Origin of the sequence: Subtercola boreus, assembly GCF_003399645.1 — a bacterium.
Taxonomy (GTDB): Bacteria; Actinomycetota; Actinomycetes; order Actinomycetales; family Microbacteriaceae; genus Subtercola; species Subtercola boreus_A.
On the sequence record NZ_NBXD01000030.1, the window covers coordinates 229,335 to 328,405 of the forward strand.

111 protein-coding genes and 1 pseudogene (1 of these 112 only partly in view) are annotated in these 99,071 nt (G+C 67.2%); 53 read left to right on the forward strand and 59 right to left on the reverse strand.

The genetic code is table 11. The annotated features are described in order from the left end of the window. From B7R24_RS15715 to B7R24_RS15740, 6 genes are all read left to right on the forward strand, one after another. On the forward strand, positions 1 to 260 hold the 3' portion of the coding sequence (locus B7R24_RS15715) for a phosphoesterase (protein ID WP_116419891.1). Its footprint begins 1,237 nt before the window's first position; 260 of the gene's 1,497 nt are visible here — the last part of the coding sequence; the start codon falls outside the window, past its left edge; the stop codon is at positions 258 to 260. After that, positions 257 to 853, forward strand: a complete 597-nt coding sequence (locus tag B7R24_RS15720; protein ID WP_116419892.1) for a hypothetical protein — start codon at positions 257 to 259, stop codon at positions 851 to 853. Before B7R24_RS15715 ends, B7R24_RS15720 begins: the two co-directional genes overlap by 4 nt. A gap of 40 nt (positions 854 to 893) precedes the next feature. Beyond that, a complete protein-coding gene (locus B7R24_RS15725; RefSeq protein ID WP_116419893.1) occupies positions 894 to 1,574 on the forward strand; it encodes a response regulator transcription factor in 681 nt (226 codons plus the stop codon). Then, entirely contained in the window at positions 1,574 to 2,521 is a 948-nt protein-coding gene (locus tag B7R24_RS15730; RefSeq protein ID WP_116419894.1) for a sensor histidine kinase, read from the forward strand. The genes B7R24_RS15725 and B7R24_RS15730 overlap by 1 nt, the downstream gene beginning before the upstream one ends. 243 nt (positions 2,522 to 2,764) lie before the next feature. Then, the gene (locus B7R24_RS15735) at positions 2,765 to 4,042 is read left to right on the forward strand and encodes a COG4705 family protein (RefSeq protein WP_116419895.1); all 1,278 of its coding nucleotides are present in this window, start codon (positions 2,765 to 2,767) and stop codon (positions 4,040 to 4,042) included. Between the two features lie 152 nt (positions 4,043 to 4,194). Continuing rightward, positions 4,195 to 4,485: a hypothetical protein gene (locus B7R24_RS15740; protein WP_116419896.1), complete on the forward strand. Its 291-nt coding sequence runs from the start codon at positions 4,195 to 4,197 to the stop codon at positions 4,483 to 4,485. On the opposite strand, the gene B7R24_RS17875 is transcribed toward B7R24_RS15740, so the two are convergent. Then, a complete protein-coding gene (locus B7R24_RS17875) occupies positions 4,482 to 4,796 on the reverse strand; it encodes a hypothetical protein (protein ID WP_116419897.1) in 315 nt (104 codons plus the stop codon). The two genes, B7R24_RS15740 and B7R24_RS17875, sit on opposite strands and share 4 nt — an antisense overlap. 95 nt (positions 4,797 to 4,891) lie before the next feature. Between B7R24_RS17875 and B7R24_RS15750 the strand changes: the two genes are divergently transcribed. The 6 genes from B7R24_RS15750 (at position 4,892) to B7R24_RS15775 (ending at position 11,063) form a co-directional block, all read left to right on the forward strand. After that, positions 4,892 to 6,250, forward strand: a complete 1,359-nt coding sequence (locus tag B7R24_RS15750; RefSeq protein ID WP_216363736.1) for a ferredoxin reductase family protein — start codon at positions 4,892 to 4,894, stop codon at positions 6,248 to 6,250. A gap of 98 nt (positions 6,251 to 6,348) precedes the next feature. Next, positions 6,349 to 7,773, forward strand: coding sequence for a ferredoxin reductase family protein (locus B7R24_RS15755; protein ID WP_116419899.1), 1,425 nt, complete (start codon positions 6,349 to 6,351; stop codon positions 7,771 to 7,773). Next, positions 7,770 to 8,306, forward strand: coding sequence for an FMN-binding protein (locus B7R24_RS15760; protein ID WP_116419900.1), 537 nt, complete (start codon positions 7,770 to 7,772; stop codon positions 8,304 to 8,306). The genes B7R24_RS15755 and B7R24_RS15760 overlap by 4 nt, the downstream gene beginning before the upstream one ends. A gap of 2 nt (positions 8,307 to 8,308) precedes the next feature. Beyond that, entirely contained in the window at positions 8,309 to 9,094 is a 786-nt protein-coding gene (locus tag B7R24_RS15765; RefSeq protein ID WP_253259501.1) for an FAD:protein FMN transferase, read from the forward strand. A gap of 47 nt (positions 9,095 to 9,141) precedes the next feature. After that, positions 9,142 to 9,810, forward strand: coding sequence for a response regulator transcription factor (locus tag B7R24_RS15770; protein WP_172582870.1), 669 nt, complete (start codon positions 9,142 to 9,144; stop codon positions 9,808 to 9,810). Next, on the forward strand, positions 9,807 to 11,063 hold the full coding sequence (locus B7R24_RS15775) for a sensor histidine kinase (protein ID WP_116419901.1): 1,257 nt from the start codon (positions 9,807 to 9,809) through the stop codon (positions 11,061 to 11,063). The genes B7R24_RS15770 and B7R24_RS15775 overlap by 4 nt, the downstream gene beginning before the upstream one ends. Before the next feature lie 145 nt (positions 11,064 to 11,208). Here the strand turns inward: B7R24_RS15775 and chrA are convergent, their stop codons facing one another. Further along, positions 11,209 to 12,432: a chromate efflux transporter gene (gene chrA, locus B7R24_RS15780; RefSeq protein ID WP_116419902.1), complete on the reverse strand. Its 1,224-nt coding sequence runs from the start codon at positions 12,430 to 12,432 to the stop codon at positions 11,209 to 11,211. 206 nt (positions 12,433 to 12,638) lie between these two features. Between chrA and B7R24_RS15785 the strand changes: the two genes are divergently transcribed. The 5 genes from B7R24_RS15785 (at position 12,639) to B7R24_RS15805 (ending at position 16,647) form a co-directional block, all read left to right on the forward strand. Beyond that, a complete protein-coding gene (locus B7R24_RS15785) occupies positions 12,639 to 12,920 on the forward strand; it encodes a metal-sensitive transcriptional regulator (RefSeq protein WP_116411058.1) in 282 nt (93 codons plus the stop codon). Between the two features lie 32 nt (positions 12,921 to 12,952). Beyond that, the gene (locus tag B7R24_RS15790) at positions 12,953 to 13,198 is read left to right on the forward strand and encodes a heavy-metal-associated domain-containing protein (protein WP_116419903.1); all 246 of its coding nucleotides are present in this window, start codon (positions 12,953 to 12,955) and stop codon (positions 13,196 to 13,198) included. After that, positions 13,195 to 15,438 carry a heavy metal translocating P-type ATPase gene (locus B7R24_RS15795; RefSeq protein WP_116419904.1) on the forward strand — a complete coding sequence of 748 codons (2,244 nt, stop codon included), beginning with the start codon at positions 13,195 to 13,197 and terminating at the stop codon, positions 15,436 to 15,438. The genes B7R24_RS15790 and B7R24_RS15795 overlap by 4 nt, the downstream gene beginning before the upstream one ends. Continuing rightward, complete coding sequence (locus tag B7R24_RS15800) at positions 15,435 to 15,956, forward strand: DUF6153 family protein (protein WP_116419905.1); 522 nt, start codon at positions 15,435 to 15,437, stop codon at positions 15,954 to 15,956. The genes B7R24_RS15795 and B7R24_RS15800 overlap by 4 nt, the downstream gene beginning before the upstream one ends. Positions 15,957 to 16,026: 70 nt before the next feature. Then, entirely contained in the window at positions 16,027 to 16,647 is a 621-nt protein-coding gene (locus B7R24_RS15805; RefSeq protein ID WP_116419906.1) for a DUF305 domain-containing protein, read from the forward strand. 23 nt (positions 16,648 to 16,670) lie between these two features. Here B7R24_RS15805 and B7R24_RS15810 read toward each other — a convergent pair whose 3' ends face one another. Beyond that, complete coding sequence (locus B7R24_RS15810) at positions 16,671 to 18,824, reverse strand: heavy metal translocating P-type ATPase (RefSeq protein ID WP_116419907.1); 2,154 nt, start codon at positions 18,822 to 18,824, stop codon at positions 16,671 to 16,673. An 82-nt stretch (positions 18,825 to 18,906) separates the two neighbouring features. Here B7R24_RS15810 and B7R24_RS15815 point away from each other — a divergent pair, with 82 nt between their 5' ends. Beyond that, positions 18,907 to 19,737, forward strand: a complete 831-nt coding sequence (locus tag B7R24_RS15815) for an endonuclease/exonuclease/phosphatase family protein (RefSeq protein ID WP_116419908.1) — start codon at positions 18,907 to 18,909, stop codon at positions 19,735 to 19,737. Between the two features lie 66 nt (positions 19,738 to 19,803). Here B7R24_RS15815 and B7R24_RS15820 read toward each other — a convergent pair whose 3' ends face one another. Beyond that, entirely contained in the window at positions 19,804 to 20,439 is a 636-nt protein-coding gene (locus B7R24_RS15820) for a TetR/AcrR family transcriptional regulator (RefSeq protein ID WP_116419909.1), read from the reverse strand. A 62-nt stretch (positions 20,440 to 20,501) separates the two neighbouring features. Between B7R24_RS15820 and B7R24_RS15825 the strand changes: the two genes are divergently transcribed. Then, positions 20,502 to 21,155 carry an NAD(P)-dependent oxidoreductase gene (locus B7R24_RS15825; RefSeq protein WP_116419910.1) on the forward strand — a complete coding sequence of 218 codons (654 nt, stop codon included), beginning with the start codon at positions 20,502 to 20,504 and terminating at the stop codon, positions 21,153 to 21,155. Between the two features lie 41 nt (positions 21,156 to 21,196). Here B7R24_RS15825 and B7R24_RS15830 read toward each other — a convergent pair whose 3' ends face one another. Beyond that, positions 21,197 to 21,811, reverse strand: a complete 615-nt coding sequence (locus tag B7R24_RS15830; protein WP_116419911.1) for a TetR/AcrR family transcriptional regulator — start codon at positions 21,809 to 21,811, stop codon at positions 21,197 to 21,199. A 54-nt stretch (positions 21,812 to 21,865) separates the two neighbouring features. Between B7R24_RS15830 and B7R24_RS15835 the strand changes: the two genes are divergently transcribed. Then, entirely contained in the window at positions 21,866 to 22,663 is a 798-nt protein-coding gene (locus B7R24_RS15835; RefSeq protein ID WP_116419912.1) for an SDR family NAD(P)-dependent oxidoreductase, read from the forward strand. Here B7R24_RS15835 and B7R24_RS15840 read toward each other — a convergent pair. Further along, positions 22,660 to 23,373, reverse strand: a complete 714-nt coding sequence (locus B7R24_RS15840; RefSeq protein ID WP_116419913.1) for an alpha/beta hydrolase — start codon at positions 23,371 to 23,373, stop codon at positions 22,660 to 22,662. The two genes, B7R24_RS15835 and B7R24_RS15840, sit on opposite strands and share 4 nt — an antisense overlap. A 103-nt stretch (positions 23,374 to 23,476) precedes the next feature. Between B7R24_RS15840 and B7R24_RS15845 the strand changes: the two genes are divergently transcribed. The 4 genes from B7R24_RS15845 (at position 23,477) to B7R24_RS15860 (ending at position 26,420) form a co-directional block, all read left to right on the forward strand. Continuing rightward, positions 23,477 to 24,007 carry a winged helix-turn-helix domain-containing protein gene (locus tag B7R24_RS15845; protein ID WP_116419914.1) on the forward strand — a complete coding sequence of 177 codons (531 nt, stop codon included), beginning with the start codon at positions 23,477 to 23,479 and terminating at the stop codon, positions 24,005 to 24,007. Next, entirely contained in the window at positions 24,004 to 25,260 is a 1,257-nt protein-coding gene (locus B7R24_RS15850; RefSeq protein WP_116419915.1) for an MFS transporter, read from the forward strand. The genes B7R24_RS15845 and B7R24_RS15850 overlap by 4 nt, the downstream gene beginning before the upstream one ends. 88 nt (positions 25,261 to 25,348) lie before the next feature. Then, positions 25,349 to 25,783 (forward strand): helix-turn-helix domain-containing protein, encoded by a 435-nt coding sequence (locus B7R24_RS15855; RefSeq protein WP_116419916.1) that lies wholly within the window; start codon positions 25,349 to 25,351, stop codon positions 25,781 to 25,783. A gap of 28 nt (positions 25,784 to 25,811) precedes the next feature. Further along, positions 25,812 to 26,420, forward strand: coding sequence for a PIN domain-containing protein (locus tag B7R24_RS15860; RefSeq protein WP_116419917.1), 609 nt, complete (start codon positions 25,812 to 25,814; stop codon positions 26,418 to 26,420). A gap of 36 nt (positions 26,421 to 26,456) precedes the next feature. Here B7R24_RS15860 and B7R24_RS15865 read toward each other — a convergent pair whose 3' ends face one another. Beyond that, on the reverse strand, positions 26,457 to 27,488 hold the full coding sequence (locus tag B7R24_RS15865) for an aldo/keto reductase (RefSeq protein WP_116419918.1): 1,032 nt from the start codon (positions 27,486 to 27,488) through the stop codon (positions 26,457 to 26,459). Positions 27,489 to 27,727: 239 nt separating this feature from the next. Here B7R24_RS15865 and B7R24_RS15870 point away from each other — a divergent pair, with 239 nt between their 5' ends. From B7R24_RS15870 to B7R24_RS15890, 5 genes are all read left to right on the forward strand, one after another. Next, the gene (locus B7R24_RS15870) at positions 27,728 to 28,510 is read left to right on the forward strand and encodes a DUF2382 domain-containing protein (protein ID WP_116419919.1); all 783 of its coding nucleotides are present in this window, start codon (positions 27,728 to 27,730) and stop codon (positions 28,508 to 28,510) included. An 83-nt stretch (positions 28,511 to 28,593) separates the two neighbouring features. Then, the gene (locus B7R24_RS15875; RefSeq protein WP_116419920.1) at positions 28,594 to 29,340 is read left to right on the forward strand and encodes a mechanosensitive ion channel family protein; all 747 of its coding nucleotides are present in this window, start codon (positions 28,594 to 28,596) and stop codon (positions 29,338 to 29,340) included. Between the two features lie 154 nt (positions 29,341 to 29,494). Beyond that, positions 29,495 to 30,079: an RNA polymerase sigma factor gene (locus tag B7R24_RS15880; RefSeq protein ID WP_253259939.1), complete on the forward strand. Its 585-nt coding sequence runs from the start codon at positions 29,495 to 29,497 to the stop codon at positions 30,077 to 30,079. Next, on the forward strand, positions 30,076 to 30,711 hold the full coding sequence (locus B7R24_RS15885) for a hypothetical protein (protein ID WP_116419921.1): 636 nt from the start codon (positions 30,076 to 30,078) through the stop codon (positions 30,709 to 30,711). The genes B7R24_RS15880 and B7R24_RS15885 overlap by 4 nt, the downstream gene beginning before the upstream one ends. Further along, positions 30,708 to 31,049, forward strand: a complete 342-nt coding sequence (locus B7R24_RS15890; RefSeq protein WP_116419922.1) for a hypothetical protein — start codon at positions 30,708 to 30,710, stop codon at positions 31,047 to 31,049. Before B7R24_RS15885 ends, B7R24_RS15890 begins: the two co-directional genes overlap by 4 nt. A gap of 32 nt (positions 31,050 to 31,081) precedes the next feature. Here the strand turns inward: B7R24_RS15890 and B7R24_RS15895 are convergent, their stop codons facing one another. The 5 genes from B7R24_RS15895 to B7R24_RS15915 form a co-directional block, all read right to left on the reverse strand. Beyond that, entirely contained in the window at positions 31,082 to 31,594 is a 513-nt protein-coding gene (locus tag B7R24_RS15895; RefSeq protein ID WP_253259502.1) for a DICT sensory domain-containing protein, read from the reverse strand. Beyond that, positions 31,557 to 32,285 (reverse strand): EAL domain-containing protein, encoded by a 729-nt coding sequence (locus B7R24_RS18185; protein ID WP_116419924.1) that lies wholly within the window; start codon positions 32,283 to 32,285, stop codon positions 31,557 to 31,559. Before B7R24_RS18185 ends, B7R24_RS15895 begins: the two co-directional genes overlap by 38 nt. A gap of 147 nt (positions 32,286 to 32,432) precedes the next feature. Next, positions 32,433 to 34,316, reverse strand: coding sequence for a glycoside hydrolase family 2 TIM barrel-domain containing protein (locus B7R24_RS15905; RefSeq protein WP_116419925.1), 1,884 nt, complete (start codon positions 34,314 to 34,316; stop codon positions 32,433 to 32,435). Further along, positions 34,313 to 35,047 (reverse strand): sugar-binding domain-containing protein, encoded by a 735-nt coding sequence (locus B7R24_RS15910; RefSeq protein ID WP_172582871.1) that lies wholly within the window; start codon positions 35,045 to 35,047, stop codon positions 34,313 to 34,315. Before B7R24_RS15910 ends, B7R24_RS15905 begins: the two co-directional genes overlap by 4 nt. A gap of 141 nt (positions 35,048 to 35,188) precedes the next feature. Continuing rightward, complete coding sequence (locus B7R24_RS15915; protein ID WP_116419927.1) at positions 35,189 to 36,196, reverse strand: LacI family DNA-binding transcriptional regulator; 1,008 nt, start codon at positions 36,194 to 36,196, stop codon at positions 35,189 to 35,191. 229 nt (positions 36,197 to 36,425) lie between these two features. Between B7R24_RS15915 and B7R24_RS15920 the strand changes: the two genes are divergently transcribed. Both B7R24_RS15920 and B7R24_RS15925 read left to right on the forward strand, forming a co-directional pair. Next, entirely contained in the window at positions 36,426 to 37,190 is a 765-nt protein-coding gene (locus B7R24_RS15920; RefSeq protein WP_116419928.1) for a ParA family protein, read from the forward strand. Continuing rightward, the gene (locus B7R24_RS15925; protein ID WP_116419929.1) at positions 37,187 to 37,999 is read left to right on the forward strand and encodes an aldo/keto reductase; all 813 of its coding nucleotides are present in this window, start codon (positions 37,187 to 37,189) and stop codon (positions 37,997 to 37,999) included. The genes B7R24_RS15920 and B7R24_RS15925 overlap by 4 nt, the downstream gene beginning before the upstream one ends. Before the next feature lie 70 nt (positions 38,000 to 38,069). Here B7R24_RS15925 and B7R24_RS15930 read toward each other — a convergent pair whose 3' ends face one another. Next, entirely contained in the window at positions 38,070 to 38,639 is a 570-nt protein-coding gene (locus B7R24_RS15930) for a TetR/AcrR family transcriptional regulator (RefSeq protein WP_116419930.1), read from the reverse strand. Between the two features lie 88 nt (positions 38,640 to 38,727). Between B7R24_RS15930 and B7R24_RS15935 the strand changes: the two genes are divergently transcribed. Next, positions 38,728 to 39,609, forward strand: coding sequence for an NAD-dependent epimerase/dehydratase family protein (locus B7R24_RS15935; protein ID WP_116419931.1), 882 nt, complete (start codon positions 38,728 to 38,730; stop codon positions 39,607 to 39,609). On the opposite strand, the gene B7R24_RS15940 is transcribed toward B7R24_RS15935, so the two are convergent. Genes B7R24_RS15940 through B7R24_RS15960 form a run of 5 tightly spaced genes read right to left on the reverse strand, consistent with a single transcriptional unit; the run spans position 39,597 to position 44,981 of the window. Continuing rightward, positions 39,597 to 40,580, reverse strand: coding sequence for a DUF4436 family protein (locus B7R24_RS15940; protein ID WP_116419932.1), 984 nt, complete (start codon positions 40,578 to 40,580; stop codon positions 39,597 to 39,599). The two genes, B7R24_RS15935 and B7R24_RS15940, sit on opposite strands and share 13 nt — an antisense overlap. Before the next feature lie 44 nt (positions 40,581 to 40,624). Next, positions 40,625 to 41,605: a zinc-dependent alcohol dehydrogenase gene (locus B7R24_RS15945; protein WP_116419933.1), complete on the reverse strand. Its 981-nt coding sequence runs from the start codon at positions 41,603 to 41,605 to the stop codon at positions 40,625 to 40,627. Beyond that, the gene (locus B7R24_RS15950) at positions 41,602 to 42,660 is read right to left on the reverse strand and encodes a 2,3-butanediol dehydrogenase (RefSeq protein WP_116419934.1); all 1,059 of its coding nucleotides are present in this window, start codon (positions 42,658 to 42,660) and stop codon (positions 41,602 to 41,604) included. Before B7R24_RS15950 ends, B7R24_RS15945 begins: the two co-directional genes overlap by 4 nt. 39 nt (positions 42,661 to 42,699) lie before the next feature. Further along, positions 42,700 to 43,596, reverse strand: coding sequence for an NAD(P)-dependent oxidoreductase (locus tag B7R24_RS15955; RefSeq protein ID WP_116419935.1), 897 nt, complete (start codon positions 43,594 to 43,596; stop codon positions 42,700 to 42,702). Beyond that, the gene (locus tag B7R24_RS15960; RefSeq protein ID WP_116419936.1) at positions 43,596 to 44,981 is read right to left on the reverse strand and encodes a M24 family metallopeptidase; all 1,386 of its coding nucleotides are present in this window, start codon (positions 44,979 to 44,981) and stop codon (positions 43,596 to 43,598) included. The genes B7R24_RS15955 and B7R24_RS15960 overlap by 1 nt, the downstream gene beginning before the upstream one ends. 166 nt (positions 44,982 to 45,147) lie before the next feature. Between B7R24_RS15960 and B7R24_RS15965 the strand changes: the two genes are divergently transcribed. The 3 genes from B7R24_RS15965 (at position 45,148) to B7R24_RS15975 (ending at position 47,446) form a co-directional block, all read left to right on the forward strand. Further along, the gene (locus B7R24_RS15965) at positions 45,148 to 45,951 is read left to right on the forward strand and encodes a helix-turn-helix domain-containing protein (RefSeq protein WP_216363737.1); all 804 of its coding nucleotides are present in this window, start codon (positions 45,148 to 45,150) and stop codon (positions 45,949 to 45,951) included. Further along, complete coding sequence (locus tag B7R24_RS15970) at positions 45,948 to 46,562, forward strand: dihydrofolate reductase family protein (RefSeq protein WP_116419937.1); 615 nt, start codon at positions 45,948 to 45,950, stop codon at positions 46,560 to 46,562. The genes B7R24_RS15965 and B7R24_RS15970 overlap by 4 nt, the downstream gene beginning before the upstream one ends. Positions 46,563 to 46,708: 146 nt before the next feature. Next, positions 46,709 to 47,446, forward strand: coding sequence for a VIT1/CCC1 transporter family protein (locus tag B7R24_RS15975; protein WP_116419938.1), 738 nt, complete (start codon positions 46,709 to 46,711; stop codon positions 47,444 to 47,446). Positions 47,447 to 47,472: 26 nt separating this feature from the next. Here the strand turns inward: B7R24_RS15975 and B7R24_RS15980 are convergent, their stop codons facing one another. The 6 genes from B7R24_RS15980 to B7R24_RS16005 form a co-directional block, all read right to left on the reverse strand. Further along, complete coding sequence (locus B7R24_RS15980; protein ID WP_116419939.1) at positions 47,473 to 48,282, reverse strand: formate/nitrite transporter family protein; 810 nt, start codon at positions 48,280 to 48,282, stop codon at positions 47,473 to 47,475. Next, a complete protein-coding gene (locus B7R24_RS15985) occupies positions 48,279 to 48,965 on the reverse strand; it encodes an HAD family hydrolase (RefSeq protein ID WP_116419940.1) in 687 nt (228 codons plus the stop codon). Before B7R24_RS15985 ends, B7R24_RS15980 begins: the two co-directional genes overlap by 4 nt. Before the next feature lie 79 nt (positions 48,966 to 49,044). Further along, complete coding sequence (locus tag B7R24_RS15990) at positions 49,045 to 49,518, reverse strand: hypothetical protein (protein ID WP_116419941.1); 474 nt, start codon at positions 49,516 to 49,518, stop codon at positions 49,045 to 49,047. Beyond that, positions 49,518 to 49,859 carry a DUF7882 family protein gene (locus tag B7R24_RS15995; protein WP_116419942.1) on the reverse strand — a complete coding sequence of 114 codons (342 nt, stop codon included), beginning with the start codon at positions 49,857 to 49,859 and terminating at the stop codon, positions 49,518 to 49,520. The genes B7R24_RS15990 and B7R24_RS15995 overlap by 1 nt, the downstream gene beginning before the upstream one ends. A 90-nt stretch (positions 49,860 to 49,949) precedes the next feature. Next, positions 49,950 to 51,617 carry an APC family permease gene (locus B7R24_RS16000; RefSeq protein ID WP_116420028.1) on the reverse strand — a complete coding sequence of 556 codons (1,668 nt, stop codon included), beginning with the start codon at positions 51,615 to 51,617 and terminating at the stop codon, positions 49,950 to 49,952. Positions 51,618 to 51,751: 134 nt separating this feature from the next. Then, positions 51,752 to 52,843 (reverse strand): ABC transporter permease, encoded by a 1,092-nt coding sequence (locus tag B7R24_RS16005; RefSeq protein ID WP_116419943.1) that lies wholly within the window; start codon positions 52,841 to 52,843, stop codon positions 51,752 to 51,754. Between the two features lie 94 nt (positions 52,844 to 52,937). Between B7R24_RS16005 and B7R24_RS16010 the strand changes: the two genes are divergently transcribed. Then, positions 52,938 to 53,531: a TetR/AcrR family transcriptional regulator gene (locus B7R24_RS16010; protein WP_116419944.1), complete on the forward strand. Its 594-nt coding sequence runs from the start codon at positions 52,938 to 52,940 to the stop codon at positions 53,529 to 53,531. A 66-nt stretch (positions 53,532 to 53,597) separates the two neighbouring features. Here B7R24_RS16010 and B7R24_RS16015 read toward each other — a convergent pair whose 3' ends face one another. Then, entirely contained in the window at positions 53,598 to 53,771 is a 174-nt protein-coding gene (locus B7R24_RS16015) for a hypothetical protein (RefSeq protein WP_172582872.1), read from the reverse strand. Next, positions 53,768 to 53,995, reverse strand: coding sequence for a hypothetical protein (locus tag B7R24_RS16020; protein ID WP_147304072.1), 228 nt, complete (start codon positions 53,993 to 53,995; stop codon positions 53,768 to 53,770). Before B7R24_RS16020 ends, B7R24_RS16015 begins: the two co-directional genes overlap by 4 nt. A gap of 275 nt (positions 53,996 to 54,270) precedes the next feature. Between B7R24_RS16020 and B7R24_RS18335 the strand changes: the two genes are divergently transcribed. After that, entirely contained in the window at positions 54,271 to 55,494 is a 1,224-nt protein-coding gene (locus B7R24_RS18335) for a Fic family protein (RefSeq protein ID WP_301182494.1), read from the forward strand. Positions 55,495 to 55,569: 75 nt separating this feature from the next. Here B7R24_RS18335 and B7R24_RS16030 read toward each other — a convergent pair whose 3' ends face one another. Continuing rightward, on the reverse strand, positions 55,570 to 57,054 hold the full coding sequence (locus B7R24_RS16030) for an MFS transporter (RefSeq protein WP_116419947.1): 1,485 nt from the start codon (positions 57,052 to 57,054) through the stop codon (positions 55,570 to 55,572). A 123-nt stretch (positions 57,055 to 57,177) separates the two neighbouring features. On the opposite strand from B7R24_RS16030, the gene B7R24_RS16035 reads away from it, so the two are divergent. Both B7R24_RS16035 and B7R24_RS16040 read left to right on the forward strand, forming a co-directional pair. Then, positions 57,178 to 57,837, forward strand: a complete 660-nt coding sequence (locus B7R24_RS16035) for a TetR/AcrR family transcriptional regulator (RefSeq protein ID WP_172582873.1) — start codon at positions 57,178 to 57,180, stop codon at positions 57,835 to 57,837. 44 nt (positions 57,838 to 57,881) lie between these two features. Continuing rightward, entirely contained in the window at positions 57,882 to 59,114 is a 1,233-nt protein-coding gene (locus B7R24_RS16040) for a multidrug effflux MFS transporter (protein ID WP_116420031.1), read from the forward strand. Between the two features lie 82 nt (positions 59,115 to 59,196). On the opposite strand, the gene B7R24_RS16045 is transcribed toward B7R24_RS16040, so the two are convergent. Next, positions 59,197 to 59,736, reverse strand: a complete 540-nt coding sequence (locus B7R24_RS16045; RefSeq protein WP_116419948.1) for a HEAT repeat domain-containing protein — start codon at positions 59,734 to 59,736, stop codon at positions 59,197 to 59,199. Between the two features lie 119 nt (positions 59,737 to 59,855). On the opposite strand from B7R24_RS16045, the gene B7R24_RS16050 reads away from it, so the two are divergent. After that, complete coding sequence (locus B7R24_RS16050; RefSeq protein ID WP_116419949.1) at positions 59,856 to 60,416, forward strand: antibiotic biosynthesis monooxygenase; 561 nt, start codon at positions 59,856 to 59,858, stop codon at positions 60,414 to 60,416. Here B7R24_RS16050 and B7R24_RS17375 read toward each other — a convergent pair. The 5 genes from B7R24_RS17375 to B7R24_RS16070 form a co-directional block, all read right to left on the reverse strand. Then, complete coding sequence (locus B7R24_RS17375; RefSeq protein ID WP_147304073.1) at positions 60,376 to 60,642, reverse strand: hypothetical protein; 267 nt, start codon at positions 60,640 to 60,642, stop codon at positions 60,376 to 60,378. The two genes, B7R24_RS16050 and B7R24_RS17375, sit on opposite strands and share 41 nt — an antisense overlap. Before the next feature lie 34 nt (positions 60,643 to 60,676). Beyond that, complete coding sequence (locus B7R24_RS16055; RefSeq protein WP_116419950.1) at positions 60,677 to 60,985, reverse strand: hypothetical protein; 309 nt, start codon at positions 60,983 to 60,985, stop codon at positions 60,677 to 60,679. 115 nt (positions 60,986 to 61,100) lie between these two features. Further along, on the reverse strand, positions 61,101 to 61,976 hold the full coding sequence (locus tag B7R24_RS16060; RefSeq protein ID WP_116419951.1) for a phytanoyl-CoA dioxygenase family protein: 876 nt from the start codon (positions 61,974 to 61,976) through the stop codon (positions 61,101 to 61,103). A gap of 81 nt (positions 61,977 to 62,057) precedes the next feature. Next, positions 62,058 to 62,693, reverse strand: a complete 636-nt coding sequence (locus B7R24_RS16065; protein ID WP_116419952.1) for a CoA transferase subunit B — start codon at positions 62,691 to 62,693, stop codon at positions 62,058 to 62,060. A 16-nt stretch (positions 62,694 to 62,709) separates the two neighbouring features. Then, positions 62,710 to 63,411, reverse strand: coding sequence for a CoA transferase subunit A (locus tag B7R24_RS16070; RefSeq protein ID WP_116419953.1), 702 nt, complete (start codon positions 63,409 to 63,411; stop codon positions 62,710 to 62,712). 165 nt (positions 63,412 to 63,576) lie between these two features. Here B7R24_RS16070 and B7R24_RS16075 point away from each other — a divergent pair, with 165 nt between their 5' ends. Beyond that, the gene (locus B7R24_RS16075; RefSeq protein WP_116419954.1) at positions 63,577 to 64,347 is read left to right on the forward strand and encodes an IclR family transcriptional regulator; all 771 of its coding nucleotides are present in this window, start codon (positions 63,577 to 63,579) and stop codon (positions 64,345 to 64,347) included. 33 nt (positions 64,348 to 64,380) lie between these two features. Here B7R24_RS16075 and B7R24_RS16080 read toward each other — a convergent pair whose 3' ends face one another. From B7R24_RS16080 to B7R24_RS16110, 7 genes are all read right to left on the reverse strand, one after another. Further along, positions 64,381 to 65,061: an ABC transporter ATP-binding protein gene (locus B7R24_RS16080; protein ID WP_116419955.1), complete on the reverse strand. Its 681-nt coding sequence runs from the start codon at positions 65,059 to 65,061 to the stop codon at positions 64,381 to 64,383. 44 nt (positions 65,062 to 65,105) lie between these two features. Further along, on the reverse strand, positions 65,106 to 66,581 hold the full coding sequence (locus B7R24_RS16085; protein WP_116419956.1) for an ABC transporter permease: 1,476 nt from the start codon (positions 66,579 to 66,581) through the stop codon (positions 65,106 to 65,108). 87 nt (positions 66,582 to 66,668) lie between these two features. Continuing rightward, positions 66,669 to 67,709: an enoyl-CoA hydratase/isomerase family protein gene (locus B7R24_RS16090; RefSeq protein ID WP_116419957.1), complete on the reverse strand. Its 1,041-nt coding sequence runs from the start codon at positions 67,707 to 67,709 to the stop codon at positions 66,669 to 66,671. Between the two features lie 115 nt (positions 67,710 to 67,824). Then, positions 67,825 to 68,133, reverse strand: a complete 309-nt coding sequence (locus B7R24_RS16095) for a CHY zinc finger protein (protein ID WP_116419958.1) — start codon at positions 68,131 to 68,133, stop codon at positions 67,825 to 67,827. Next, a complete protein-coding gene (locus B7R24_RS16100) occupies positions 68,133 to 68,729 on the reverse strand; it encodes an energy-coupling factor transporter transmembrane component T family protein (protein ID WP_116419959.1) in 597 nt (198 codons plus the stop codon). Before B7R24_RS16100 ends, B7R24_RS16095 begins: the two co-directional genes overlap by 1 nt. After that, positions 68,723 to 69,412, reverse strand: coding sequence for an energy-coupling factor ABC transporter ATP-binding protein (locus B7R24_RS16105; protein ID WP_116419960.1), 690 nt, complete (start codon positions 69,410 to 69,412; stop codon positions 68,723 to 68,725). The genes B7R24_RS16100 and B7R24_RS16105 overlap by 7 nt, the downstream gene beginning before the upstream one ends. Beyond that, positions 69,409 to 70,023 carry a biotin transporter BioY gene (locus tag B7R24_RS16110; RefSeq protein WP_116419961.1) on the reverse strand — a complete coding sequence of 205 codons (615 nt, stop codon included), beginning with the start codon at positions 70,021 to 70,023 and terminating at the stop codon, positions 69,409 to 69,411. The genes B7R24_RS16105 and B7R24_RS16110 overlap by 4 nt, the downstream gene beginning before the upstream one ends. A gap of 51 nt (positions 70,024 to 70,074) precedes the next feature. On the opposite strand from B7R24_RS16110, the gene B7R24_RS16115 reads away from it, so the two are divergent. Together B7R24_RS16115 and B7R24_RS16120 are read left to right on the forward strand one after the other, a co-directional pair. Then, complete coding sequence (locus tag B7R24_RS16115; RefSeq protein ID WP_116419962.1) at positions 70,075 to 70,731, forward strand: TetR family transcriptional regulator; 657 nt, start codon at positions 70,075 to 70,077, stop codon at positions 70,729 to 70,731. 55 nt (positions 70,732 to 70,786) lie between these two features. Next, entirely contained in the window at positions 70,787 to 71,182 is a 396-nt protein-coding gene (locus B7R24_RS16120; RefSeq protein ID WP_116419963.1) for a DoxX family protein, read from the forward strand. A gap of 46 nt (positions 71,183 to 71,228) precedes the next feature. Here the strand turns inward: B7R24_RS16120 and B7R24_RS16125 are convergent, their stop codons facing one another. The 14 genes from B7R24_RS16125 to B7R24_RS16190 form a co-directional block, all read right to left on the reverse strand. Next, a complete protein-coding gene (locus B7R24_RS16125; RefSeq protein ID WP_116419964.1) occupies positions 71,229 to 72,020 on the reverse strand; it encodes an SDR family NAD(P)-dependent oxidoreductase in 792 nt (263 codons plus the stop codon). A gap of 38 nt (positions 72,021 to 72,058) precedes the next feature. Next, positions 72,059 to 73,042 (reverse strand): 3,4-dioxygenase subunit beta, encoded by a 984-nt coding sequence (locus B7R24_RS16130; RefSeq protein ID WP_116419965.1) that lies wholly within the window; start codon positions 73,040 to 73,042, stop codon positions 72,059 to 72,061. 88 nt (positions 73,043 to 73,130) lie between these two features. Continuing rightward, positions 73,131 to 73,802, reverse strand: coding sequence for a GntR family transcriptional regulator (locus tag B7R24_RS16135; RefSeq protein ID WP_116419966.1), 672 nt, complete (start codon positions 73,800 to 73,802; stop codon positions 73,131 to 73,133). Positions 73,803 to 73,907: 105 nt separating this feature from the next. Then, a complete protein-coding gene (locus B7R24_RS16140) occupies positions 73,908 to 75,500 on the reverse strand; it encodes an ABC transporter substrate-binding protein (protein WP_116419967.1) in 1,593 nt (530 codons plus the stop codon). 112 nt (positions 75,501 to 75,612) lie between these two features. Continuing rightward, a complete protein-coding gene (locus B7R24_RS16145) occupies positions 75,613 to 76,599 on the reverse strand; it encodes an ABC transporter permease (RefSeq protein ID WP_116419968.1) in 987 nt (328 codons plus the stop codon). Then, the gene (locus B7R24_RS16150; protein ID WP_116419969.1) at positions 76,596 to 77,462 is read right to left on the reverse strand and encodes an ABC transporter permease; all 867 of its coding nucleotides are present in this window, start codon (positions 77,460 to 77,462) and stop codon (positions 76,596 to 76,598) included. Before B7R24_RS16150 ends, B7R24_RS16145 begins: the two co-directional genes overlap by 4 nt. After that, the gene (locus tag B7R24_RS16155; protein ID WP_116419970.1) at positions 77,459 to 79,330 is read right to left on the reverse strand and encodes an oligopeptide/dipeptide ABC transporter ATP-binding protein; all 1,872 of its coding nucleotides are present in this window, start codon (positions 79,328 to 79,330) and stop codon (positions 77,459 to 77,461) included. The genes B7R24_RS16150 and B7R24_RS16155 overlap by 4 nt, the downstream gene beginning before the upstream one ends. Further along, complete coding sequence (locus tag B7R24_RS16160) at positions 79,314 to 80,201, reverse strand: polysaccharide deacetylase family protein (protein ID WP_116419971.1); 888 nt, start codon at positions 80,199 to 80,201, stop codon at positions 79,314 to 79,316. Before B7R24_RS16160 ends, B7R24_RS16155 begins: the two co-directional genes overlap by 17 nt. Then, a complete protein-coding gene (locus tag B7R24_RS16165) occupies positions 80,198 to 81,805 on the reverse strand; it encodes an amidohydrolase family protein (RefSeq protein ID WP_116419972.1) in 1,608 nt (535 codons plus the stop codon). Before B7R24_RS16165 ends, B7R24_RS16160 begins: the two co-directional genes overlap by 4 nt. Next, on the reverse strand, positions 81,802 to 82,518 hold the full coding sequence (locus tag B7R24_RS16170; protein WP_116419973.1) for an aspartate/glutamate racemase family protein: 717 nt from the start codon (positions 82,516 to 82,518) through the stop codon (positions 81,802 to 81,804). The genes B7R24_RS16165 and B7R24_RS16170 overlap by 4 nt, the downstream gene beginning before the upstream one ends. Beyond that, the gene (locus tag B7R24_RS16175) at positions 82,518 to 83,507 is read right to left on the reverse strand and encodes a carbohydrate kinase family protein (RefSeq protein ID WP_116419974.1); all 990 of its coding nucleotides are present in this window, start codon (positions 83,505 to 83,507) and stop codon (positions 82,518 to 82,520) included. The genes B7R24_RS16170 and B7R24_RS16175 overlap by 1 nt, the downstream gene beginning before the upstream one ends. Next, a complete protein-coding gene (locus tag B7R24_RS16180) occupies positions 83,504 to 84,694 on the reverse strand; it encodes an SIS domain-containing protein (protein WP_116419975.1) in 1,191 nt (396 codons plus the stop codon). The genes B7R24_RS16175 and B7R24_RS16180 overlap by 4 nt, the downstream gene beginning before the upstream one ends. After that, a complete protein-coding gene (locus tag B7R24_RS16185) occupies positions 84,691 to 85,533 on the reverse strand; it encodes a BtpA/SgcQ family protein (protein WP_172582874.1) in 843 nt (280 codons plus the stop codon). The genes B7R24_RS16180 and B7R24_RS16185 overlap by 4 nt, the downstream gene beginning before the upstream one ends. Before the next feature lie 158 nt (positions 85,534 to 85,691). Continuing rightward, complete coding sequence (locus tag B7R24_RS16190; protein ID WP_116419977.1) at positions 85,692 to 87,479, reverse strand: gamma-glutamyltransferase family protein; 1,788 nt, start codon at positions 87,477 to 87,479, stop codon at positions 85,692 to 85,694. 164 nt (positions 87,480 to 87,643) lie between these two features. On the opposite strand from B7R24_RS16190, the gene B7R24_RS16195 reads away from it, so the two are divergent. Continuing rightward, entirely contained in the window at positions 87,644 to 89,560 is a 1,917-nt protein-coding gene (locus B7R24_RS16195; RefSeq protein ID WP_116419978.1) for a potassium transporter Kup, read from the forward strand. Between the two features lie 162 nt (positions 89,561 to 89,722). Further along, positions 89,723 to 92,311, forward strand: a complete 2,589-nt coding sequence (locus B7R24_RS16200) for an excinuclease ABC subunit UvrA (protein ID WP_253259503.1) — start codon at positions 89,723 to 89,725, stop codon at positions 92,309 to 92,311. On the opposite strand, the gene B7R24_RS18195 is transcribed toward B7R24_RS16200, so the two are convergent. From B7R24_RS18195 to B7R24_RS16220, 4 genes are all read right to left on the reverse strand, one after another. Then, entirely contained in the window at positions 92,300 to 92,476 is a 177-nt protein-coding gene (locus tag B7R24_RS18195; RefSeq protein ID WP_253259504.1) for a hypothetical protein, read from the reverse strand. The genes B7R24_RS16200 and B7R24_RS18195 overlap by 12 nt on opposite strands. Before the next feature lie 82 nt (positions 92,477 to 92,558). Further along, positions 92,559 to 92,876, reverse strand: coding sequence for a DUF1016 N-terminal domain-containing protein (locus B7R24_RS18200; RefSeq protein WP_147304074.1), 318 nt, complete (start codon positions 92,874 to 92,876; stop codon positions 92,559 to 92,561). A 63-nt stretch (positions 92,877 to 92,939) separates the two neighbouring features. Further along, positions 92,940 to 93,269 carry a DUF5615 family PIN-like protein gene (locus B7R24_RS16215; RefSeq protein WP_116419981.1) on the reverse strand — a complete coding sequence of 110 codons (330 nt, stop codon included), beginning with the start codon at positions 93,267 to 93,269 and terminating at the stop codon, positions 92,940 to 92,942. A 3-nt stretch (positions 93,270 to 93,272) separates the two neighbouring features. Beyond that, positions 93,273 to 93,497 (reverse strand): DUF433 domain-containing protein, encoded by a 225-nt coding sequence (locus tag B7R24_RS16220; RefSeq protein ID WP_116419982.1) that lies wholly within the window; start codon positions 93,495 to 93,497, stop codon positions 93,273 to 93,275. A 246-nt stretch (positions 93,498 to 93,743) separates the two neighbouring features. Between B7R24_RS16220 and B7R24_RS17380 the strand changes: the two genes are divergently transcribed. The 4 genes and pseudogenes from B7R24_RS17380 (at position 93,744) to B7R24_RS18465 (ending at position 95,644) form a co-directional block, all read left to right on the forward strand. Further along, a complete protein-coding gene (locus B7R24_RS17380) occupies positions 93,744 to 94,307 on the forward strand; it encodes a hypothetical protein (RefSeq protein ID WP_147304075.1) in 564 nt (187 codons plus the stop codon). After that, on the forward strand, positions 94,270 to 94,707 hold the full coding sequence (locus B7R24_RS16225; protein WP_116419983.1) for an HTH domain-containing protein: 438 nt from the start codon (positions 94,270 to 94,272) through the stop codon (positions 94,705 to 94,707). The genes B7R24_RS17380 and B7R24_RS16225 overlap by 38 nt, the downstream gene beginning before the upstream one ends. 436 nt (positions 94,708 to 95,143) lie before the next feature. Further along, complete coding sequence (locus tag B7R24_RS16230; RefSeq protein WP_116419984.1) at positions 95,144 to 95,419, forward strand: hypothetical protein; 276 nt, start codon at positions 95,144 to 95,146, stop codon at positions 95,417 to 95,419. Between the two features lie 6 nt (positions 95,420 to 95,425). After that, positions 95,426 to 95,644: pseudogene (locus B7R24_RS18465) on the forward strand (PaaX family transcriptional regulator C-terminal domain-containing protein). Positions 95,645 to 95,831: 187 nt separating this feature from the next. Here B7R24_RS18465 and B7R24_RS17385 read toward each other — a convergent pair. Next, positions 95,832 to 96,041, reverse strand: coding sequence for a hypothetical protein (locus B7R24_RS17385; protein WP_147304076.1), 210 nt, complete (start codon positions 96,039 to 96,041; stop codon positions 95,832 to 95,834). Positions 96,042 to 96,110: 69 nt separating this feature from the next. On the opposite strand from B7R24_RS17385, the gene B7R24_RS17390 reads away from it, so the two are divergent. The 4 genes from B7R24_RS17390 to B7R24_RS16250 all read left to right on the forward strand — a co-directional run bounded on the left by B7R24_RS17390 (position 96,111) and on the right by B7R24_RS16250 (position 98,513). Beyond that, on the forward strand, positions 96,111 to 96,290 hold the full coding sequence (locus B7R24_RS17390) for a hypothetical protein (RefSeq protein ID WP_147304077.1): 180 nt from the start codon (positions 96,111 to 96,113) through the stop codon (positions 96,288 to 96,290). 399 nt (positions 96,291 to 96,689) lie between these two features. Next, positions 96,690 to 97,199, forward strand: a complete 510-nt coding sequence (locus B7R24_RS16240) for a TIR domain-containing protein (protein WP_116419986.1) — start codon at positions 96,690 to 96,692, stop codon at positions 97,197 to 97,199. A gap of 13 nt (positions 97,200 to 97,212) precedes the next feature. Then, positions 97,213 to 98,046, forward strand: a complete 834-nt coding sequence (locus B7R24_RS16245) for a macro domain-containing protein (protein ID WP_253259505.1) — start codon at positions 97,213 to 97,215, stop codon at positions 98,044 to 98,046. Beyond that, positions 98,043 to 98,513: an HIT family protein gene (locus tag B7R24_RS16250; protein WP_116419987.1), complete on the forward strand. Its 471-nt coding sequence runs from the start codon at positions 98,043 to 98,045 to the stop codon at positions 98,511 to 98,513. The genes B7R24_RS16245 and B7R24_RS16250 overlap by 4 nt, the downstream gene beginning before the upstream one ends. Positions 98,514 to 99,071: the final 558 nt, after the last annotated feature.

Sequence of the window (99,071 nt, forward strand, 5' to 3'; positions counted from 1 at the left end):
CGTACAATCACTACAGCTGGTTGCGTACCATCGAAGATACCTTCGGCATCCGTCGTGGTGGCATCGACGTGCAGGGTCACCTCGCCTACGCGGGAGTCGAAGGTCTTCGGCCCTTCGGGTCTGACGTCTTCAACAACCCGTCAGGCAAGGCCCTGCAACCTGCACCCTCCGGCAGTTCCGTCTATTCGGCCACGGCCAACGCGAACGAGCCCCCGATCGTGCAGGTCAACCAAGCCCCCGTACCTGTCGGCGGAAAGTGACGATCAAAGCCATCCGCCGGAGGTTCCTGGCCGCCACCACCGTCTGTGTGGTGGCGGCCAGCCTTCTCGCTGGATGCACCTCGACTCCGGATCCCGCCAGCGGTTCGACAGCTGATGACGTCACAGCGTCGCTCGGGGCCGTACCGATTCCCACCGCCCCTCCCCTGGATCCGGTCCCGACCGCAACACTGGGAACACCTCAGCTGCTGGCCATGGGCGCTCAGACGGTCGTGATCCTCGACGCCGGAACGGACGGAGAAGCCACTGCAACCGGGCCGCGCCAGACGGACACGCTGGCGACCCCCAGCGACCCCACAGCGCGAAGTACCGACGCGACCATCACCCTGAGCGTGCAGGCATCGCACGGCAGCATCGTTCTCGACCCAGCCGATCTTGTCTGCCGAGACGAAACGGGTGCACAAATCACCCTCACTCCTGCAGCCGGCATGCCAACCGGCCCCGTCACAATACCGGCCGGCTCGACCGCGACGATCGATGTTGTCGGGCACTTCGAAAGCGGAGCGGCGCAACTCACCTGGCGACCAGAAGGCCGACCCATCGCCATCTGGGACTTCAACATCGAACTCGACTGACCGGGGCCAGCGTGAAGACGGGGTGGGTTACCGTGCTGGTATGAGAATCCTCGTGGTCGAAGATGATGTGAGAATCGCAGATGTCCTGCGGCGGGCGCTGGCTGAAGCGGGCTACGCAGTCGATGTCACTCACTCGAGCACGGCCGCCCTCGAAGCGTTCGCTCTCGAGAGCCACGATCTTGTGATCCTCGACCTCCTGCTCCCCGGCCTGCCGGGCGGTGGCATGGAGGTGTGCCGGTCGATGAGGGTGGAGAACAGCGATGTGCCGATCCTGATGCTGACGGCCGTCGACTCGCCCCGAAACCGCGTACTCGGCTTGGATGCGGGAGCGGACGACTACCTGACCAAACCGTTCCATCTTCAGGAACTGCTGGCTCGGGTGCGTGCCCTTCTGAGGCGAGCACCCCGCGCAGACCACCCCATTGTGTCCGTTGGCGGAGTGTCTCTGAATCCCGCGACCCGGGTCGCGGTTCGAGCGGAGCGCACAATCCCGCTGACAAGCAAGGAGTTCGCGGTGCTGGAGTATCTGATGCGCAATTCCGGGACCATCGTCAGCGCATCAGAGCTGATAGATCATGCCTGGGATGGCAATTACGACGGCTACAGCAACGTCGTGCAGACCTACATCCGCTACCTCCGCCAAAAGGTGAACATTCCAGGCGAGTCCGATTTCATCAGGACCCACCGGGGCATGGGGTACTCGGTGGGGCCGAGCACGTGATGTTCCGGCAGGCCACGATACGGCTGACGCTCCTGTTCACGGCGGTTCTTCTCGTGGTGTTCGGTGTCGTAGCGGTCGGCGTCTACCTCTTCGTCGTCGCGTCGTTCGACTACGACAATGCGGCAAGCGATGCCGTCGATGCGGCTGAGCAGAGTTTCGCCGATCTTCGCGACGGGCTTCTCCTCGGCTACCTTGCTGCAGCAATCGTGTTGCCTGTCATCTGCCTGGTCATGGTGCGTCTGGTGCTCAGACCGGTTCGGCGCGGCTTCGAAGCGCAGGAGCGCTTCGTCGACGATGCGTCCCACGAGTTCCGCACCCCACTCAGCATCGTCCAGGGAGAGCTCGAACTGGCCATCAGCCGTCCGCGCACCGAAGATGAGTACGTGCAGGCGATCACCACAGCTCTGGACGAGGTCGATCAGCTGAACAGTCTCACCGCAGATCTGCTGCTTCTCACGCGCGGCAGCACCATCGAGCTCTCCGGAACCTTCCGCCCGGTGGACCTCCGAGCCGTGGTGGAACGGGCCGTGGGATCCAGCTCGCACAGTGGAGACGGGTCACGGGTGACGCTCTCCACGATCGATTCAGCAGCGTTCGGGTCGGAGACCCTGCTTGTACGAGCCATCGCCAACGTCGTGGACAACGCTGTGAAGTTCTCACCCGGCGAAAGCGTGGTCCTCGTCACTATGCAGGCCCAGTCCGACCGTACCCGGGTGATCGTGTCGGACAGTGGACCCGGTTTGACGGCGGAGGAGCAGGCACACGTCTTCGACCGTTTTTGGCGGGGCGAGACGTCCCGCACCCTCCCGGGGCGAGGACTCGGGCTGGCCCTGGTGAAACAGATCATGCAGGCGCACCGCGGGACTGTCGTGCTGCGCGACAACCCCGGCGGCGGTACCCGGGTCGTGATCGAACTGCCGTCGACCGAAAACGGTGCGCGTAAATGAGACCAGCATGAGAATGGCACTGCGCCCGCGCAAAGCCCGGCTGAAAACATCCTGAACAACGAGCATCAGGAAAGTGCTGGCTGATCTGAGATCGAAACCCTCCTGACCGGGGCTTCTGCTGGCCCCGAAATTGTGCAGGCGATCCCTCTCGAGGTCACGCCTGCTGCTTTCTGTGGTTCGTCTCATCGACCGTATGCCGCATCGAACGGGCTCCGGCACCATCGGTTCCCTACCATCCCCCCTATGACATCCTTCGCCGCGCCGGGGCCGCAGACCGCCCGCCACCTGCTGAGTAAGGTTCCAGCGATCACCGTCTGGTTCTGGATCATCAAGATCCTCTGCACAACCGTGGGTGAGAGCTTTGCGGACTACATCAACCTCGCTCTCGGAGTCGGGCTGCTCGCCACGGCGGGTATCTTCACCGCTGTCACCGCGGCTGTTCTGGTTCTCCAGATGTCGAGGCGGCGATACCACCCCGGGTTCTACTGGCTGACAGTTGTGCTGATGAGCATCACCGGGACCCTCTACACCGACATCCTCACAGACCAGGCCGGGGTGCCCCTCTGGGTGAGCTCAGCCCTGTTCGCCGTCGTGCTGGCCGTCGTGTTCGGGATCTGGTTCTCGCGGGAACAGACTCTGTCGATCCACAGCATCGTGAGCGTGCCGCGCGAGGCGTTCTACTGGCTCACCGTCCTCGTGACGTTCGCCCTCGGAACAGCTCTTGGTGACTGGACGCTGGAGCTGACGGGCTGGGGGCCGGGGGTGTCGATCCTGCTTCCGCTTGCGCTCATCGCTGTCACCGCCGCGCTGTGGCGGTTCGGGGCCAACCCGGTTCTCACCTTCTGGGTTGCGTACATCCTCACCCGCCCGTTGGGTGCGAACACCGGCGACTGGCTCGGACTGACTCCCGCCGAAGGCGGTCTGGGACTCGGCACCCTCGCAACTTCGATCATCTTCCTTGCGCTCATCCTCGCCACCGTCGTCTACCTCTCCGTGAGCCGGGCCGACGTCGACCGGGCAGCTGCCACTGACCCCCGGGCGGAGCGCCCGGTCCCGACGGAACGCCGCCGCAGAGCCCATCTCATCCTCGGCGCGGCCGCTCTTGCCACGATCGCACTCCTGGTCACGACAGCAAGCCTGCCGCACGAGAGTTCGCTCGCTGCCGAGGGATCGGCACCGTCGTGCTCCGCCTCATCCACACCGCTCACCCAGTCAGAGGCGCAAGCCGCCGTGCAGGCCAACTACCCCGCCTCGAACGTCACCGAGCTACAGAGCATCGTGACCGACACGCTCTCACTCGTGACGCAGGGCGACAAGGCGGGAGCGGCGTCTCGAGCAACGGATCTTGAGACAACCTGGGACGACAACCAGGCCACCCTGAATGCTGCCGACTGCCGGGCGTGGACGTTCCTCGACCAGCAGGTCGACCCCGTTCTGAAATCAGTTCGAGCCGGCACCCCCGACCCTGCGACCGAAACGAAAGCGCTGAAGCAACTCTCGACGACACTCGGTGCACCCTGATCTGCTGAAGGTGTCCGTGCGAGGCCTTCGCCTTTTCTGCCCGCACGGGCCATTCTCGGGGTTTGCTGACCCTCTCATCCTGGTCTCACGGACCTTTTCGTAGCGTCGAATCATCGGGTACTCCCGCCTGATGTCAAACGAAGGAAATCATCATGAACAAACCCCTCAAGTGGACCCTCGGGTCTGTTGGTGCTGCGGCCCTGCTCATTGGCGGCGGCTTTGCCCTCGCCATTCCCGCGCAGGCCTCCACACCCGCTCCCGCGCCTGCCTCGAGCTCGAACACCGACAGCCACGGTGCGGCCGACGGCGAGACGGCAGACGACGGCACGAACGTCAGCACCTCGAACGACAGCGAGACAGCAGACGACGGCACCCCAGTCGAGGACGGGACAAGCGACGGCGAGACGGCAGACGACACCACCCCCTCAACCCCGGGGAACTAGCACAGGGCGGGGAGCCGGGCGGCCAAGAAACCTCGAAGAATTCGATGGTGATCTTGAGGGGTGATGAAATCCTCGCGCAGATCGCCCCTCGCCCTGACCGACGGCTCCGGTCTGACCCTCCTAGCGGGCCGGAACGTACTCTCCCGGTCGGTCATCAGTTCACCGGTGTGGAAGAGGGTCACCTCGACGGTCACCGTCTTGATGGTGGGCGCGGCGGTCATCGTGGGCGTCTCGATCGGGTTGTCCGGCCCCGCCGTCTCACCGGTGACCCCGTCGATCGCCGCCGCCGCCGCCGGCGCTTCGACCGACACCGGTGCGACGGATCCTGTCACCACCGATCCGGGCGCAGCGGACGCCACGACGAGTGGGCCTGCGCCGGGCCGAACGAACGCACCTCGAGGCGCGAATGGTGGGCCGAGAAATGGTCGCCGATAGTCACTTCCGGGCCGGACGTACACAGCCGCCCGGCTTCGCCCTCAGCGCCGCCGCCGCGATTACTGCCGCCGTGCTGGGTGCTGCCGCGGTCATTCTCCTTGTACTGGCGAATTCGCCTCAGGCTCTGCCAGTGACTCCGCCGTTCATTGCACACCTGGCCGGGATGCTGGGCGGGTACGCGGTGACGCTCATGGTGCTGCTGATGTCGAGGACCCCGGCGTTCGAACGCGGCATCGGGGCGGACCGCATGGCCCGTTGGCATGGCCGTCTCGGCGGCATCACCGTCACGTTGATCCTCGTGCACGGTGTCGCCGCGACGATCGGTTGGGCCGAGGTGCAGGGCATCACACCCTGGCAGGCGACCACCCAGGTACTGGACATGCCGGGCCTCAGCGCCGCCGCGGTCGCAACCGTACTGTTCGTCGGTATCGGTATCGTCTCCGCCCGCAGCGCGAGGCGGCGCCTGCGTTACGAGACGTGGCACACCATCCACCTGCTGACCTATCTCGCGATCGCACTGTCGTTCTCGCACGAGCTCGCCGGCCCCGACCTCGCCGGCAACACCGTCGCCCAACTCCTGTGGTCATGCCTCTACACCGTCAGTTTCGCGCTGCTGCTTCGCTACCGGGTCGTGGAACCCCTGATGCAGGCGTGGCGGCACCAGCTCCGCGTCCAATCCGTCACACCGGCCGGCCCCGGCACGGTGAGCATTGTGGTGCGTGGCCGGCACCTCGAAGAGTTGGGTGCACAACCCGGGCAATTCTTCCGCTGGCGCTTCCTCGCCCGAACCAGCTGGCTCGCCGCGCATCCGTTCTCCCTGTCGGCCCCCGCGACCGAGCGTCACCTGCGCCTGACAGTGAAAGCGGCCGGTGACGGCACCGGCCTCCTGCAGACCCTGAAGCCCGGCACACGAGTTCTGGCGGAGGGCCCCTACGGGGCGATGACCGAGCGACGGCGCACCCGGCATGGCGTGCTGTTGATCGCGGGCGGTGTCGGCATCACACCCATGCGCACGCTCTTCGAATCCCTCACCGTCACAGGTCCGATGACGTTGGTCTATCGCGCCTCGACGCCCGCAGACCTGCTCTTTCGCGATGAACTCGAAGACATCGCGGCGCGGCGCGGGGCACAGCTCATCTACCTCGTCGGCCGCTCAACCGAACCAGGCAACGCCGTCACGGCCGACAACCTCACCCGGCTCGTACCCGACATCAGGGATCGCGACGTGTACCTCTGCGCAGCACCCGGGCTCTCCACAACCGCACGCGGAGCACTTGCCGGCGCCGGAGTGCCTCGCCGGCGCATCCACCAGGAGGAATTCGCTTTCTGAGGCCTCTGGCAGACGGTAGAGCCCTAAGAATCCTGGAAGAAACGGGGGGCATCGTTGTACGTACCCCGCCCTCCCGACGGAACCGAAGAGAGAACACCATGTCACTGCGAACGGCACCACCCGGCCGGCAGGCCGACCGCGCTCGCACCGCGTCCGTCGATCGCACCCGCCGCATCCGTTCCCGTCGACGCACCCGCACGGCCGACCTGATGATCGCCGCCTGCTGGGCATCCGTCGCCCTCGCGGTGTCACTGTACCTCGCCTACGGCGGCCTCTCTGAGGTCACCGATCTCGCCTCCGGGCTCACCGCTGTGGGAATCGTGACCGGGCTTGTCGGCACCGACCTCATCCTCGTGATGCTCGTTCTCGCCGCACGGATCCCGGCCATCGACCGGGTCGTCGGGCAAGACGTCGCGATGGCGTTTCATCGCCAACTCGGCAAGCCCGCTCTCTACCTGATCCTCGCCCACGGCGTACTGCTCACCATCGGCTACGCGATGACCGACGGCTCGAACATCGTCGCCTTGACCATCGTGTTCTTCCAGGGCTCCGACATGGCACTCGGCTACCTCGGTCTCGGCCTCCTGGTCGCGGTCGTCGTCACCTCCGTCGTCGCTGTGCGCCGACGGTTCTCCTATGAGGCGTGGCACCTCATCCACCTGCTCAGCTATGTCGCCGTGCTCACCGCCCTGCCCCACCAGCTCAGCGCGAGCGGAGTGCTGGCCGAAGGCACGCTGCAACGCGGGTACTGGATCGGGTTGTACGTGCTCGCGTTCGGCGCGATCGCCGTGTTCCGTTTCGCGGTGCCGATCGTTCGAAGCGCCCGCCACGGCATCAGGGTGTCTGCTGTCGAGCAGCTCGCGCCGGGGGTCGTGTCGATCCATCTCAGCGGCCAGGGCCTCGACCGGCTCCAGACCGCGGGCGGGCAGTATGCGATCTGGCGGTTCTGGACGGGCACGACCTGGTGGCACGCGCATCCGATCTCCTTCTCGGCCGTACCGACAGCCCGCTCCGCCCGCATCACGGTTCGTGACCTCGGCCGCGGCAGCGCGGCGGTCGGCCGGGTGCGGCCGGGTACCCGGGTGTCGATCGAAGGACCCTACGGGATCTTCACCGACGCCCACCGGGTCGCACCGCGCATGGCCGTCGTGGCCGCCGGGATCGGCATCACTCCCGTTCGATCGCTGCTTGAACACTCCGATCTCCGTCCCGGTGAGGCAACCGTGGTGCTCCGCGGCGGTGATCTTGGCGAAACGTACCTCTGGAATGAGATCGGAGAGTTGCCGAGCATGCGGGGCAACACCGTCTTCAGCGTGATGGGCCCTCGCCCACGCGGACTCGGAACGTGGTTGTCAGCCGAAGCGCTGGCCCGGGGTGTGACGATCACCTCGGTGTTCCCCGCGCTGCGGGAATCGGACCTGTACGTGTGCGGGCCGCAGTCCTGGGCCGATCTCGTCATCCGCGACGCCCGCGCCGCGGGGCTTCCTGCAGCTCAGATCCACGTAGAGAGGTTCGACTGGTGAGAACGAGAGCAGTGGCCCTGAGCATCCTGTCGTCGGCGGCGGTGCTCGCCGTGGGCTGGCAGCTGGGCGAACAGGGCCGGGTGCAGGATGTCGCATCCGCGGCCAGCACATCGACCCAGGTGTCCGCGCCGACCGCCACACCCACCCCTTCGTCGACGGCGGACAGCGGCACGGCGGCCAGCGGCACGGCTGCCGCGAGCGGATCGTCTGCCGCGGCGGCCACAGCAACTCCCACTCCGAGCACGGCGGCGGGCGTGTCGGGCACGTTCACCGGCGCCGTCTCGAGCACCCGGTTCGGCGACGTGCAGGTGTCGATCACGGTCGCCGACGGCACCATCACCGACGTCACCGCCCTGAAACTGACCGACAAGGAGCAGAAGTCGGTCTCGATCAGCAACCGTGCTGCCCCCGTCCTCCGACAGGAGGTGCTCGCCGCCCAGTCCGCGCAGGTGAAAAGCGTCTCCGGTGCGACCTACACCAGCGATGCCTACCTGACCTCGCTGCAGTCCGCGCTCGACCAGGCGGGTCTCTGACCGTGGGCGTACAGGTGGGAGCCCGCGTGCATGTCTTCGACACGATGGGCACCACCGTGAGCATCCGATTCGCCGACGACCGGCCGGACCCCGACGTTCTCGGCCGCGTCGAAACCACCTTCGCGTCGTTCGATGCTCGCTTCAGCCTCTACCGGGAAGACTCGGAGATCAGCCGGATCGCCCGCGGTGAACTGTCGCTGCCCGCCTCGAGCAGCAGTATGCGAGACACCTACGCAGAAGCCCTCGACTGGCGCCGCCTCACCGGCGACAGTTTCACACCGCACCGGCCAGACGGCGTGATCGACCTGTCGGGGCTCGTCAAAGCGAAAGCAGTGGATGCGGCCGCCGCCGTGCTCGAACAGGCCGGCGAAGCCGACTGGCTGATGAACGCGGGCGGCGACATCCTGAGCCGAGGCGATGATCGCGGTGAGGCCTGGCGGGCAGGGATCGTCGATCCCCTCGACCGCGCGGCTCTCCTCGCCGACGTGGCACTCGGTGTCGGCCGGCGCGCTCTGGCGACCTCCGGCACCGCCGAGCGCGGCGAGCACATCTGGCGACAGCGCCGGCCCCCAGGTGCGCAGGGGTCGTGCGCCTACCGGCAGGTGTCCGTCGTCGCACGGGACATTGTCACGGCCGACGTGCTCGCAACATCCATCCTCGCCGGCGGCCCTCAGCAACTCGACGACGCGCTCGACAGGTTCGACGTCGAGGTTCTCGCCGTCGACGAGAGTGGCGAGCTGATGGCCTCGGCGGGGCTCCGGCGCGCGTGGGGCACCTCCACCCCGTGATGGGCGGCCAACGATTGCCCGCCGTGGCCGCTCCCTATACTTCGACCATGGCCGACCGCCCGCGCATCCTGCTCGTCGAAGACGACGCACGCCTGTCCGCGATGCTCCTCCAACTGCTCGAGACAGAGGGGTACGACCTCGTACTGGCCCGCGACGGGCAGCGCGCGCTGCACGAGGGGCTCACGCAACCGTCCGACATCATCGTGCTCGACCGCGGCCTGCCACTGATCGAAGGGCTCGACGTACTCAACCGGCTGAGAAGCCGGGGGGTGCTGACCCCGGCGCTCGTGCTCTCAGCCCTCGGCAACCCCGCCGACCGGGTCGAAGGGCTCGACCGCGGCGCCGAGGACTACCTCGCCAAGCCCTTCGACATCGACGAACTGCTTGCCCGCATCCGAGCCCTCCTCCGCCGGCACCACGCCACCGTGCCGGTTCTCACGGTTCCCGGCGGGTCGCTGGATGTCGGCAGCCGGCTCGTCACCGTCACCACCGGCGGCATCGTCACACTGTCAGAACGCGAAGGACAGCTGCTCGAGAGACTCGCCCGGCGGCCGCAACAGGTCTTCAGCCGCGACGACCTCCTGGCCACCGTCTTCCCGGACGCAGACGATCTCGGCGTGGTCGACACCTACGTGCACTACCTGCGCAAGAAACTCGGCCGCGACTGCGTGAAGACGATTCGCGGCATCGGCTACCGCCTCGGGCCTCTCTCGTGAACCGCCTCAGGATCGGGCGCCAAGGGAATGGGGCACGCCCGATCGATGACCTGCGTGGTGCATCGCTGAGGCTCACCGCCCAGTTCACCGGCCTGATGCTGGTCGTGCTGCTCATCGTCGGAGGAATCGTCTACGCCCTGGTCAGTACACGTGTCTCCGAAGCTGCCGAGAACGCCCTCACCACGACAGCTCAGCTCGACTCCCCCACCGATGCCCCGAAGAACAGCTACCTCACCATCGTCGACGGCCGAAGCGGCGACAGAATCCTCTCGACGCCGGGCATACCTGCCGGGCTTCTCGATCCGCAGGCACTCAGCACGGTGACATCCACCAAGACCGACGTCAGAAGCGAGCGAACCATCGACGGTCACCGCTACCTGCTTCTGACGACGTCGTCCACCGGTGACCGCAACGGCGATCGTGTCGCACAGGTCGCCATCGACCAGAAAGAGAACACCGAAGAACTCCAGCGGCTCGTCGGGGCACTCGTACTCGCAGGGCTCATCGCGCTGGTGCTCGCAGCGGGAGCGGCCTTCGTGATGGCAGGGCGCGCCATGCGGCCGCTCGCCGACGCCCTCGCGCTCCAGCGCCGATTCGTCGCCGATGCCAGCCATGAACTCCGTACCCCGCTCACTCTTCTGAGCACCCGGGCACAGCTCCTGCGCCGCCGACCCCAGAACGACCTGCCGACGGATGTCACAGCATCCGTCGAGGAGATCGTCACCGACTCGAAAGCCCTGACCGGCATCCTCGAAGACCTGCTCATCGCCGCCGACCCCAGAAGCGTCGCCGCGCTGGAGACCGTCGACCTGACAGTGGCCGCGGCAGAAGCCGTCGCGCTCCTCGCCGACAACGCTTCGGATCATGGCCTCTCCCTCCACCAGACGGGTGACAGCTCCTCCGTTCTGATCGACGGCTCCCCCTCAGCACTACTCCGCCTGATCATCGCGCTGCTGACGAATGCTCTCGATCACGCCGACAGCGCCGTCACCGTGTCGATAACAGCTTCAGGGCGCGACGCCCTGATCAGAGTCACGGACGACGGCGAAGGTTTCGCGCCCGAGGCCGCCGCGAACGCCTTCCGCCGCTTCGCCAGCAACCGCCAGGCAACCCCGGAGGGTACGCGCCACTACGGGCTCGGCCTCGCCATCGTCGACGAGATCGCCCGGCGTCACAACGGCTCGGTCACAATCGACTCCGCATCCACGGGGGGCGCATCCGTCGTCGCCAGCATCCCCCTACAGGCAAGCTGATCGGGGGCTGGGGATGCTTTCGTGCATGGTGCTCATGTCAGTGCGGCGAGATGGTCTGGCCCCGTATCGATGGCGAGGTGGATCGTCTTCCCGCGCCTCTGCGTGACGCCGATCTCCACCTCCTCCGAAGATGCAGCCGCGAGGCTCAGCCTGTGATCAACGAGATGGCGACTCCTCCGGCGGCTCCGATGATCACCACGGCCCACGCGGGAATTCTCCAGACGATCAGCAGTACGAAGCAGATGACCGCGAGGACGAATGCTCCGGTGCCGGTGATCGCGGTGGTGAAGACCGGGTCGTAGAGTGCGGCTGCGAGAAGGCCCACCACGGCAGCGTTCGCGCCGCGCATCAGCGCTTGCGCCCAGGGGCGGGAGCGGAAGGCGTTCCAGAACGGGAGTACCCCGGTGAGGAGAAGAAAACCGGGGAGGAAGACACCCGCGAGGGCGATTGCTGCGCCGGCGATCCCACCGGGCCCGACCGTCGACAGCGTGCCCAGATACGCGGCGAAAGTGAACAGGGGCCCGGGAACGGCCTGGGCCGCGCCGTATCCGGCGAGAAACTGGTCTGGGCTGACCCAACCGGTGTCAACGACACCCGCCTGCAACAGCGGCAGAACGACGTGGCCGCCGCCGAAGACCAGCGCCCCGGCCCGGTAGAACGCGTCGAACAGTTGCAGGGCCCCCGAGTGCGTAGCGGCCGCGGCGACCGGGAGTGCCACCAGCAGCACCACGAACATTGCCAGGCAGGTCATACCGACTGTGCGCGTGACCGGGAACCGCACCATCACAGCGGCCGGATCGGATGGTTCACGGCAGAGCAGCAGACCGGCGAGTGCGCCGATGACGATGGCGCCGATCTGCCCGACTGATCCCGGGAGAAGGAGAGCGCTGGCGGCCGCGACGACGGCGATCGATGCCCGGACCCGGTCCGGGGTCAGGGTGCGGGCCATTCCCCAGACCGCCTGGGCGACGATGGCGACAGCGACGATCTTCAGGCCGGCAAGGATTCCTCCGCCGATGGCACCCTGGAACAGCGGAGCCCCGTAGGCGAACGCGACCATCAGTGCCGCTGACGGCAGCGTGAAGGCGAGAAACGCAGCGATCGCACCGGTCGGCCCAGCCCGGAAGAGTCCAAGCCCGAATCCGACCTGGCTTGACGCTGGCCCCGGGAGAAACTGGCTGAGGGCGACAAGGTCACCGTATTCGGTGTCGTCGAGCCATTTCCGGCGCTGGATCAGCTCGTTCCGAAAGTAGCCCAGGTGGGCGATGGGGCCGCCGAACGAGCTCACGCCAAGCTTCAGGAACGCCCGCAGGACCTCCCACGCCGAACCCTGTCTGGCACGCGGCGGGATAGTCGTGTTCTCACTCATGCTGTGGCTCCTGTCCCCGTCACGGTTCACACCCGTTCCCGCGCAGTGACGGGCCCGCGCCGGCCCTCAAGGGAGCGGCGTAGAACATACGGATGTCGAATGAACGGCAGGTGAACTCCGCTCACGCCTCCAGGGGTTCTTAACATAGGGACCATTCCGTGACTTACTTGTATACCCCTATGGGGTATGAATGGTGAGGTGTGGTGATGGTCGGTTACGCGTCGAACAAGGATGCTCTTCTCAAGCGGCTCAGTCGTGCTGAAGGGCAGGTGCGGGGCATTGCCCGAATGGTCGAGGAGGACACCTACTGCATCGATATTCTGACGCAGGTGTCGGCTGCGACGAAGGCGCTCGAGACTGTCGCGCTGTCGCTGCTGGATGACCACCTCAAGCACTGTGTCGCTGAGGCGAGTGCCGAGGGTGGGCCGGTGGCGGAGGAGAAGCTCCGTGAAGCATCCGCCGCGATAGCCCGCCTCGTTCGTTCCTGACGACCGCCCGTGCGCGGAGAGAGAAGAAGCTGATGAATGAAGCGACAACGAACGTGGTTCGGGCGCACTATCTGGTCTCGGGGATGACGTGCTCCCACTGCGTCGCCAGCGTGACCGAAGAGATCAGCGCAGTTCCCGGGGTGCAGAGCGTCAGCGTTTCTCTGAACGCGGGGGGCGACTCCACGGTGATGGTTGTCAGCTCGGCCCCGGTTCCGGTCGATGACGTGCGCGCCGCGATCGCCGAGGCCGGCTATGAAATGGTCTCTGGCCAGGGATGACCATGACCGACGTGAACCTCGATATCGGGGGCATGACGTGCGCCTCCTGCGCGACGCGGATCGAGCGGAAGCTCAACCGCATCGAAGGGGTCACCGCGTCAGTCAACTACGCGACGGAGAAAGCGCGGGTGCAGACAGCCGGGGTCGAGACTGCCGATCTGATTGCTGCGGTCGAGGCCGCCGGGTACACTGCCGCACTTCCTGCCCCGATTCCCGCAGAGGCACCGGCAGACGACGCTCCGGTGGACGCCGAATTGTCGGGTCTTCGGCAGCGGCTGATCGTCTCTGCGGCGTTGGCTGTTCCGGTCGTGGTGCTGTCGATGGTCCCGGTGTTCCAGTTCACGTATTGGCAGTGGTTTGCGCTGATGCTGGCGGCCCCGGTCGTGGTGTGGGGGGCGTGGCCCTTCCACCGTGCTGCGGCAGTGAACGCCCGGCACGGTGCCGCGACCATGGACACCCTTGTCAGTGTCGGCGTGATCGCAGCTTTCGGGTGGTCGTTGTACGCCCTGTTCCTCGGTCACGCCGGTGAATCTGGGATGCGGATGAGTTTCCAGCTGACAAGCACCCCGGGAAACGGAACGTCTGAGCTGTATCTCGAGGTCGCATCCGCGGTGACTGTTTTCATCCTCGCCGGACGGTACATCGAGGCGCGCGCGAAGAGGCAGTCGGGCGCTGCGTTGAAGGCGCTTCTCGCGTTGGGTGCGAAGGATGCCACCCGCGAACGCGCAGGCCACGAGGAGCTCGTACCGGTGGGTTCGTTGGTGCCGGGAGACAGGATCGTTGTGCGGCCGGGCGAGAAGATCGCCACCGATGGTCTGATCGTCGACGGCATCTCTGCTGTCGACGCCGGCATGGTGACGGGCGAGTCGGTTCCCGTCGAGGTTCACCCGGGAGATCGGGTCGTGGGCGCGACGATCAATGTCGGCGGGCGGCTGTTGGTCGAGGTGACCCGGGTCGGCGCTGACACGGAACTCGCCCGGATGGGCCGGCTGGTCGAAGAGGCACAGAGCGGCAAAGCCCAGGCGCAGCGCCTCGCCGACCGGGTCTCCGCCGTGTTCGTTCCCGTCGTCATCGCCCTCGCCCTCGTCGCTTTCGCTGGCTGGCTTCTCATCGGCGGGTCGGCAGAGACCGCGTTCGCCGCCGGGGTTGCAACGCTGATCATCGCGTGCCCGTGCGCTCTGGGTCTTGCGACCCCGACCGCGCTGCTGGTCGGTACCGGGCGCGGTTCCCAGTTGGGCATCCTCATCCGTGGCCCCCAGGTGCTCGAGCAGACCCGCACGGTCGACACCATCGTGCTCGACAAGACAGGCACCATCACCACCGGGAGGATGACGGTCACCGCCGTCGAGGCAACCGCCGGGACCGCCCCGGAGGAGCTCATCCGGTATGCAGCTGCCGCCGAAGAGGGCTCAGAACATCCCATCGGACGCGCGATCGTCACGCACAGCACGTCCTACCCGTCTGACCGGGCGAGCGTGGAAGCCTTCCAGGGGCATCCCGGGCACGGTGTGCAAGCCATCGTCGATGGTCGCCTCGTCATCGTCGGACAGCCGGCGTGGCTCTCGGATGCATGGTCGATCCCGACAGCAGCCCAGCTCCGTTCGGCGATCAGCGCATCCGAGTCTGCCGGCCTGACTGTCATGGCGGTCAGCTGGGACGGGGTGTTCCGCGGGATCATCAGCGTCGGCGACACCGTCAAACACGGCAGCAGCGACGCGGTCGCCGAATTCGTGGCACTCGGACTCCACCCCGTGCTTCTGACCGGGGACAACGCCGGGGCCGCCCAGGCCGTCGCCCGACAGGTCGGAATCAGTGAGGTCCACGCCGGCACCACCCCGTCCGACAAGCTCGACCTGATCAGATCCCTGCAGGAGGCGGGCCGGGTCGTTGCGATGGTCGGTGACGGAGTCAACGACGCTGCCGCGCTGGCCGCTGCCGACCTCGGAATCGCGATGGGTACCGGGACCGACAGTGCGATGGCAGCCAGCGACATCACCATCGTCAGCGGCAGCCTCCTGGGTGTCGCCGACGCCATCCGTCTCTCGAGACGCACCCTCGGCACGATCAAGGGGAACCTGTTCTGGGCGTTCGCGTACAACGTCGCGGCGATCCCGATCGCGATGCTCGGCCTCCTCAACCCGCTGTTCGCGGGCGCGGCAATGGCCTTCTCGTCTGTGTTCGTCGTCACGAACAGTCTCCGGCTGAGGAACTTCCACCCGGCCACGAGGGCAGACCGATGACCCCGGCTGCGCTGGGCCCGCTGAAGACCGCACCGGTGAGCCTGCGGCGAACCAGGGCACACATTCTGGGAGCGAACACCATCCAGCGGACGGTGTTTCTGTTGGCCGTGGTCGGCGCTGTCGTTGTCGGGCTCCTCGCAATGCATACCCTGCAGACCGGGATGGGCAATCACAACGCCCCCATGAACACGACCAGTGCTATGGGTGGCCCCGCACACCCGGGTGGCGAAACGGTGCGCGGCCTCGACCACGGGCCGGACACCGGAACAGCCGCCGCGCACGAGCACGCCACCGCGTCGGAGTGTTCGGGGATGTGTGATCCGGGGCACACGATGGCAGGCATGGTCTGCGTTCTCGCGCTTCTGCTCACCGGCCTCCTCCTCGCCGCGATCAGACCCGCCAGCACCTCCACCACGACACCCGTGACACCTGCCCTGCTGCAGCGCGCCGACGTCGCAGCCGCCAGGCCGAGACCTGCGCCACCAGATCTTCACGTTCTGTCCATTTCGAGAACCTGATGGCGTCAGCCCGCACCCCGGGTACTTCGCGCACTCGATTTCTCACTCCCACTGAAATGGATAGTAAAAAATGTCACAACTTCGCACCACTCTCGCCGTCACGGCCGCCCTTGCTGCCGCGGTGACACTTGCCGCGTGCTCGTCTTCCTCCGGGTCGATGAGCGGCATGGACCACGGAGACACCATGATAAGTTCCGCGCCCACAATGACGGCCGGCACCAACAACACCGCCGACGTCACCTTCGTGACTGGCATGATCCCCCACCACACCCAAGCAGTGACCATGGTCGACTCCCTCCTGACGAAGGACGGTATCGACCCGGCCGTGATCGCCCTCGCGGAACAGATCAAATCGGAGCAGGAACCCGAGATCACCACGATGACCGGCTGGCTCACCGCGTGGGGAGTGCCCACGAGCACCGACACCGGAATGTCGGGCATGGACATGGGAACCGGCACCGGCATGATGTCCGATCAGGACATGTCAGCCCTGGACGCAGCGACCGGGTCAGCGGCATCGAAACTGTTCCTGACCCAGATGATCCAGCACCACGAAGGTGCCATCGGTATGGCCAACACGGAAGTCACCTCCGGACAGGACCCTGACGCCCTGGCCCTGGCGAACAACATCGTCACCAGCCAGACCGCAGAGATCCAGACCATGACCAGCCTCCTCGGCACCATCCAGTAGCACCATCGCGGTCGTCCCCGCCGTCATGTCGCCTTGGGCTGGGCGGCGGGGAGGGCGCCGACGCTGACCTCAGGGCGAAGATCGAGACGCCGAAGCAGCTGGGCGTTCAGTGCGACGACCACCGTCGATGCGCTCATCAACAGCGCGCCGACCGCCATCGGGAGGATGAACCCGATGGGGGCGAGAACGCCCGCGGCGAGCGGCACGGAGAGGAGGTTGTAGCCGGCCGCCCACCAGAGGTTCTGCTTCATCTTGCGGTAGCTCTTCTTCGACAGCTCGATCACCGAAAGCACGGAGCGGGGGTCATCGCTTGCGAGGATGACCCCCGCTGACGCAATCGCAACGTCGGTGCCGGCGCCGATCGCGATCCCGACATCGGCCTGCGCGAGGGCGGGTGCGTCGTTGACGCCATCGCCGACCATCGCGACCGTGCGGCCCTCTGCCTGCAGCTCTACGACCTTCGCGGCTTTGTCCTCGGGGTGTACTCCCGCGAAGACCCGGTCGATACCGAGTGACGCTGCGACGGAATGGGCGACAGCCTCGGCATCTCCGGTGATCATCACGACCTGGATGCCGAGAGCATGGAGGGCATCGACGGCCTGCCGGGACTCGGGCCGGATCTCGTCTGCAAGCCCCAGTGCTCCGATGACGGCACCGTTTCGGAGCACGTGCAGGATGATCTGCCCGTCGTTCTCCCACGCTGACGTTTCCGCCAGCGGTGACTCGTTGTGGGCGGCGAGCATGCTCGGCCCGCCGACGCTGATGGTGTCACCCGCGATCGCTCCGGAGACCCCGACCGCTGTCGACGCCCGAAGATCGGTTGCGTGAAGGGCGGGGAGGTCCCGGGACTCCGCCGCGGTGGTGATGGCCCGGGCAAGCGGATGCTCACTGTCGGCCTCGACTGCCGCAGCCCAACTCACCACGTCCCGTTCCGTCATCCCGTCGATGACCGCGACCGATGACACGACGGGTTCGCCCTTCGTCAGGGTTCCGGTTTTGTCGAACAGGATCGTGTTCACCGTTCGCATGCTCTCCAGGGCGAGGCGGTCGGTGATCAGCACGCCGCCCTTCGCCGCACGCTCCGTCGCGATCGACACCACAAGCGGTATCGCCAGGCCCAACGCGTGCGGGCAGGCGATGACGAGAACGGTGACCGTTCGGATCACGGCATCTTCGGGTGTGCCCAGTGCCGTCCAGACGATGGCGGTGAGGGCTGCCGAGCCGAGCGCGAACCAGAACAGCCAGCCGGCAGCGGTGTCTGCAAGCCGCTGCGCTCGAGACGTCGAGTTCTGGGCCTCACTGACCAAGCGCCGGATACCCGCCAACGCGGTGTCGTCACCGACAGCTGTCACCCGCACCCGCAGGGCATTGTCGGTCGCGACCGTTCCGGCCACCACATGTGAACCCACACCCCTGGCCACCGCCCGGGACTCACCCGTGATCATCGACTCGTCGACGTCAGCTGTTCCCTCGACGACGTTCCCGTCGGCTGGCACCCGGCCGCCCGGGCGCACCACGACAAGGTCCCCGACAACCAATTCGGATGGCGCGACTCTGACCGTGCTCTCGCCCTCGACGCGTTCCGCCTCATCTGGCAGAAGAGCGGCCAATGACTCCAACGCCGTCGACGTCTGCGCCAGGGAACGCATCTCGATCCAGTGCCCCAGAAGCATGATCACGACCAGAAGAGCCAACTCCCACCAGAAGTCGAGCTGGTGATCCAACAGGCCGAGGCTCGCTCCCCAGGACGCCACGAACGCGACCGTGATCGCGAGAGCGATGAGGAGCATCATTCCCGGCTTTCGCGACCGGAGCTCGGTGACAGCTCCCATCAGGAACGGTCGACCACCCCACACATACATCACCGTCCCGAGCGCGGGAGAGACCCACGAAGTGACGGCGGTCTCGGGTACTGCGTAACCCAGGATCATCGCGAACATGCTGCTGAAGAAGACGACCGGGACTGCGACCACCAGCATGATCCAGAACAACGTACGGAACTGGGCGACGTGGCCGGCATGCCCTCCGTGACCGGAATGACCGGCATGCCCCGAGTGATCCATCCCGCTCTGACCCGAGTGATCCATCGCGCCGTGGCCGGACTGCTCACCGACCACCGTCCCCACAGGGGCGTGAACATCGGGGACGGGGTTGTGGCTGTGCTCTGTGCGGCTCATCTTCCGAACCTTATACCCCCTAGGGGTATCTGTCGAGAGCCGAGCGCTGCACCCGGAGCCGCACAGCACTTAGGCTCGAAGCATGACGGAGTCGCCGCTGGTCGGGCGGGTCGAAGCGCCCGACCTCCACCTCATCTCGTTCAACGTGCGACGACGGATGCCCGCCATCGGGCCGCGCACCGCCGACCGCTGGGCACAGCGCTCCCCCGCACTGGCCGCTCTGCTCGCTCTCGAGCGGCCGCACCTGATCGGTGCGCAGGAAGTGCTGCCCGATCAGGACCGCTTCATCCGTACCGCCCTCGGGAGCGACTTCAGCCGCGTCGGGCGTGGACGGGAGACGAACGGGCAGGGCGAGGGCTGCCCGATCTACTACGACCGAACCCGGCTCCAGCTGCTCGACTGGGTGCAGCAGGCGCTCTCCGACACCCCGGAGGTGCCCGGCTCGCGGTCGTGGGGCAACCTGACCCCGCGCATCCTGGTGCGGGCAGAGTTTCGCGACCGGGCCACCGGCATCCGTCTTCTCGCCATCAACACGCACTTCGACCACCTCTCGCGGCGCTCGCGCGTCACAGCGGCCCACACCATCCGCCAGCTCGTCGTGGGCCAGGCGCTACCCGCAGTCGTGACCGGCGACCTCAACAGCGGAGAGGACACGGCGCCCCTCACCGAACTCTTCGCCGGGGGCGGGGTGGTGGATGCCTGGGGTGCAGCACGCACCCGCCTCACCGCCGAATGGGGCACCTTTCCGAACTACCGCGAACCGCGGCGTGACCGCAAACGCATCGACTGGATCGCCGTCTCGCCGACAGTCGAGGTCGAGCGCATCGGCATCAACACCGAGCGGCCCGGCGGGGTCTGGGCGTCCGATCACCTCCCGGTTCAGGCCGTGCTGCGAATGCCGACAGCCCCGTGAGGGAGACCTTTCGGTCGGGGCCGCGCGGGGCATCCGCCGTTCTGGTCGACCTCGGTGGTGCGCGGGTCAGCGCGGGCGCGACATCAGCTGTCTGCCGAGCTCTGACCCGAGCAGGGCGGATGCCGCGTCGTCGATGATCGCGTCACCCTCGCTGCGGGCGATGCGACGCGAGGTGATCAGGGTCGCCGTTCCCTGCATGGTTGCGGCGAAGAGCAGTTTGAAGCGCACACGGGCGCTGCCTCTGTCGATGTGGCTGCCGTCGGTGGCGCTCGGGTCGCCGCTGCCTGGGTCGGCGGGTATCGCTTCGTCGAGCGTCTCGAACAGGCGGGACGCAGCATCCTGGAGCGCTTTGCTCGGGTCGTTCAGCTTTGCCGCGAACATCAGTTCCATCAGTGCCGCATCTTCGACACCGAAGTCGACGTAGGCGCGCCCCACCCGTCGAAACCGTTCCTCGAATGAGCCTCGGCCCGCGAGCGCCGACCTGATGTTCTCGGTCAACCGCACGAAACCCTGCTCGGCAAGCGCATCGAGCAGGGCCTGCCGGTCGATGAAATGGCTGCGTGGAGCCCCGTGGCTCACACCGGCCTGGCGGGCGAGCTCCCGCAGCGAGAGACCGTCGACGCCGGTGTTGCGCAGCATCTCCTCCGCCTGCTCGAGCAGTACTGCCCGGAGGTTGCCGTGGTGGAAGGGCCGGGAGGTCATCTGTTCAGTCTACTCGTGGACTAGACATTGACTATTTACTAGACACTGCCTAGTCTGGCGGAATGACATCCCAGACCTTCCTCGTATTCGGCGCCACCGGTCAGACCGGCCAGCACTTCACTTCCCTCGCCCTTAGAGAGGGGCACACCGTACGGGCGCTGGCGCGGAACCCGTCGAAGTTCGGGTACGAGCATCCCGCTCTGGAGGTGCACACCGGTACCGTCACCGACATCCCCGACCCCGACCTCGACGAGCTCGTGCGGGGCGTCGACTACGTCGTATCGATGCTCGGCGATGTCGAGGCCCAGAAGACCCGCAAGGTCAACACCGAATTCGTTCGGCGGCTGGTGCCGGCCATGCGCCGGCAGGGCGTCAAACGATTCCTCTACCAGGCCGGTGGCCTGAGCAAGGCCCCCGGGCAGCCCCTCCCGCCCGCGCTCTGGGCGGTGCGCAAGACCCTGGCCCGCAGCTACAACGGCCAGCACGAAGACAACGAGGCCGTCATGCAGTACCTGACCGACGAGGCTTCCGACATCGAATGGATGGTGCACCGTGCCGGAATCGGATCGAACGGCCCCTCGAAGGGGGTGCTGCAGCGCTCCAGCCGCGCGATCAGCATCGCCACCTTCATCGACTGCGCCGCCTACACCTACCGCACCGTCATGGATCCGTCGGCCGTCCACACCTGCGATCCCAGTGCCTACCGCAAGCCCTGACCCCGGTCACGGCGGTGCAGCGACGACCTGCGGCGGGCGGCTCAGCGGGGCGGAGCGGTGGACTGATGCAGTACATCCAGCGCAGTGTCGAGCGCTGCCTCGAGGGGCCAGGAGGACTTCTGGGGCTGGCTGAGCACGAGACCGCCCTGGATCGAGGCGAGGATGGCGACCGCGATGCGGCGGGGATCGGCCGAGGGGTCGACGTGCCCATTGGCCTGCATCTTCACGACGCCCGCGGCAAGAGCGTCGAGCCAGGTCGCCATGCTCGCCGTGATGACGGCGTCGAGCTCGGGGTCGGTCATCGCGGCTTGGGTGGCCAGTGAGCCGATGGGGCACGCCCAGCGGCCGAGGCCGAGGTAGTAGTGGATGAGCGCGTCTCGCCACGAGTGCCAGGACTCCCAGCTGCCCAGGTCTTCGATGAACGGCATCTGCGCGGCAAGGAGCTCACCGCCCTCCCAGACCGCGACCTCGCGGACGAGTTCGGCCTTACCGCCTGGAAAGTAGTGGAAGAGCTGGCTCTTGCTCGTGAGCGTGGCCGCGCGAACGGTGTCGAGAGTGGTTCCGCCGATGCCGCCGGCAAGGATCTGCTGCCCAGTGGCCTCGATGATGCGTTGCCGGGTAGCGCGCCCTCGCTCGGTGATCCTTGGCTCTCCCACACTCTCAGACTACCGTATTGGACTTTGCAGTCCAGCTCGTGCTAGGAATGGACCTTGAAGTCCAATAATGAAGAACTGCAGTCCCTCACCGCCGACACCCGCCTCGTCGGGCGCACCGCAATCGTCACCGGCTCCTCCAGCGGAATCGGCGAAGCCATCGCCCGCGTTCTCGCGGCCTCCGGGGCGAAGGTCGTGGTGAGCGGGCGCGACGCAACGCGCACCCGGGCCGTCGCCGATGCCATCAAGGCCGCCGGGGGTACCGCGCACGCCGTCACGGCCGACCTCGGGGAGTCCCCCGACAGCATCCGTCGATTCGTGGAGGAAGCCACCACGGCGCTCGGCGGCCGCGTCGACATCCTCGTGAACAATGCGGGCATCTACCCCGCGACGAGCACAGCCGACCTCCCCGATGCTGATCTCGACGCAGTACTGGCCACGAACATCCGTGCACCCCATGTGCTCGTGGCCGCCATCGCACCGGAGATGGCGTCGCGCGGGCACGGCTCGATCGTCAACATCGGGTCATGGATGGCCCGAGTCGGACTGCCCTTCGCGGCGATCTACACCGCCTCCAAGGCGGCCATCGAGCAGATGACCCGCACCTGGGCCGCGGAGTTCGGCCCCAGCGGAGTGAACGTGAACACGGTCGCCCCGGGTGCGACCAGCACCCCCGGAAACGCCGAGAGCGCTGACGTTCTCGCGGTGATGACCGCAGCCACGGCGGCCGGGCGCCCCGTACGACCCGTCGACATCGCCTACGCCGTTCGCTACCTGGTCTCGGATGAAGCAACCTTCGCCCATGGCACGATTCTGGACATCGACGGCGGTATCGCGAACACGCGGCTGAGCTAGAGGCGAGCCACTGCCTCGAAAGCGAGGAGCGCCTCGACCACGAGGTCGGGGCGGGTGAGGAAGGGGTGGTGGCCGGTGGGCAGCTCGACGGCGCGGGTCGCCCGGGCCGCATGCTGGCGCTGCAGCTCCACCGAGGTGCTGCGATCGTCGGCGCAGACGAGGTAGGTCGAGTCGACTCCCTGCCAGCCGGCGGCGGTCGTCGGCGTGGTGAAGGCGCCGACCGACTGGCTGGTCACCCGCCCCCAGGCCTCGCGCTGTGTCTCGCCGTCGGCATCCTGCAGGAATCGCGCCCCGAAAGACGCCGCGTCGTAACCCTCGACACCGAGGGTGCCGTCGCCGTTGTCGGCGATGGCCACAGGGTCGGTCTCGCCGCTCATGATCATGCCCTGCGCCTGCCCGATGTCGGGCAGGTACGACGAGATGTAGAGCAGATGTTCGACCGCGGGGTGCGATCCGGCCTCGGCGATGACGGTGCCGCCGTAGGAGTGGCCGACCACGATGGCGGAGTCGACGCGATCGAGGGCGGCGCGGAGGGCCGCCGCATCCGCCACCAGACCGCCGACGACCTTGCCGGGCGCGGTCTCGCCGCAGGACGGCAGCGCGAGGGCGTGGCTGCGGATGCCCGTGGAGGCGAGCAGGAGGTCGGCGGCCCGCTGCCACCACCACGCTCCGTCTCGCACCAGCGCCCCATGCACAAAGACCAGTTCCATTTCATCTCCCGCGAACAGCCCACGGAAGACGAAGGGGAACGGCGTTCGAGCGACCCCCAAAGACACATTTGGTGGTCGGGCGCAGGGGTCTCAGTATGTATTCATGGCGACCCTCGATGAGCTGCGTGCGACTGCCCACCCGATGCGGCTGCGGCTGCTGTCGCTTCCGACCGGGGTGGCCCTGAGCGCCGCGGAGGCCGGACGCGAACTGGGGCTCTCGCAGGCCGGAGCGAGCTACCACCTCCGCGTGCTCGAGCGCGCGGGCCTCGTGCGGGTGGTCGAGGTCGTGCGGGTGCGCGGGGGTGAGGCGAAGCGTTACCGGCACGAGTCCTCGGCCGAGCGGTTCGACCTCGACGCACCGCGGCCGACCATCGACGCGGCCGCCCGGGAGGAGCAGTCCGTCTACGTCGACGCCCTCATCGACGAGCTGCGTCGGCGGTCCCGCCAGCGCACCGAGGGCCCGCAGGTCTCGACCGATGCCGAGCTCTGGGTCGACCCCGAGACCTGGCGCCGGGTCGTGCGTCATGTCGGTGAGGCTTCCGCGCTGCTGCACGCGGCCGCCCGGCCCCCGCGCACGCCGGGCAGCAGACCCGTGTCGATGACAGCGGCCCTGTTCCCGCTCACGCGACCGTGACCCCGAACCCCAACCCCACGCAGACACCCCCGCCGGTTCGGAAAGGTGATGGCCCGCTGAGGCACGCTCCGTTCCGGTGGCTGCTCGCGGCACGCACGACGAGCATCCTCGGCAACGCCGTCGCCCCCATCGCCCTGGCGTTCGCCGTGCTCGACCTGACGGGCTCACCGGCCGACCTCGGGCTGGTGGTCGCCGCTCGATCCCTCGCCAACGTGGCCGTTCTGCTGTTCGGCGGCGTGATCGCCGACCGGATGCCGCGAAACCTCGTTCTCGTCGGCACCTCCCTGGCAGCGGCGGCGACGCAGGCGGTCATCGCCGCCCTGGTCATCACGGGCTCGGCGAGCATCGCGTCACTCGTCGCGTTGAGCGTACTCAACGGCGCTGTCGCCGCCGTGAGCCTGCCCGCCGCGGCCGCGCTGGTTCCCGACACGGTGCCGTCGACCCTGCTCCGGCCGGCGAACGCCCTGCTCCGGCTCGGTCTGAACAGCGGCAGCATCGTCGGCGCTTCGGCGGGCGCCGGTCTCGTCGCCGTGGTCGGTCCCGGCTGGGGCCTGGCCGTCGACGCCGCAGGGTTCGCCCTGGCCGGGGCCCTTTACACCCGGATGCGCCTGCCGAGAAGACCGCGCGTCATCGCGAGCGAGCGGCCCCGTGCATCCGTCGTCGCCGACCTCCGTGAGGGCTGGCGGGAGTTCTCAGGCCGGCGGTGGGTGTGGATCGTGGTGGCCCAGTTCACCGTGCTGAACGCGGCCTTCGTCGGAGCGACGACGGTGCTCGGCCCGGTGGTCGCAGACGGCTCGTTCGGCCGGGCCGGGTGGGGCCTCGTGGTCGCCGCGCAGACGGTGGGACTGGCGCTCGGGGCCGTGCTGGCCCTCCGCTGGCGACCGCGCAGGGCACTCGGTATCGGTGTCGCACTGATGGCCGTGACCGCCGTGCCCGTCGCGACCCTCGGCGTGCTTCCCACCCTGCCCGCCCTGCTCGTGGCCTTCGCCCTCGGCGGCGTCGCTCTCGAGATCTTCGCCATCGCCTGGGACCAGTCCCTGCAGACCAACATCCCCCGCGAGGCGCTGTCGCGCGTCTACTCATACGACATGGTGGGTTCGTTTCTGGCCGTGCCGCTCGGCGAGGCACTCGTCGGGCCTCTTGCGCACCTGGTGGGAACAGCGCCCACCCTCATCGGCTGCGCGACCCTGATCGTCGCGGCGACGGCGGTCGCGGCATCCGCGAAGAGCGTGCGACGCGTCATCGCGGCCTGAGACGTTCTTGAGTTGCAGTTATTACCGCAGATACGTACAGTTATAAGTGCATCACAGGCAACCGGCCAAGAGTGAGAAAGGCAGAGCGATGAGCACGACCATGTCGAATGGCACACTGATTCTCGATGATGAGGTGCGAGCCGACGCCCGGGAGCTTGCGTCCAAGACGCAGCTCCGCGCCGTCGCCGGCCTGACCATCACGCTTGACGACGGAGCAGTCATCGCGCTTCCGGCCCACCTTGCCGAATTTGTCGGCCGTATCCTCAACGCACTCTCACACGGTCCGCTCACCGTCAGCGCCATTCCACGCGAACTCACCTCCACCAGCGCTGCCGGCATCCTGGCCGTGTCGCGGCCGACTCTCATGAAATGGGTGAGCGAAGGTGCCCTCCGATCCCATCGGGTCGGGTCGCATCACCGGTTCGACACGAGCGAAGTGATGGCTCTCGCGCAGGCTCGACGAGCTTCCCGGGAGCAGGCCTTCGCAGCACTCCGTGCGATGGAGGAATCATTAAATGAGTAGAACTCAGTGCTCAAGCTAGACTGAGGGTGTGACCCACCGCGTTTTCCTCGACTCCAACGTCTTAGCGAGTCGCACCCTTCGGGACTGGGTGTTGTTGACCCGAATGAATACGGGCACCATGTTCCAACTCCACACAACCCTTGATGTGATCGCGGAAACAATCCGGGCGGTACGGAAAAACTATCCACGAGCCGACGGCGGGGTCATCACCGAAATCGACCGTAAGATCCGTGATGTCGTGGATGAACTGGTCGATGACTTCGCAGGGGATGTGTGTTTTGTGGGCCGCGACGAGCACGACCGACATGTGAACGCGGCGGCAACACACGCTGAGGCCGATATTCTCGTCACCGATAACCCAAGGGACTTCGGCGACCCCGCGCTGCTGCCCTACGACATCTATACGGCCGATGAGTTCCTGTGCCTCGTCGACGATGGGGCTCAGGCAGACGTGCGGCGAGTGGTCCAGATGCAGAATGACTATTGGCAAACGGTCAGGCAAGACGGTAGGTCCTCGATCAGGCACGCCAGCAAGCCTCCGAAAGGCATCGTGGCTGCGCTTGTCGACGCGGGCTGCGTGAATTTCGCTGCCCGCGTCGAAGCGCACCTGCAGGTACTGAACGGTTCCTCTCGCTGAGACAGAGCCCGGTCAGCGCAGAGAGAACAGAGGGGGCTAGCGGCCGCCGGTGATCTTGCGGAGGCGCTGGGCGACCCCCGCCGTTCCGTAGGGGTAGTCGTCGGCGCGCGGGGCGCTGGCCTCCGACAGCCGCGCGACCTCGGCGTCGCTCAGACGAAGAGCGGATGCGCCCAGGTTGTCGGTCAGCTGGTCGACCGTGCGGGCGCCCAGGATGACGCTGGTCACGGCGGGTTGCGCCAGCAGCCAGGCCAGGGCGACCTGCGATGCAGAGGCGTCGTGATCCGACGCGATCGCCTCGACGGCCTCGAGGACGTTCCAGGTGCGGTCGGCGGCATTGCGCGCCTTCCACCCCTCCATGCCGCGCTCGGGGTTCTCACCGAGGCGGGATGCGCCGGTCGGGGGTGTGTCGCGCTTGTACTTGCCGGTGAGCCAGCCGCCACCGAGGGGCGACCACGGCAGCAGGCCGATCTTCGCATCCAGAGCGGCCGGAACCACCTCGTGCTCGATGTCGCGCACGAGAAGGCTGTACTGCGGCTGCAGCGTCACAGGCGGCGCCAGATGCAGGGCGGCTGCCCGATGCACGGCCTTCGTGAGCTGCCAGCCGAGGTAGTTCGAGAATCCGTAGTAGCCGATCTTGCCGGCCGTCACCGCGTCGTCGAGAAAGCCGAGTGTCTCGTCGATCGGGGTGAGGGCATCCCAGGCGTGCATCTGGTAGAGGTCGATGTGCTCGACGCCGAGCCGGGCGAGGGAGGCGTCGAGCGCGGTGCGGAGGTGCCGGCGCGACAGGCCGAGGTCATTGGGCCCCTCTCCCATCGGAAAGCGGCCCTTGGTCGCCAGCACCATCTGTGCAGCCTTCTCGGGGTTCGCCGTGAGCCAGTGGCCGATGATCGTCTCCGACGTGCCGGCGCTGTAGACGTCGGCGGTGTCGATGAAGGTTCCGCCCCCCTCGACGTAGGCGTCGAGAATGGCGTGCGAGGTGGTTTCGTCGGCCTCAGCGCCGAAGGTCATCGTTCCGAGTGCGAGCTCCGAGACGACGGCGCCGGAGTTTCCAAGAGTTCTGTAGTCCATGGGTTCGACGCTAGCCCTCCCGCGCGTTCGCGTCGACGGCTTGACCGGTGGCGCCTCTCACCCAGGTCGCCGGAGTCGCCGCAGCGGCCCCGCTTCGCCTGACCCCCGGCGCGCTGTGAAGATACGGCGCGAGTGCCTATCCGTCAATCCCTCGGCCATCGCATGACGAAAAGACCCCCGCCGACGCCCATCAGATGGAAGAGCGCAAACGGCGCCCGTCCGGGAGGAAAAGAGAAATCATGATCGACACGAACAGCACAGGCGACCTGGCCGGCGCCACCGTCTACGGCACCGATGGCGACAAAATCGGCACCGTCGGCCAGGTGTACCTCGACACCGACACCCAGGCGCCCCTCTGGGTGACCATCAAGACCGGTCTCTTCGGCACCAGCGAGAGCTTCGCACCGCTGGAGAGCGCGACGTACGATGGCGGCGAGCTCCGCATCCCGTTCGAGAAGGCCTTCGTGAAGGATGCCCCGCGCATCGCCGACGACGGCAGCCTCAGCCAGGACGAAGAAGACGCCCTCTACGCCTACTACGGTGCCGGCGGCTCCACCACGGCCACCGGGTTCGCCGACGCTCCGGTGCGCGACGAGGCCCCCGTCGACACGCAGGGCGGCTATGACACGTCAGGCCCCACCACCGACGACGCGATGACCCGCTCCGAGGAGCAGCTCCACGTCGGAACCGAGAAGGTCGAAGCCGGTCGGGCGCGCCTGCGCAAGCACGTCGTCACCGAGATGCAGACCGTCGAGGTGCCGGTCAGCCACGAAGAGGTCACCCTCACCCGCGAGCCCATCACGGAGGCGAATGTCGGCCAGGCAACATCCGGCCCGAACCTCAGCGACGAGGAGCACGAGGTTGTACTCACCGAAGAGCGCGTCGTGGTGAACAAGGAGACCGTTCCCGTCGAGCGCGTCGCCCTCGGCACCGAGACCGTGACCGAGAAGCAGCAGGTCACCGAGGAGGTCGGGCACGAGGAGATCGAGCTCGTCGACCCCAAGACCGACACCCGCAACTAGTACCCCGCGGCCGCCGACGAGACCCGTCCTGCGCCGGCGGCCGCACACACCCTCACACCCGCACACTCTGAAAGGCACACCCGGTGGATTTCCCCGCAACACTCCAGAACGGCCTCGCCGCCGTCATCGCATTCGTTCCCCTGCTTCTGCTCGCCCTCGTCATCCTGATCGTCGGTCTCATCGTCGCGAAGGTCATCCAGAAGGCGCTCAGCAAGCTGCTGACACGCGTCGGTTTCGACCGTGCCGTCGAGCGCGGCGGCATCAAGAAGGCCCTCGAGCGTTCGAAGTTCGATGCCTCCGACATCGTCGCGAAGATCGTCTACTACGCACTCGTGCTGTTCGTGCTCCAGTTCGCGTTCGGTGTCTTCGGACCCAACCCGATCAGTGACCTGCTCGGCGCGATCATCAGTTACGTTCCGAGGATCCTCGTCGCCATCATCATCGTCATCATCGCCGCGGCCATCGCTGCCGGCGTGAAGACCCTGATCCAGGGCACCCTCGGTGGCCTGGCGTACGGCAAGGTTCTCGCGAACATCGCGAGCATCTTCATCCTGTTCCTCGGTGTCACCGCCGCACTGAACCAGGTCGGCATCGCTGACACCGTCACGACCCCGATCCTGATCGCCGTTCTCGCGATCATCGCCGGAGTCATCATCGTCGGCGCCGGTGGCGGGCTCATCAAGCCGATGCAGGCGCGCTGGGAATCGTGGCTGCACACGGCCGAGGCTGAGGCACCCAAGGTGCAGCAGCAGGTCCAGAGCGCTCCGAGCATCGAAGAGCAGGCCAAGCAGGCGGCAGAGAAGGCCAGAGCCGCCGCACGGCGCAGCTGACATCCACCGCTGATCGGTGCCGCCCCTGTCACTGTGTAAAGGGGCGGCACCACGCTCTGGCGCCGAGCGCAAGACCCCCTTCGGCCCTACCGCGTGTTCGTCGCTTGCCGATATGCTCCGTCTGGGTCGGCGTCGCTCGCGGCGAAGTCTGTTCATGACGTTCGGAGAGGTCGGTGCGATGGTTTCACTGCCCGGCCGGGACTCGCTGAGTGATGCGGATGACCGCACCATCGCCAGTCGCGCCGCCGACGGTGACATCCGAGCCTTCGAGATCCTGATGCGGCGCTACGGTTCGCTCATGCGCGCCTATGCCGCCCGCATCGTGCGACCCTCCGACGCCGACGACGTCGTGCAGGAGACTTTCGTCACGGCCTGGCAGGATCTCCCCGATCTGGAGAACCCCGCCTCCGTGCGCTCGTGGCTGACCACGATCGTCACCCGCAAGAGCATCGACCGGCTCCGGGCCGCGCGCGACCAGGACTCCATCGATGACCACGACTTCCACGACCCGGCCGACGGGCCCGCCGAGACTGCCACGGCCACCTCGCTCGATGAGGCACTCTCGCTCGCACTCTCCACGCTCCCTGAGGATCAGCGCCGGTGCTGGGTGCTCCGGGAGATCGCAGGCTACGGTTACTCAGAGATCGCGGAACAGCTCGACCTCCCTGTCTCGACGATCCGCGGACTCCTCGCGCGAAGCAGAAAGACGCTTGTCGATGAGATGGAGGCCTGGCGATGACCGACATCACCCCCGAGCCCTCGAATACGTCACCGCTCGATGAGACAAGCCTCGACGGCCACACCATCGACGAGCTCAGCGACTACCTCGACCGGGGAAGACTGCCCCGCGACCCCTCTATCGAATCCTCCGCCGCTGCGCAGCACGCACTGGCAGCGCTCAGCAGACTCCGCGCCGTGGCCCCCCGCATCATCAGGGCCGACGCCGCCTACTTCGCGCCGAAGAACGAGAACTGGATGTCCCGCATCCTCGACCAGATCGGCGTGCAGGCGCACGCGGGCCGCGACATCCCGATTCCCTACGACGTTCCGGGGGCCGATCTCTCCATCTCCGAAGGCGCCGTCAGGGCGCTGGTTCGCGCGGCCGGCGACGACACCGACGGACTGGTCGTCGAGCGCACCCAGCTCGACGGTGACCTCGAGACACCGGGCGCACCGGTCGAGGTGCACGTGATCGTCTCGACGTTCGCCGATGCCGACGATGCCCGGGTCGTTCCCGGTTTTCGCAGGCTCGTCATCGACACCATCCGTGAGCACACCGACCTCGTGGTCACGCGGGTGACCGTCAGGGTGCACGACAGCGACATCACCGACGAAGACCTCGATGACGACGGAAACCTGGTACCGCGATGAACGACGACACCGACGACGACCTCCCCACCCGACTGACCCGGCTGTTGCGGAACGTCGACGGCGTACACACCGTCTACGCCACGAAGCCCCTGCTGCCCTCCATCGTCGGTGCGGTCGTCGAAGCCGTGCGCAACGACCCGGTCGGCATGCACCTCGTCACCGTCACCGACCCCGATGACTCCGACACCATGACCGTGACGGCCTGCATCGGCGTATCCGCCGATGAACCGGCGACGATGATCTGCCGACGCGCCCACGACGCCCTTCTCGCCTACTTCACCGACCAGGGCCAGCCCCCGCCCGCGACCATCCAAGTGAAGATCGGCCGCGTCGGGTAGACCTCCCGGCCAGCCTCGATCAGACGACGGCCTCAGAGCCGGTTCGCCAGCGTGATGGCAGCGCGCGTGACGAGGCCGCGATCGTGCGTGAGGATGAACTCGAACCGCCTCCCCGGAATCGGCTGGTCGATGACCTCTCGCGCACAGAGCATCGCGCAGTAGCGGGAGCTCAAGACGATCACCGACCATTCGGCGGCCAGGTCATCGTCTTCGGCGAACGTCACGATGCGGAGCTTCGGGATGTCGGCGAGGCCCACCTTCTGTTCGACACCCTCCTGCAGATACGCCGCCACCAGGCTGGCCCGATCCGCCAGGACGCGGTATCGCCCGAGCATCCGGGCATTGAAGTTCGCGTTCTCCTGGAACGTCGAGAAGACGAGTGTCGTCTCGTCGCACTCCAGCGCGCACGCCTCGAGGAACTTGCTCATTTCGATCAGCAGTGGTTTGTCGGACTGCGTGGTGGGCTGTTCGGCGGCAGCGACTAGGAACGGGGTCGTCAGCGCAGGCTCACGCGAGGGCCTGGCGAAGCCGGGCTGAACCGGCATCCCGTGCGGAACCGGGTCTGGCCGCCCGAAGAACCAGCCCTGCCCGAGCGTCGCCCCCAGAGCCTGCGCCTTGACGAGATCGCGCTCGGTTTCGACCCCCTCGGCGAGAACCGTCGTCTGGAAGTGCTCGGTATAGGTGGTGACGGGCATCCATCACCAGGGCGGCGTTTCGGCCCGGACGCTTCTGCAACAGGCTCATATCGAGCTTGATGATGTCGGGCTGCAGAAGTGGCAGCAGGGCGAGCGAGGTGGGGTCGGTTCCGACGTCGTCCATGGCGATGAGCATGCCCGCCGCCCGTAACCGCCTGAGCGAGCGCATCAGGGAACCCGGGTCGCCCATCAGGTTGCGCTCGGTGACCTCGATGACGACGGGACGGTCCGGTGGCCGGGCGGCCAACAGTTCGATGGTCTCGGCCTCGACGTTCAGGAAGAGACCGAAAGGTGCGACCAGCTCGTGCCCGGACGCGGCTCGAAGCGAGGCGGCGATGCAGGCCTGATCGAGGGCGGTCGTGAGCCCCCGTGCGGCCGCCGCAGGAAAGAGCACGTCGGGAAGACGCAGCTCAGACCCGACGGGCCCGCGGCTGAGGGCCTCGAACGCCACCACCCGCCGAGTCTCGATATCGACGATGGGCTGGAAGACCGTGGTCAGGTCGGTCTCGGCAATGATGCGATCGAGTTCCAGCTCGCCCATGGATGCCCTCACCGGTCGATCGAATCTGTGCTGGGTCGTGAGGGCATGCCATCAGGGTATTCCTGTGCAAGGCAGAGACATGGTCGAAACTGCAGGGATGATGGCACGCACGCCGTCAGAGCGGCGGGGTGCGTGCCATCCGCCGCTCTAGAGGTTGACGGCGACCGAGCGCAGCCCGTCGGCTGACGCAGTGAGCTGCACCACCCCGTTGCCCGCGATCGAACGCACGATGGCCAGCGCCTTGCCGTGGTAGGTGTACCGGTGCGGCTGCCGGAAGCTGTCCACGTTGTGTGGGTTCGCCGACGAGACGGCCGCGAGGGTCGCGGGACCGGTGAGAGCGAAGTTCACCTTGACGACGGCGTCGGGCACGTCGTGTCCGGTCGCGTCGACAACGCTGACCAGAATGTGGGCGAGAGAACCCACGTCCTGTCCCAGACGCCCCTCCTCCACGTCGAACTTCAGTCGTGCCGGCGCCCCGACCGTCGTCAACCGCTGGGAGGCGATAGCCTGCCGCCCCTTGTACGCCGTCGCGACCAGCGTTCCCGGCGCGTAGGGAACGGAGAAAGTGGCGACCATCTTGTCGGCCTCTGTGAGCGCGACTTCGCCGACGACGACGTTGTTGAGCTTGAGAACCACGCGATCGCCCGGAGTGTAGGCCCGTACGCGCATGGCCTGCTTCGCCGGCACATTCCACGTCCAGCTGGGCAGTTCGTCATAGTACGACCAGAGCGCAATCGACTGTTCGTAGCCGGCCGGGGTGGGCCGTTCGACACCGACCTCGAGCTGGCTGTCGCCCCAGACGACCTTCCGCCACGCGAGTTGAGGCTTCGGCTGGCCGATGAGGTCGATGTCGCCGCAGTAGGAGTTGAAGACGGGGTACTTCGCTCCGAAGGAGCCCCCGCTCTGGGTTCCGGTCGGCAGGCTCTGGGGAAGACCGATGCCGGCCTCACCGAGGTAGTCCATACCGGTCCAGGCGAATTCTCCGATGACCCACCCGTTGTCGTTCACGGTCTTCGTGAAGTCGTAGAGCTGTGATCCCCACGTCTCACCGATGTAGAGCGGCTCATCGGGGTGGGCGTCATGGATGTGCTCGAACCCGTCGTCGGTCTGCTTCAGATAGTGCAGGCTGGCGACCCCCAGATAACTCCACTCGGGCGAGTCGTCGGGTAGCCGAAGCCCGAGGGCGTGCCCCATGGCACTTCCCTGAGTGACGGGGCGAGTGGGGTCGAGCTGCTGTAGGTAATCGGCCAGTGGTTTGCCGTACACATCCTGCAGCGGAGACCTCGAGCGGATGCCCAGCTCATTCTCCGTCGACCACATGATGATCGACGGACGGTTGGCATCACGGTCGATGACGCGCTTCACGTCGTGCTGCCAGGTGGAATCGAACAGCGGTGCGTAGTCGTCCGCGCGCTTGTGCTCGCTCCAGACGTCGTACAGTTCGGCGATCACCAGCAGACCCAACTGGTCGCACGCGTCGAGGAAGGTCGCCGACTGCGGGTTGTGGGACGTGCGAATGGCATTGAAACCCGCTGCCTTGACGATGCGCAGCCGGCGAAGCTCCGCCTCCGGTATCGCGGCGCCGCCGAGACCGCCCAGGTCGGTGTGCAGGTTAGCGCCGCGGAGTTTCATGGGCTGGCCGTTGACGAGCAAGCCCTTCTGGCCGGTCATGGAGATGTTCCGCACACCGAAGAGCACCGTCTCAGCGTCGAGCACCCGGCTCGCGTCGAGCAGCTCGACTTTCGCCGTATACCGATTCGGCGACGAGGGAGACCAGAGATCGGGTTTGGCCACGGTGAAGTCCAACCGAAAGTCTGCAGTGGCGCCGGCCGGGACCGCCTGCACGATCGTCGTCTGCTGGGCGATGGAACGACCCTTGGCGTTCAGCAGAGTGATTCGTGCGCGCGTGTCGACGCTGCCGGCGCTGGCGTTCTGGGCCAGGCCGGTGACCGAGACGATTGCCTGCGTCGCCGTGACATCGTGGGTCGTGACACGCACACCGAACTGTGGCACAAAGAGGGTGCTCGTCACCGCCAGGGTGACCGTTCGCAGGATACCCGAACCCGAGTACCAGCGACTGGTCGCGCGATATTGCGCACCCGCACAGAGATCACGTTCTCGCCGGTGAGGCTCAGGTACGGCGTGAGATCGTAGGCGATCGGAATGTAGCCGTAGGCCTGAAAACCGAGGTGGTTTCCGTTGATCCAGACATCGGAGTACTCGTAGATGCCATCGAAGCGGATCTCGACCCTCTCCCCTGCCTTAACGTCGGAGGCGGAGAAGTGTTTGCGGTACCACCCCTCACCGCCGACCGTCCACGCCTGGCTGCCGCCTGAGGTCGTTTCTGTCGAATCGAACGGTCCGATGCGCACGGGAGCATTCGCCGGGGTGAGCCAGGCCGCTGGGTCTGCAGTGGCGCCACCATCGGCGGCTGTCTGGCCCGGCAGATCTTCGATGGACCAGTCGTGGGGAGTGGATACGGTTCGCCACGATGAGTCGGCGAATCCCGGGGCATCCGCACCGGTCAGCGCGCCCCGGCAGAAGAGCCAGCCGTCGTCGAAATTCTTCAGCCGCACGGCGGGCATTCCGTTGACGAGGCCGGTTGGCACGGCACCGACCGGTGTCGGCTGGCCGGCCAGCGCCGGGGAGGACCATTCGAGGGTCGTGATGAGGGCCGCCGCACCCCCTATCGCGAGCAGGCTGCGTCTGGTGAGCCCGGACGCAGCGTCGGTCGAGTCTCCGGGCAGGAAGTTTTTCTTCACGTCTGTATCTCCATTGATAGGTCGAGCTGGGTGAGTGCTCGGATGTGACCGGTCACATGTGAGTGTGTTCATCATCTGGCGAACCGGTCACATCTGTCAACCCACGGTCTCGAGATTCAGCGCGGCCTTCCGGACGGGCGCCTACCGGTCGAGCGGAGCCGCTGTCGATTCGCGCACGACGAGACGGGGCAGAATGGGCCTTTCGTCGTATTCCTCGCCCCTCAGTCGGGCAAGGAGGAAGAAGATCGTGCGCCTGCCCAATTCGGAGAAATCCTGATGGATGGTCGTCAGGGGTGGGGTGAAGAACTGAGCTTCGGGAAAGTCGTCGAATCCGACAACACTGATGTCGCGGGGAATCTGGACCCCGAACTCACGACAGGCGCGCATGAACCCGAGGGCCATCGAATCGCTTCCCGCGAAGACCCCGGTGAACCGCCGTTCAGCGAGCGAGCTGAGACCCGCCGCATAGCCGGAGGCGGCAGTCCAGTCGCCCGCCAACGGCGTGTGGACCGGCAATCCGCGCGCCGACAGCTCCTCGATGTATCCGTCTATACGCGCCTCTGCGAGAACCCAGGAGTGTGGTCCCGCTATGTGCACGATCTCCCGGTGTCCGAGTTCCGCCAGATGCGCGACGGCGGCGCGCGCGCCAGCGATCTGGTCCATCACCAGCACGTTCGGTTCACCGCCGGAACCCAGTGTCACCAGGGGGATCTCGAGATTCAGCGACGAAAGAGCCGCGAGCGCGCGCTCCTGGGGAACCAGCACGATGAGTGCCTCCACGGCATGACCCCGCAGATAGTCGATGCTGGATCGCACATCGGCCGGATCGTTCGAGCGCAGATTGGTGATACTGAGGCTGTAACCGGCATCCCGGGCAGCCATCTCGATGGCGGTCAGTGCGGTCCCGGGGCCCATGAGAGCGCTGGGGGCGGCCAGCACCCCGATCGTTCGGGACCGGCTCGTCGACAGGGCGCGGGCCGTACGGTTCGGGCTGTAACCCAACCGGTCCACGAACGCCTGCACGTGCTGGCGCGTCGACTCAGAGACTCGCGTGCTGCCATTGAGAACCCGGGAGACGGTCTGGTAGGAGACGCCCGCCTCACGAGCGACGTCGCGGATGTTCAGCGCTCGGGCCTCCGGCTCTTCCACGAGTCAAGCCCCTCCCCACTCTGTTCGCTGTGCGATACCGAATCGGTCAAGGTTAGCGAACAGGCGCTGGGTGCATGGTGACCGCCCGTGCCGTGGGCATCGCGACAATACGACGGCCCTGACCCTGATCGTCTTTCTGCTGTGTCACTCTTATCACGCATGCTGAATATCGGGTGAACGAAGGAGCGGCAGTGAGTGCAGCAGTGAAGCTCAGCGCAGCGGCTCCAGCGTGAAAGTCATCGCGGTCTACAGCACGAAGGGCGGGGTCGGCAAGACAACCGCGGCGGTGAATCTGGCGTGGGAAGCAGCCCACGACTTTCGGGTACTTCTCTGGGACCTCGACCCGCAGGGCGCGGCCACCTACCTCCTGCAGGTGAAGCCGAAGGTCAAGGGCGGCGTGGCCGGCCTCGTCGACGGGCGCACCCGCCTGGGGGCGGCGATCCGTTCGACCACCATCAACCGACTCGACGTGCTGCCCGCCGACACCAGCTACCGTGACCTCGACCTCACTCTCGACCAGAACAAGAAACCGTCCGAACGCATCAAACGGCTTCTCGAGGCGGTGACCGGCGACTATGACGTCGTCATTCTCGACTGCCCGCCCGGCGCCGGTCTCGTGGCAGAGAACGCCCTGCACGCCGCCGACCTTGTCGTCGTGCCGCTCGTGCCGTCACCGCTGTCGCTCCGCTCCCTCGAGCAGGTCACCGAATTCGTGCACTCGTCACCGTCGCGCCCCCCTGTGCTCGCTTTTCTCTCGATGGTCGACCGCCGAAAGACCCAGCATCGGGATGCGGTCGTCACCATGCCGAAAGAGAACCCGGTCGTCTCGAACATCGTCGTGCCCAGCACAGTGACGATCGAGCGAATGGGATCCGACCGGGCGCCCGTCGGTTCATTCGCGCCCCACACCGAAGCAGCTCACGCCTACAGCGAGCTCTGGGTGCGCATCCAGTCCCTCATCAAAGCCCGGCAGCGAAAACGAAAGCACTCATGATCTCCTTCCCGAATGGCACCACCGTTCCGTCTCTCGGGCAGGGAACCTGGAACATGGGCGACTCCCCCACCATCCGGGGCGCCGAGATCGACGCGATCCGCACCGGTGTCGACCTTGGTCTGACCGTGATCGACACCGCGGAGATGTACGGCAACGGCCGAAGCGAGGAACTCGTCGGCGAGGCCATCAGTGGCCGCCGCGACGACGTCTTTCTGGTGAGCAAGGTGCTGCCCTCGAACGCCTCGGCGAAGGGAACCGTCGAGGCGTGCCACGCCAGCCTCCGCCGCCTGGGTACCGACCGGCTCGACCTGTACCTGCTGCACTGGCGTGGCCGGCATCCGCTGGAGGAGACCGTGGCGGCCTTCGAGGCCCTCGTGGCAGACGGATCGATCCGCGCCTGGGGTGTGAGCAACCTCGACACCTCAGACCTCCAACAGCTACCCCCGGGCTGCCAGACCGACCAGGTGCTCTACAACCTCAGCCGCCGTGGCCCCGAGTTCGATTTGCTCCCCTGGACCACCTCGGTCGGTATGCCCGTGATGGCGTACTCCCCCGTCGAGCAGGGCCGGCTGCTGGATGAGCCCGCACTCGCCGACATCGCCCGGGAACTCGGCGCGACACCCGCACAGGTCGCGCTGGCCTGGTCCATGCGGAACGGTTCTGTGCTGGCCATTCCGAAAGCTTCGACCGCCCAGCACGTTCGTGAGAATGCCGCCGCCCGCGATCTCCACCTGAGTGCAGCCGACCTGAAACGCCTCGATGACGCCTTTCCGCCGCCCGTTCGCTCGGTGCCCCTCGAAATGCTCTGAGGGACGAGAGCCGCTCTGCTCAGATTGTGAGGATGACGCATCAGCGCATCAGCGGCGCCCGACAAGGCGGTCAGATGCGTGAGAGTTCACTCCGGAGCAGTGTGACCCGGGCCAGAACGTGCTCCGTCAGCGTCGTCGAGTCGTCGGCGGCCACCCAGGCGTCGTAGCCGCCGTAGTACGCCCTGATTCCGAGGTCGGCCAGCACCCCCGCCCGCAGCGGGTCGACGCCGTGCCCGAGGAGGGCATCCTCCAGCGCCGACGTGATCGCCGAACGCTTGAAGATCGCCCGCTCGTTCAGCTCGGGGCTGGCGGCGAGGATCGGATCGAGGATGCGCCCCGTCGCGCGGTGCTGTTCGGTGTGCGCGCCCGACAGGATGCGCACACCGTTCACCATGAGCTCTGTCGGGCCCGCACCCTCAACCGCTTCATCGACACCCCGCCTCACGAGGGCTGTGAGTTCATCCTGCGCCTGGAACACGATCTCCCGTTTGTCGGCGAAGAGGCGGAAGAGCGTCGTCTTGGTCAGACCGGCCCGTTCGGCGATCTGCGCCGTCGTCGTCGCCTCATAGCCGTGTTCGGCGAAGAGTTCGAGGGCGGCGCGCAGGAGCCTCCCCTGCGCATCCGGCTCCCATCGACCCATGCTCTGATCATAGCTGATGCTACTCAGTCACATCAGGTGTATGGTGATGTTACCGAGTCACATAAGCGACTCGATGAGAGGAACCATCATGAAGGTCTTCATCACCGGCGCGTCGGGCTGGATCGGCACTGCGCTCACCCGTGAGCTCATCGGTGCTGGCCACGGGGTGACCGGGCTGGCCCGGTCGGAGGCCTCGGCCGCGAGGATCCGGGACCTCGGAGGCACGGCCGTCCTCGGCGGTATGCACGACCACGACCTGATCGTCGCTCAGGCAGCACAAGCCGACGCGACCGCACATCTGGCGTTCACGCTCGACTTCTCTGCTTTCGAAGAGACCGTCGAGAACGAACTGGCGCTGATCGCCAAGCTGCACACCGCCCTCGCGGGAAGCGGGAAGGCGTTCGTCGCGGCATCCGGCACGCCCATTCTTGAGGGACGGATGGCGACCGAGGCCGATCACCTCGACCCGACCGGGCCGGCCGGTGCCCGCGCGCAGACCGCCGACGCCGTCCTGGCGCTCTCGGAGAGCGGCATCCGTTCTGCTCTGGTGCGCATGCCCCGAACCGTGCACGGCGAGGGAGACCGCAACGGCCTGATCGCCGCCCTGGTCGGGCTGGACCGCCAGTTGGGCACGGCCGCCTACGTCGGCGACGGCCGGAACCGGTGGCCCGCGGTGCACATCGGTGACGCCGGCCGACTGTTCCTCCTCGCGATCGAGCGGGCACCCGCCGGGGCTGTGCTGCACGCCGTCGGCGAGGAGGGCGTGGCCATGCGCGACGTCGCAGAGGTCATCTCGAGAAAGACGGGACTGCCTGCGGCTGCAGTCGATCCGGCGCAGCTGGGCGTGTTCGGCGCCCTGCTCGGCGGGGACCAGCCCGCCGAGAGCGACACCACCCGCAGGCTCCTCGGCTGGGAACCGACCGGCCCGACGCTGCTGGAAGACCTCGAGGCCGGGTACTACACCGCGTGAGGCGGGTTGCTCGGGGACGGGTCGGGCGGGGCCGGCTCGCGCGGCTCAGGCCCACGGGGGGAGGCGCAGGTGCCCCACCGGTTCCAGGCGAGCACGTAGATCGTGAGCCCTGTGACGAGCCCGACGATCACCCAGAGCACGACGAGGTAGTCGATCCACGATCCGACCGGCGGTGAGCCGGGGAGAAAGTTGCGGAGCGGGATGACGGCGAAGAGCATCGCGCCGATCCAGCTCGTGAGGGTGGCCTCGACCCTGCGTCGACCGGTGTAGGCGCTGATCGCCACGAACAGCACCAGCACCGGGGTCGCCGCCATCAGCCCGAGCAGAACAATGCCGAATGCGACCGTGCTGGCCGACCGCGTGGCGGTGATCTCCACCGTCGGCAAGGCTTGTTCGCCGCTGGCTGTTGTAACACTGTTGTCACTGGGCTTCGTCTGGGTATTGAGCTGCCACCCCGGCACCGTGTCGTCCAGGCACACCTCTGTGGGAACACCGACGCGTTCATCGCCCTCCCCCGTGTAAGCCAAAGTGGTCAGGTGGGCCCGGTAGCTGTCGAAGGGCCACTCCTCCACGATTCCCTCGGCATAGTCCGACTGGGTAGAGCTGCCGAGCGCCTCGCCCTCCGGGAACGTCAAGACACTCGACCCATCGACCGGAAAGGTCAGCAGGTTGACGGTCTGGTTGGCCGTGTAGCCGTCGGGCGAGAGAAGACGGTCCGGCAGCTTCAGCGTCAGCTGGAACTGTATCCGCTGGTTCGCCGCGTTCACTGCCGCGGGCTGGAGTTCCACCTTGACCAGGTCGTCGCCGTTGAGGCGCTCGTCGCCCTTGACGACCACCACGCATCCGTTGCTCGACTCCCGCAGCCCGCCCGCATAGAGCAGCACGACCGTCGCGTAGACGAGCGCCGCCACGAGAACAGCGACGACCGGCACCAGCCACCGGCGCCGGCCCCCCACGCGTTCCACGGTCATCTGCCGAGCATAGCGAGCCGCCGCCTCCACCGAGCGGTGAAACCCTAGGGGCCGGCGGGGGCCGCGAACTCGATCTGCGCCTTGATGGTCGTGGAGGGGTTGTGCGCCGACGAGAGCGCGGAGAGCGCCTCGTCGACGTCGAACACCTGGGTGATGAGCGGGCTCAGGTCGATCTTCGCGCCGGCGAGGAAGCGCAGCGTCTCGGGCCAGACACCGGGTGAACCGATCGAACCGGTGATCGTCAGCTCCTTCGACTGGATCAGGCCGAGGCGCGCCTCGGCCATGCGACCCACGTCGATGCCGATGTAGGCGACGCGGGCGCGGAAGCCGGCGAGCTCCAGCGCCTGCGCCATGACCTCGGGGCGCCCGCTGCACTCGACCACCACGTCGGCGCCACGGCCGCCCGACTGCGCGAGAACCACGTCAGAAGCGTCACTCGGATGCACGGCAGTGGCCGCACCCAGCTGCACGGCTGTCGCCCGGCGCCCCTCGGCGGGCTCGACGACGATGACCTGCGCCCCGAGGGCGGATGCGGCCGCCGTCACCGCAAGCCCGATCGGGCCCGCGCCGAGCACGACGAGGGTGTCGCTCGCGTCGACGTTGCCCACCCGGCGGAGCGCGTAGTACGCCACGCTGAAGGGCTCGACGAGGGCTCCGTCGGCGAAGGAGAGGGCGTCGGGCAGCTTGTGCAGCCACGACGGCTTGGCGACGAAGTACTCAGCGGCCGCGCCCGAGATCGAGAACCCGAAGTGGTCGGCGCCGATGACGCACTCCCCCACGACACGGTCGCCGACGGCGAACGAGGTCACGCGCGAACCGACCGCGGCCACCTCGCCCGACCACTCGTGGCCGGGAATGAGCGGGTAGCTGAACGGGATGATGTACCGACCCTCGAGCAGGTCGATGTCGGAGTGGCACACCCCCACCCGGCGGGCCGCGACGAGCACCTCGTCTTCGGCGATCGACGGCACGGCGAGAGAGACGACCTCCGCGACATCCTGAACCGTGTACTGCAGAGCTTTCATCGTGCGTTCACCAGAACCTTCACTTGGTCGCCGGAGGGCGAGAGCAGCGTTTCGAAGCCCTTGTCGACGACGTCTTCCATCGCGATCTGGGCGCTCACCACCTTCTCGACGGGGTAGCGGCCGCGGGCGATGAGGTCGACGATGCGGGGCCAGTCGGTGACGGGGTAGCACCAGGTGCCGGCGAGGGTGATGTCGTGCTCCGAGAGCACCATCGGGTCGATCGCGGCGGCCCTGGTGTGCAGGCCGGTCTGCGAGATGCGGCCGGCACTCCGCACGGCGGCGAGGGTGGTGTTGAGGGCGCGCTCGTTGCCCGAGCACTCGATCGCGGCATCCACTCCGACACCCCCGTTCAGATCTTTGAGGTACGCGGCGACGTCGATCTGTGTCGGGTCGAGTACCTCGCCGACATCCAGCGACCGGGCGAGCGCGGCGCGAACAGGGTTGACCTCCGAGATGAAGACGGTGGCGCCGAGGGATGCGGCGTAGAGCGACGCGAGCGCCCCGATCGGACCGGCACCGGTGATGAGCACCGAGTCACCGGGGCGCACCTGGGCCGTGTCGACTCCGTAGGCGGCGACAGCACCGGGCTCGACCAGGGCTCCCTGCAGGTCACTGACGCTGTCGGGCAGCACACTGACGTGGCTGGCCGGAACGACGGCCAGTTCGGCGATGCCGCCCCACGCGAAGCTGAGCCCGACGCAGGCCATCTTCTGGCAGAGGTGGTTGAGGCCTCGGCGGCAGTAGTAGCAGGTGCCGCAGAAGAGCAGGGGCATGACCGAGACGCGCTGGCCGGGACTCAGGTGGGTGATGCCGCTGCCGACCTCCACGATCTCGGCCGAGAACTCGTGGCCGAGGATCTGCGGGGCGGTCGACCCGTTCAGCGGATGCGGCGCCGAAGGGATGACGATCGGCCCCATCGCGTACTCGTGCAGGTCGGTGCCGCAGACCCCGCACCAGTACGGCTTCAGCAGAACGTCGAATGCGCCCACTTCGGTGGGGTCGGCGACGTTCTCGACCCTGATGTCTTTTGCGCCGTGGAAGACCGCTGCCTTCATCGTGTTCTGCTCCTTTGCATTGTTCTTCTGAACGAAAACCTACTGGCGGCGCGACCGACCACGCGCGACTTCGGCGATCGACGACCAGTCATCGTCGGCGTGCCCGTCGGCGATGGCCGCCTCGAACACTTCCCGCAGGTCGGTGGCCAGGGCGAGCGGCACGCCGACCTCGGATGCGGCCCGCTGGGCGAGCCCCAGGTCTTTCAGTCCGAGTCGGGTCGTGAACCCGGCCGGCTGGTACCGCGCGTCAGCGATGAGTGCCCCGTAGCCTGCGTAGACCGGGCCCGGAAACAGACTGTCGGCCATCAGGTCGACGAACGTCGACGTACTGACGCCGCTCGCCTCGAGCAGGGTCAGCGACTCCGACATCGCCTGCAGCGCGTGGATGATCAGATAGTTCATCGAGATCTTCGCCACGTTGGCGGCGGCAGGATCGACGCCGAACGGCCAGATGCGCCGCCCCATCGCCTCGAGCCAGGGCAGGGCGCGGGCGATGCCAGCGTCTGCACCCGCGGCGAGAATGGTCAGCTGCCCCTTCGAGGCGACGGTCGAGCGGCCGAGAACCGGGGCCGCCACGTAGGCGACACCGTGCTCCCGGTGCAGGCAATCGAACATCGTCGCCGCCTCCGTGCTCACGGTCGCCATGTTGACGTGCAGCGATCCGGAGGGTGCGGCGGCCAGAACATCGGCGGTGAACACCTCGGCCACGGCGGCGTCGTTCGAGAGGATGGAGAACACGAGACCGGTCTGCAGCACGTCGTGCACGCTGTCGGCCTTCGTCGCACCGAGCCCGGCCACAGCATCCGTCGCCGCCTGCGAGCGGTTCCAGACCGTGACCTCGTGGCCCGTTTCGAGCAGTCGCGAAACCATCGCCTGCCCCATCGTGCCGAGGCCGATGAAGCCGACGCGCGGCAGGGCGGTTTTCGGCCCGGCCATCAAGCGCCCTCTTCGCCCCGACCCGCGGCCGTGTTGAGGTGCGACTGCGAGTCGCGCAGGTTCGGCAGGGCTCCGCCGACAGCGAAGTACCGCTTACCGGCCACCAGTAGGTCTTCGGCGGGGAACTTCGTGATGACCTGGCAGCCCGTGGCGGTCACGACGACCTCCTCCTCGATGCGTGCGGCCCCCCAGCCGTCAGCGCTCGGCCAGTAGGTCTCGAGGGCGAAGACCATTCCCTCTTCGAGGGTCTCGGGATGTTCGAGCGAGACCAGCCGCGAGAAGATCGGCTTCTCCCAGATCGAGAGGCCCACGCCGTGGCCGTACTGCAGGGCGAAGGCGGCCTCCTCGTCGGCGAACCCGAACTCCTCCGCCTTCGGCCACACCTTCACGATGTCGGCCGTCGTCGCGCCGGGGCGCACCAGGGCGATCGCGCGGTCCATGTACTCGCGGGCGCGCTTGTACGCGTCGACCTGCGCCGAGCTCGCCGAACCGACCGCGAAGGTTCGGTAGTAGCAGGTGCGGTAGCCGTTGAAGCTGTGCAGAATGTCGAAGAACGCAGGGTCACCGGGCCGGATCAGCCGGTCGGAGAAGACATGCGGATGCGGCGAGCAGCGCTCGCCGGAGATCGCGTTGACCCCTTCGACGTACTCCGAGCCGAGGTCGTAGAGCTTCTTCGAGACGAGGCCGACGCACTCGTTCTCGCGCACACCCGGTTTCAGGAACTCGTAGAGGTCTTCGTAGGCCGCATCCACCATCGACGCGGCCTGCGTCAGGAGCGACACCTCGTCGCCGGTCTTGATGCGGCGGGCCTCGAGGAACACCTGCTGCCCGTCGACGACCTCGATACCGAGCTTCTGCAGCGCGAAGAGAATGGGCAACTCGATGACATCGACTCCGAGCGGTTCGTTTGCGACGCCGAACTTCTCGAGCTCTCGCTTGATCTTCGCGGCAACCCGATCCGCGATCTCCGCATCGGGGCTGAACGCACCGCGCAGGGTGGAGATGCCGGCGCGCGAGCCGCTCTCGAGCCGCGGGCGCACGGCACCGTGGTGCGGGGCGTGCGGATCGGCGTCGGCCTCGGCCGTCGTCTGGTCGAGCCAGGGGTTGAAGAGGGAGTGGTGCTTCGCCGCCGAACCGAAATCCCACATGATGGGGTCGGTGACGCGGGTCAGCAGACTGAAGCGGATGAGCTTGTCCATCGCCCAGGTGCCGATGTGGGTCGACGTCATGTAGCGGATGTTCGCGAAGTCGAAGGCGAGAACGGCCCCGAGCTCTGAGGCCTCGAGTTTGCCCTTCAGCCGGGCCAGACGCTCGCTGCGCAAGCGGTCGAAATCGACCCGCTGCTCCCAGTCCACGGCGTTGGTGCCTCGTGTTGCTGTACCCATTGTGTGAACCTCTCGCCCCGACACCGCTGTCGGGGTTCAGTCTGCGTGAACGATGGTGTTCACTCTAGCTTAATTACTTTTCTGGGCCAGTGGGTCAGAATGATTCGTTCCACGAGCGACTTTCCTGCGCGGGGCTCTAGAATTCGCAGAGGGGTTGCGTCGCAGCGTGAACCTCGACTGCACAGAACCGGACTCGTTTTACGAGACGAAGGAGCGGGTCATCAACGAAGAAGTGGGTCCCAAGCTCCGCGCAGCGCGCCTGGACAAAGGTCTGAGCCTGCGCAGCATCGCCGCCGAGGTGGGCGTCTCGGCGAGCCTCATCTCCCAGGTCGAGACGGGAAAGACGCAGCCCTCCGTGAGCACCCTCTACGCGCTGGTCAACCAGCTCGGCATCTCGTTCGACGAGTTGCTGGGGTCGACGCCGGCAGCGGGGGGCGGGTCGGGTGGTTCCGGCTCCGGTTCGTCTTCCACCGGTGGTGCCGATGAGTCGCCCGAGCCCGCCGCGCGAACCGAGGTTCCCGCCGAGGGCATGCGTTCCGCCATCCAGCACGGCAGCGACAACCCGGTGCTCGAGATGGAGAACGGGGTTCGCTGGGAACGGTTGGCGACCGGATCGGGTGGCCCCGTGGATCCGCTGCTCGTCACCTACGCGCCCGGCGGCTCGAGCTCGGTGGAGGGCCGGCTGATGAGGCACAGTGGGTACGAATACGCTTACCTCCTCTCGGGTGAGCTCACGGTGCACCTCGAGTTCGACACCTACGTGATCAGGGCGGGCGACTCGCTCAACTTCGATTCGCACCGGCCGCACATGTACGTCAACAACGGGCAGGTGCCCGCCCGGGGCCTCTTCTTCGTGACCGGTCGTCGCGCGTACGCCGAGTCGACCCCCGAGCTCGGCCAGACCGGCGAGCGCGGGGCCGAGCTCACCTCCGCGGTCGATGTGCTGCATGCGATGGATCGCCTTCCATGACAGGCCGCATCATCATCGACATCTTCAGCACTCTCGACGGGGTCGGGCAGGGGCCGGGCGGGCCAGACGAAGACACGAGCGGCGGGTTCGAGTTCGGGGGCTGGCAGGCGCCCTTTCCCAACGGTCACAGTGGTGAACAGATCATGCGGGGCATCCGGGCGATGGATGCTCTGCTGCTCGGTCGGCGCACCTACGACATTTTCGCCGCATACTGGCCGCAGCTCGGCGACGACAACCCCATCGCTTCGAAGTTCAATGCCATTCCGAAGTACGTCGCGTCGCGTCGCGGCGTGGAACCCAGCTGGAGCGGGTCGAAGGTGTTGGGCCCCGATCTCGCTGCCGAGGTGGATTCGCTGCGCGAACGGCACGCCGAGATCCATGTCATCGGCAGCCTCGAGTTCGCCCGCACCCTCGTGACCGAAGGCCTCTTCGACGAGCTGAACCTCTGGGTGTACCCGATCGCGCTCGGCTCCGGAAAGCGGTTGTTCCCCGACGACGGCGCCGCGCTCTCGCTGACCCTGCTCTCGGCCGAGCCCGACCTCGTGAGCGGAGCCGTGCTGCTGCGCTACGGCCCCGGCCACGGCCGGCCCGGGACGGGCGACATGACCTGACCGGCTGCGCTCGATCCGTTCGCCCGATCGGCGAGGGTAACGGGCCGGGCATCCGGAGCTGCACGCCCCCCACGCGGGTCGGCGTCGCGCGTAAGGCTAGGCTGTCCACGCTGGAACCGGGGCAGTCAGACGCCTATCGTGGCCTCATGACAACCCCGAGCGCCGAATCCGCCTTCGCCGGCCAACCGCACGAGCCGCATGCCGGCAGCCTTGCCGGCCGCCTGAACTGGCTGCGCGCCGGAGTACTGGGCGCCAATGACGGCATCGTCTCCGTCGCCGCCATCGTCGTGGGCGTCGCAGGGGCGAGCGCCTCCTCACCCGCGCTTCTCGCGGCCGGCTCGGCCGCACTGATCGGCGGCGCGATCTCGATGGCGCTCGGTGAATACGTCTCGGTGAGCAGCCAGCGCGACAGCCAGCGTGCCCTCATCGAGAAGGAGCGCGTCGAGTTGGCGACCGACCCCGACGGTGAGCTCGTCGAACTCGCCGGCCTCTACGAGGAACGTGGCCTGTCGGCCGACACCGCTCGCCGCGTCGCCGTCGAACTGACCGAGCGGGATGCTCTGCGAGCCCATCTCGCGATGGAGCTCAACATCGACGAAGACGACGTCGTCAGCCCGTGGAACGCCGCCGGCGCGTCGGCGCTCGCCTTTCTCATCGGTGGGATTCTGCCACTGCTGGCCATCCTGCTGCCACCGGACGCCGTGCGGGTTCCGGTGACGTTCCTCGTCGTGCTGGTCGCGCTCGGATTCACGGGGGTCATCGGCGCCCGCCTCGGCGGCAGCCCTGTCGGGCGGGCGACGGTGCGGGTTGTGATCGGTGGTGCGCTGGCGCTGGTCGCGACCTTCACGGTTGGCACCCTGCTCGGCACCAGCGGGGTCGTCTAGCGCCACGAACGTCGATCTGAAGACCGTCAGTCCGCGGCCCGACGCTTGCCCTCGAAGAGTTCCTTCGTACGCAACAGACGCAGCGCGGTGACCAGCACGAGTCCGCCGAGCATGTTGAAGAGCAGGGTGTAGCCGAACCAGCCCAACCAGTCGAGGTAGGTGATGGATGCGCCCGACTGGATCGCCCCAAAGATGAGAAGCGAATCCAGAATCGAGTGGAACAGCGAGAGGCCGGCGAGGAGGAACCCGCCGATGACTGTCGCGACGATCTTCGCCGGGTCGGAGGTCGTGCCCTGCTGCATGCGGGTCATCAGCGTGATGGTGCTGCCACCGATCACCGCGAGCACGATGCTCTGCAGCCCGAACGGCGCGTCGGTGTAGTGCTGTGCCGCTTCTGCGAGCGTGTCATGCCACTGGGGGAACGCCTGAACCACAAGCCACATGAAGATCCAGCCGCCCAGGAGGTTGGTGAGCAGAGTTCCGCCCCAGAGCCGCGCCAGGTGCCCCACGTTGCCCTCACGGGCGACGACCGCGGCGACCGGCATGAGCAAGTTCTCGGTGAACAGCTCGCTGTGGGCAAGGAAGAGGGCCACGAGACCCACACTGAACGCGAGGCCCGCGAGTAGGTGATCACCGGTCTGGTTGAGCACCGCCAGGTAGGCCATCACCCCGAGCCCGACCTCGAGCCCGCCGAAGAATCCGGTGATCAGGATGGCCCGCCAGGTGCGGTGCAGACGCTCCGCACCCTCGCTGATGGTGTTGTCGAAGGATTCGGCGAGCTCGTCTTCGACCGGTTTGTCGTGTTCGCCGATCTCGCGGCGGCGTTCCTCGCTCACGAGCCCTGGCGCGCGATGGGGCTGTCGTCGAGCTCGCGCAGGAGCGCTGCGATGTCTTCGTAGACCGCGGCCGCGCCGGCCTCGAGCAGTTCCTCGCGACTGAAGCCTCCGCTCAGAACACCGATGCTCTGCACGCCGGCACGCTTGGCCGCCTCGACATCCCAGACGGAGTCGCCCACCATGACGGCCTGATCGGCGCTCACACCGGCCTTCTCCAGAGCGCTCTGGATGATGTCGGGATCGGGTTTGGCCGTGCCGACGTCTTCTGACGACGTGACGGCCTGCACCGAATCATCCACCTCGAGAACGCCCAGCAGAATCTTCAGCTCCTCCTCGGGCGCCGAGGTGGCGAGCACCACGCTGTGGCCTCGGCGGGCCAGCTCGGCCAGCAGCTCGGTGCTGTCGCTGATCGGGCGGAGGCGATCCGTCGACGAGAGGTACCTGCTGCTGTGCAGCTTCTTCGCGTCTTCGCCGAGGGACGAGGCATCCGTTCCCAGCAGACGTTCGAGCAGCTTGCCCGAGTCCATTCCGATGGAACGGTGGATGCGCCATAGGTCGACGGGATGCCCGATCTCGACGAAAGCGCGATCCCACGCGTCGATGTGCAGGTAGTTCGAGTCGACCAGGGTGCCATCGATGTCGAAGAGGACTGCCCGGCTACCGGGTTTGGTGTCGTTGGTCATGCTCCCAGCAAACCGGATCGACGAGAAACCGGTGAGGGATCGCCAAACCCGCCCGAATGTGCATTCGGGCGGGCGACGCTCAGGAGACCAGGTCCTGGCGCAGGCACTCGATGAGGTTGAACGTCTCGGTCTCGCGGTGCGGCCAGTCGGAGCTGCCCAGGGGCAGCGTCTTGTCGAAACCGGGATAGGAGACGCTGATCGTCAGGTCTTCGTCATCGGAGACCGCGACTCCGAAGCCGGTCAGCGACCGGCGGGCGAGGGCGACGACGTTCAGCTGCAGCTCGGGAGCCTGCGGGTCGGAGGAGAAAGCCGCGTAGGCGATGATCTCGTCGGTGAGCACGACCACGTCGACGAGGGAGGTGTCTTCACCCTTCGTCACCGCATAGGTGGAACTGAAGTACCGGATCTCGCTGTCGCCGACCACGAGAACCAGCGCCGACAGCAGCCGGCGGTACCAGACCGGTTCGTCGTAGCTCATGGCCACAGACCAGGTGGTCTCGGCCTTGAACCGTTCGTCCATTCGACGGGTGAGGTCGATCTGTTCGGTGATCATCAGGCGGGAGCGGGGGCGACCAGGCCCCGGTTGGCCGCCTCGGCGTCGACCTCGGAGATGAGTTCGAGACCTGCCGAGCTGTTGGCACGCTTCATCAGAGCATCGACCCACGTGCGGTTCAGCGGGATCTTCTTCGAACCGAAGAAGTTGAATTCGACGTAGGTGGAGGGGTGGATCCAGAGCGTGTTGTGACCGCTGCCGAAGTCGGCGGAGCGATCCCAGCTGAACGCGAAGGCTTCGCCACGGCGCAGTTTGGCGAGCATGACGACCTGCAGGTGAGCGAGGTCGCGATCGTCGATAGCGATGACTTTGGCTGCCGGGCCGTAGGTGAGATTTCCCATAGGAGGACCCCTGAAGGTGGTGATGGACTCGGGCCAACAAAGTCTACCGGATGTAGAGGTCGATCCAGGAGTCACTCTGGCTCGCGGGTTTCAGGCGGTGTGCACGACGGGTGCGCCGCCCGTCTCCTCCTCCTGCTCGATGTCCTCCTCCACCTGGGCCTCGACATCATCGCTCGACATGCGCCTGCTCACCGCGAAGTAGAAGATCGCGACCGCGAAGGCTGCGACGATCAGCGTGTCCCAGTCAGCCGGCAACACGTTCAGCTGGGTCGTACCGAAGTCGCCGAGGTAGCCGAGGATGCACATGCCGATCAACCACGGCCAGATCCAGAGCGCGGACTGCCACCTCGCCTTAGCGAGGTTCACGTTCCTCGCTTTCACCAGGGCTGCGATGACGAAGAGGATCTGCCCCACCAGAACGGCCGCAGACAACCGCCAGGTCGCGTCGAACCCACCCCAGTAGATGATCAGGTTGGCGAAGACGAAGCCGAGCGGAAGCAGGAACATCGGCGCGGGAACCGTGTACGGGTGCTCCCGCTTGAGGTCGGCCAGGCGGAGCGCCGCGAGTGAGATCGGGGCGAAGGCATACATGATGGCGGTCGCCCCCGTGATGTAGCCGACGAGCTGCAGCCATCCTGAACCGGGCACCAACAGCGCAGCGATGCCGAGCAGACTCGCCAGGCCGATCGACCAGATGGGTACGCCGCGGGCCGAGATGCGCGTGAGACCGTTCGGCAGACCGAGGGCGTACGAGATGCGCGCCGTCGTGCCGACGTAGATCAGGCCGGTGCCGCCGGGCGAGACGACGGCATCGATGATCAGGATGGCGGCGAGCCAGCCCGCTCCGGCCGCCAGCGCCAGCGTGTAGTACGGCCCGTAGTCGCCCTCGCCGATGGGGTTCTCCCAGCCGTTCTTGAGCAGGGTCGCCGGGTCGAGCGAACCGACGAACGCCACCTCGAGCAGCAGGTACAGCAGCGCCCCGATCGCCATGGCCAGGATGATCGCCCGCGCGACATCCTTCTTGGGGTTCTTGGCCTCCCCAGCCATCTGCGACGCCTGCTCGAAGCCCTGCAGGGCGAAAACCACACCGGCCGGCAGCGCGGCAAAGATGCCGTGGAACCCGAACGGCGCGAAGCCACCGTTGGCGGTGAAGTTCTCGGGGTGGAAGCTGAGCGAGATGAGTACGACGATCGTGAGCAGCGGTACGAGGGTCTTCCAGATGACGATTCCCGTGTTGCTGTCGCTCAACCATCGTGCGCCACCGAGGTTCACGAACGTGAACAGCAGCATAGCGAGAATGCCGACCACGATGCCCTGACCGGTGAGGGTGCCATCGGTGTTGATCAGCGGAAAGTCGGTGCTGATGCTGCCCACCGAGTTGACATAGCTGAGCGATGCCTCGACCTCGAGCGGCGCGATGAAGACGGCCTGCAGATACGTCACCCACCCGGCGGTGAAGCCGGCGAACCCGCCGAAGGCGTAGTGCGGGTACCGGGCCGTTCCCCCGGCAACCGGGTAGGCGCCGCCTAGGTCGGCGTGGATCAGCGCCAGAACGATCAGCATGATGGCCGCCAGCACCCAGGAGATGAGCGCCGACCCGCCCGCGAATTTCGCGGCCGTCAGCGCGCCGAGCAACCAGCCGGAGCCGATGATGGAGCCGAGCGAGACGAAGGTGAGACCCCAGAATCCGACCGTACGTTTCAGCGCGGGCGCGGAACCCGTCGAAGATGTGGAACCCGTTCTCGCTGAAGCAGTCATCGAAACCATCCCCTTGCGCCATGATCGGTTCGCTCTGCCGCCAGAGCGGCTTGAACCCATTAGGGCGTTTTTCGGGTCACTTCAACAGAGCTGAAACACGATCGTCACATGTGAAACCACACAGAAATCGCAGGTCAGCCCGCCACGGCGTGACGCGCGTGCGCCGGCGCGGCGTCTGGCAGAGGGCGAGGCTGTGCGGCGACCTCGTTCACGAAGTCGACCTTCACACCCTCACGGAAGTGCCCGATGAGCGCGAGAGCGAGCCCGAGCACGGCCCAGCCGGCGAGCACCAGCCACGGGAACAGTACCGAGGCCGAAGGGAAGTAGGAGAGGTCGCGAAGCAGCGTGGCACCCGCTCCCGGCGGGAACCACTGTCCGATCGCCCCCCACGGCGCCGGGAGGAACTCGAGCGGCTGGGTCGCCGCCGAGAGGGGATTGGCGATGAGCAGGAACAGCACCGGCCCGACGGCGATCCCGGCGCGGCCGACGAGCGACGAGACCCCGACGATCGTGGCGCTGACAGCGAGCAGGGTGAGCGCGATGGCACCGGAGTTCGCGAGGTAGTCGCCCTGCAGCGCTCCGAACCAGCCCTGCAGGATGCCGCCCAGAGCCAGTCCGCCCACCACCACATAGACCGAGATGGCGACAACCCGGCGCCACGCACCGACGATGAGAGTCGATGCGAGGATTCCCCCGAGCATCCCGCCCAGCGTCAGTGGGAATGCCGCCGCGGTCAGCCCGACACCGCGGGGGTCGGATGCGGCGAGCGGCACCACATCGGTGACGGCGACGGTCACGGCCTGGCCTGCGGGCGCCCCAGCAGCGGCGAGGGCTGCCGTCAGCTGTGCCTGCAGTCTCGGGGCGAGCCCGGTCAGCAGTTGGCTCACGATGGGACTCGCTGCCGACGAGGTGAGAACCTCGGGGTCCGCGCCCAACACGATCGCTCCATAGGCCTCGCGATGCTCGATCCGGCTGACCGCCTCCGCCCGGTCGCTCGCTTCGGCGAAAGCGAAGGTGTCGGGTGCGGCCGCGGTGAGCGCGGACTCGACCTGGGTCACAGCGGCGGCGGGCCCGGCGATCGAGAGCGGCACACCCCTCACCGACGAGGTGACGGTCGGCCACGAGAACGCCAGCACGACGATCGACACGAGAACGGCCAGCACCAGTCCGACGCCGACGATGCGCTTCCACGGAGTGGGCGGTGGGGTGAGGCGGTCGATGCTCATGATTACCTTTCAAAACAGAACGTTCTTTCTTTAATTATCGAACTGCCCACCTCGGCCGTCAAGAACGAATATTCTGTTTGTGAGGTGAGACGTCATGCCCAAGGTGACACAGCAGTACCGCGACGCGCGTCGCGAAGAGATCACGGCCGCCGCCCTGCGCTGCTTCGCCAGTAAGGGATTCAGGGGCACATCGATGTCCGACATCATCGCCGAGTCCGGCCTCTCGGCCGGGGCGATCTACGGGCACTTCGAGAGCAAACACGACATCATCATGGCCGTCGCCTCGCACGTGATCGGCAACCGGATGGATGATCTGCGTGAGCTGGCCGCCACGCATCCGGTGCCCGCCCCCGGCGTGGTCGTGGCGCGCGTGATGAGAGGTATCGCAGGCGATGTGGCGCATCCGGCCCTGCTGTTGCAGGTGTGGGGGCAGGCGACCATCGAAGCGGGCGTGAAAGAGCTGCTTCTCTCGGTCTTCGCCGAACTCCGGCAGGCCTACCTGGCCTACTTCACGGCCTGGGCTACCGAGCAGGAGGGCTTGGATGCCGCGGGAGCCCGCGCCTGGGCCGCACGCCTCATTCCCGTGGCGATCGGCCTCGCCCAGGGCTACATCGTGCAGTCGGCCCTCTTCGACGAGTTCGACCAAGACGCCTACATGGCCTCGATTCGCGAGCTCCTCCCGGGCTGACCCCGTCGTCGTTCGCCGACGCCAGCTCGACGCCTCGAGGATGGCTCGATGCCTGCGACCGTGAGGTCAGGGCGCGATGGCGAGGCGGGCGCGCACGAAGCCGAGGAGCAGCTCGCGGACGGTCTGCACAGAATACGGGGAGGCGCGGCTGTAACACTGCACAGCGAGACCGTCGACCATGGCCGCGGTCTCCACGGCGAAACCGGCCGGATCGGCGCAGACGAGGGCGCCCTGCTTCACACCCCGCTCGCCGACCAGAAGTCGAACCAGATGAGCCAGTGCCTGCGGGTGTCGGAGTCGTCGCGGAACAGGCCGCCGAGTAACTGCACGAGCGCGGCCGCGGCGTCGCTGGACTCCCCCGCGCTTCGCTGGAGGGCGGTGAACTCGAGGGCCGCGTCGACGAACTCACCCGGCACCAGCTCCTCGGCGACATCCATTCCGTTGCGGTGCTCCCTCGCGCGCACCAGCGTCGCCCAGGGTGGCTCGCTGCTGTACGTGGTGCTCGCGTTCTCGCTTCTGCTCGGCTGATGGCTGTTCGGCGAGGTGCCGACCGTCGCGGGCTGCTTCGCCGATCACGACGCCACCCTCGCGGCCGCCGAACGTTTCGCGGCCGACCTGGTCGGCCCATTCCGCGCCCTCGCCGCGCTCGCCACCTAAGGCGGAATAAGGCCGCCACTATTCCGACTTACGCGCATAAGTCGGAATAAGATGGGCACTATTCCGACTTATGGAGGTCACCGTGCCCGAAGAGCAGATCGACGACCTCTCTGACTGGCCCGCGCACGGCGCCGAGACCGTGCCATGGCAGAACCGCAGCGGTCGCGGGCCACGTGAAGACCGAGTGCTGCGAGAGGTCACCCCGAGCATTCCACCATTCATCGCCGATCGCACCTTCCGCGCCTCGGCGGAGATCCAGTCCAGGCAGGAGGCCGCCAGCCTGGCGCTCGCCGGCCTCGAGGCCGACGCGGGGCCGGGCAGCGTGGCAGTCTCCACATTCCTTCTGCGCACCGAGTCGATCGCCTCGTCGAAGATCGAGCAGGTCGAGGCGTCTGTCGAAGACTTCGCACGGGCAATTGCGGGCATCCGGTCCAACGAGAGCGCAACGTCGATGGTCGCTGCATCGAGCGGCTACACCCGGGTGATCGACGACGCAGGCCGAACGGGGGCGATCAGCCTGGAATCGCTGCTCGCTGCACACCGAACGCTTATGGCAGACGATCCGATGGAAGCGTCGTACGCAGGCAGAGTCAGGGACATGCAGAATTGGATCGGCGGGAACGACTTCTCCCCGATCGGCGCTGTGCACATTTCGCCCGACCCGCACAGGGTGGGCGCGCTGATCGAAGACCTGCTGGTCTTCGTGAACCGAGACGACGTTCCGGTACTCAGCCAGGCCGCGGTCGCGCATGCGCAGTTTGAATCCATCCACCCCTTCACCGACGGCAACGGCCGGATCGGCAGGGCGCTGATCGGCGCGATACTGCGACGGCGCGGATTCACGAGAAACACGACGCCTCCGATCGCGGCAGCGCTGGCGGCCGATATTGACGCCTACTTCGACACGCTCACCCGCTACCGCGCGGGCGACCCGGAACCGATCGTCCGCAGTCTTGCGGTAGCGACGCGGGTCTCGAGCGAGGAGGCGGCTGAGAGCGTGCGTGCGATCAGGGCGCTTCCCCGGGAATGGGCCGAAGCGGTCGATGCCCGGGCCAACAGCGCGACCGCGCTTCTGCTCGGGCTTCTGCTCGAGCATCCGGTGATCAGCGCCGAGGAGGCCGAAGACCTCACCGGCGCGTCGACCTCCAGCATCTACACCGCCCTCGACCGACTCGAGACGGCGGGCATTCTGCGTCAGATCACCAAGCGGCAGCGGAACCGAGTCTGGGCGGTGGCAGCCATCCTCGACGAACTCTCGGCGCTCGACATGCGCGTTGCCCGCCGCGTGCGCGACCGCGACCGCTGAGGGAAGCGATCGCGAACCCGGGTTCGAGGCCGGCAGTCGACGCCAGCGGGCAGGAGCGTCAGCGGGCAGGCGACGTCAGCGGGCGGGAGCGTCAGCCGGGAAGTCGTCGACGCCGAGGGCGAGCGCCTGGGCGCGGCGCTGCCGCATCGACGGGGCGAGCAGGGCCCCCACGATTGCGAGCACAGCGACACCGGCGCACGCCCAGAAGCCGATGGTGAACGCGTCGTCGAGGGGCAGCCCCTGCGCAGAGCTGTGCGACGAGATCAGTGCCGCGATGACGGCGGTGCCCACGCTGCTGCCGATGGTGCGCGCGATGGTGTTGACGCTGATCGCCTCGCCGGTCTGCGTGGCCGGCACGCTCTCGATGATCGCGTTCGAGGTCGAGGCGAGAGCGAGGCCGATACCCGCACCGGTCAGGATGCCCGACACGACGACCTGCCAGAGCTGGCTGTGGTCGATCGCCGGCAGAATGAACGCCGCCGTCACGAAGACCGCACCGAGCAGCATGGGCGGCTTGGGCCCGGTCTTTCGCACCAGGATGCCTGCGACCGGCCCGGCAACGATCATCATCAGCACGGTGGGCAGCAGGAACAGCCCGGCCGACGACACCGACTCCCCGAAGCCGTAACCTGTCGCGGTCGGCAGCTGCAGCAGCGTCGGCACCAGCACGAACGTGCCGAACATCGCGAAACCGAAGACCAGGGCGACGACGTGCGCCGTCCACACGCCGCGGATCTTCATGAGTCGCATGTCGATCAACGGCTCCTTCACGCGCAGCTCGACGACGACGAACACCACGAGTGCCACCGCTCCGAGGGCCAGGAGGCCGAGCGTCTTGCCGTCTCCCCAGCCCCAGTTCTCACCCTCACTGATCGCGAGCAGCAGAGAGACGAGCGACACGCTCAGGATGCCGGCCCCGACCAGATCGAGTCGCCCCGGCTTCTTCACGGGAGACTCGGGCATCCCGAAGATGACACCGACGAGGGCGATCACGATGAGGATCGCGGGCAGCCAGAACAGCCAGTGCCACGACAGGTTCTCGACGATCGGCCCGGCCGCGACAATGCCCACGCCGGCCCCGATGCCGAAGATCGCCGAGAGCAGCCCGATGGTGACACCGACCTTGTCACGCGGCAGCTCGTCGCGCACGACGCCGATCGAGAGGGGCAGAATCGCCCCGGCCGCTCCCTGCAGCGCCCGACCCGCGATCAGCACGCCGAGGTTCGGGGCGAGTGCCGCCAGCAGGGTTCCGACGAGCAGCAGCGAGAGCACCACGATCAGGATGCGGCGTTTGCCGACCATGTCACCGAGCCGCCCGAAGATGGGTGTCAGCACCGCCGCCGAGAGCAGGTAGGCCGTGAGGATCCATGAGGCGTCACTGGTCGACACGCTGAGGTCGCGGCCGATCGTGGCGAGCGCCGGCGCGACGAGCGACTGCAGCACGGCGAACGACAACCCACCCAGCGACAGGTAGATGACGATGAGGGTGGTGTTCGGCCTCCGGCGACCCGCAGCCGTCGGAACGGAGCCGGTGCGCGGCTCCTGGATCGTGTTCGACATCATTCTCCCGTTGTGTAAACAATTGCTGACTTGAGGTGAGTCTACCGATCTGGCACCGCAAGTCAATAACTGTTTACATCCGGCGCCGGCGCCGGTAGCCTCGAACTGCGAAGGAGCAGAACCATGAACACGCCCCCACCCCCCACAATCACCCCGGCGGCAGACGCGGCGTTCTCACCCGCCCGCCCGCGCGACGCCGACACCACCCGCCAGGCGCTGCTCGCTGCGGCCCGGCGGCGCTTCGCTCTCGACGGCTACGCCGCCACGACAGTGCGGGTGATCGCCGCCGACGCCGGGGTGAACGTCGCCCTGATCAACCGCTACTTCAGCTCCAAGGAAGGGTTGTTCGAGGCGTGCCTCGCGCACGTCGGCAGGGAGCTCGACCGGCAGGACGCCGAGCCGTCGAGCCTCACGCAGATCATCGAGACGATCATCCACCAGGTCGCCGACTCCCCCAGTGGCGAACAGTCGCTGCAACTGCTGATGCTTCTGCGGTCGTCGGGCGACGAGCGAGCCGACCTCATCAGGCGGAACACCCTGCAGAGGTTCGCTGAGCGCATGGCGGCAACGTCCGGATGGCCAGCAGGGCGATCGGGCGACGACCGGGTACTGCGGGCCCAGCTCGCCATTTCGGCGGCAATGGGTATGGTGTTGTTGAGGTCATCGACAGGCCTGGAACCACTCACCTCGGCAACCGTCGACGACCTGGCCGGGCCCCTGGGCGAGGTGCTGGGAGTGCTGCTCGGTGTGCCGCCCGGAACGGCAGTCCCACCCCGGGCCTGACGGCGGCGGGCACCCCCTTTTTCGCACCACGATCGGAGCCCTCCATCACCAGCGCCACCATCCACCGAGGCGACGCCCTCTCCCGGCGGGAGCGTCTCGGCTACGTCCTCATCCTCGGTGCCCTCACCGCGCTCGGCCCGTTCACGATCGATCTCTACCTGCCCGCCTTTCCGGTTCTCGAGACCGACCTCGATGTGCCGGCCACACTCATCCAGCTCACCCTCACGGGCACGACCCTCGGCTTCGCGCTCGGCCAACTGCTGGTCGGTCCGTGGAGCGACCGGGTGGGACGACGGATGCCCATCATCGCCGCCTCGTCGCTGCATGTTCTGGCGTGCGTGGGGGCCGCCCTGGCACCGGACATCTGGAGTCTCGGCGCGTTCCGCGTGCTGCAGGGCGTCGGAGCCGCGGCCGGAGTCGTCGTCGCGATGGCCATGGTGCGCGACCTGTTCGGCGGGCGTCCGCTCGTCGTGATGCTCTCCCGCCTCGCGCTGGTGTCGGGGCTGGCACCGATCCTGGCCCCGGTGATCGGGTCGCAGCTCCTGCTCGTCACGAACTGGCGGGGAATCTTCTGGTTTCTCGCGGCCTACGGCGCGATCGTCGTCGCGGTGGCCTCGGTCTTCATCGTCGAGACCCTGCCGAAGGAGGCGCGGCATGACCCCGGCCATTCGACCACCGGCCAGCGCTATCGGGCCGTGCTGACCGACCCCGTCTTCGTGGGGGTCGCGCTCATCGGCGGCATGACGTTCTCGGGCCTGTTCTCCTACCTCTCGGCGAGCTCGTTCCTGTTCCAACAGGTCCACGGGTTCGACGCCCAGCAGTTCGGCCTGTTCTTCGCGATCAACTCCCTCGGCATCGTCGGGGGAACGCAGCTGACGGCGCGTCTCACGAAGTTCATCGCGCCGCAGTGGATCATCGCCTTCTCGACGTCGGCGCTCTTCGTCTGCGCCCTGCTGATCGTGGCATTCGACCGTGTCGGGTTCGGGCTCTGGGGCACGCTCGTTCCGCTCTGGTTCTTCATCTTCTGCTGCGGATTGACACTGCCGTGCGTTCAGGTGCTCGCCCTCAATGCGCACGGCCACGAGGCGGGCACCGCAGCGTCCCTCCTGGGAGCCGCCAACTTCGGCCTGGCCGGTCTCATCTCACCCCTCGTCGGGCTGATGGGCATCGGCAGCGCCACCCCGATGGCGGTCGTGATGGCCGGCACCGCCCTGGCGGGCATCCTGTCGCTGTGGTTCATCGTGCGACCCGCCCGCGTGCCGGCCCTCGCCGCCTGACGCCGAGCCTGACCCGACCATTTTGCGCAAAGGCACCGAAACCTACAGTTTCAGGTGCCTTTGCGCAAAACGGGCCGCGGAGCTACTCCTCTAGGCGTGAGAGAAGGGCCCGGTGGGACTGCTGTGCGGCGCGGCGCACCTCTTTGTCGCGGTCGCGCAGCATGCCCTCGAGGGTGTCGGCGCTGGCGGCATCCCCGACCTCGGCCAGCGCCCTGGCTGCGGCGGCGCGCACGCGGGCGTGCTCGTCGGTGGTCAGCCGGGCGAAGTGCTGGGGCGTACCGAGGGCGCGCAGGGCGCAGACCTTCGCACACATCTCCCGCACCCGCCACGACTGGTTGGTGAGTCCCATAACGACAGCCGGTGCAGCCGAATCGTCCCACACGTAGAGCAGGGCGCGCGCACCCCACAGTTCGGGCCAGTACAGCGCCGGGGCTCCGTTCAGGATGCCCTCGGCGTGCGGACCTCCGACGACGCGCAGAAACTCCTCGCCCTCGTAGGCGCCCTCGAGCAGCGCGCGGGCCCGCCGGGCGGTGCCGGCAGTGCCGTCGCGCTCGGCAGAGGCGTCGAGCCGTGCTTCGAGGGAATCGGTCGTGGATGTCTGTGGTGCGTTCTGGTCTGCCATGGGTGCACCAAGGGTACTGCCGATCCACCTGCGGCGCTCGGCGATTGTTGCGCCGGGTGGCGCTCAGCGGGTGCCCGGCCCAGGCTGTGGCGAGCCGGCTCCCGGGGCAGACTGGGAGCATGATCGAAACCGAGCCCATCACCGTCGCCGTGACCCGCACCGTCTCACCCGAACGGGCCCGCGAAGCAGCCGCCTGGGCGCGCTCGGGCCAGGACCTGATCAGCGTCTTTCCGGGCTACCTGGGTTCGGGCTGGATTCGCCCCGACCCCTCCTCGCCCGACTGGCACATGCTCTTCCGCTTCGCCGACACCGCGAGCCTCGACGTCTGGGAGGGATCACCCGAGCGCGCCTGGTGGGTCTCCACCGGGCAGGGCCTCGTCGAACACGGCGACCAGGAGCGTCGCTCCGGCATCGAGGGATGGTTCGACGTGCCTTCGTCGGTGGAGGTGGTCACCTCGGCACCCCGAACACCACCGCGGTGGAAACAGATGATCTCGATCTTCATTGTGTTCTACCCGCTGAGCGTGCTCGCCAACTATCTTGTCGCGCCCCTCCTCGGCGACTGGCCCGTGTGGGCACGCGTGCTCGTCACGGTGCTGCTGCTGACGCCCATCATGACCTACCTCGCCCTGCCGTTCGTCACCCGGGCGCTCCGGCCCTGGCTGCTGCGGGATCGGTAACCCCGTCGGAGGTGATCACGAGTTGCAGCGCGCAGTCGAACGTCGGCGCGTACACGGGGGTGGGTGTCGCCCCCACGCAGAGCGCCTCGTGCATCCCGTGGTGCGTATGGATGAACCCGATGAGCTCGCATGCTCCAAAAGGCGACTCTGCTCTTCTGATCATCCATTTGCCGGCGTCGAGGTGAACGACCTCCACACCCGGCGCCAACAAACCCTCACTGGTCATAGCTGTCCCCGGCCAGATCCCCCCGCGAGCTCCGCTAGGAGAGTTCGCTGAGCGCGGTGAGCGCTCCGTTCCAGCTGTAGCCGTCGATCGCGTCGGCGAAGTTCGCGCCGCTGTCGCCGCGGCCGAGCTGCTCACCACTCTGCTCGTCGAACAGTGCCACGAGATGACCGCGGTCGGGTGAGCCGGCGGTCTCCGTGAACTCGACTCGCACATCACGCCCGCCGAGTTTGCCGAACACAGTGCTCTTCTCGTCGCCCTCGTTCGCCTTCACGGTGACGAGCGGGCCGCCGCCGTGCGACGCGAGTGCCTCGTTGATGTTGCTGGTGAGCGATGAGATGTTCATGGTTCCTCGGTTCTGTCGGTCGAGCTCTCACCCTAATCGCGACCGCGGTGCCCCCGTCGGCCGTTGCGGCAGCTCGCGCTCTGCGCTAGCGCCCCGCGCCGCCTGCCCCGCGCCCCTACGCCTCCCCCATCATGAGGCCCTCGATCGAGTGCTTCTGGGTGATCGGCACCAGCACGTCGACCACCGGGCAGGCGAGGTGGTCGCGCACGCGCTGCGGCAGGCTGTCGTAGAACCCGCGGGTCACCGCCATGTCGTGGTGTTCGGCGTTGCCCGCACCGGGTGCATCGACACCGAGCACGAGTACCGGGCGGGACTTCTCGGAGTGATTCTCGGTGCCGCGGTGGATCGTCAGCGCCGATCGGGCCGACAGGTCTCCCCGCTTCGGGTACTTGCGCACCGCGAGCCCCTCATAGCGCCCGTATGAGTCCTTCGACGGGAACATCTCGTGCTCGAAGCCGGTGGGCAGGTCGAACTGGGTGGACTGCGCGATCTCGAACGGCCCCATGTCTTCGTCGGTGTCGACCGCTGTCGCATTGAACGCAAGCGACGTCAGCCGGCCGGTCTCACGCGTCACGTCGGGCATCGGGAAGTCGCGGTGCCAGGGCTGGTTCTTCGCGCCGGGTCCGGGAACGTCGAAGCCGAGTTCGATGATCCGGTAGTCGGGCCCGAGGGTCGCCTCACAGACGGATCGCACCCACGGGTGATCGACGAGTTCGAGCCAGCCCCGCATCTGCTCAGGGTGCATCTCGACGTAGTAGCGCTTGGGCCCGCGGCCGACGGCGCCGTTCGGTCGGGAGTGCGCCTCGGCCAGCGCAACCTCGATGTCTTCGCGCAGCTCGTCGGCCCAGGCGGTCGAGAAGGCACCCTTCTTCGCCGTCACGCCATCGGTGTACAGAGCCGTCACCGCCGCCGCGATCTCGTCGTCGACACCTGCCGGAACGGGCAGGGGCACGGGGGCCACGATAGTGTTCACGGGGGATTGGATGGTCATGGTCGACTCCTTCAACGTCGGTGTTGAGCGCAGAGAGGCGCAGGACCAGTGTCTCAATACCCTGTCCGAAAATCTACCTGCTCACATCCCGACCGCGAACGGCGCCCCCGTCTTCGCCTCGAGCTCACCCCTCTCCACGCCCGGGGCGGCCTCCCTCAGAACAAGGCCCTCCGCGGTCACGTCGAAGACCGCCAGGTCGGTGATGATGCGCTGCACCACACCGGCCCCGGTCAGCGGCAGGTCGCAGCGTTCGACGATCTTCGGCGAGCCGTCTTTGGCGGTGTGCTCGGTGATCACGATGACGCGGGGAGTACCGGCCACGAGATCCATCGCCCCGCCCATTCCCTTGACGAGCTTGCCCGGGATGGTCCAGTTCGCGAGGTCGCCGTTCGCCGCGACCTGCAGCGCCCCCAGAATCGCGATCTGCACATGATCGCCGCGAATCATCCCGAATGACGTCGCCGAGTCGAAGAAGCTGCCGCCCTCCACCAGGGTCACGGTCTGCTTGCCGGCGTTCACCAGGTCGGCATCCTCCTCCCCGTCGAACGGGAACGGACCCATGCCGAGCAGCCCGTTCTCGCTCTGGAGCGTCACCGTGACCCCTTCGGGCAGGTGGTTGGCGACCATCGTGGGGATGCCGATGCCGAGGTTGACGTACTCGCCATCGCGCAGTTCCCGGGCGGCGATCGCCGCCATCTCGTCTCGTGACCAGGCCATGTTCTGCTCCTTCTCTTCAGGCGCGCGGGCGCACGGTTCGCTGCTCGATCTCCTTGGCGCGTTCGGTCGCCTGCACGAGTCGCTGCACGAAGATGCCGGGGGTGACGATCGTGTTCGGGTCGAGCGATTCGCCGTCGAGTATCTCCTCCGCCTCTGCGATAGTCACGCGGCCGGCCGTGGCCACATTCGGGTTGAAGTTGCGCGCCGAGTGCCGGTAGACGAGGTTGCCGAAGGAATCGGCCCGATAAGCGTGCACCAGCGCGATGTCGGCGACGATGCCGCGCTCGAGCACATAGGTCTCGCCGTCGAACTCGTGAAGTTCCTTGCCCTCGGCGACCGGCGTTCCCACCCCGGTTCTGGTGTAGAAACCTGCGATACCCGCCCCACCTGCCCGCAACCGCTCGGCGAGCGTGCCCTGCGGCACGAATTCCACCTCGAGTTCCCCGCTCAGGAACTGCTCGGCGAAGAGCCTGTTCTCGCCCACGTACGACGCGAGCACCTTTCGCACCTGGTGGTTCTCGAGCAGCAGTCCGAGCCCCTTACCGTCGACGCCCATGTTGTTCGAGACGATGGTCAGATCGGAGGCACCGCTGTCGCGCACAGCCTCGATCAGATCGAACGGGTTGCCGCTCAACCCGAACCCGCCGACCGCGATGGTAGCTCCGTCGTGAATGACGTCGTGCAGCGCGTCCTCTGCACTGCTCCGGATGCGGCTCATCGGCACACTCCCTCGTGTTCGGCCGGGCTGACCACATCGTGGTGTACCCGTTGTCGTTCCGACGCTAGCTGCCGGTCGTGATCTCGGTCAACGAAGACGCCTACACTGATTGCATCGTGGGCCCCGTGCTCGTGTATATCCACAATATGGACGCGAGGAGACTCCGTGGCAGACGTGCAGGGCGCACAGGTGGTCGGGCGGATCGGCCGCATCATGCGCGCGGTCGGAGAGAACGCGGGGTCGGGCATCCCGACCTCTGAAGTGGCACGCGTCACCGGACTCACCCGGCCCACCACCCACCGTCTGCTCAACTCGCTCGCCGCAGAGGGGTTTCTCGACCACGATAGCCAGACCGCCCGCTGGCACCTCGGGCCCGAGCTGTTCCTGCTGGGGTCGCTCGCCTCGGAGCGCTACGACATCACCGACCTCGCCCGCGAGAGCGTCGAGCTGCTGGCCCGCGAGACCGGCGAGAGCGCCTTTCTCTCGGCCCGGCGCGGCTACGAGACCGTCTGCCTGCTGCGCGAGGAGGGGAGCTTTCCGGTGCGGTCGTTCGTGCTGTACGAGGGGGTGCGGTTTCCGCTCGGCGTCGCCTCGGCGGGAATCGCCATCCTCGCGTTCCTCGGCCCGAAGGAGGTCGACGAGTACCTCGCCCACGGCTCGCAGACCGAACGGTGGGGTGAGCAGCACTCCCCGGCCGCCCTGCGGCGTCGCATCGACGAGACGCGATCGCTCGGCTACGCCGTCAACCCCGGTCTCATCGTCGAAGGCAGCTGGGGCATGGGCGCAGCCGTCTTCGACCGCCACAGCACTCCGACCTGGGCGCTCAGTCTGACCGGCATCGAGTCCCGCTTCAGCCCCAGGCGACGCCCCGAGCTCGGCCGCCTGCTGCTCGAGCAGGCGCACGTCGTGACGAAGCGCCTGCACGACGGGCGCTGATCCAGGTGTCGATGGGTCTCCGGGGGTCGGCGCTCAGCTCACCAGGGCACCCTCCGACACCGCTCCCGCCTTGATGTAGAGCCGACGCTCAGCGCGCCGGGCCACCGCCGAGTCGTGCGTCACGATGATCAGCGTGAGGCCCTTGTCGCGCCAGAAAGTCTCCAGCAGATCCATGATCTCGTCGCGCGTCGCCTCATCGAGGGCGCCGGTCGGTTCGTCGGCCAGGAGAACTTCCGGGTCTTTCACCAGCGCGCGGGCGATGGCGACACGCTGTTGCTGGCCGCCCGAGAGCTCAGCGGGGAGGTGCGTGCCGCGGTCTGCGAGCCCGACGGAGGCCAGGGCATCCTGCGCCCGTCGGCGACGCTCGTCTGCCTTCAGGCCGAGGGGTGCAAGAGCCGTTTCGACATTCTCCTGGGCCGTGAGCGTCGGAATGAGATTGAAGCTCTGAAAGACGAACCCGATCTTTCGGGCGCGCAACTCGGCGAGCCGGTTGTCGGCAAGCGACGAGATCGACGAGTCGCCGAGGGTCACCTCGCCCGAGGTCGGGCGGTCGAGCGCCCCGAGCATCTGCAGCAGGGTCGATTTGCCGCCACCCGTCGGGCCCTGGATGGCAACCATCTGGCCGTCGGGGATGCTCAGGCTGACGGCATTCAGAGCCGTGACCTTTCGCTTGGTGGCGTTGTAGGTCTTCGTTACGGCATTCAGTTCATACATGAGCGGTCTCCTGGCAGGTGTGACGAGGGTGGGAAGGGAGGGAATCAGGCGACGGAGCGCAGCGCTTCGGCCGGGCGCAGTCGCGACGCACGCCAGCCGCCGATGGAGCCGGCGATCAGCCCGCCGAGCACGGCGAGCAGAACGGCGAGACCGATCACGGCCAGGGTCACGGGCGCCTGCAGGGTGACGGTCGTCTCGACGGCCGCACTCGCGGCCGCTCCGAATCCACGGCCGCCGCCCGGGCCGGCGCCCGCTCCGGTGGCCGCCGCGCTGGTCGCAGAGCCGCTCAGGGTCGGGGCGACGAGGTTGACGATCAGCACGCCGACCAGTCCGACGACGATGCCGATCACACCACCGATCAAGCCCTGGATCACCGACTCGCCGGCGACCTGGCCGACGATGCGGCGGTTGCTCCAGCCGATCGCTTTCAGGGTGCCGAACTCACGGGTGCGCCTGGTGACCCCCGAGATGGTGAAGAGCACGGCGATCAGGAACGCCGCAGCGAGCACGATGAGTGACAACCAGGTGCCGAGGTTCGAGACCAGGCTGGAGGCGGTGGAGAGCGAGCCCGACACCGAGGAGGCGAGGTCGGCCTCTGTGGAGACGGTCGCGGTCGGCAGCGCGGTCTTCAGGGTGGCGGCGAGGGAGTCGACGTCGCTCGCCGAGGCGGCGGTGACAAAGATGTTGGTCAGCTTGCCGGCGTTGCCCGAGAGGGTCTGGGCTACGTCGAGGGGAATGTAGACGTTCGACGCGGTCGTGCTGTCGGCACCCGAGGAGGCGACGAGCCCCACGATGGTGAACGTGGTGCCACCGATGTCGATGGTTCCGCCTGTGGCGAGCGAGGCCGAGGTGGCGTAGCTGCTGTCGAGCACGGCGACGTTCGTTCCGGCATCGGTTGCGGTCAGTGAGCGGCCGTCAGAGAGGGTGACCGCCGAGAGCGGTCCTACTGAAACGCTGGCGGGGTCGAGGCCGAGCACGGTGAAACTGTTCACATCGAACGAGCTGCCGCCCGCGCCATCCGCTCCCCCGGTGGGTGGGGTCTGGGAGGTGTCGCTACCGGGTGCGCCGCCGGTTCCGCCTGCGGTGCCGCCGGACTGTGTCGGCAGCTGGCCGCTGAAGGTCGAGTTCGTGAGGGCGAGCGTGCCCGTGGCCGCTGAGACTCCGGATGTCGCGGTCACGGTGTCGAGTTGGGTGGCGTCGAACGCGGTGACGGTGCGGCTCGTCTCGAGACGGGACTGGTTCAGAGTGGTGGTGCCACCGGATGCTGCGCCCGAACCCGATCCGAAGGCGAACTGGCCCGGGGTGGCGCCGGCGGTCGGTGCGGCGGCGGCCTCGCTGATCGAGATGTCGGTACCGACACCGTAGACGGACTGCAGCACGGCGGCCTGCGCACTCTGCACCCCGGCGGAAACCGAATTGACCACGATGACGAGGGCGATGGCAAGCGCCATCCCGATCGAGATGATGATGGTCTGTTTTCGACGGTTGAAAAGTTCCCGTCGTAGATACGTTCCGAACATGCTGCTCCTTCTGGCTGGGCGAGACCGCTCGTGTCGGTCGACTGCCAGAAGCCAAGTGGATGCTGCTATGCCCTTCCCCTCACGAACCTATGGGGCGCTTATGGATGGCTCGAAATACGCCTCGACCCTGCCCTGGTCGACCTCGCTTGCGGAACGGGGCTCCCACTGCGGGTTGCGATCCCTGTCGATCACCTGGGCCCGAACACCCTCTGCGAAGTCGTGGGAGCGCAGTGCGTGCATGGATACCCGCAGCTCCTGCTCCAGCGCCGCGTTCAGGCTGGGGAGCGCGGCGACGCGGTTGAGCGACTCGAGCGTCACGGCGACGGCGATGGGCGACTTCTGCTCGATCGTGTCGGCCACCGCGAGCGCCATCCCGTTGGCCGGGTCTCTTCGAAGTCCCGCGAGGATGCCCGGCACGGAGTGCGCGGCGAACGCCTCGTCGATCCAGCCGCGGGCCGCGTCGAGCTCCGCCGCTGGTGCGGTTGCCGCGTGGGCTGCGATCGCGACATCTGCGTCAGCGGTCTCCAGCGCCAGCAGCAGCCGCGGCAGCCGGTCGCTCGGAACGTAGGTGTCGGCCAGCCCGGCCATGATGGCGTCGGCGGCCCCCACGATCGCCGCGCTGAGGGCGAGGTAGGTGCCGAGCCTGCCCGGCACCCGCGTGAGCAACCAGGTCGCTCCGACATCCGGAATGAAACCGATACCCGTCTCGGGCAGCCCGACCTTCGACCGCTCCGTCACGATGCGGTGCGACCCGTGCGCCGACAGACCGACACCTCCGCCCAGCACGATGCCGTCCATGAACGCGACATAGGGCTTGGGAAATTGCGCGATCGCCGCATTCAGCGCGTACTCGTCACGCCAGAAGGCGAGGGATGCAGCGCCGTCGCCCGAGGTGGCATCGGCGTGGAGCGACACGATGTCTCCCCCCGCACAGAGGCCCCGCTCGCCCCGCCCGAGGAGCACGACCGTCTCGACCCCGGGCTCTTCGGCCCATTCGTCGAGTTGGCGCCGAATGAGGGTGACCATGTCGTGCGTCAACGCATTGATGGCCCTCGGGCGGTCGAGGGCGATCTCGCCGAGGCGGCCGCGGCGATCGAACATCACCTCGGCGGTGGTTTCAGATTCCATGATGGACGGCGCCTTCGGGTCGGCACGGGCGGGCGGGAGCGACCGCTCCCGGTGCCTGCACGATACCAACGCCTCTCGAGCAGGGCGAGCCCACTGCCGCGGGGCGCCGGCGGCGTCAGGCGAAGTAGAGGTGCGAGTGCAGGCGGCAGCCGGGGTTGAAGCCGGCGCCGCAGCGCGGGCACGAGTCCACCCCGAGGTACTCGGAGATGCTCAGCTCGCTGCCGCACACCCCGCAGAGCACCGCGAGCGCGTCGCGCCGGTCGGCCGACCAGACCTCGGCCGCGTGCCCGGCGCTCTCGGCGTGGCAGAGGTGGCAGGGGTAGTACTCCCCGCAGCAGGCGAAACGCAGGGCGATGACGTCGAGCACCGAGTGGTAGTGGATGCAGCGGGTCTGGTCGTCGACGACCGCCCCGAGCACGCGCATCAGGCGACGCCCCGCGCCGTGAGGGCATCGCCGAGATCGTCTGCGTGCTTCAGCGACACGACGAGAAACGGAATGACGAACGAACGGATGCCCGCCCGGGCGCCCCGGGCCCGTTGCGATTCGCGAACCCCCACCGCGATCCGCGCCAGAACGGGTACCGTCGTGATGGCGACCGCGAGCACGAGTGCCACCCGCGCCGGGTCGAGCCCGAAGCGGCGAAAGCCGCCGAGGCCGAGCTCGAACGCGTCGAGCAGGTCGCCGACCCGCGTGGTGAGCACCAGCAGGGCCGCGATGACGATGGCCGCGACGACGCGCACCGTGTTGGCCGTGGCCGACTCGAGGGGCAGGAAGATCACCTGGAAGCCGAAGGTGACGACGATGATCCACCGCACGGCGACGATCTGCCGGCCGAGCTCTGCCAGCCCGATCCGTGGGACGAGGTAGCAGGCGACGGCAACACCGGCCCCGACCGCAGCCGCCAGCCAGGTCGACGGCATCAGCGAGACGGCCAAGACGATCACCAGCAGGGCGAGGGCCTTCGGTCCGGCGGGGGCCCGGTGCAGCCAGCCGGTGCCGGGACGGTAGAGGGTCAGCACGAGAGGCTCGACTCGTACCGCGCGACGATGTCGGCCGGATCGCCGTGGCCGATCATCCGCCCGTCTTCGAAGAGCACCGCCACGTCACAGCGCTGGGCGAGATCGAGATCGTGGGTGACCAGCACCAGGCTGCGATCGGTCGGGGCGAGCAGGTGGTCGGCGATCAAGCGGCTGTTGCGGGCGTCCAGAAAGGCCGTCGGCTCGTCGGCGATCAGCAGCTGCGGGCGCCGGATGACCGCCCCCACCAGCGCGAGGAGCTGCTTCTGGCCACCGGACAGGTCGTGTGCGGCCCGATCGGCGAGCTCGGTCAGACCGAATTCGGCGAGCGCCAGGCGCACCCGCTCGGCGGATTCGGCGCGGGGCAGTCGCTCGCTCCGCAGCGAGAAAGCGGCGTCTTCGGCCACTGTCGGCATGATGATCTGGGCGTCGGGGTTGCTGAAGACGAAACCGACGAGCCGTCGCACCGCCGACGCCTGCCGAACCGGGTCGACCCCGAACACCGACACCGAGCCCCCGGACGGGGCGACCAGGCCGCCGAGAACCCGGGCGAAGGTCGACTTGCCCGATCCGTTGGCCCCGATCACTGCCGTGCGCTGCCGGTCGAGCACCAGCGAGACCGAATCGAGCGCGAGCCGGTCGCCGAGGCGCACCGACACGTCGTCGAAGACGAGGGATGCCGTCACGCACGCACCGAGGGCCGCGCCCGGAGCGCCCTCGGGTAGGCCCTGACGAGGGTCATCGTGACCACCACCGTGATGGCCGCCTTGATGAGGTCGCCCGGCAGGAAGACCGCACTGCCCAGCGCGGTCGGACCGAGCGGGAGTCGCAGCACCAGGGCGGAGACCGGCACGCCGACGGCGTAGACGATCAGGATGCCGCCGACCAGCACCCCGACACTGGTTCGCAGCCAGGTGAGCCGGCGGCCACCGGCGTGCACGATGGCGCCGACGACGAAAGCACCGACCACCCAGCCGAGAAGGTACCCGGCCGTCGGGCCGACGAACACCGCGAGACCGCCGTGGCCGCCCGCGAGAAGCGGCAGCCCGAGGGCGACGAGGGCGAGGAAGACGAGCATCGCGAGTGCGCCGCGCCAGGCGCCGAGCACGGCACCCGCGAGCATGACGCCGAGGGTCTGGGCGGTGATGGGTACGGAGCCGAACACGGCGAAACCACCGGGAAGCCCCAGCACAGCGGTCAGGGCCGCGAAGACGGCGATGCGGGCGATGTCGGTGGCATCGATGCGCGAACGGATGCCCGCGGGGGCTGGGCGGGGCGTCGTCACCTGGTCGGTCATCTTTTCTCCTGAACACTGTTCACCTGAACGGTGTTCACTATAGTGGGGTCCATGACTGCAGCGCGAGAGTCAGTGCCCGGGCCGGCCTCCCCCGCCGACCGCGGCACGCTGGCGCGTGGGGGCCGCCACACGAAGAACGATGTCGCCGAGACGGCCCTGCGAATCCTCGATGAGCACGGGCTGCCCGAACTCACCATGCGGCGGCTCGCGGCGGCGCTCGACGTACAACCGAGCGCCCTCTACTGGCATTTTCCGAACAAACAGACGCTGCTCGCTGAACTCGCCGACCGCATCGGGTCGCGGGGGCGGGCGCTGCCGACGGCACCCGGGAGTGGCTCCGGCGCCGGCGACTGGATGATCGTCACCGCCGCCGAAGCGCAGAGCCTCCGCGATGCGCTGCTCACCTACCGCGATGGCGCCGAAGTCGTCTCGAGCAGCTTCGCCCTCGGGCTGGGCGCCTCGGTGCCGCTGCTCCGCCTCGAGGCGGCGATCGGGCGTGGCGGATTCGACGACGAGACCGTGAGCCGGGCATCCACCGCCCTGCTGCACTTCATCCTCGGGCATGTCTCGCACGAGCAGCAGCGGCTGCAGTACGACAGCCTCGGTGTGGCTGCGGGCCCCGACCCCACGGGCGAGGGTGCGGCTTTCGAGTTCGGTGTGCTGCTGCTCGTCGAGGGGTTGGCGCACCACGCTGCCGCCTACCGCTGAACGGAGAGCACGCACCCCGCGAGAGCGACCGGGTGTAGGTGGGTAACATGGCCGCATGAGCACCCCGAGTACCCCCGCACGCACGATCGGCCGCTTTCTGCTCGGTGGCGCGCTGGTCTTCGCCGGCACCAGCCACCTCACGTTCGCCCGCGACGACTTTCGCGCCCAGGTGCCGGAGTTCGTGCCGCTGAAGACCGACACGACCGTGCTCGCCTCGGGTGTCGCCGAGATCGGACTCGGAGCCGCCCTTCTGCTCGCCCGCCGCCACCGCAGCCTGGTGGGCACCGCAGCGGCGGTCTTCTTCGCAGCCGTCTTTCCCGGCAACATCGCCCAGCTCGTGCACCATCGCGACGCGTTCGGACTCGACACCGACCGCAAGCGGGCGCTGCGCCTGATCGGCCAGCCGGTGCTGATCGCGCTCGCGCTCTGGTCGACGCGTTCCAAGCGCTGACACCACCACCGCCCGACGCCTCGGCCCGGGGACGTCGACGCGAGGGTCAGGAACCCGCCGCGGCACCCTCCGAGGCGATGCGGTCGGCCATGTACTTCGCCCCGGCCGATGATGTGAAGGCGCCGTCGACCGGAATCTCCGCACCCGACATATACGAGGCCGCGTCGGAGAGCAGGAACGCAGCGACAGCCGCGACCTCGTCGGCCTGGCCCAACCGTTCGAGGGGTGTCAGTTCGAGCTGGCTGCGACGCATCGCGGCCGGCGCGCCAGCTGTCATCTCCGTCTCGATGAAGCCGGGGTGGATGATGTTGGCGCGGATGCCACGGGGCCCGTACTCGGTGGCCGCGACGTGGGTGAGCCCCCGCAGCGCCCACTTCGACGTTGTGTAGGCGGCCGGATAGTGGCCCGTGAGCCCAGCCGACGAGCCGACATTCACGATCGACGACCCGTCGCCCATCAGGGGCGCGAGCGCCTGGATGCCCAGCATGGCGCCCGTCACGTTCACGGCCAGAACACGGTCCCAGTCCGAGCGCTCGATTCGCCCGAGGCGAGAACGGTGGGTGATTCCGGCATTATTGAGCAGCCCCTTGAGGGGAACGCCGCCGAGGGTGGCCCTCAGGAACGCGGCCAGGTCGCCCCATCCGCCCTCGTTGGCGACGTCGAGCCGCCGGTACTCCACGCTCGTGTCGCTGAAGTCTGCCGCGGGCTCGGCCGCAACATCCGTCGCCACGACCCGCGCGCCCGCGCCCGCCAGCATCAAGGCCGCCGCAGCGCCCTGACCCCGGGCCGCACCGGTGACGACGATCGTGCGGCCGCTCAGGCCGGGGTACCCGCTCATGCTCCCATCATCCCCGATCCCGCGCCTGCCGGTGAGGGTCAGGAGGCGGGCGCCCCGGTGGGAGGTGTACCGCCCTGGCCGCCGCCGCCGGAGGGCGGGGTGCCGCCACCGCCGTTGCCGCCGGCGGGAGCCGAACCGGCGGTGGGCGTCGTGCTGGTGTCGACCCGCACGGTCAGGGCGACCCGGTAGCCCGCGGTCGCATCCCCGGTCACCGTCGCGACCTGCAGGGAGCCACCGTCGTCGCCGAAGACGTTGTCTGAGTCGAGGCTCACCTGCGCGAGGTTCGCGCTCGAACCCGCGTACGCGGGCAGGGCGTAGACGGTGTCGCAGGCATCCTGCGGCAGGGCGAGCTGGGACGTCGAGATCGCGCTGGTCGAGTCGGTGATGTCGTCGACCGTCGGATACACCTCGAAGTGCACGTGCGGCCAGCGCCCGGTGTAGCACGCCGGAAAGACCGAGGTGTAGGAGACGGTTCCGGTCTGGTCTGCGACCTGCACGCCGCGGAGGTAGGTCTCGTTCTCGATGCCGTCGGAGTACAGCGAGTAGCCGCCGGCCGCGTCGCAGTGCCAGACGTAGACGGCGACGTTCGCGAACGGCCTGCCATTGCCCGCCATGTCGAGCACGGTGAGAGAGAGCGCCATCGGAACCCCGGCCGCGGTTGCACCGCCGCCGATGCTGGAACGGATGTCGCTCCGCACGATGCCCGAACCTGACAGCGCATCGGGACCGTTCGACCCATCGCCCGGGTAGGGGCCCGCCGTCTCGTCGGGGATCTCCCCGGATGACGCGGAGTCGGCGGTCGCCGCCGTCTGGCTGCTCGCCGTGCTGTCGGAAGCGCACGCGGCCAGGGCGAAGGCACCGACGCCGAGACCGAACATGCTCAGCACGGAGCGGCGGTTGATCAGCGTGCGGATGTCGAAGGCGACACCCTGGTCGACGACCTCATCGTCGGCCCGGTCGAGCAGACGGCCCTCGTAGGCCGGCCCGTCGGGGGTCGTATCGGGTTCGGGGATCCTGCTCATCGTGCGCCTCGCTTCGAATTCAACGGTGTGTGTTCTCACATCGTCGACTGCCGAGCACGCAGGATCCTCTGCCTCGCCTATGACCCGCCTATGAAGCGAGGGCGGTGAACGAGGGGAGGCGGTCGCGCTCGATGTGCGCGTAGGCGACCGACTCCGCCACGCGCTCGTTGCCCGAGGCGATGGCGTCCCGGAGGGTGACGTGATCTTCGAACGCGTCGTCGGCATCCAGTTGGGAGGTGAGGTAGAAGAGCCAGAGCATGCGGCCGCTCACCGAACGCATGAGGATCTTCATCAGTTCGTTGTCGGCGAGATCGACGATGGCTTCGTGATACTTCGTGCTGGCCTGGGCGATCTGGTAGGCGTCGCCCTCGTGCACCACGTTCTGCGAAGAGGTGAGGGCATCGTCGAGAAGCTGCAGGGGGGCGCCACGCGAGATCTGCCGGGCGGCGAAGCGTGCAGCGCCCACCTCGAGACAGAGGCGCAGGTCGAACAGGTCGTCGACGGCCTTTCTGTCCCACTGCGCGACGACCGCGCCCCGCCGGGGGAAGGTGCGCACGAACCCATCCATCTCGAGCTGGGGAACGGCCTCGCGAAGGGGCACCCGGGAGACCTGCAGCTCCTCGGCGAGGCGCTGCTCCGCGAGCCGGGACCCCTGCGGATACCGGCCGAGGATGATGCCCTCGCGAATGGCGAGGTAGGCCTGACGCGACAGGGAGTCGGGCCGCCCGGTCTCGGCCCGAGCATCCGTCTGAAGGGTCATGTCGACTCTCTCTGGTCATGGTTTCGGCGGGTGATGCCTGGCGCACTGGTGTGCGCCTGCGCCACCCGCCGAAACGCGTTGTCTGACTGTATTACTGTCGAGTCGTCATTTCGCGATGGTGAGCTTGCTGAAGTCGAGCTCGTTCGCACCGAGGTTATGTGCCTCGGCGACTCCCGCAACCCACTTCTGCGACACGACCCAGTCCTTGTTGTACGACAGGTTCATGTAGCACCCGGTCGCCGAATAGGTCTGGGCGGCCTTCGCATAGAGCGCGGTGTCACCGGTCTGCACGGCCTGGTTCAGATCGGCATCGGTCGACGGGTCGTCGCAGAGGAAGTAGTTGATTCCTCCGGTCTTGTCCCAGAAGACGTGGCCCCACATGTAGGGGCTGCCGCCGTCAGGGCCGTTGTTGCCGTCGATGAACGCGTCTGGCCCCTGGGTCGGGTCGTTCGCCCAGCCGAAGACCTCTGAGGTCGGGAACCCCTGGGCGGTTGCCTGGATACCGTCGGCCTGCAGGTTCGCCGCCACGATGTTCGCCATCGCCATGGCGTTGGTGTTGTCGGAGGCGTAGCCGAGCACCATCGACGTGCCCGACGGGAGGGTTTTGGCGTAGCTCGCCATGACCGTCGGGTCGTAGGTGATGTTCTGCTTGTCGCTGCCGTCGGTGATCATGCCCTTGGCGTACAGGGTGGTCGCGGGCTCCGACCGGTCGCCCAGAACCTGGCTCACCAGCTTCGCCTGGTCGATCGACGACATGAACGCCTGACGGGCCTCCTTGGTGGCGAAGAACGACTTGCTCGGGTTGGTGGTGATCAGAGCGGACTGCAGCGTCGGCAGCAGGTCGCTGTTGAACCCCGCGTTGTTCTCGTACTTCGACAGGCTCGTCGAGGGCAGGTTCGCCACGCTCACACTGACGTCACCGCTGTCGATGGCCAGCTGGAGGGCTGAGGCGTCGTTGTAGACGGGCAGCTCGACCGTGGTGAACGGCGAGATGGTGCCCCAGTACTTGTCGTACTGGGTGAGGCCGTACTTCGTGCCGACTTCGGCATCGGTCAGCGTGTAGGGGCCGGTACCGAGGTCGTGGGTCTGCAGGTAGGTCTGGGCATTGTCGGATCCGGCGTTGGCCGCGAGGCCAGTGGGCGACTCCATCTTGGGGCCGAAAGGCGAGGCGAGGTAGTCGAGGAAGGCCGAGTTGGGTGCGCTCAGTGTCACGACGGCGGTGAGGTCATCCGGAGTCGCCACCGACGCGATGCCGGCGGTCATGTACGACGCTCCGCCCCCGACGGCCGTGCGGCGGTCGAACGAGGCCTTGACCGCGGCCGAGTTGAACGGCGTACCGTCGTGGAACGTGACGCCGCTTCGCAGGGTGAAGGTGAAGACGGTGTTGTCGGGCGAGATCGTCCACGAGGTCGCGAGCCGGGGGGCGTAGTCGACGTGGTCGATGTTGTTGGTGTACTGCACGAGCCCCTCGTACGTGTTCAGGACGATCGCCAAGCCGTTGTTGGCGTAGTAGACGTCGGGGTCCGGCGGCTGACCGATGTCGCCGAGCAGGCCGACGGTCAGAACCCCGTCGGTGGGTGCGGGTTTGGCCGCGGTCGACGACGAGCTCGACGAACAGGCGGCCAGCGCCAGAAGGGGCACGATCGCGAGTGCGGCGATCGCGGCGCGGGCGCGCTTGCGGGTGAGGGACAGCTTCATTTCGACTCCTTGGTGAGGGGTGGAGGTGCGGGGATGGAGCGGTGGTCGGCGGTGCGGATGGGAAAGATGGAGCGGCGGAACGGTGTGGTGCGGGTCGTGCAGATCGCCGGGCTCATGCGGAGAGGCGCGGGTCGGCGACGGCTTGCAGAACGTCGACCAGGGCATTCGCAACGATGTAGATCGTTCCGAGCACGAGGGTGACGGCGGCGATGGCGGGAAAGTCGGAGGTGGGGATGCTCGCGGCCAGGTAGTTGCCGATGCCGGGCCAGCTGAAGATCTGCTCGACCACCACGACCCCCGCGAACATGAACCCGAGCTGCAGGCCGGCCATCGACAGGCCCGGGCCGAGACTGTTGCGAACGACGTGGCGGCCGAGCACCCGGAACGGCGTGAGCCCCTTCGACTCGGCCGTTCGCACGTAGTCGGCACCGAGCGTGTTCGTAAGGCTCGACCGCATGATGCGCCCGATCGCAATGGCCGGGGCGATGGCCAGAACGACGGCCGGCAGCAGCAGGTGCTGGGCCGCGCTGGCGAACCCCGCGGGGTCGCCCGCCACCAGGGTGTCGATCAGCAGAAAACCCGTCGGCCCGGTCTCGCCGGGGCCGCGGCCGTTGGCCGGCAGGATGTGCAGCTGGGCGTAGAAAAGCACGATGCCGCCGAGCGCCAGCAGGAAGGGCGGCGCCGTTGCGAGAACGAGAAGCGGGCCGCGAAAGATCGAGCTGCCGCGCCAGCGCAGCGCACCCGACACCGCGAAGAGCCCGCCGAGCAGAACCGCGATGACGAACGACCACAGCACCAGCTCCATCGTCGCCGGCAGGAAGGCCTGCAGATCGGTCACCACCGGGCGGTGGGTGCGGTACGAGACACCCAGATCGCCCTGCACGAGGTTCGTGAGGAAGTCGACGTAGCGCACGGGCAGCGGATCGTCGAGCCCGAGGCTCTGGCGCGCGGCAGCGACGGCCGCGGGTGAGGCGTTCGCACCGAGGTAGGCCTTCACCGGGTCGGCCGTCGACACCGACTGCAGCAGGAAGATGACCGCCGACAGGATGAGGATGAGCACCACGGCCGAGCCGAGGCGCCGAAGCAGGAAGCGGGTCATCGTCGGCCTCCGATCAGGGTGCGCACGCCGTCGCCGCCGAGGTTCGCGACCAGGCTGAGCAGCAGTACCGCGAGCCCGGGAATGAGCGGGATCCACGGCTCCGTCAACAGCTGGCCGAGGTTGCGGGCAGTGTCGGCGCCGAGCTCCGGTGCCGGTGCCGGCTGGCCGAGCCCGAGGAACGACAGCCCGGCGAGCAGTAGTACGACGTTGCCGATGTCGAGGCTGGCCGTCACGATCGCCGTCGGAATGACACCCGGCAGCACGTGGCGGAACACGATACGTGCCGGTCCGGCCCCGGCGAGACGGGCCGCCTCGACGTGCGGCCGGGAGGCGAGCGCCTTCACTTCTCCCCGGATGATGCGGGCGTAGTAGGGCCACCAGACCACGCCGATACCGATCAGGGTGTTCTGCAGGTTGTAGCCGAGCGCGGCGACGATCGCGATCGCGACGAGCGTGCCCGGCAGCGCCAGGAAGAGGTCGGTGAAGCGCATCAGCAGGTTGTCGATAAAGCCTCCGGCAACCCCGGCGAGGGTACCGATGATCCCTCCGATGACGAGCCCCGACACGACGACGACGAGCGCGGCGAACCAGCTCACCTGGATTCCGTAGAGCGTGCGCGACAGCAGATCGCGCCCGATGGAGTCGGTGCCGAGAAGGTGGTCGGGGGAACCGGGCGGCAGGCTGAGCGCACCGATCGGCTGCACCGGATCGTACGGAGCCAGCAGGCGGGCGAAGATCGCCAACAGGGTGAGCAGCGCGACCAGGGCGACGAGGGCCCAGCTGAGCCCTCGCCCCGTTCGCCGGCGTGCGCGCACCGGGCCGGGCATCCGAAGCCGCGGGGAGACGATCCCGGTCGCGCTCATACCGTCGCTCCGATCTCGGGTACGGAGGCCAGCAGTCGCCGGGTGTACGGATGCTCGGGCCGCTCGATGACGTCGGCCGACGTTCCCACCTCGACGATCTCGCCCTGCGTCATCACGACGATGCGATCGCCCATCAGGCGCGCCACCGACAGGTCGTGGGTGACGAACAGCACGGTCATCTCGAGTTCCCGGCGCATCTCGCGGATGAGGTTCAGCACACTGGCGGCGAGAGAGGCGTCGAGCGCGCTGGTCGGTTCGTCGCAGAGCAGCACCGCCGGGGGAATCATGGTGGCACGGGCGAGGGCGACGCGCTGGCGCTGGCCGCCCGACAGTTCGGCGGGGCGCACGCGGGCCACCGAGAGGGGCAACCCGATCGAGGTCAGTGCCCGGTCGATGCGCGCCCGGTTCTCGGTGCGGCCGAGCCCGAGGGGCGCGAGTCGCTCACCGAGCAGCTCGCCCACGGTGAGCCAGGGAGTCAGCGACGAGCCGGCATCCTGAAATACCATCTGGGCGCCTCCCGCTGCCAGCGCGACCGAACCCGAAGTCGCCGGCGTCAGTCCGCCGATGACGCGCAACAGGGTCGACTTGCCCGATCCGCTCTCACCGACGATCGACACAGCCTCGCCCGGCTCGACCGTGAGGTTCAGACCCCTCAGGGCGCGCACCTCACGGGCGGCAGACGACCCCGCGCCGCGCTGTCGCCTGTTCTGCCTCAGGGCGAAGGTCACGGTGAGGTCGGTGACCCGCACGGCGGGTTCGCGGCCCGGCCCCGGCGCGACACGACTCGTGAGGGGGGCGGCGTTCGCGGTGTCGTGGATGAACCCCTGAACGTCGTCGACGGTGCGCCAGCACGCCCTGTCGTGGTCGGCGGGGCCGAGCCGTTCGTCGGTCGGCAGGTCGGCGGTCAGCGCCACCTCTCCACCGATGCCCGGCGCCGATGCGAGTGCGATGTCGAGGAGCGGTGGCTGCTCGACGCGGCAGCGCTCCACCGCGAGGGGACAGCGTGTGTGGTAGGCGCAGCCGAGCATCCGTTCGGCCGGCGTGCCCGTCTCGGGCCGGAGGGTTCGGAGCTCCTGGTCGCGGGGCGTGCCGAGCGAGAGCCGGGAGCGCAGCAGGCCGACGGTGTACGGGTGGGTGGGGGCGTGAAGCACCTCGCCCGTGGGGCCGACCTCGGCGATGCGACCGGCATAGAGCACGGCGATGCGGTCGGCGATCTGCCCGGCCACGGCCAGATCGTGGGTGATCAGCACGACGCTGCAGCCGAACTCGTCGCGCAGCTCCCGCAGCAGGTCGAGAACCTGGGCCTGCACGGTCACATCCAGTGCCGTGGTCGGCTCGTCGGCGATGATGAGCGAGGGCCTTCCGGCCACCGCGATCGCAGCCATCACCCGCTGCCGCAGGCCGCCGGAGAGTTCGTGCGGGTAGACCCTGAAGCGCAGCTCGGCGTCGGCGATGCCCACGGCGGTCAGCAGCCGCAGCGACTCTTCGGATGTTCCGCTCGCCTCCGTCACCTGGTCGCCGATGCGCATGGTCGGGTTCAGCGACGTCATCGGGTCCTGGAAGATCACGCCGAGCTCGTTGCGGCGAACCGCGCGGAGCTCCTCGGCGCGGCCGTGCACCATGTCGACGCCGGCCACCCGGATGGCTCCACCGACCTCGGGGTGGGAGCGATGGGGCAGCAGGCCCATCAGCGCCAGGGCGAGTACGCTCTTGCCCGATCCGCTCTCGCCGACCAGGCCGACGATCTCCCCACGGGCGATCTCGAGATCGATCCCCCGCAGCACGTCGGAGCGCACGCCGTCACGCTCGAGGCTGAGCGTGAGGCCCGAGAGGGAGGCGGCGGGGGGGGCGTCAGTCGATGTGGCCATGGGTCACCGCCTCATAGATTCTGCGCGGCTGGGTCAACCACACGTCGTCGGAGTACGCCGCAATGTGTTCGAGCGCACGGGTCAGCTGCTTCAGCCGGAACGGCACGCCCGAGATGAACGAGTGCACGATGATGCTCATCACCAGTGGTTGCCCCTCCTCGCGCGCGGCGGCCAGCAGTTCGTCGAACTCGTCGATGATCATGTCGGCGAACTCGCTGGGCGCGACCCCCCGGCCGATCATGGAGGTGCTGTCGTTCAGTTCGAGGCCGTAGGGCATCGCCAGCAGGGGCGCGTTGCGGGTGTTCAGCCAGACAGGCTGGTCGTCGAGCCGCAGATCCATCACGTAGCGGTACCCCGCCTCGGCGAGCAGGTCGAGGGTGCTCTCGGTGTGGGTGAGCCACGGGCTCGACCAGCCGGTGGGCCGCGCACCCTCCTCACGCTCGATGCGATCGGCCACCTCGTCGAGGTAGGCGCGCTCTTCGGCCTCGCCGAGACCGGCCAGCGAGTCGGAGTTCGACACCCCGTGGCCCACGATCTCCGACCCGAGCCGGCGGGCGAGGGCGACCAGTTCGGGTGCCGAATCGTAGACGGCGGTGTTCAGCAGGATGGTCGGGGCGATCCCGAACGTCTCCAGCCGTCTGAGCAGCCGGAAGGCTCCCACCCGGTTGCCGTAGTCGCGCCAGCTCGCGTTCACGAGGTCGGGGGCGGGAACGCCGTCGAGCAGGTTCTCGACGTGCCCGTCACCGAAGTGGTAGTCCTCGATGCCCACGGCCACGTACACGGCGAGTTTCTTCCCGTCGGGCCAGGGCGCCTGTGCCCGATCCGCGACAGGTGCATAGTCGTAGCGGTCGTGGGTGTTGAGCGAGCTCATGCGTTTCCGATCCATCGGGTCATGCCGACATCCGTTGCGGCGGCGCGGCGGACCATTGCCTGGTAGTGCCCGAAGACGCGGTCTTCGGCGCGCCTGGCCCGTTCGATCACGGGCAGCTTGCGGGCGAAGAACTCGCGCGCCTCAGCCAGCAGAGCTTCTTCGTCGACCCGGGTGAGGGCCCCGTTCTCGAAGACCACCTCGCCGTTCACGACCGTCAGCCGAACGCTGGTGCCCGACTCGCAGTAGACCAGTTGGCCCCGCAGATCGTTGAAGGGAGTGAAGGCATTCGAGTGCAGGTCGAGCATGGCCAGATCGGCGAGGTACCCCTCCTCGAGCATCCCGAGCCGGTCGCTCTGCAGCAGAGCGGATGCTCCACCACGCCACAGACTGTCGAGAACCTCGTCGGCGCGCGGCCACTGGTCGCTGTCGAGACCCGAGACGTTGTGGATCAACCCGGTGGCCTTCACGACGCCCCAGACGTTGGCGCTGTCGTCGCAGATCGCCTCATCGATGCCGAGACTCACGGTGACGCCGTGGTCTCTCATGCGGCGGTAGGGAGCGACACCACTGCCGAGTCGCAGATTGCTCACCGGATTGTGGGCCACCGTCGCGCCGGACTCGGCGATCAGCCGAAGGTCGGTGTCGTCGACCCATACCGCGTGGATGACGTTCATCCGATCGCTCAACAGCCCCAGGTCGGCGGTGTACTGCACGAGCGAGCGGCCGCCGAACCTCGGCTGGTCGTCGGCCAGCGTGCGCTGCACCTTCGTCTCGAGCATGTGGGCGAAGAGGGGGATATGGTGCAGCCGGCTCAGCTCGTCGAGGGCCCCGAAATACTCGGGACTGACGCGCTGCGGTGCCGAGATCGAGACGGCTGCGGTCAGTCGGCCGTCTTCGGCACCGTGCCAGCGCTCGATCAGGTGGGCGTACGCCTCGAGCAGCCCGGCGGCATCGAGGGGCGCCGGCCGGCCGAGTCCACGGAGCAGCGCCTCATCGGCCCCCTCCGCGATGAAGGGCAGTTTCTCGGCCTCACTCAGCTCCGGCTGGTCGAGGGCGACCGAGGCCCGTATGCCGCAATCGGCATATGCCTGCATGACCGCATCGATGATGTCCGGCGTCGGGTACGGCATGAGAAAGGCATCGTCCTGAACGGTCGTCGTTCCGGTGCGCAGCATCTCGAGGGCGGCGAGCATCGTGCGCAGGTACGCCTCCCGGGGCGTCGGTGCGAGCGCCGGGTCGGCCGGGGATTCGTAGAGCATGAACAGCTCGAGCGGCAGGCTCGGCAGCGAGCCCTTCAGATGGTTCGCGGGCGAGTGGAAGTGCGCGTTGATGAGGCCCGGAACGAGCAGGTGGTGCCCGCCACCGTCGATGACGCGCGAAGACCCGGTCATGGTCGTGCCCCCCGGCGCGTCGCTGGCTGCGGACGCGCCCGTGGGCTCGACTCCGGATGCGGCGGCACCCTCACGGCCCCTCTCGAAGGCCGACCGGGCATCGGCGCCGATGGTGTCGATCACCGTGCCGTCGACGTACACGTCGGTCGGCCCGTACATTCCCGACACCTCGTCGGCGTCGTAGACGAACACGCCGGTGAACAGGATGCTCATGACCGAACCTCCCCGGGTCGGCCCCAGGTCAGGGCGCGCGAGGTGGTGAGACCCTGCGCCACGAGTCCCTCGGCGAGGGTGACGGCGGCGGAGACACCCTCGATCACAGGAACCCCCAGCGCACTCGCGAGGGGTGCGACGAGATCGGCCAGCCCGGCGCAGCCCAGGATGATCGCCTCGGCCCTGTCGTCGGCGATCGCCCGTCGCCCCTCGGCCACGAACAGGTCGAGCAGGTGCAGAGACCCCGAGGTCACCTCGGACACCGGTTCGTCGACGGCCCGTACCGTGGCGCGGTGGCCGAGGCCGAGCGTTCTCACGACGCGGTCGGACTGCTCGATGGTGCGGGCGGGCATCGTGATGATGCTGAAGCGGTGGGCGAGCAGCGCCGCCGTCATCAGCGCAGCCTCGGTCATGCCGACGACCGGCCCGGTCGCGGCCTCGCGGGCGCCCGGCAACCCGGTGTCGCCGAAACAGGCGATGACGTAGGCGTCGGGCCGGGCCGCGGCGGACTCGGCGGCTTCGAGCCGCTCGACCTCGGCCAGCACGGCGGCCGAACCGTGCACCTCGTCGATATGGCTCTCGATGCTGGGGACGCCGGTCGGCGCGGTGACGGCGAGCAGCTCGGTGTCGGGCCGGGCGATCGCGCTGGCAGCCTCGACCACGGCGTCGGTCATCGAGGCGGTCGTATTGGGGTTGACGATGGCGATCAGCATCAGCGCACCCCCTCGCGCGAGACGTGCTCGACGGCGGCGGCGGCCAGGGCGTCGATGCCGAAGTCGCCGATCGCGATAGCGGCAGCCGCAGCCCCCGCGTGCGCTGCGGCCACCGCATCAGCGGTCTGCAGGTGCCGAGCGGCGAAGGCTCCGCAGAACGCGTCGCCCGCCCCCGTGCTGTCGACGGGGTTCACGCGGGTCGTGCCGACCTCAGTGACACCGTCGCCGTCGAACACGAGGCATCCGTTCTCTGCCCGCTTGATGACGACCGTGGCCGGGCCGAGCGACTGGAAGAGCCGGCCGGCGGCGAGGAGATCGGTGGTGCCGGCCAGCGCCACCGCTTCGACCTCGCTCGGCAGGAACACGTCGCAGGCGGCGACGATGCCGAAAAGCGCATCGCGCGTGCCGACGAGGTAGTCCTCCTGCAGATCGAGGTAGATCGTCGCGTCGGAATGGGCGCGCAGCCACGGAGTGAGGGCGAGCTGGGACTCGAGGCTCATAGCCGAGACCAGGATGCCGTCGGCGGTGAGCGCTGACGCGGGCACGTCAGCCGGGTAGACGCTGAGCGTGTCGAAGTCGGCCTCGCTGGTCAGCATGGTCCAGCGGCGGGTGCCGTCGGCGAAGTAGTCGATGACGTTGCGCACGGTGGGAGCGGAACGCTCGGGCAGGTCGTCGGCGCTCACCCCGGCTGCCCGCAGGGTGCGGAGAAAGGAGTCGGGCAGGTCGGTGCCGATCGGCGCGAGCATGCGGATGTCTGCCAGGTGCAACCGGGCGGCGAGCGCAGCGTAGGCGGCGTCGCCACCCATCGCCGGGGCGCTCCTGACCCGGAGTGGAGCCAGGGCCGGCGCAGCTGTTGCCCGAGTGGCGGCTACCGTCACGGCGGCCGGCGCGGCTGCGGGCGCGTCGTGCACCGCTTCGTCGATGGTGAGGTTGCCGACGCAGACGAGCGACGAACCGCCGCCCGCCCGCGGCGCGCGGGAGCCCGTCACAGCCGACCCTCCGCGAGCGCCCGTTCCGCCGCAGCGAACTTCGCCATGCCGAGGTGGTAGCCCACCATCTGGGCCGGCACGAGGTAGACGAGCGAACTCAGCGCCTCAGTGACGGCGGGCACGGTGAGCACCGCGTTCGCGTGCTCGTCGAACGCGTGCTCGCCCTCCGACGTCACGACGTAGAGCTGGCCGCCGTACCGCCTCGCGTCGCGACCGGTGTCGACGGCCCGCGGAACCGACGGTCCGCTCGGCGCGAAGATGAACAGCGGCTCGTTCGGCTTCTGCGTGTTGTAGTGGTGGTACTCCTCCACCTCGATCTCGACCGCGTGGTCGGGAGTGGTCTCCTTGACCTTCGCCGCTCCCACGATGGCTGCGGCCCAGTTCGGGCCGCCGGCCGAGAAGAGGTACATCGTGCGGGCGGCCTCGACCCGGGCGATCTCGGCGATCGGCCCGTCATTCGTGGCCAGCACGTCGGCGATCACGTCGGGCAGCGTCACGAGCTCGTCAGCGAGCTGCGGGGCACCGGCCACGCCGCGGCGTATGCCCACCTCCGTGGCCAGGCGCATGAGCAGCGCAATGGCAGCCGTCGACGACTGGGTCGGCCAGCCGACCCGTGTCGCCTCGATCATCAGGGTGCGCTCGCTCTCGAGGTCGAGCGTCGAGCCGGCCGTGTTCGTCAGCGCGATGGTCATCGCTCCGGCATGCTGGGCCACCAGGGCCGCCTCGACGGTTCGCGTCGTCTCACCCGAGCTCGACAGGGCGATCACCAGGCTGGCAGGGGTGACGAGATGGCGTTGGTAGTAGGCGAACTCGAGGCTCTGAACGGGTTCGCAGGGCACACCGAGCATCAGCTCGAGAGTGAGCCGGGCGGCGATCATGACGGCCAGCGAATCGCCCGCACCCACGAGGAAGACGCGGTCGGTCGAACGCTCGGCCAGCTGTGCCGCGATCTGGGCCACGCCGTCGCTGTTTCTCGCCCACGTTGCCCGGATCGACTGCGGTTGCCCGAACATCTCCTCCCGGGTCACCTCGACCCGGTGCCGCCGCTTGGCGTCGAGCGGATCATCGGTCGGCAGTGCCAGGATGCTCGCCCGCTCCGCGGCGGAGACGCGCACGATGACACCTTTCTGTCGCTCGTCGAGCGGGCTGTCCGCCGCGAGAAGTGGGCTGTCGAGGGTGGTGGTCATGACAGGGAACCTTCGGTCTGAAGAACGGTCGAGGTGGCACGGCCTGTGCCGCGATCGGATGCCGCGTGCCGCAGGTAGGTGCCGCCGAGCGCCTCGGCGGCGACCGGGTCGATGCGGGCATCGTGGCCGGAGCCCGTCTTCAGCACGCTGCCGAGAATGGCCCCGTCGGAGCCGTCCATCGCGGCGACCAGGGTCGCGCCGGTCACGCGACCGCCGACGATCAGGTCGAGCCGTTCGTCGCCGAAGCGGTCGCGCAGGCGCGCGATGTCGTCGAGGGCATCGGCGACCCCACTGTCCCGGGTGACGATCACCCTGTCTGCCGCACCGAACGAGCGGGCTTCGGCCGCTGCCCAGTCGGTGGTGCCCGCAAGGGCGAGACTGGTCGCTTCGTGGGCGTCGGCCCACACCTCGACAGAGCTGCCGAGCATCCGCTTCATCAGGGCGACATCGAGGGAGCAGCCCTCGATGAACCCGGTCGGGCCGGCCGAGACACCCGTCAGAACCTTCACGCGAACGAACTGGGCGTCGATCGCGTGGGCGATGGCCACCGCAGACGGCCCGTCGTTGTGACCGACCACGACGCCGATCGGTATCGAGACGGCCTGGCGCACCGCCGACCCGATGACGCTCATGGCGGCCACGGTCGCGGCTCCGACGCGGTCGGCCTGCGGGTTGTCGCTGGCATCCTGGATCATCATGTCGGTAAAACCGCAGCGTGCGAGAACCCGGGCGTCGGCAGCGGCCCGCTCGGCGGCCTCACGGACGCTGGCGCCCGCGTAGTTCGCCGCACCCGGCAGCGGGGGCAGATGCAGCACGGCCACCAGTCTGAACGAAGCCATCCGGCCCTCCTGAATCATCAGTACGAATACCCAAACGGTATACAATCCGATGTTTCAGAGGCGTTTCACCCTGTTACGGTCGCGTTAACCCGACCAACGGTATTCAAGAAGACCGCCGTGCCGGTGTTATGCGCCGTGCGCCCGGCCCCTTCTACGATTCATCTTCCGGCGGCGTAGCCCTGCCCCCCTCGCGGGTTCGCCGCGGCCGAAAGCAGTCCGGTCGCCGGATTCCGCGAGACCGCCGAGAGGCGCCCCAGCGACCAATCGCCGCAGAGGGTGACCACATGACCGCGCTGGCGGAGGTTCTCGATGACCTCCGCACCCAGTCGTCCCTCGACCACGGCTCCGCCCGGCTCCCAGTCCCGGGGCCAGAAGCTCTGCGGAAAACTCGTGGAATGGAACGCGGGGGCCTCGATGGCCTCCTGGGGCGTCTTGCCCTCAGCGAGGAGGCGCACGAGGTAGACAGCCTGCCACTGGTCCTGCTGGTCGCCACCGGGCGTACCCAGTGCGCTCACCACGGAACCCTCACGCAGGAGCAGGGTCGGAGCCAGGGTCGTTCGGGGCCGCCGACCCGGCAGGAGGGCAGAGGGACTGGCCTCGTCGAGCCACGTCATCTGCAGCCGCGTGCCCAGTGCGAAGCCCAGCGAGGGGATGGTCGGCGACGACTGCAGCCAGCCACCGGACGGAGTCACGGAGATCGCATTTCCCCACCGGTCGATGATGTCGATGTGGCAGGTGTCACCCCGCGTGACCCCGGCCGCACTGACGGTGGGCTCGCCGACGGTCGGATCGGACTCTTCGTCGCCTGCTCTCACCAACGGCGGCCTGAAGGGCGCCAGTCCGCCGGGGACCAGCCCCGGCCGCAGCTCGCGGGAGGCAGCATCCCCGATGAGAACCCGTCGCTCCGACGCATAGCTCTCAGAAACCAGCGTCTCGAGAACAGACGGGTCGATGTCTTCGCCGTAGTAGGCATCCCGATCGGCCAGCGCCAGCTTCAGCGCCTCGAGAACCCGGTGCACGCCGCCGCCCGTCGAAAGCTCGAGCTCCTCGTTCGAATACCCGTCCAGGATGGCCATGGTCTGCAGCAGAACGGGGCCCTGGCTCCAGGCGCCGGCCGTCACGATCCGGGTGTCACGAAAGGCGCCCTGAACCGGTTCCTCATAGCTGGCGGTGTAGTCCGCGAGGTCTTCCCTGTTCAGAACCCCGCGATGATCCGTTCCCGTGGAGTGCCGGTGCGGAGTGTTCGCGACGAAGTCATCGATCGCGTCGGCCACGAAGCCGTGGCTCCAGGCGTGACGCACGGCGTCGATCCGCTCGGCTCTGGTCTCGCCCACCGAGTGACGACACAACTCGTCGAGGGTCTCGGCGTACGCAGTGTTGTAGACGATCTCGCCCGCCTCGGGGGCTCGCCCCTTCGTCAACCACAGGTCGGCCGACGTCGGCCAGTGGGCCCGGAACAGAGCAGCGACCCTGTCGATCGTCGCCGCAGCCGTGGGCAGAAGCTGGTGTCCGTTGCGCGCGTAGTGGATGGCGTAGTCGAGCACCTCGGCGACCTCCCAGGTGCCGTGATCCCGAAGAAGCAGCAGCCAGGCATCCACTGCTCCCGGAGCGGTCGCCGCCAGGGCGCCGGCCCCCGGCACCAGGCCGAGGCCCTCCGCCCGGAAGTGCTCGATCGTGGCCCCCCGCGGTGCGGGCGCCTGACCGGCCAGGGTGAGCGGGGGCTGGCCGGCCGGCGCGAAGAGCCCCACGAGGTCGCCTCCGGCTCCGTTCAGATGCGGTTCGACGACGTGGAGCACGAAACCGGCGGCCACCGCCGCATCGAAGGCGTTGCCGCCGCGCTCGAGCACCGCCTGGCCCACCGCCGAGGCGATCCAGTGAGTGGAGGCGCACATGCCGAACGAACCGAGAAGGTCGGGGCGGGCCAGGAACGGGCGGTCGGGCGTCATGAGGGAGGGCCACTTTCTGCTCGGGCGCCCGAGGCTACCAGTCGCCACCACCTGCCCTCCCAGCGACCCGACGCGAGCGGATCACCCGGCGGCGATGCGGTCGTAAAGGGGGCTCTGCACCGGTGCCGAACGGGTATCGTCGGTTCCATGGGCAAGAGCGTTCTGTGAGGTCGGTTTCTCAACCGGCGAAGGTCGGTGCAGGCGGGCTCGCAGTCGCAGCCCTCGGGGTTGTCTTCGGTGACATCGGAACCAGTCCGCTGTACGCGCTGCAGACGGTGTTCAGCATCGACGGCGGGGCGGTGGAGGCGAACGCCGACGACGTCTACGGCGTGATCTCGCTGATGTTCTGGGCCGTCACGATCGTGGTGTCGGTGAAATACGTCACCATTCTCATGCGCGCCGACAATGACGGCGAGGGCGGGGTGATGGCACTCGCTGCGCTCGGGCAGCGGCTCTACACCGGTTTACCCGGCAAGAGCAGCAAAGCGGTGCTGTTCCTCCTCATCGCGATCGTCGGGGTCTCCCTCTTCTATGGGGACTCGCTGATCACTCCGGCCATCAGTGTCCTGTCGGCGGTCGAGGGGCTCGAGATCGCCGTGCCCGGCATCTCCCAGCTGGTCGTTCCGATCGCCGCGGTCATCCTCACCGGACTGTTCGCCTTCCAGCGCTTCGGCACGGCCAAGGTGGGCAAACTGTTCGGCCCGGTGATGCTGTTCTGGTTCTTCGTCATCGGCCTCGGCGGCGCAGTGATGGTCGTGCAGCATCCGAGTGTTCTGGTCGGCCTCTCGCCGACCTACGCGGTCGCCTTCATCGTCGGCCACCCGGTGACCGCCTTCGTGGCGATGGGCGCGGTGGTGCTGGTCATCACCGGCGCCGAAGCCCTCTACGCAGACATGGGGCACTTCGGCCGGCCGCCCATCAAGCGGGCCTGGTTCTTCGTCGTCTTCCCGGCCCTCGTTCTGAACTATCTCGGGCAGGCCGCGCTGATCCTGCAGGATCCGGCCACCCGCCAGAATCCGTTCTTCCTGCTCTTTCCCGACTGGGCCCGGCTGCCCGTCGTCATCCTGGCAACCGTGGCCACGGTGATCGCCAGCCAGGCCGTCATCTCCGGGGCCTTCTCCCTGACCCGCCAGGCCATCTCGCTCGGACTTCTACCGCCGCTGACCGTGCGGCACACGTCGGAGAACGAGGGCGGGCAGGTCTACCTCCCGGCCGTCAACGCCCTCCTCTTCGTCGGGGTGATGGCGGTCATGCTCGTGTTCCGGTCGTCTGCTGCCCTGGCGACCGCCTACGGCGTCTCGGTGACGGGCGCGCTCGTCGTCGACACCGTGCTGCTGCTGCTCGTCGCGCCGCGACTCTGGGGCTGGGGGCCGGTCAAGATCGGCGTGGCGGCGGTCGTCTTCGGCGGCCTCGAGCTCACCTTCCTCAGCGGCAACCTGTCGAAGGTCGTGCACGGCGGGTGGGTGCCCCTGCTCGTCGCCCTCGCGGTCATCCTCGTCATGACGACCTGGCGCAAGGGGCGGAACCTCGTCATCGAAGGTCGCATCAAGAAGGAGGGTTCGCTGTCGCAGTTCATCGACCGGGTGCGTGACCTCAAGATCGCTCGGGTGCCGGGCGTGGCGATCTTCCTGCACCCCAACCGCGACTCGACTCCGCTGGCGCTCCGCGCGAATGTCGAGCGCAACAAGGTGCTGCACAAGCGCGTGATCGTGGTGACGGTGGTGATCGAGAACGTTCCGCACGTTCAGCCCGAGGAGGCGTTCGAGTACAACGACCTCGGTTACTCCGACGACGGCATCGACCACGTCAGGGTGCGGTTCGGCTTCTCAGACACCCCGAACATCCCGCGTGCCCTGCGCAGGGCGTGCTCGCTCGGCGTGCTCGACCTCAAGGGCAAGCAGGTCGACGCGGCGTCGTACTTCGTGTCGCGCGGCGCGATCCGGGCGACCCGCGCGCCCGGAATGACCGCCTGGCGGAAGACCCTGTTCGTCGGGCTGGCCCAGAACGCGGCGAACCCCGCCGCACGCTTCGGTCTGCCGCCCAGCCGAACGGTCACCATGGGCAGCGACATCGACATCTGAGGACGTCCGGTCGAGGCAGCGGCCGTCGATGACCGGTTCCGCCTCGGCTAGTTCAGCGTTGGCGTGCGACCGTTGCTGTTCCGCTGAGGGCGCGGGTCCGGCTCGGCGCCCGGTCATTCGTTCGTAGACTTCGCAGGTGACGCCAATCAGAGGATGCCTGCAATGAGCGCGAAGGACGGTTCCCCTGAAGGAATCCGGTTTGACCGCGTTCGCGTGCGCGGTGCCCGGGAGCACAACCTGCGCTCGATCGACGTCGACCTTCCGCGAGACGCCCTGGTGGTCTTCACCGGCGTCTCCGGGTCGGGCAAGAGCTCGCTCGCGTTCGGTACCATCTACGCCGAGGCGCAGCGCCGGTTCTTCGAATCGGTCGCACCCTATGCAAGACGCCTCATCGACCAGGTCGGCGTACCCGACGTGGATTCGATCGAGGGCCTGCCGCCCGCGGTCGCCCTTCCTCAGCGTCGGTCCAGCGGCACGGCCCGCTCGACAGTGGGGAGCGCGACGACGGTCGCCAACGTCGTGCGCATGCTGTTCTCCCGGGTCGGCACGTACCCCGCCGGCGCACCGACGCTGTTCGCGGAGGACTTCTCCGCCAACACCGTGCAGGGCGCCTGCCCCGCCTGCCACGGTCTGGGTCGCATCTACGATGTGCCCGACGAGCTCATGGTTCCGGATGATTCACTGACCGTTCGCGAACGGGCACTCGCCGCGTGGCCGACCGCCTGGCACGGCAAGCAGCTCCAGGACAGCCTCATCTCCCTCGGTTACGACATCGACGTGCCATGGCGCAGTCTTCCCGCCGACCAGCGGGACTGGGCCCTGCACACAGACGAGTCACCGCAGGTGCCCATTTTCCGGGATCTCTCCCCCAGCCAGGTGCGCCAGGCCGTGGCATCCGGGGCAGAGCCCTCGTACATGAGCACGTTCCTCGGCGTCAAACGGTATGTACTCGACACGTTCGCGAACTCGAAGAGCGCCCGGATGCGCGAAAAGGCTGCCGAGTTCATGGTCAGCGTTCGGTGCCCGACCTGTGGTGGCAAGCGGCTGAGACCGGATGCCCTCGCTGTCACTTTCGGAGGGTTCGACATCACCGAGGTGCAGGCGATGCCGCTCGACGATGTGGCCCGCCTCATGGAGGCCGTCCTCCTGCCCGGGTGGGGAACCTCGAAGCAGCAGTCCGGGCGATCCGGCGAGGAGGATCTCCCGCCCGAGAAGCGTCTCGCCGCCCAGCGACTTGCAGCCGACCTGCTCCAGCGCCTGTCGCCGATCATCGACCTCGGGCTCGGCTACCTGACCCTCGACCGCACGACTCCCACCCTCTCGTCGGGTGAGCTCCAGCGCATGCGACTGGCGACCCAAGTGCTCTCGCGCCTCTTCGGCGTCGTGTTCGTGCTCGACGAGCCATCGGCGGGGCTCCACCCTGCCGACACCGAAGCCCTCGTGGGCATCCTGAAGAGCCTCCGGGATTCCGGCAACACCGTCTACTACGTCGAGCACTCCCTCGACGTCATCCGGGAGGCGGACTGGATCGTCGACATCGGCCCCGGGGCCGGAACCGCCGGGGGAACCGTCGTCTACTCGGGCCCGATCGACGGCCTGCGCGAGGTGGAGGAATCCTTCACCCGGCGCTACCTCTTCGCCGACTCCTCGGCACCCGCCCCGACCCGCACCCGCCGACGCGGCGACGCTCTTCTCAGCCTCACCAGCGTGACCCGCAACAACCTGTCGGACGTCTCCGTGGCCTTCCCGCTGGGAGCCTTCACGGCAATCACCGGTGTCTCAGGATCGGGCAAATCCACCCTCATCACCCACGGCATCCCCGACCTCCTGCGCTCGGATCTCGCCAGCGCCACCGAGGAGGTCGAGGGCGAGACCGAGCCCGCCACTGAAGACCCCCTGGTCTCAGGATCGCCGGTCGCGACATCCGGCCGCGCGTCAGGACCCGCCGATCGCGTTCGCCGTGTCGTACAGGTGACCCAGAAGCCGATCGGTCGAACGCCCCGGTCGAACGTGGCGACGTACACCGGCGTGTTCGACCAGATCCGCAAGCGTTTCGCTTCGACCCCGGATGCTCGGCAGCGCCACTACGGCGCGAGCCGGTTTTCCTTCAACCTCCCCAGCGGCCGGTGCCCGGTCTGCAAGGGCGAGGGGATGATCGAGGTCGAGCTGCTCTTCCTCCCCACCGTGCACGCGCCCTGCTCCGCCTGCGCCGGTACGCGTTACAACGCGGAAACCCTGGAGATTCGCCTGAACGGGATGACCGTGGCCGACGTTCTGGCGATGAGCGTGAGTCGCGCGCGGGATTTCTTCGCCGACGACGCCGACGTCACCCCCCACCTCGATGCCCTGCTCGACGTCGGACTCGGCTACATCTCCCTCGGCCAGTCGGCCACAGAGCTGTCGGGCGGGGAGGCGCAACGCGTCAAGCTGGCCTCCGAGCTCCGCCGCGCCCCGCGGGGCGACACCCTCTACCTCCTCGACGAACCGACCTCCGGGCTCCACCCGGCCGACGCCGATCGACTCATCGGACACCTCCAGCGCCTCGTCGACGGCGGGAACACCGTGATCATCGTCGAGCACGACATGCGCGTCGTCGCCCAGGCCGACTGGGTGATCGACCTCGGGCCGGGGGCGGGAGACGCGGGCGGACACATCGTCGCCGAGGGAACGCCGGAGGACGTCTCGAAGAGTGACGCCAGCCGCACGGCCCCCTTCCTGAGGGCCGCTCTCACACCATCGCTAGACGCCTAGGAGGGCGAGCGGGATAACGGCGATACCGTCTGTCCGTCGGTACGCGACCTTTCCTGTGGTGATGACGGCGTCGTCGAGAAGGTTGGTGCCGAGCTGGCTTCGTAGCCAGGGGGCTTTGGTGGTCTGCTGGGCGAGCTCAGTATCCGGTGTTTCCAGAGGGGTCACGAAGTTGCTCGGCGCCGCACCCTCGCGGTCGTGAAGACGTGTAGCTATCTGGTGCGTGAGAACGGGCGCGACTCCAGCCGTACTAAACGTGCATAGCTGCATACCAGTCGCGGAGGGACTGGTCGTCGAGCTTGTCGAGGAGGGACACGATGTGGCTCCACGGCAATTCTCCAACAGCCTGTTGGAGAATTGCGTCCTCCATCCACCCTTCGGCGTACCGTCTCATGTAGGCCAGGTTCGCCAGCGAGAAACCCTCCGTCGAGGGGAACTCGGCGCGGAGATCTGCGGCGAGACGGTTCAGAACTCCGCTCCCCCACGATTCGACTCGTTGACGGCCGAGAATTGTGTGACCGATCCTCCAGTAGAGGCGAAGCATCTCGGAGTTCGCTCTCCGTTGCACGGTGAAGCGGGCCTCAGATGTTGCTCATTGGTCAACGCAAAACGGAGCCCCCAGGCAACTCCGTCAACGGAGTTCAACGAGGTCGTCCCCTGCCTCGATCATTTCGACGACTCGCTCGACGAGCGGCTCGAACCATTCGATCAGCGCGCGACGGCTCGTGTTGCCGACGCGGATCCAGACAACTACCGGCGCTTCTCCGCCGAACACGAGCATGCTCGAAAAGTCTTCGTCTTTGGTGATGAGTACGGCCTCGTGGTCCAACGCGTAAAGCCAAAGATCCCTGTCGGGTGAGTCGGCGAGGCCGATATCGGTCACATGCGCGGCAAGGTGCCCGTGCGCAGACAACATGCGTGCCAGCGCAGGCGGCAGCTGAGCGTCAACGAGAAACCGCACAGTCTACGAGGCAAGCAAGATCGCGTGATCGGCCTGCGCGGCGGCGTACTCCAAGCAGGCCCGAATGTCGTCGGCCGCGAGGTACGGGTAGTCCTCAAGAATCTCGGCCTCGGTCGCCCCCGCAGCTAAGAGCGAAAGAACGTCAGTAACACGAACCCGAGTACCACGCACGGCTGGCCGGCCATGCACGATCTCCGGGTCGACGACGATGCGTTCCAACAGTGACATGCCCCAAGACTACCGCGGCATACCTCGTGGTCAATGATAATTATTCATCTCAATCAGTCTCGCGAGAGTCCCACCTCACAGGCGCAGCCAGCCCAGTACCGCCTGCCCCGGCTGCTGTCTCAGCACCCTGCACCGGATGCCCGCCCGCCGTCACCCCGAGAGCCCACCCGTTCCCGGGTGACCGTCGCCCCGCCCAAACTCACGGTCAGCCCCGCGAGCGCCGGGTTCGCCGCAGCCTTCCCCATCATGGCAGTCGCCCTCGCGACCGGAACGATGCTCACGATCGGAATGGCGCCGGCTTCGGCGAACGTGGCATCAACGCCGACATCCGAAAGTGCCGTCTCTTACGAACTGAGCGTAGGCGGCGAAAGCACCACGCTGGCTGAGGGTCAGTCTGTCGTCTACCCAATGGTGCCCACCGATCCAGATGCCGGCGTCGTCTATCCGGGAGACTACGGCACGATCACAGTCACAGCTGCGGGTGGGGTCTACCACTACGACATCGCAATGTCCGTTCCTGTCACCAACTTCATTGGTGCCTTCAGCATCATGGATCTCACCAGCGGGTTGAGTGGTGGCTCGGTTACCGAACTGATCTTCTCGGGAGATGTCCCGACCAGTAGGCTGCGCAACCATACGTATCCGGCGCGATCGCGGGAGAGGCGTTTTTTGCAGGCGCTTCCGTTGCTCACACAGCACCGAACAACACGTCGTACACCTACAACGACTTCTGACAAATCCGGATCGCAACTTCACACATCGGAGACCCAGCATGAATCCCGCAGACGAGCTAAGAATTCTCATCAGTGATGGCGGCATCACTGAAGACGCGGTGCAGAGCATCACCAGCGTCACCACTGAAAAGCTGAGGTCGTTCCTGAACCAAACACAATCGGGGATGGTGGTCGCTGATCCGGAGAAGATGGAGGTGCTCTCGATTGACGAGAGCATGAGGCTGTCCATCCTGGTTGCGCAGCTGACCGAGGGGTTCCAAATCGACGACGACGAACGTCTCACTGCGATCCTCGAGTCACTCACCCTCGAGTGCGGCCTCACGGTACCGAACATCGCGCGACTGACAGGCCTCGAAATCGAGGATCTGGAGAGCGGTCTGCACGATCCCGCATCGATACCGATCGAAAAGAAATACGCGCTTGCTCTCAGGAGTTCTTATCTCATCAATGCCGTGGGGCTGGCACGAAACCGATGAGCTGATCAGGCGACCGCGCGGTAGTGGGCTACTATCGGTGCCGCCGAACCTGGGTCGACATACGACGGCGAGATTTCTTGCCACCCAGCCACAGTCGCATCAATGTTCAACGCCCCACCGCTGCCCGACGGCTGCCGATCCGCGGTCGAAGCCTCGTTGCCGCCGTCAGTGCCATCCGCTGACAACGCCTCTTCAGAGTCCCACCACACACGCACGACCCATGCATTGGATTGCCTTCGCTAGGTCGGGTGGTGCGTCATCCTGTTCGATCTGAACGGTGAGACCCGGCCGGATGCTCAGCGCTTTGGCGTCGGCGATACGAAGGTTGGTTCGACACAAGGAAATCGGGCCGCCAGGTCAGCGACATCCTGAGCGACCGAGGCTGGGCGCTTATCGGCGAAGGTCGCGAGCGCATCTTCCGCCACTCGAACACCGAGTGGACGCCCGCTGGGCGATGGTGCTGGCGAAGTTCCCCGAAGCCCGCCGGGCCGACCGGGAGGGAGCCCGCAAAAACCTCGCCTGGCTCGGCCTCGGCCAGCTCACCCGGTCGACCTGGATGAGCCCGCGCGACAGGCTCGACGCGGCACGCAAGGCGCTGGGCGACCGGCCCGCGCTGAGCCTCGACCTGCTGCACTTCTCGAGCCTCGGTGCCGCCGAAGACCTGAGCATCGCCTCCCGCTGCTGGGACCTCGACGATCTGCAGCAGGACTAGGCGAGCTTGCTCGAGCGGCTCGCGGCCATCCCCGACTTAACGGGCAGTGCCGCCCTCGAAGCGCGCATGCGGCTGTCCGACGAGTACCGCCGCTTCCCGTTCCGCGACCCCGACCTGCCGTAGGAACTGCTGCCGGCGGACTGGATCGGGCAGCGGGCGCACAACGTCTTCCGCGAAGCCCACGAGAGGCTCGCCGGCGAAGCGGAGGCCGAGATCGAGCCCTGACGGGCCAGACCGTTGTACCGGATCCGGTCGCGCTGCAGCTCTTCGCGCGCTGACCCCGGAGCCCGGTCCGAACCGGTAGCTGACACGAATGCGGAACGAGCCGACCCTGCTGCTGTCGCAGCATCCTGTACCGGATGCCCGACCGCCGCCACCCCGAGATCCCGCCGGCGCACACCAAGCTTTAGCGTCAGTTTAATTCTTCTGGCAACCTGTTGATTGCTAGGGACAGGCCGCGTGGGCTGAGCCCAGTTACACCTTGAATCTGAACCCAGGTCGCGCCGCCTTTCAACGCCGCACGAATCAGCTCATCGCGGCGGCGGATCAGCCTTTCGCGCTCCTCGGTTACGCCACGTAACGCCGCTACGGCCTCCTCGAGCTCGTCTAAATTTTCGGTCACAAGTGCACTATATCAACCGAGTTTTTCTCACTATACTGGGTATAGCACCGACCGAAAGAAGGTAACTCAATGAACATTGAACCGCGCGACGAGAACGTCTCGCCACCCAATCACCCGATCAAACCTCTTGTGAAATTACTACGCGAAGATCTCGCTGATCTCGTGGACGGCCTGCTCCCCCCAAATATCGTCGACCACGTCACTCAAGCCACCCTGGTGCTTGAGGCGCTGAGCGAGCATACGGTCTAAAGAGGTACGGGTCTCCTCAGCTGACCAAACGAATCTCGCGTGTTCGGTAACGCCCTTCAGGGTTTCATCCGCTCACCCGATGCCATGTCGTGCGAGCCACAACCACAACGGCCCTCCGCGGCTGCCGGGAAGTACTCTCTCGGGCGGACAACCACACTTCACCCCTCATGCCACGGGCCACTGCCCGAAAGTCCTAAAAAGTGCTCGTGAGAGACGGAAGACGACGCGATGAGTTCGAGGGACAGACCGCAAATGCGAGATCCGAGGGATTCCGGTCGACAGACTAATCGACGCCTTCTTCCCGTCTGCCCCCTGTTCGAGTACTTCTCAAACTCGAGGGTCTCGTGATTACATGGATCAAATCGCGACTCATTTCTGGGCGCGAAGATCGGGGGATTTATGAGCTACAGAAATAAGACGTACGTCGCGTTCGCGAGTGAAGACATCAAGTCCTACCGCTTGATGGAGGCGTGGCGGGAGAACAAGAACATTGACTTTGACTTTTTCGATGCCCACGATCTCTTCGTCGCGCGTGACACAAGTACGCCGGAGACAATTAAGCGCAACCTTCGTGAGCGGATGAAAAACGCTAAACAGGTCGTGCTGCTTGGCAGCCCGAACGCCAAGACCAAGGGCGAGGATGGAGTTTCGTTCCTCGCCTACGAACTCCAGATCGCAATCGAACTCAATTTACCGGTTGTTGTTGCACACTTGGATGGTTCGAGGTCAGGAAACTCCGCCAACTATCCAGCCCCCCTGGAGGCTGCAGACTACTACGCAATGTCAGTATCATTCCAACCTACGATCATCAAGTACGCCCTTGACAACTACGCGGCGGGCTATCCCGCGAGCACAACCACCGGAGAACACATATACAAGTCGAGCACTTATACCAGCCTTGGTCTCTAACTTACTGAGTCGCATGCAATTTCCGTCGGCCCGGCAGTGGCGGACCGTTGGGCAACGGTTCTTTGCAGCGCTGGGTATAAGTGCTATACCAATCGGTATTCTTGCGCCGCTATCGCCTCAATGGTGGGACGGAAAGTGGTGGCTCATTCTGATCGTGGCAGCGGTCGCAGTTGCTTGGGGCCTCGTTGGTCTTAAACGGAAGGAGCCGAAGCAGTCTTACGAGGAAAACGTGACTATTCGTCTTGTCGTCGGAGACCTATTCAAGCAGGACGCAAGTGCAGTTATCGGATTCACCACCACGTTCGATACCGAAGTTCCAGACGTAATCGCACCTAACAGCCTGCAAAGCAATTTCATGGATGCGATCTATGCAGGCTCGCAATCGCGGCTCGATCAAGATCTGTCTATCGCGCTAGCAGGCAAGGCACCATACAAAACAGTCGCGAAAAGAGGAAAGACCGAGGTCTACCCTGTCGGCACTGTTGCCACACTCACTGCGTCAGCAAACATCCATTATTTCTGTGCCGCGTACACCGAAATGGACGTTCATAACAGAGCTAGCGGCACCATCAAAGGCGTTCTAAACACGCTGGACGAGTGCTGGGATGAAATGGATAAGTACGGAAATGGGGAGGTCATTTGCGTGCCGCTCATTGGACAGGGCCAGTCGCGAATAGGCGAGCTGACCCCCGAAATTTCCGCTCGACTTACCGCTTTTTCGTTTATATTGCGGACCAAGAGGTCCCGTTTCGCTAGCGAGCTACGGATTGTCGTACATCCAACAGAAAGACAGAAAGTTGATCTCGTTGAGTTCCAGGCATTTCTCACCTCACTGGCCGGCTCATGACTGACTCGAACATTGATTTGCCCACGGCCGAACCATGCGCCTTTTGTGACTATCTATCAGGGTCGCGGCCATATACCGTCCTTTGCCGATCGGACACTGTTGCGGTCCTCGTTACTCGAGAACAGCGCGGAATTGGGCATCTCCTAGTGTTACCAACGAGACACATACCGACACTGCTGGAGACTACGAAACGTGAGCGACATGCATTGATTGACACCCTTGCGGCAGCCGCCAAATTGATAGATGAGGCCTACGAGAGACCGGGCATCGCGATCTGGCAAAACAACGGTATCGCGGCGCACCAAGCAATCCCTCATCTCCACTTTCATGTCGCTGGAACACTTCCCAGCGGGGGAACTGAATTCGGCCCAGTCCCCGAACTCTCCATAGGTAAAACCGACAAGATAGCGGAACGGTTGGCCTCCTCCGGCGGACATGAGATCTGCATCGGAGGCGAGAAAGGCTAGACAATTAAACTCCGTGTAGTGACGCCTTGTATTAGTTGAGGACAGAACTGGCCACCAAGCGGTTCTTCTTATTTCCAGAGAACATGCATACCGTCGCCGAACAGACCGGGCGCACTTGCACCGGGAACCCGTCGGCACCACCGTCGTCGGACAGTACACTCGCGAGCACCCGGTCACTGCCATCCGGTTTTAGCGTCTGGATGATACTCAGCCGTTCGTATGAAAGAAGCACAACCCAAACGGCGCTCCACGGCTGACGGGCAAGTACTCTTTTCGGCGAACGAGCACACTTCACCCTCCTACGGCGGGGCACTACCCGAAAGTCCTAAAAGTGCTCGTGAGACACCGAAGATGCCACGATGAGTTTGAGGGACAGACCCCAACTGCGAGATCCGAGGGATTCCGCACGAACTGATCCAGCAGGTGGGTGCTGACGGCGCTCACTGAAATTCCCCAGTTCTGCTCACTGAAATTCCCCACCCCGGGTCGCTTCCGCGCATAGAAGCGGGCCTCCCTCGATGCTGATGGTCTTCGACCACACACCAGCTCGAGAAAGGC

Coding starts and splice junctions, on each gene's coding strand:
- B7R24_RS15770 (WP_172582870.1), top strand. CDS start 9,142: ATGGCCGACCGCCCGCGCATCCTGCTCGTCGAAGACGACGCACGCCTG.
- B7R24_RS15955 (WP_116419935.1), bottom strand. CDS start 43,596: ATGGCCGGGCCGAAAACCGCCCTGCCGCGCGTCGGCTTCATCGGCCTC.
- B7R24_RS16250 (WP_116419987.1), top strand. CDS start 98,043: ATGACTGACTCGAACATTGATTTGCCCACGGCCGAACCATGCGCCTTT.
- B7R24_RS16030 (WP_116419947.1), bottom strand. CDS start 57,054: ATGTCGAACACGATCCAGGAGCCGCGCACCGGCTCCGTTCCGACGGCT.
- B7R24_RS16245 (WP_253259505.1), top strand. CDS start 97,213: ATGCAATTTCCGTCGGCCCGGCAGTGGCGGACCGTTGGGCAACGGTTC.
- B7R24_RS15750 (WP_216363736.1), top strand. CDS start 4,892: ATGGTGGGCCGAGAAATGGTCGCCGATAGTCACTTCCGGGCCGGACGT.
- B7R24_RS15890 (WP_116419922.1), top strand. CDS start 30,708: ATGAACGACGACACCGACGACGACCTCCCCACCCGACTGACCCGGCTG.
- B7R24_RS15795 (WP_116419904.1), top strand. CDS start 13,195: ATGACCATGACCGACGTGAACCTCGATATCGGGGGCATGACGTGCGCC.
- B7R24_RS16135 (WP_116419966.1), bottom strand. CDS start 73,802: ATGACCCTTCAGACGGATGCTCGGGCCGAGACCGGGCGGCCCGACTCC.
- B7R24_RS15935 (WP_116419931.1), top strand. CDS start 38,728: ATGAAGGTCTTCATCACCGGCGCGTCGGGCTGGATCGGCACTGCGCTC.
- B7R24_RS15840 (WP_116419913.1), bottom strand. CDS start 23,373: ATGGAACTGGTCTTTGTGCATGGGGCGCTGGTGCGAGACGGAGCGTGG.
- B7R24_RS15855 (WP_116419916.1), top strand. CDS start 25,349: ATGAGCACGACCATGTCGAATGGCACACTGATTCTCGATGATGAGGTG.
- B7R24_RS15755 (WP_116419899.1), top strand. CDS start 6,349: ATGTCACTGCGAACGGCACCACCCGGCCGGCAGGCCGACCGCGCTCGC.
- B7R24_RS15990 (WP_116419941.1), bottom strand. CDS start 49,518: ATGATCACCGAACAGATCGACCTCACCCGTCGAATGGACGAACGGTTC.
- B7R24_RS16095 (WP_116419958.1), bottom strand. CDS start 68,133: ATGCGCGTGCTCGGGGCGGTCGTCGACGACCAGACCCGCTGCATCCAC.
- B7R24_RS15725 (WP_116419893.1), top strand. CDS start 894: ATGAGAATCCTCGTGGTCGAAGATGATGTGAGAATCGCAGATGTCCTG.
- B7R24_RS15930 (WP_116419930.1), bottom strand. CDS start 38,639: ATGGGTCGATGGGAGCCGGATGCGCAGGGGAGGCTCCTGCGCGCCGCC.
- B7R24_RS15785 (WP_116411058.1), top strand. CDS start 12,639: ATGGTCGGTTACGCGTCGAACAAGGATGCTCTTCTCAAGCGGCTCAGT.
- B7R24_RS15825 (WP_116419910.1), top strand. CDS start 20,502: ATGACATCCCAGACCTTCCTCGTATTCGGCGCCACCGGTCAGACCGGC.
- B7R24_RS16080 (WP_116419955.1), bottom strand. CDS start 65,061: ATGTATGAACTGAATGCCGTAACGAAGACCTACAACGCCACCAAGCGA.
- B7R24_RS15790 (WP_116419903.1), top strand. CDS start 12,953: ATGAATGAAGCGACAACGAACGTGGTTCGGGCGCACTATCTGGTCTCG.
- B7R24_RS15970 (WP_116419937.1), top strand. CDS start 45,948: ATGACAGGCCGCATCATCATCGACATCTTCAGCACTCTCGACGGGGTC.
- B7R24_RS17380 (WP_147304075.1), top strand. CDS start 93,744: ATGGCAGTCGCCCTCGCGACCGGAACGATGCTCACGATCGGAATGGCG.
- B7R24_RS16050 (WP_116419949.1), top strand. CDS start 59,856: ATGATCGAAACCGAGCCCATCACCGTCGCCGTGACCCGCACCGTCTCA.
- B7R24_RS16165 (WP_116419972.1), bottom strand. CDS start 81,805: ATGAGCATCCTGTTCACCGGCGTGTTCGTCTACGACGCCGACGAGGTG.
- B7R24_RS15740 (WP_116419896.1), top strand. CDS start 4,195: ATGAACAAACCCCTCAAGTGGACCCTCGGGTCTGTTGGTGCTGCGGCC.
- B7R24_RS16060 (WP_116419951.1), bottom strand. CDS start 61,976: ATGACCATCCAATCCCCCGTGAACACTATCGTGGCCCCCGTGCCCCTG.
- B7R24_RS16085 (WP_116419956.1), bottom strand. CDS start 66,581: ATGTTCGGAACGTATCTACGACGGGAACTTTTCAACCGTCGAAAACAG.
- B7R24_RS16120 (WP_116419963.1), top strand. CDS start 70,787: ATGAGCACCCCGAGTACCCCCGCACGCACGATCGGCCGCTTTCTGCTC.
- B7R24_RS15985 (WP_116419940.1), bottom strand. CDS start 48,965: ATGACCAACGACACCAAACCCGGTAGCCGGGCAGTCCTCTTCGACATC.
- B7R24_RS15870 (WP_116419919.1), top strand. CDS start 27,728: ATGATCGACACGAACAGCACAGGCGACCTGGCCGGCGCCACCGTCTAC.
- B7R24_RS16055 (WP_116419950.1), bottom strand. CDS start 60,985: ATGAACATCTCATCGCTCACCAGCAACATCAACGAGGCACTCGCGTCG.
- B7R24_RS16010 (WP_116419944.1), top strand. CDS start 52,938: ATGCCCAAGGTGACACAGCAGTACCGCGACGCGCGTCGCGAAGAGATC.
- B7R24_RS16005 (WP_116419943.1), bottom strand. CDS start 52,843: ATGAGCATCGACCGCCTCACCCCACCGCCCACTCCGTGGAAGCGCATC.
- B7R24_RS16115 (WP_116419962.1), top strand. CDS start 70,075: ATGACTGCAGCGCGAGAGTCAGTGCCCGGGCCGGCCTCCCCCGCCGAC.
- B7R24_RS15925 (WP_116419929.1), top strand. CDS start 37,187: ATGATCTCCTTCCCGAATGGCACCACCGTTCCGTCTCTCGGGCAGGGA.
- B7R24_RS16240 (WP_116419986.1), top strand. CDS start 96,690: ATGAGCTACAGAAATAAGACGTACGTCGCGTTCGCGAGTGAAGACATC.
- B7R24_RS15940 (WP_116419932.1), bottom strand. CDS start 40,580: ATGACCGTGGAACGCGTGGGGGGCCGGCGCCGGTGGCTGGTGCCGGTC.
- B7R24_RS16065 (WP_116419952.1), bottom strand. CDS start 62,693: ATGGCCTGGTCACGAGACGAGATGGCGGCGATCGCCGCCCGGGAACTG.
- B7R24_RS16070 (WP_116419953.1), bottom strand. CDS start 63,411: ATGAGCCGCATCCGGAGCAGTGCAGAGGACGCGCTGCACGACGTCATT.
- B7R24_RS16170 (WP_116419973.1), bottom strand. CDS start 82,518: ATGCTGATCGCCATCGTCAACCCCAATACGACCGCCTCGATGACCGAC.
- B7R24_RS15885 (WP_116419921.1), top strand. CDS start 30,076: ATGACCGACATCACCCCCGAGCCCTCGAATACGTCACCGCTCGATGAG.
- B7R24_RS16000 (WP_116420028.1), bottom strand. CDS start 51,617: ATGACTGCTTCAGCGAGAACGGGTTCCACATCTTCGACGGGTTCCGCG.
- B7R24_RS15895 (WP_253259502.1), bottom strand. CDS start 31,594: ATGCCGGTTCAGCCCGGCTTCGCCAGGCCCTCGCGTGAGCCTGCGCTG.
- B7R24_RS16150 (WP_116419969.1), bottom strand. CDS start 77,462: ATGAGCGCGACCGGGATCGTCTCCCCGCGGCTTCGGATGCCCGGCCCG.
- B7R24_RS15960 (WP_116419936.1), bottom strand. CDS start 44,981: ATGGGTACAGCAACACGAGGCACCAACGCCGTGGACTGGGAGCAGCGG.
- B7R24_RS16200 (WP_253259503.1), top strand. CDS start 89,723: ATGAGCGCGAAGGACGGTTCCCCTGAAGGAATCCGGTTTGACCGCGTT.
- chrA (WP_116419902.1), bottom strand. CDS start 12,432: ATGAGTGAGAACACGACTATCCCGCCGCGTGCCAGACAGGGTTCGGCG.
- B7R24_RS16130 (WP_116419965.1), bottom strand. CDS start 73,042: ATGAGCAGGATCCCCGAACCCGATACGACCCCCGACGGGCCGGCCTAC.
- B7R24_RS15800 (WP_116419905.1), top strand. CDS start 15,435: ATGACCCCGGCTGCGCTGGGCCCGCTGAAGACCGCACCGGTGAGCCTG.
- B7R24_RS15950 (WP_116419934.1), bottom strand. CDS start 42,660: ATGAAGGCAGCGGTCTTCCACGGCGCAAAAGACATCAGGGTCGAGAAC.
- B7R24_RS16160 (WP_116419971.1), bottom strand. CDS start 80,201: ATGAGCTCGCTCAACACCCACGACCGCTACGACTATGCACCTGTCGCG.
- B7R24_RS16225 (WP_116419983.1), top strand. CDS start 94,270: ATGAATCCCGCAGACGAGCTAAGAATTCTCATCAGTGATGGCGGCATC.
- B7R24_RS16125 (WP_116419964.1), bottom strand. CDS start 72,020: ATGAGCGGGTACCCCGGCCTGAGCGGCCGCACGATCGTCGTCACCGGT.
- B7R24_RS15815 (WP_116419908.1), top strand. CDS start 18,907: ATGACGGAGTCGCCGCTGGTCGGGCGGGTCGAAGCGCCCGACCTCCAC.
- B7R24_RS16140 (WP_116419967.1), bottom strand. CDS start 75,500: ATGAAGCTGTCCCTCACCCGCAAGCGCGCCCGCGCCGCGATCGCCGCA.
- B7R24_RS16110 (WP_116419961.1), bottom strand. CDS start 70,023: ATGACCGACCAGGTGACGACGCCCCGCCCAGCCCCCGCGGGCATCCGT.
- B7R24_RS16090 (WP_116419957.1), bottom strand. CDS start 67,709: ATGGAATCTGAAACCACCGCCGAGGTGATGTTCGATCGCCGCGGCCGC.
- B7R24_RS15995 (WP_116419942.1), bottom strand. CDS start 49,859: ATGGGAAATCTCACCTACGGCCCGGCAGCCAAAGTCATCGCTATCGAC.
- B7R24_RS15805 (WP_116419906.1), top strand. CDS start 16,027: ATGTCACAACTTCGCACCACTCTCGCCGTCACGGCCGCCCTTGCTGCC.
- B7R24_RS16045 (WP_116419948.1), bottom strand. CDS start 59,736: ATGGCAGACCAGAACGCACCACAGACATCCACGACCGATTCCCTCGAA.
- B7R24_RS17390 (WP_147304077.1), top strand. CDS start 96,111: ATGAACATTGAACCGCGCGACGAGAACGTCTCGCCACCCAATCACCCG.
- B7R24_RS16155 (WP_116419970.1), bottom strand. CDS start 79,330: ATGGCCACATCGACTGACGCCCCCCCCGCCGCCTCCCTCTCGGGCCTC.
- B7R24_RS15945 (WP_116419933.1), bottom strand. CDS start 41,605: ATGAAAGCTCTGCAGTACACGGTTCAGGATGTCGCGGAGGTCGTCTCT.
- B7R24_RS16185 (WP_172582874.1), bottom strand. CDS start 85,533: ATGGCTTCGTTCAGACTGGTGGCCGTGCTGCATCTGCCCCCGCTGCCG.
- B7R24_RS15845 (WP_116419914.1), top strand. CDS start 23,477: ATGGCGACCCTCGATGAGCTGCGTGCGACTGCCCACCCGATGCGGCTG.
- B7R24_RS15880 (WP_253259939.1), top strand. CDS start 29,495: ATGACGTTCGGAGAGGTCGGTGCGATGGTTTCACTGCCCGGCCGGGAC.
- B7R24_RS16035 (WP_172582873.1), top strand. CDS start 57,178: ATGAACACGCCCCCACCCCCCACAATCACCCCGGCGGCAGACGCGGCG.
- B7R24_RS15865 (WP_116419918.1), bottom strand. CDS start 27,488: ATGGACTACAGAACTCTTGGAAACTCCGGCGCCGTCGTCTCGGAGCTC.
- B7R24_RS17375 (WP_147304073.1), bottom strand. CDS start 60,642: ATGACCAGTGAGGGTTTGTTGGCGCCGGGTGTGGAGGTCGTTCACCTC.
- B7R24_RS15810 (WP_116419907.1), bottom strand. CDS start 18,824: ATGAGCCGCACAGAGCACAGCCACAACCCCGTCCCCGATGTTCACGCC.
- B7R24_RS16190 (WP_116419977.1), bottom strand. CDS start 87,479: ATGACGCCCGACCGCCCGTTCCTGGCCCGCCCCGACCTTCTCGGTTCG.
- B7R24_RS15820 (WP_116419909.1), bottom strand. CDS start 20,439: ATGACCTCCCGGCCCTTCCACCACGGCAACCTCCGGGCAGTACTGCTC.
- B7R24_RS15730 (WP_116419894.1), top strand. CDS start 1,574: ATGTTCCGGCAGGCCACGATACGGCTGACGCTCCTGTTCACGGCGGTT.
- B7R24_RS18185 (WP_116419924.1), bottom strand. CDS start 32,285: ATGGGCGAGCTGGAACTCGATCGCATCATTGCCGAGACCGACCTGACC.
- B7R24_RS15735 (WP_116419895.1), top strand. CDS start 2,765: ATGACATCCTTCGCCGCGCCGGGGCCGCAGACCGCCCGCCACCTGCTG.
- B7R24_RS16220 (WP_116419982.1), bottom strand. CDS start 93,497: ATGTCACTGTTGGAACGCATCGTCGTCGACCCGGAGATCGTGCATGGC.
- B7R24_RS16180 (WP_116419975.1), bottom strand. CDS start 84,694: ATGACCACCACCCTCGACAGCCCACTTCTCGCGGCGGACAGCCCGCTC.
- B7R24_RS16145 (WP_116419968.1), bottom strand. CDS start 76,599: ATGACCCGCTTCCTGCTTCGGCGCCTCGGCTCGGCCGTGGTGCTCATC.
- B7R24_RS15975 (WP_116419938.1), top strand. CDS start 46,709: ATGACAACCCCGAGCGCCGAATCCGCCTTCGCCGGCCAACCGCACGAG.